The sequence below is a fragment of the Allonocardiopsis opalescens genome, assembly GCF_003002095.1.
In the GTDB taxonomy this organism is placed as follows: domain Bacteria; phylum Actinomycetota; class Actinomycetes; order Streptosporangiales; family Streptosporangiaceae; genus Allonocardiopsis; species Allonocardiopsis opalescens.
This window is the reverse complement of record NZ_PVZC01000002.1, coordinates 228,858-342,446: the sequence shown is the minus strand read 5'-3', so window position 1 is coordinate 342,446 and position 113,589 is coordinate 228,858. Positions and strand designations below refer to the sequence as shown.

Genomic DNA, 113,589 nt, shown 5'->3' with positions numbered 1-113,589 from the left:
TCCCTGGCACAATCGGCAGGCCGAACACAAGGTGGCCCAGCTCGCCGCAGCGGCACGCTGCGGGTTCGTCATCCCGAGGACCCTGGTCACGAACGACATCGTGCGGGCGCGCGTCTTCGCCCGCCGCCATCAGGTGGTGTACAAGCCGTTGTGGAACGGCGAGTACCAGGGGGACGACGGGGTGCACCGGGCGATCTGGGTCGACGAGGTCGACGCCGACATGCTGGACGAGTCGATCGGTGGCGCTCCGCACCTGCTCCAGGCGCGGGTGGACAAGCAGGCCGACATCCGCACCACCGTCGTCGGGCGCCAGGTGTTCTCGGTACGCATCGACGGGGCGCCCGGGCTGGACTGGCGTAGCGACTACCCGAGCCTGACCTATACGGCCCTGCCCACGCCCCCTCCGGTCCGGGCTGCCATCGACGCCTACCTGGACGCCTTCGGCCTGGCCTTCGGCGCGTTCGACTTCGCCCTGTGTCGAGACGGTACCTGGGTGTTCCTGGAGTGCAATCCCAACGGCCAGTGGGCCTGGATCGAGGTGGTGCGCGAGCCGATCACCACCGCGCTGGCCGACCTACTGCAGAAAGAACACACATGACCCACTCCACGACCGATGCCGCCGCCGAGCTGAGGCGGGCCCTGGCCGCCGACCTGATCGAACGGGGCGAGGTGCGCACGGGGCGATGGCGCGACGCGGTTCAGGAGGTGCCGCGCGAGGTGTTCCTGGGAGAGGCGGTCTACCGGCTGACCGAGGACGGCAGCGCCTGGCGTCCGGTCCGCCGCGACCGGCTGGGGGAACAGGAGTGGCTGGAGCTGGCCTACCAGGACGTCTCCTGGGTCACCCAGGTCGACGGGGTCGACGCGGCTGACGCCATGGGCGATGTGGTGGGCTCTCCGACCTCGTCTTCGACACTGCCGAGCCTGGTGGTGGCGATGCTGGAGGACATGGACATCGGTGCCGGGCAGCGGGTGCTGGAGATCGGCACGGGGACCGGCTACTCCACCGCGCTGCTGTGCCAGGCCCTGGGCGATGCCCGGGTCACGTCCGTCGAGGTCGACTCCGGGGTGGCCGCGGCCGCCGCCGCCGCGCTGGCGCGTGTCGGCCACCGTCCCCGGTTGCTGGTGGCCGACGGGGTGCTCGGTGATCTCGACGGACTTGCGGACGACCGTCGCTACGACCGGCTGGTGGCGACCTGCTCCTTCCGCTACCTGCCGCCGCCCTGGTTGGACCAGGTGCGTCCTGGCGGCACGATCCTGTTCACCCTGTCGGGGTGGATGCACGCCAATGCCCAAGCCCTGCTCACCGTCACCGACGACGCTTGCGCCGAGGGCCGGTTCCTGACCGGTCACCGTTCCTTCATGCTGGCCCGCCCGCATCAGCCGCCCCCGGCGGGTCCCCTGCTGTACCCGCCTGCCGGGGCGGAACGCCCCAGCGCGCTGGGCCCCGAGGTGCTGAGGGAGCCGACCGCGCGCCTTCTCGCCCAGCTCGCCGCCCCCGGCGCCGTCGCCGTTGCCACCTCCCGCGATGTGCTGCTGTGGGACATCGCCAGCGGCTCACGCACTCACGTTCAGCCCGAGGACGGCGGCTGGCGGGTCCGCCAGAGCGGTCCGGTCCGCCTGTGGGACCAGGTCGAAGACGCCATCCGGACCTGGCATGACCACGGCTCGCCTGACATCTCCCGGTTCGGCCTCACCGCCACCCCTGCTGAGCAACGCCTCTGGCTCGACTCTCCCCAGGGGCCGAGTTGGCGGCTGCCGATCTAAGCGGACGGACAACAAAAGACCCCGCCTCTCACAAGGGAGTGGCGGGGCCTCGGGCCTGCCTGGAGTCAGTGCGCGGTCTTCACGTGTTCGATGAAGCGTGCCCACTCGATTCCCAGGATCGACAGGAGTTCCTGGTCCCGGTTCTTCCGACGTGAGCTGCCTAATTTGTGAGGGGTCTAGATTTCCCGTGTGTTCTTAGTGCGATAGCCATAGCGATCTCATGCATGTCGTTGATGACGGCATCGCTGTTCATGAGTCGGAAGCGCTCCGCCTTTCCTGGGCGGTCGGCATAGGCGACTGTCGGGACTCCCATTGTCTGTGCGACCTCGATGTCGGTTGCGGAGTCGCCCACCATCAGGCAGTCGGCCGGGTCGGTGGAGAGGTGTTCGAGGGCGAGTCCGAGAAGGTGAGGATGTGGTTTCATCAGTTCTGGTGATACCCGGCTGCGCCCGAACACCGCGTCGATGAGGTCGGAGAGTCCTTCCTTTTCGAGGAAGGTCGTCACCGCCTCGGGGGCGTTGTTGCTCACGATCACGATCGGGCGGCCGGTTGTCTGGCAGGCCCGCATGAAGTCGACTGCGCCCGGGGTCGCAGACGCCTGCTTGACGGAGAGCACTTCGGCGTCGCGGAGCATCTGGTCGGATTCCGCCTGGCGCTCTGGGGCGACCGTGAACAGGTAGCGGAGTACTTCCATGGGGTCCGTCTCGGCGGCGGCCGACGTTGAGACGGGCACTCCGGCCTCACGGGACCGCGCCAGCATGTCGCGGGCGACCTGCGGCGCCGGGTATCCCGCGAAGGCGCTGCACACTGGCCCATCAAAGTCGAGCATGACCGCCCGGGCGCGACGAACCATACTTGCTTCCTCTGGGCTCATTCCGCACGCTCCCTGGAGACGTTGTCCCAGATGCTGTCGAACCACATTTGCGACTGGGCCACGTACTGCGAGCCGGTGGAGTCAGGGTCATCGTCTGCCGCGTGATGGAACAGTGTGGCGTCCCTTCCCATGAGATCGAAAATCTTCACCTTCTCGCTGTTGATCGAAACAGTGTTTTCCTTGACTGGATAGTAACCGAAGAACACCTCATCGCTATTGATGATGTAGAGCTTGAACATCGGAGCGACAGAGTAGACCCGAGTGTGTACAACAGCGCTTTGGACCAGCCCGAGGTTCTCTAGCTCCTGGACCGTGTCCTCAATACCCTGGGTATAGCGGAGCATGATCCGGTGCATCCGCTTCCTTACTTCAGGATCATCGGCGAGGGTGTCAGCGCGGACCGGCAAGCCCATCGGCGCCGATACGTCCGGAACCAGGATTCGAACCCGGATCGTCTCGGGGGTCAACCGGCCGTCGCGTACCTTGTCGACCGGTTCTTGGAGGGCCCCGTGGAGCGTCTCTCCTCCGAACCCGGCGAAGTCGATGGTCACCGCCTTGCTCGTGAAAGCTCGCTCGATGTGCGGGCGCAACCCCACCGGTCGAGAGGTTCGTTCCCGGACGAAGACTCCGCGACCTTGCTGTGAGACCACGAGGCCCTCGTCTCGCAGGAGCCGAACCGCCTGTTGCACGGTCATCCGCGCCACGCCGTACGTCTTGGCCAACTCCGAGCCAGAGGGCAGCCGGTCGCCTGGCTCAAGCTTCCGAGTCAGGATCGATGCTCTTAGAGCGCTCGCCACCTGCTGAAACGGAGGACGAGGGTCTTCGGGGTCGATGCTCATGGGTCCAGCTTACGGAAGATGCCTAGGCGACCTAGAAAGAAAAATCGCCAATCCTCTTGACCTATCTAGGTTGGCTAGGCAACCTAGATGCATAGTAGAGCGCCAACGGCTCTCAGTGTGACGTTCAGGCAAGAACCCCCGCGACGCTGCAACGTCCGGGGGTGTGGCCACCAACTGGATTGAGGAGTGGTGACAGATGGACTTTATCCATCGATTCATACGGCATGGGCGTGCCTTCGCGGCATCGGTGTGGTGTCACGGCCGACACGCCCCGAGCCTCAGGCGCCCAACGCTCGACCGGGGGCCCGTGTGGCCGCCGGCCGTCCGGCGAATGAGCGTAGGTGAGACCACCGAATGGCTCCCGCTGGACCAGTACGTCCCGCAGGGGCGTCCGGCGATGGTACGTCCCTACCTGGTCGCGCATGAGCGTGCGCAGCTGGCGGCGGGGGTGGCCCGGTGATCGCGGCGGTGCCGGGTGTGGTGGCCCCGGCCGGGGTGACGTCGATGCAGGAGTTCCCTGGTGAGCCGGAGTCGGTGCATGAGGCTCGGGACTGGTTGTACGGGGAGTTGAACGCCGAGCACGCGGGCTTGGCCGCGGTTCCGGAGAGCGTTGTGCATCTGGCGGTGCTGCTGGTGTCGGAGTTGGCGGCCAATGCGGTGCAGCACAGTGACAGTTTCCGGACCGGTGGGATGTTCGATGTGCAGCTGGAACGCCTGGAGCGGCAGTTGCGGGTGGCGGTGGCGGACGAGGGGCCCGCGGACGGTTTTCTGCCGCATGTGGTGCATGCCGATGAGGGCGATGCCGAGAGCGGGCGGGGTCTGCGGGTCGTGGCGGAGATGTCGGCCGCGCACGGATACCACTACGGGTCGGGCGGAACCACGGTCTACTTCGATCTGGCCTGGGGTGGATACGACTGCGACGACTTCTCCGTGCCCCGGCGCCTCTGACCGCCGTGTCGGCCTTGCCTGATCGGCGCCGCCCGGATTCGCCGCCGCCGTGATCTCCGGCGCGGCCCCGCAAGCGTCCCGGCCGTGAGGGTCGAGCGGCCGCCCGCCCCGAGATCTGCCCCGATGGGGCGGTACGGCCGGCAGGGGGAGGCTCCCCTTGCGGCCGGGACCACCACATGACCTGACCCATTCGCCCTCGGGCGCACCCATGCCACGGCACGGGTGCGCCCGAAGACTGGAGGACACCGCCATGCCCGCGTCCATGGTTCCGCTGGGCGAGGCCGCCCGGTTGTCGGGCCGCACCCCCCAAGCGTTGAAGGAGTTGGCCGACGCCGACGAGGTCTTCGCGGTCTTCGTCAGCGGCCACTACTGGTTCGACCCCAGCCGCCTGCCGGAGCGGCTTCCACTCCCTGAAGAACTCCAAGGGGCCCTACCCGAGCTGATGACCGCCCAAGAGGTCGCCAACCTGTTCCGCGTCCACCCCAAGACCGTCTCCAGCTGGGCCCGCCAGGGCAAGCTCACCTACATCCGCACCCTGGGCGGACACCGCCGCTACTCCGCCGACGACGTCCGCCAACTCCTCAAAGAACAGACCACCGACGACGAGCCCGACCGACCGGACCACGACGGCCGCGACGACCCGGACGGCCGGCCGGCCTGACCGTCCGCGACGCACCCGTGTGCGGCTCCGCGCGCCGGGCGTCGCCGCCGACCCGTCCGCGCGAGTCCGCTCGGACGGCCTGCGCGCTCGAATCCGCCGGTCGAGCGGCCCGGTTTCGGAGCTTTCGCCGGAATTCGTGGTGGCGGTCGGCCGGCCCGGGCCGCTCGGCCGGACGCGGCATCAGAGCAGGTGGGAACCGCTCCGGCACCCGATGTGATCACGTCCGGCGGGTGAACCCGCCGCCGCGCCGCCGCACGCACTCGCCCAACCCCCGCCCGCCCGGGGGGCGCGCCCCTTACCATTCTTGGCGAAGCCCGGCCTTCGCGCCCAGCGGAGTCGTCCGGCTGTGGATGAACGCTCCAGGCCATCCGGTCGAACTGTGGACAACCCAGCGGGACCTTGACACGAAGGTGGACGACGGCATGGACCCCTTTGGCACCGCCGGGCTGCGGCGCGATGTGCTCGCCGCCTGGGCGGCCTCCCCGGCGCGCTTCCGCGAGGACGCCAACACCGAGGAGGACTTCGCGCTCGGCGGCCACCGCGACCGCCTGATCGTGGAGCTGGCCCAGAACGCCGCTGACGCGGCCGTCCGCGCCGGGGTTCGCGGCCGCCTCCTCCTCGACTTCGACGGCGACGCCCTCACGGCCGCCAACACCGGCGCCCCGCTCGACACCGAGGGCGTCATCGCGCTCTCCACCATGCGCGCCTCGGCCAAGCGCGGCCCCGACGACTTCCGCGGCGCCCCGGCACCGGACGCGGCTCCCGCACCCGGTACGGCCCACCCCGGCGCCGACACGGGACCGGCCGACCACCCCGACGCCCCGGCGAACGGCGCGGGCCACCCTCTCGGCGCCTCCTCAAGCGCACACGGCACCACCCGCGCCGCGTCCTGGCCGCAGGCCCGCGCCACCGAGAGCGTGCACGCGCGCCTCCCGGAGGACCCGCACGCCGACGACGGTGCCGCACATGAGGGCCCGTCCGCGGCTGCGGAGGGCACCGGAAGCGTCCACACGCAGGTATCGGACGGTCCGCGACTCGAAGGCGCAGTCCGAACGGACCCGTCGGCGGTTCCGCACGACGCCGAGGGCGTGCACACGCAGGTGCCGGAGCGACCCGTGAGCGGTGCCGACGCGCGCCCGGCGCCGGCGCCTGACGCCCCCGGCCACACCACCGTCGGCCGCTACGGGGTCGGCTTCGCCGCTGTGGTCGCGGTGAGCGACGAGCCCGCGATCGCGGGGGCGGCGGGCGCCGTGCACTGGTCGCTGCGGCGCACACTCGAACTGCTGGCCGAGGTGCCCTCGCTCGCGGGCGAGCTGGCCGAGCGGCACGGGCGGGCGCCGGTGCTGCGGCTGCCCTTCGCGGGACCGGCCGAGCCGGGCGCCGACCTTGCGCCGCCGCCCGGGTACGACACCGTCGTGCGGCTGCCGCTGCGCGACGCGGCCGCCCGCGGGCTGGTGCGGCGGCTGCTGGACGAGGCCGGGCCCGCGCTGCTGCTGGCCCTGCCCGCGCTGGAAGAGGTCGAGATCAGGTCCGGCGGCCGGACGCGCGTGCTGGCCGGGCGCGCCGAGGACGAGCACGTCGTCACCTCCGTCGACGGCGCCGAGACGCGCTGGCGCCTGGCCGCCGCGAGCGGCCGCGTCAGCGGCGAACTGCTCGCCGACCGGCCGGTGGAGGAGCGGGCCCGGCCGTACTGGTACGTGCGCTGGGCGGTGCCCGTGGACGCCGAGGACGCCCCCGTGCCGCTGCCCGAGGGCGTGCCCGCCGTGCTGCACGCCCCCACCCCCAGCGACGAGCCCGTCGGCCTGCCCGCCGTGCTGCTCGCCGGGTACCCGCTGGCGCCCGACCGCAGGCACGTCGCCGAAGGGCCGCTGGCCGACATGGTCACGGAGCGGGCCGCCGACGCCTACGCCGCGCTGCTGGCCGCGCTCCCGCCGCGCCCCGCCCTGCTCAAGCTGGTCCCCGGACCGCTCGCCGAGGGCGCGCTGGACGCCCGGCTGCGCCGCGCGATCCTGGCCCGGCTGCCCGAGACGCCCTTCCTGCCCACCAGCGACGGCACCCGGCGGCAGCGCCCGGCCGACAGCGTGGCGCTGGAGACCGGCCCCGCGTCCGTCGCCGCCCTCACCGACGCCTTCCCCGGCTCCGCCGGGCTGCTGCCGCCCGACTGGCCGGTGCGCGATCCCGCCCTCACCCGGCTCGGAGTGCGCCGGATCGGCGCCGCCGACCTCGCCGACCTGCTCGCCGACCTCGACCGGCCGCCCGCCTGGTGGCGCGGACTCTACGCCGCGCTGGAGGGTGCCGACGCCGACGCGCTCGGCGCGCTGCCGGTGCCGCTGGCCGACGGACGGCTGGTGCGCGGGCCGCGCGGCGCGCTGCTGCCCGAGCCGGGCCTGGACGCGGCCGCGCTCCAACCGCTGGAGCTGCGGATCGTGCACCCCGAGGCGGCGCACCCGCTGCTCGCCCGGCTCGGCGCGCGCCCCGCCGACCCGCGTGCGGTGCTGGCCGACCCGCGCACCCGCGCCGCCGTCGAGGGCTCCCTGGACGCCGAGGACCCCGACGCGATCGCCGGGGCCGTCCTCACCCTGGCCGCCGAAGCGGGCGCCACCACCGCCGAGCACCCCTGGCTGGCCGACCTCGCGCTCACCGGCGACGACGGCGACCACTATCCGGCCGGAGACCTGCTCTTCCCCGACGCCCCGCTGCGCGAGGTCCTCGCCGACGACCACCCCTTCGGCACCGTCGACCCCGCACTGGTCGACCGCCACGGCGCCGAGGCGCTGCGTGCCGTCGGTGTGCTGTCCACCTTCAGCACCCTGCACGCCCAGGACGTGCCGCTCAGCGAACCCGACCTGCCCTTGGACGGCGCCGAGCGCTGGGCCGCCGACCTGGACGACCCCGAATCCGACGTGCCCCCGGTCATCCCCGAACTGGTCGCCGTCCGCGACCTCGACCTGATCGACCCGAGCCGCTGGGACGCGGCGCTGCGCCTGCTGGCCGAACCGCCGCTGCGCGACGCGGTGGTCCGGCCGGTGCGGGTGCTCGGCGGCGACGGCCGCGCCGTCGACCGGCCCTCCTACACCGCCTGGTGGCTGCGGCACCAGGCCAGGCTCGGCGGCCACCGCCCCGCCGACCTGCGGATGCCCGGCTCGGACCCGCTGCTGTCCGGCCTGTACGCCGAGGCGCCCGCGGGCGGCGACACCGAGCTGCTGCGGGCGCTGGGCGTCCGCACGAGCCTGGACGCGCTGCTGGCCGAACCGGCCGGGGCCGACGAACTGCTCGAACGGCTGGCCGACCCGGCGAACCTGGTCGGACGCGAGCAGCTGGTCCGGATCTGGGCCGCGCTGGCCGCCCTCGACCCCGACGCCGTCACCCCGCCGGACCGGGTCCGGGTGCTGCGCGCCGGGGCGGTCGACATCGCCGACGCCGAGGACGCGCTGGTGCTGGACGCCCCCGACCTGCTGCCGCTGCTGGGCGACCGCCCGCTCGTGGTCGTGCCCCGGCCGCTCACCGAGCGGATCGCCGACGTGCTCGACCTCGAACTGGCGGGCGAGGCGGTACCCGCCGCGGTGCGCTCGATCGGCGAGCCCGCCGACGTCCCCGACGTGGTGGACCTGGTGCTCCCCGACGCCCCCACCGCCTACCTCGACCATGACGACCTGATCGTGGACGGCACCTCGGTGACCTGGCGCTACACCGACGACGAGGTGCACGCCGCCACCCTGGGCGGCCTCGCCCGCGGCCTGGCCTGGGCGTCGGGCCACTGGCCGCTGCGCCACCTGCTGGAGGCCGTGCTCACCGAACCCGAGCGCGCCGCCGAACTGCTGGCCGAGGCGGCGCTGGACGACTGACGGGCTGCGGCGGTGGGCCGGGCGCACGCCATGGAGTGGCGGCGCCGCGTCCGGTCAACCGCCCGCTTCGGGCGGGCGCCGGTCACTCCGGCCGCTCTGGACCCGGTGCTCGACCTCCAGCCCCAGGACCAGGCTGTCCAGCTCGTCGACCTTGCGGCTCATCTCGTCCACGATCCGCCGCAGCTCACGCCGCTGGTCGCGCCGGGAGCGCCGGTCGTCGGGCGGCGGCCGCTCGGCCTCGCGCGTCACCCGCTGGTAGGACGCCTCGATGTCCTCGAAGTGGCGCCGGATGTGGTCCGCCCGTTCGGACAGCCCCCTGCCTCCGGCGCTGAGCCACCCGCGCAGCGGCCCCAGCCGGGCGGCCAGGAACGTGCAGTGGTCGTGCGCGTGTGCGGCCTGCCGCTGGAACGTTCGGAGATAGCGCCCATCGCGATCCGAGAACACGCGGCCATCGTCCCGTATCGGACTTTCCGGCGCCAGATCGCGGCGGCTCCGACCGCCGCCGTCACGGCCGCTCCGCCGCGAACACGAGCATGTTGCGCCGGACGCCGCCGATTTCCTGGTGGCCGTGGAGCAGTCCTTCCCTGAGGTATCCGCACGCCTCGGCGACCCGGATGGACGCCTCGTTCCAGGGCTCGATGTACAGCTCGACGCGGCGCAGGGTCGGCAGGGACCAGGCGAAGGCCGTCAGCGCGGCCAGCGCGTCGCGTGCGGCGCCGCGCCCCCGATGGGCGGGGGAGACCGAGTAGCCCGCCGTCGCGCGGCCCGGCGGGTTCCCCGGCCACAGGCCGATCGCGCCGACCGCCGTGCCGCTCTCCGCGTCGGCGATCGCGAAGGAGAAGCCGACGCCCTGGCTGTGGCGTCTTCGCTGCCGACGCGTCCAGGCCAGGGCCTGCCGCTTCGTCGGGTTCGCGGGCAGGCTGCCGATGAGCGGCACGTACGGATCCGTCGCCAGTTCGACGGCGAGGTGCACGTCGTGGTCGGTGAATGCGCGCAGCACCACGGAGCCGTGCGCGGGCGGCACCGCGGGCCACGGCGGCAGCCGGTGGGCCATGAGCCGGTCCTCCCGGTGCGGCTAGGAGATGTGGGCCTTGGCGTCGTCGTAACCGGCGGCCGCGGGCGGCTCCGCCGGGGCGTACATGAGGTTCAGCACACCGGTGGCGAAGGTCTCGGCCGAGACCAGCCGCAGCGGGACCGGGGTGTCGCCCTCGTCGAACAGCCGCATGCCGCCGCGGACGGCGATGGGGTGCACCAGCAGGTGCAGTTCGTCGATCAGCGACGCGGCCAGCAGCTGGCGGACGACCGAGACGGAGCCCGGGATGGCGATCCGGCCGCCCGCCTCGCTCTTCAGGGCGGTGACGCTCTCGACCAGCTCGCCGCCGAGCTGCTCGGAGTTGCGCCAGTCGAATTCGAGCCGCTGGTGTGAGACGACGATCTTGCGGGCGTCGCCGAACTTCTTGGCGAAGGGGGCGTCCTCCCCTCCGGCCGCCTCGCGCTCGGGCCAGGCGCCCGCGAAGCTGTCGTAGGTCCTGCGCCCCAGCAGCAGGGTGTCGACCGAGCCGACCACCGCGTCGACGGAGGCGCCCATCTCGTCGTTGAAGTACGGGAAGTGCCACTCGTGCGGGTCCTGGACCACGCCGTCCAGCGAGATGAAGAGGCTTGCGGTGATCGTCCTCATGGCGGGTCCTTCCCTAGAGGCGGCGGCGGGACCGGTGCGTCCGGCCGGGTGAGCATCCTGGCGCACGCCACCGACAGTCTCGGACGCGGCCTAGACCGGCACCGTCAGGAAGCCGTCGGCGATCAGGGCGCGCAGCACGGGCGGGGTGCGGCGGGCGACCTCGGCGGGGTCGGCGCCGGTGAGCTCGGCGATCGCGGCCAGCAGGGGTTCGAGCGGGATGGTGCCGTCGCAGACCCCGGCCAGGGCCGCCTCCACCGTGCCGACCTGCGCGGCGCGGCCCAGGCGGCCGGTCTGGCGGAGCACGATGCGCTCGGGGTCGTCGGCGCCCGGCGGACCGGTCTGCTCCTGTACGACGCCGGGCGCCAGGGCGAGGGCGGTCCGCAGCAGCCGCTCGTCGTCGAGGGCACGCGCGGCGGCGAAGCCGTCGAACAGCTCGGGCAGGTAGCGGCCGACCGGCTGCTCGACCTGCTGGGGCAGCTCCTCGACGCGCACCTCGGGCCGGTCGGACCCGCTCGCGCGCAGCACGATCCAGCCGTAGCCGATCCCGGCCACCTTCTGCCGCTCGAACCAGTCCAGCCAGGCGTCATAGCGGCGGGTGCGCTCGGGCCCGGGCGGCTCGACGGAGTCGCCCAGCCACAGCTCCACGTACTCGGCCGGGTCCTGCACGTCGCGCTGCACCACCCAGGCGTCGCAGCCGGACGCCGTGGCCCAGCCCGCGACCCGCTCGGTCCAGTCCTCGCCGTCGACGTGCAGCCAGTTGGCGAGCAGCTGGCACCAGCCGCCGGGCGCCAGGTGGCGGGGCGCCGAGCGGACCAGTTCGGCGATCAGCCCGTCGCCCTCGTAGGCGTTCTCCCGGTAGGCCAGCCGGGCGCCGCCGGGGGAGATGACGAAGGGCGGATTGGCGGCGATCAGGTCGAACTCCTCGCCCGCGACCGGCTCGAACAGCGACCCGGCCCGCAGGTCGACGCCGCTCCGCCCCGACAGTGCGAAGCTCAGCTCGGCCAGCCGCAGCGCCCGGGGGTTGCTGTCGGTGGCGACCACCTCGGCGCAGTGCTCGGCGAGCTGCAGCGCCTGCACGCCGCAGCCGGTGCCCAGGTCGAGCGCGCGGCCCACCGGGGTGCGCACGGTGAGCGCGGCCAGCCCGGCCGAGGCGCTGCCCGCGCGCACGACGTGGTCGGGGCCGGGCGGCGGGTCGCCGGGCCGCGCGGCCAGGTCGGCGACCAGGTAGACCTCGGCCGCGTCGGTCTCCCACGGCCGGATGCCGACCGCCGCGCGCACCAGCGGCGCCGAGCGCTCACCCGTGCCCGCGTCGCGCAGCAGCCCGGCGGCGATCAGTTCGGGGACGGGTAGCAGCGGCTCCAGCCGGGCGCACTCCACCGGTACCTGGAGCCACCACAGCCGCACCAGCTCGGCCAGCGGGCCGCCGTCGGCGGTGGCGCGCAGCGCCGGCACCACCTGCTCACGTGCCAGCGCCGCCCCCGCCACCGGCCCGAGGAGCTCGCGCACCCCCGCCACGGTGTATCCGGTACCGGTCAGCGCCGTGCGCAGCCGCTCGACGGCGGCGGGTTCCAGGAGCACGGGCCCATCATCGCGCAGTCCGGCGCGCTCGGCGCTCGGCACGCCGACGGCGGCCGGAGGGAAACGGCGGGGCGGCTGAGGCGCGGCGGCGAGGACGCTTCGGCCGTCCGAATGCGGTACTGGTCCGCGAACGGTGCTGGCCTGTTCGGGTCAGCGCCGTCCACTCGGAACGGGCCACGCCTAGCCTTTGTCTCCCCGTCTCCTCTTCAGTTTTCCAACGGCCGAATCCGGGAGAGCCCTGTGATTTCACCTGACCCGTCTGATCGCTCCGACAAGGGCGTGCTGATAGCGATCATCACGGCCGCCGCGACCATTCTCGCGGCGGCGCTGACAGGAGCAGCCGGAATCGCGACCGGTTACCTGAGCGTGAGCACCACGCCCTCGGCGGGATCGGATCAGCCGCGACCGGTGGCCACGGTGACCGTCACCGTGAGCGCCTTACCCGCGGCGACCCTCGGCGCCGGTGCCGGCACCTCGCCGGACGGGCTGGCCACCCCGCCGGCCGCCGAACCCGAACCGCGCATCTATGCCGCTCCGGACCAGGGCGTCGAGGGCGGGGTGGTGACGATCACCGGAGAGAACTTCGAGCCTGACGAGCGGATCGAATTGAGCTGGTGCACAGGCGACACACTGCGAACCCTTGACGCCGACTCGACCGGTAGCTTCGAAACCGAGATCACGATTCCGGACAGTCTCAGCTGCGACGTCACGGCTCGCGGTACCGAATCGGACCGGACCACGTTCTTCATCAACGTCGTAAACGAATGAGCGCATTTCTTGATCGACCGGCGCGCCGGGCTCAGTCCTGCGTCGCGCCACCCGCGCCGGACTCGGCCTCGCCCTGTCCACCACGCCGACGCGCCAGCAGCATCGCGCCCGCGCCGCCGGTCAGCGCGGCCACGGCGGCACCGATGAGGCCCGCCAGCTGCACGCCCGTGGTGGGCAGCGCGCCGGTGCCCTCGGCGTCGTCCTCGGGCGGCGGGGCGGCCGAGGGGGTGGGCGACGGGGCCGCGGGCTCGGTGGCGGTGCCGGTGGGCGAGGGGGCCGGGGCCGGGTCGGTGGGGTCAGCGGTCTCCGTGGGCAGCGGGGTGGGCTCGCCGCCGACAGCGGCCAGGCTGTGCACGTTCACGAAGCCGACCTGGACGTCCTCGGTGTAGGCGTAGACGGTGTCGCCGCCGTCCACCTCGATGACCGACTCGTCCAGCCGGATCTCCAGCCAGGCGTTGGCGGTGGTCGCGGCGGGCCCGACGGCCGGGCCGCCGTCGGCGTCCAGCCGGTTGAGTATCCGCTCGGCGGTGATGGTGGCGTCGTACTGGTAGGTGACGCCGTCCTCGGCGAAGCGCTCGACCACGACCTCGCGGTCGGAGGGCTGCCCGCTCAGGTCGAGTTCGACGCCGTAGGCGCTCACCTCGCCGACCTCCAGCTCGACGGTGGCGCCGAGTTCGGCCGACCAGGAGGCGGCGGACTCCACCGAGGAGACGGAGACCGCGTTCGTGCCGGAGACCTCCTCGCGGGCCCGCGCCAGCGCCTCGGGCGCGCTCGCGGCCGCGGCGTCGTCGGGAGCGGCCACGGTCAGCTCGCGCACGGACGCCTCGGCGGTGAGAGCGTCGCCGGTGCGGTGCACCCGGGCCTCGCCCTCGGCGGTGACGAAGTCCGACAGGCCGTCGGGGTCGGCGGTGAAGTCGGCGGCCGCCTCGGCGCCGTTCTCGTCGGTGTTCAGATTGCCCACCGGGGCGTAGCCGCCGTCGATCGAGTTCAGCACGAGCAGCTGCGCGCTGGCGTAGTGCTCGCCCACGGGCGGGGCGTCGGCCGCGGCCGGGGCGGCCAGGACGGCGGGCGCGGTCGCCAGGGCGAGCAGCGCGGCGGCGGCCCGGACGGGCCCGCGGCGCCGCGGCGACCGGTGTGGAGGCATGCGTTCCGCCCTCGGAGTCGTTGATCCCGCGTACGCGCGGCCACCGCTCAGCGGGAGGGGGTGTCCGTTCGCGGGCGGCTCGCGAACGGCCGCCACGCGGGTGCCCGGCATGATCGGTGGGGCACAGGAGGAACATACACGATCGTCATCGGACAAGTTATCCGGAAGCGCGACAAAGATAACCCGACGTGCCGCCAGGGTGGCGGAACGTCACCGGTCCCCGGACAGGGGCATGGCGGGACGGGCGCGGCCCGTCGCGGGCCGGCTCAGCCCGACGCGGACCTGCGCGCCCGCTCGCCGTCCGGCGCGGTGCCGGGAACGGGCCCGCCCGCCGGGTCGGGGGCGGCGCCGTCGAGCGCCTGCCCGGCGCGGCGCCGCTCGGCCTCGCGGCGGGCCCGGCGGGCGCGGCCGCGCTCCTCGGCCTCGGCGCGCTTGCGGTGCAGGCGGGGGATGTACAGGATCGCGAACAGGCCGAGGGCCAGGCCGGTGACGCACACCCAGATCCACCAGCGGTCCTGCTCGGCCAGGGAGTCGCCGCGCAGCAGCAGCACCACCAGGGCGGCGGCCCATGCCAGCGAGCCGAGCACGGCGGGAAGCCGGTCGTCGGTCTGCATCGGGGCCGGTTCGGGCCGCTGCGGTCTGCGCACCCTCCCAGGCTACGGGATGCGCCCGCCGCGCCTCGGGCTCCGGCGCGCTCAGCCCGTGCGCACGGCCCCGGCGCGAGGGGCGTATCCGCAGCTCCGTGCCATGACGTATGTCGGATCGCCGCGACATCGTGATGGCTCCTGTGCTTTCTCCGGGCCGCCGGGCATGGCACCCTCGTCGGCGTGAACGCCACCCCGAGCGAACCCGCTCCCGACAGCGGCCGGCCCCCCGCCGAGGCGGGCGCGGCCGCGCCGACCGCCCCAGCGCCCGGCGGCCCGCTCGCTCTGCTTGCTTGGGCCGACCGCTACTTCCGGCTGACCGAGCGCGGCTCCACCTGGAGCGCCGAGCTGCGCGGCGGGCTGGCCACCTTCTTCGCGATGTCCTACATCGTGGTGCTCAACCCGATCATCCTGTCCCAGGCGCCCGACGCCACCGGCTCCTTCATCGGCGGCACCACCGCGTCCGGCGAGGGCGTGCCGATGGTGGCGGCGGCAACCGCCCTGGTCGCCGGGCTGCTCACGATCGTGATGGGCGTCGTCGGCCGCTTCCCGGTGGCGATCGCGGCCGGGCTCGGCCTCAACGCCGTGGTCGCCTTCGGGCTGGCCTCCCAGATGACCTGGGCCGACGCCATGGGCATCGTGGTGATCGAGGGCGTCATCATCCTGATCCTGGTGCTCACCGGCTTCCGCACCGCGGTGTTCCGTGCCATCCCCGGCGAGCTGAAGGTCGCCATCGGCGCCGGGATCGGGCTGTTCATCACCCTGATCGGGCTGGTCAACGCCGGGTTCATCAGCCGGGTGCCCGACAGCGTCGGCCCTGACGGGGAGCTGATCAGCAGCGGCACCGTGCCGGTGCAGCTGGGCCCGCTGGGCGGCGGCGGCGAGCTGAACGGCTGGCCGCTGCTGGTGTTCGTCGTCGGGGTGCTGCTCACCGCCGTGCTGATGGCCCGCAGGGTCAAGGGCGCCATCCTGATCGGGATCGTGGCCGCCACCGTGCTGGCCGTCGCCGTGCAGGCGCTCACCGGCACCCGGCCGGGCACCGAGGACGCCTACGGCTGGCAGCTGAACGTGCCCGAGCTGCCCGAGCAGATCGTCCGGCTGCCCGACCTCGGCCTGCTCGGCCAGTTCAACCTGCTGGGCGGCTACCAGGAGGTCGGCGCGGTCGCCCTGGTGCTGCTGGTCTTCACCCTCATGCTGGCCGACTTCTTCGACACGATGGGCACCGTCGTCGGCATCGGCCGCGAGGGCGGGCTGCTCGACGCCGAGGGCAATGTGCCCAATGTGCGCGCCGTGCTGGGGGTCGACTCCGTCGCCGCCGCCGTGGGCGGCATGGCGTCGGTCTCCTCCAACACCGCCTACGTCGAGTCGGCGGCGGGCGTCGGCGAGGGGGCGCGGACCGGGATCGCCAACCTGGTGACCGGCGTGCTCTTCCTGCTCGCCATGTTCTTCACCCCGCTGGTCGAGGTGGTGCCCTCGGAGGCGGCCGCGCCCGCGCTGGTCGTCGTCGGCTTCCTGATGCTCAGCCAGATCCGGTCCATCGACTTCTCCGACGTCGGCATCGGCATCCCCGCCTTCCTGACCGTGGTGCTGATGCCCTTCACGTACTCGATCGCGGCCGGGATCGGCGCCGGCTTCGTCAGCTTCGTGGTGATCCGCGCCTGCCAGGGGCGGGCCCGTGACGTGCACCCGCTGATGTGGGTGGTGGCCGCGCTCTTCGTGGTCTTCTTCGGCATCGAGCCGATCCAGACCCTGCTCGGCGTCGGCTGAGCCGCGCCTCGGCGTTCGCGACACGGTGCCCCGGGCCGCTCGGCCCGGGGCACCGCCGCGTCCGGGCCCGGCCGGATCGCTGTGACGACTCTCACGGCGCGCGCCGGTTTACCGGCCGGAATTCGAGCCGATCCTGATATCGTTAGCAAAAGTAATGACCCAGACTAACGAATCGGCACGGAGTGCCCCAACAGAACTCGACCATCCCCGGACTGGCCGTCGCGCTGCGGATCTCCGTCATGCGGCTGGCCCGTCGGCTGCGCGCCCAGCGCAGCGACACCTCGCTCTCCCTCACCCAGCTCGCCGCGCTGGCAGCTTTGGACCGGCGCGGCCAGATGACCCCGACCGAGCTCGCCCAACACGAGAAGGTGCAGCCGCCATCGATGACGCGCGTGATCGCGGCACTGGAGGAACGCGGCCTGGTACGCCGGACCCCGCACCCGACGGACCGCCGCCAGCAGCTGGTGGAGCTGACGACCGACGGACGGCGGCTGCTGGCGGCCGACCGGCGCCGCCGGGAGGCGTGGCTGAGCCTGCGGCTGCGCGAACTGACGCCCCAGGAGCGGGAGACCCTGCGCCAGGCGTCGCTGATCCTGGACCGGCTGAGCCAGTCTTAGCCCCGCCGGACGGCGCCGGCGCCCCCACCGCGGAGCCCGGCGACGAGCCCGGCGGCACCGGCATGTTCCGCTCGCTGGCCGTGCGCAACTACCGGCTGTTCGCGATGGGGCAGATCGTCTCCAACACCGGCACCTGGATGCAGCGGGTCGCGCAGGACTGGCTGGTGCTGCAGCTCACCGACGGCAGCGCGATCGCGCTCGGCGTCACCACCGCGCTGCAGTTCCTGCCAATGCTGCTCTTCGGCCTGTGGGGCGGCGTGCTGGCCGACCGCTACCCCAAGCGCCGCGTGCTGCTGATCTCCCAGGCGCTGATGGGCGTCATCGCGCTCGGCCTCGGCCTGCTCGCGCTCACCGGCACCGCGCAGGTGCTGCACGTGTACGCCTTCGCGCTCGCGCTGGGTGTCGTCACCGTCATCGACAACCCCACCAGGCAGACCTTCGTGGTGGAGATGGTCGGCAAGCACGACCTCGCCAACGCGATCGCGCTGAACAGCGCCATGTTCCAGTTCGGCCGGGTGCTCGGCCCGGCCGTCGCCGGACTGGCCATCGCCGCCATCGGCACCGGGCCGGTGTTCCTGGTCAACGCCGCCTCCTACATCGGCGTGCTGGCCGGCCTGTACGCGATGCGCGCGTCGGAGCTGCACACCACCGAGCCGGTGCCGCGCGCCAAGGGGCAGCTGCGGGCCGGGCTGAGCTATGTCAACGGCCGCGCCGACCTGAAGCTGCTGCTGGTGCTGCTCGCCTTCGTCTCGCTGTTCGGCACCAGCCTCCAGCCCACCGTCGCGCTGATGACCACCCAGGTCTTCCAGACCGGCGCGGGCGAGTTCGGGCTGGCCGCCACCATGCTCGCCGTCGGCTCGCTCGGCGGCGCGCTGCTGGCCGCCCGGCGCGCCCGGCCCCGGCTGCGGCTGCCGCTGCTGTCGGCGCTGGCCTTCGGGGCGGTGCTGATCGCCACGGCCTTCGTCCCGAACTACGTCGGCTTCCTGCTGGTGCTGGTGCCGCTGGGCGTGCTGCTGCTCACCTTCAACACGGCGATGAACGCCATGTTCCAGCTGAGCGTCGACCCGCAGATGCGCGGCCGGGTGATGGGCCTGTACATGCTGCTGTTCGCCGGGATGGCGCCCATCGGCGCGCCGGTCTTCGGCGCCATCGCCGAGCTGAGCGGCGCACGCGCCGCGCTGGTAGTGGGCGGCGCCATGTCGGTGCTGGTGGCGGTGGTCATCACCGCGCTGCTGGCCAGGAGCGAGCGCGTCGCCTTCCAGCTGGCCTTCCACCCCTGGCCCCGGCTCTCGGTCACCCGCACACCGCGCCCGGTCGCGGCGGTGCCCGAGCCGGAGCCCGCGGTCGAGCCCGAGCCGGAGCGGGTCACGCCCGAGGCGGCCCCGGTCGGCGTCGACGTCTCCTCGGCGGAGCCCGAGCCCGCGCCCGGACCGGCGTCCGAGCGGCCGTGCCCGTCCGACGCGGCCCCGCACCGCGAGGAGCGCCGGTCCCATCCGGCGCGTCCGCGCCGCTCCGCGCAGCGCGTCCGGCGCGCCGCCCTGCCCGACTGACGGCGGGGCGGCCGCCCGGGCGGGGGCGGCCGCCGGGGTGTCCTAGGCTGGCGGCATGACACCACGGAAGCTGCGCTGGCTGCTGCCCACGGTGCTCGGGTTCATCCTGCTGCTGGTCGTGGCCGGGAGCCTGTTCAGCTGAGCCGCGCCCGCCCCGCCTCGGCGGCGCGCGCCACCGCGAGCCGCACCAGCGCGGCATTGCCGTCCGCTCTCGCCCCTGACGGCTCGGTGAGCACGTCCTCCAGGCCGATCCGGATGTCGCGGCCCTGCTCGACCGCGGCCGCCAGCAGCGGCCAGGCGGCGGCGCCGGTGCCGTGCAGCAGCCGGGGCGCCCGCACCCCGCGTGCGTCGAGCAGCCGGTCGATCTCGGCGGCGGCGGCCAGCGCCCGCTCGGGCTCGGGATCCATCGGCTCCACCAGCACCGCGCCGACCTCGCCGGCCAGCCCGCTGGCCAGCAGGATGCGGGCCGCGTCCGGCGTCCACAGCCCCGCCTCGATGCCCACCCGGCGGTCCAGCAGCTCCCTGACCACCTCGGCGGAGCCCGGCTCGTGCATGTTCACCGACGCCAGGTCGGGCAGCTCCGACCAGCGGTTGATGAGGTCGTAGCGGCGCAGCGGGTCGGGTTCGGCGCTCAGCGAGGTGGTGACGCCCACCACCACCCCGGGCACGGCCGCGCGCACCGCCGCGACGGCGGCGGCCACCGCCTGCGGCTCCAGCGACTCCGCGCCGTCCTCGCCGCGCGGGTGCAGGTGCACCTCGGTCGCCCCCGCGTCGACGGCCGCTCGCGCGTCGTCCGCGAGTTGGCGCGGGGCGACGGGCACGGACGGGTGCTCGCCGGTGGACCGGGAGCCGTTGAGGCAGGCGACGATCCGCATGGTCACTCCGTTCGCCGGAACCCTGACCCGCCGGAAGGCTGCCGGCCGGTCGAGGGCTGTCCTGCCCGCGATCGCGCCGGAGAATCCGCCGCCCCGGGGGAGCGGCGGGCGGCGGGCGTCGGGCAGGATCGCACCATGACACGGTGGCGCGGACGGCACGGGCGCGGGCGGCGGGGCCTCGCGGCGGCGGCGGTGGCGCTGGCCGCCCTCGCCCTGACGGCGGCGGCCGACCCCGGCGAGCCGGAGCAGGTCTTCGAGTTCGCCGACGAGCGGATCGCCGAGTCCAGCGGACTGGCCGCCTCGCAGCTGCACGACGGCGTCTACTACACCCACAACGACAGCGACGACGGCGCGATCGTCTACGCCGTGGACTCCTCCGGCGCGACCCTGGCCGCCATCACCCTCCAGGGCGTGGAGGCGCGCGACTGGGAGGCGGTCGCCGTGGGCCGCGACGAGTCCGGCGCGCCCGCCGTCTACGTCGGCGACATCGGCGACAACATGACGGTGAGCTGGCCCTCGGTCCGGGTGCACCGCTTCACCGAGCCGCAGGCGCTGACCGACGCGAGCGTGGCGCCGACCAGCTACGAGTTCGTCTACGAGGACGGCGCCCGCGACGCCGAGGCCCTGCTGATCGACCCGGCCGACAACCGGCTCTACATCGTCAGCAAGGACATCTCCGGCGGGATGTACGCCGCGCCGGAGACCTTGAGCACCGACGGGCCCAACACGCTCACCCGGGTGGGCTCGGCGCCGATGTTCGTCACCGACGGCGCGTTCTCCCCGGACGGCTCCGCCTTCGCGCTGCGCACCTACTGGTCGGTGCACTTCTACGCCGAGCCGGATCGGCTGCTGGACTCCGCGGCCGTGCCGCAGCAGGACATCGGCGAGTCGCTGACCTACACCCGCGACGGCGCGGCCGTCCTGGTCGGCGCCGAGGGGCAGGGCAGCGCAGTGTGGCGGGTGCCGGTGCCCGCCGCGGCGCTCCCGGAGGCCACCGCCGCGCCCGCGCCGAGCGCGGACCCCTCGGCGGCGGCGCCGGAGGAGACGGAGTCGGAGCCCGCCGAGTCCGAGCCCCCGGCCGAGGCCGCCGAACCCGACGGGTCAGGCGGCCCCGGCACCCTGGGCCTCATCGGTACGGGCGCCGCCGTGGCCGCGGCGGCGATCGCCGGGATCGTGGTACTGGCCCGCCGCGGCTGAGCCGCGGCGGGCGCGGCGGCGCTAGCCCAGCCGCTCGACCACGTAGTCGACGCAGGAGGTCAGCCGCTCCACGTCCTCGGGGTCGACCGAGGGGAACATGGCCACCCGCAGCTGGTTGCGGCCCAGCTTGCGGTAGGGCTCGGTGTCGACGATCCCGTTGGCGCGCAGCACCTTGGCGACCGCGGCGGCGTCGACCGCCTCGCTGAAGTCGATGGTGCCCACCACCTGGGAGCGGTAGGCGGGCTCGGCCACGAAGGGCGCGGCGACCGGCGACTTCTCCGCCCAGGCGTACAGGTGGCCCGAGGAGCGCGCGGTGCGTTCCACCGCCCAGTCCAGGCCGCCCTGGCCGTTGAGCCACTCGATCTGCTCGGCGAGCAGCAGCAGGGTGGCGACGGCGGGGGTGTTGTAGGTCTGGTCCTTGCGGGAGTTGTCGATGGCGGTCGGCAGCGAGAAGAACTCCGGCACGTACCGGCCGCTCGCCGCGATCTCCTCGACCCGCGCGAGCGCGGCGGGGGAGAACAGCGCCAGCCACAGGCCGCCGTCGGAGGCGAAGGACTTCTGCGGCGCGAAGTAGTAGACGTCGGCCTCGGACACGTCGACCGGCAGGCCGCCCGCGCCGCTGGTGGCGTCGACCAGCACCAGCGCGCCGGGGTCGGCGCCCGCCACCCGGCGGACGGGGGCGGCCACGCCGGTGGAGGTCTCGTTGTGGGTCAGCGCGTACACGTCGACGCCCGCCTCGGCCCGCGGCTCGGTGTAGGTGCCGGGCTCCGCCTTGATGACGGAGGACTCGGCCAGCCACGGGGCGGTGGCGGTGGCCTTGGCGAACTTGCTGGAGAACTCGCCGAAGGAGACGTGCTGGGCCTTCTCGTGCACCAGGCCGTGCGCGGCGATGTCCCAGAACGCGGTGGTGCCGCCGTTGCCGAGCACCACCTCGTAGCCCTCGGGCAGCGAGAACAGCTCGGCCAGGCCGGACCGGACCCGAGCCACCAGGGACTTGACCGGCTTCTGCCGGTGGGAGGTGCCGAGGTAGCGGGCACCGGAGGACGCCAGCGCCGCCAGCTGCTCGGGGCGGACCTTGGACGGGCCGCTGCCGAAGCGGCCGTCCAGGGGCTTGATGTCGGCGGGGATCTCGATCTCGGTCACGTCGCACAAGCGTACTCCCTGCTCGCGCGGGCGGCGGAGCCAAGGGGGCGCTGCGCCGGATCCGCCCGCACGCGGGCCGCGTCCAATGTCGGCCAGGGCCCGCAGGTGTCGGAGCCGCGTCTGTGCCGACATAACGAGCATCCGGCGCGGACCGCGCGACCGGCCTGTCGGCATCCGGACCGCCGGAGGGAGAGCGCCATGACGACCTCGGCACTGCCGTCCGCGTCCACGGAGGGGACCGACGCGGAACGGGGCTTCCTCGCGGCCTTCGACGCGCTGCGCAGGCGCGTCACCTTCGCCCAGTCCGGGCGGGTGCGCGCGGAGGCGGCCGCCGCCCGCCGCCGCCGCGACCCCGGCGGGGTCGACCTGGAGGACCGCCCCCTCAGCGCGGGCGGCCAGCCGCTCCCGGTCGTCAGGGTGCTGCTGCCGGAATCGGGCGAGCACGAGAGCGCGGTGCTCGCCCGCGAACTGCGCGACCACTGCGGCAACCGGCCGGCGGCCGCGCTGCCCGCCCCCGAACGGCGCGGCACCGGAGCGGAGGCCGAGGACCCCCACCGCGCGGTGGCCGAACGCGCCCGCGCGGCCCGCCGCGCCGAGCTGCGCGGCTTCGACCCCGTGTGGGCCGCGCTGTACGACGTGAAGGAGCAGCTGGCCCGCCCCGAGGCCACCCCCGGCTCCACCTGGGCGCGGCGCGACCCCGAGCCGCCGCGCTTCCCGCACCTGGAGTCGCTGCTCACCCTGGTGGAGATCGCGCACCGCGTCTCGCCCGAGGAGCTGGCGCCGGAGTCCGAGGACGCCGAGAACCCGCAGGCACCCGCGGGGTCCGGGCACGACGAGCGGATGCGGCTGCGGCTCACCGTGGCCGAGCGCATCCGCCGCCCGGCGGGCCCGCACGGGCGGCGCATGGACGGGCGCCCCGCCTCGCGGGCCGGCGAGATCTGGCACGGCCGGGTGCTCGACCCCTTCGCGCGGAGGGTGTTCGCCACGGTGAGCAAGCCCTTCGCCTTCCTGGACGAGAGGATGCTGGCGCCGGCGAGCTGGGCCGTCAACGTGCTGCTCGTCCTGGGCGTGGCCGGCGCGGCCGGCCTGGACTCGGTGCTGTCGGTGCTCGTGCTGCTGGTGCTGGTCGGCTACCACCTGCTGGCCGCCTTCAGCTGGCACCTGCCCTGGGCGTCCTACCGCTGGCTGCGGCGCCGCTGGCCGCCCTTCGCCCGGGAGCTGGCGGCCGCCACGGAGCAGGCCGCCGGCCGCCCCGTCGAGGACGGCGAGTTCCGCGACCGGGCCGTCCTGCTCATCCAGGCGTGCCAGGCGCTGCGCTCCGGGAGCGAGGAGCTGCGCGGGCGGCTGCGCTGCCTGGCCGTCAACGCCTTCCTGGACGACCTGGCCGCCGCCTACCGGCGGCGCAACTGGCTGGAGGCCGGCGGACGCGACCACTATCCGGTGCTCGCCGTCGACATGTCGGCGCCCGAGGGCGCCGAGCTGGCCGAGGTGATCGAGCGGGTCCGCCGCACCACCGGCTGGCCCGACCCCCTGGTCCTGGTCGCGATCGGCGGACACGGCGCCGACGCGGCCGCACCGCAGGACACCCCGGGCGACGCCTCCGCCTGCACCCTCGGCGCCCGGCTGCGGTCCTGGGCGCTGCGGCGCGGCACCGTCGCCCGGCTCGGCCCGGCCAGGTACGTCCCGGTGGCGCTGGGCGCCGGCGAGCTGGCCGCGCTGCGCGGCGGGCTGCGGCCGCCCGGCTCCGGCGAGAAGATCAGCAGCAGGCGGGCCCGCTTCGTCACCGGTTCGGTGGTGACCGCCGCGATCGTGCTGGTGCTCGCCCTGGTCGCCGGGCTGCTGATCGCCGTCGGCGCCTCGCGCAGCGACTGCTGGTGGGGCCGGCGGCTGCTGGAGCACGACGTGTGGCAGAGCGCCGCGACCGGGTCCTGCGTGGGCGTCACCGCGGGCGGCTTCGTCTTCAACGAGCGCCTGGCGTCGGTGCAGCGGCGGATCGCCGAGCAGAACGAGGCGGCGGTGCGCTCCGGCGACTACGTCGACATCGTCTACTTCGGGGCGCTGTCGGTGCCCGACGCGACGCAGCAGAACGACCTGCTCGGCGGCGTCCACGGCGAGCTGGTCGGCCTCGCCATCGCGCAGCACGAGCACAACTCCACCTTCCACCAGCGCGCGCCGATGGTCCGGCTGCTGCTCGCCAACGCGGGCCCCGCCTACGGCGACGCCGTGGCGGTGGCCGAGCGCGTGGTGCGGCGGGCCGGGCGCGACCCCCGGGTGCTCGGGGTGGTGGGCATCGGCGAGAGCAGGGAGCCGACCCGCCAGGCCATCGGCGTCTTCACCGCGGCCGGGCTGCCCATGGTGGCCACCACCGTGACCTTCGACGACATCGCCCTGGTCGGCGACGCGTCGAGCGACATCTTCTACCCGCTGGCGCCGTCCAACGGGATGATCGCCCGGCATGCCGCCTCCTGGGCCTGGCATGGCACCGGGGAGCTGGAGCCGGCCCGCACCGCCGTCGCGCTGGCCGACGTCTCGGCGGGCGACCTGTACGGCGGGGACCTGGCCGAGCGCTTCATCGAGGAGTTCGGCGCCATCGGCGGCGAGGGCACCGTGCGCGCCTACGGGCGGCCCGAGGACCCCTCGCTCGGGGCGGTGGTGCGGGAGCTGTGCCGCGACGCCCCCGACGTGCTCTACTTCTCCGGCAGGTCCGACCAGTTCGCCGAGGTCATGTCGCTGCTGGACGGCAGCGACCAGTGCGCGTCGGGCATGGAGATCATCGCCAATGACGACATCGCCAAGTACGTTGCCGACAACCTCGACCAGCTGGACCTCTACCACCCCACCCTGGAGCTGTACTACACGCCCCTGGCGGCCAGCAGCGCCCGGGCGCGGGCCCGCGACATGGAGCCGTCCAGCTTCTACGAGCGCTTCGACGCGCTGGGCGGCGAGCTGGGCTGGGCCGGGCCGGACGAGGGCGACTCCCGGCAGCGGCAGGAGCGCCCGTCGGTGGCGCACGCGGTGATGGCCTACGACGCCCTGATGGTCGTGTCGCTGGCCGCCCGCCAGGCGCAGGAGAGCCAGCTCGACAGCGCCGAGCACCCGGTCACCGACCTGCGGCTCGCCCTCACCCAGGTCGACGGCTACGCCGGGGTGAGCGGCCTGATCGACCTGGCCGGCCCGGCCGAGCGGGCCGAGGAGTCCGCGGACGGCGCGGCACCCGGCAACTGGCAGCGGGACCGGCTGGTCCAGCTGGTGCTGGCCGGGCCCGGCGGCGGTCAGGAGGTCGTCGCGGTCTGCGGTGTGCTGACCTCGAACAACGAGGCGACGGACGACGACTGCCCGCCGCAGGAGTGAGCCGGCCGGCCGGACGCCGACATGCGCCGCCCCCGTGGTTCTCCCGGGTTACCACGGGGGCGGAGTGTCGGATCGGCGGGTGCGGGCCGTCCGGGGGGGCTAGACGCCCTTGTGCAGCGCCTCGTCCGCGCCGTTCACCTCCGCGGCCGGCCGCTGGGCGGGGCCGACGTAGGTGGCGCTCGGACGGACCAGGCGGCCGGTGCGCTTCTGCTCCAGGATGTGCGCCGACCACCCCGCGGTGCGGGCGGCGGTGAACATCGAGGTGAACAGGGACGCGGGGATCTGCGCGAAGTCGAGCATGATGGCCGCCCAGAACTCCACGTTCGTGGCGAGCACCCGGTCGGGCTTGCGCGCGTGCAGTTCGGCCAGCGCGGCGTTCTCCAGCGCCACCGCGGTCTCGTAGCGGGGGGCGTTGAGCTCCTTGGCGGCCCGGCGCAGCACGCGTGCGCGCGGGTCCTCGGCGCGGTAGACCCGGTGGCCGAAGCCCATCAGGCGGTCGCCCTTGTCCAGCGCCCGCTTGACGTAGGTCTCGGCGTCGCCGATCTGCTCGGTCTCCTCGATCATGTGCAGCACCCGCGCCGGAGCGCCGCCGTGCAGCGGCCCGGACATGGCGCCGACCGCGCCCGACATGGACGCGGCGACGTCGGCGCCGGTGGAGGCGATGACGCGGGCGGTGAAGGTGGAGGCGTTCATACCGTGCTCGGCCGCGGACGACCAGTAGGCGTCGATCGCCTTGACGTGCTGCGGGTCGGGCTCGCCGCGCAGCTGGATCATGAACTTCTCGACGACGGTGGACCCCTCGTCGACCCGGCTCTGCGGTACGGCCGGCTGGTCGGCGCCGCGCGCCGACTGGGCGATGATGGACAGGGCCGTCACCGACGCGCGGGCGAGGTCGTCGCGCACCTGCACGTCGTCGATGTCCAGCAGCGGTTTCAGACCCCATCGGGGGGCCAGCGCGGCCAGCCCGCTCTGCACGTTCACCCGGATGTCGTCGGTGCGTACGGGCAGCTCGAAGGGCTCGGCGTCGGGCAGTCCAGGGGTGAAGCTGTTGTCGACCAGCAGACCCCATACATGCTCGTAGGAGACGTGACCAACCAGATCCTCGATGTCGACGCCCCGGTACCGGAGGGCTCCGCCCTCTTTGTCCGGTTCGGCGATCTCGGTCTCGAACGCCACAACCCCTTCGAGGCCCGGCTTGAAGTCGGACATTTCGGCTTCCTCCGTCTCCTCGGTGTGGAAAAGGATTTGCCCCATTGAACCCTGCGTGTCGTTCCATGTAACACGCGAGGTGCGCTTAACCCCCGCGGGGCGCGGCTTTGTTGCCCTGCGGTTACGTGTGAGGATTCCTCTTCGTGAACCGATTGAACCCCGCCGAGCAGCGTGAGTCGTACCGCGGGACCGGTCTGGAGCCGTGTGATCTTTCTCCGGACCCGATCGAGCAGTTCCGCCGCTGGTACGCCGACGCGGCCGACGCGGGCCTGCCCGAGGTGAACGCCATGGTGCTCGCCACCGCCGGCGCCGACGGGGTGCCCACCGCGCGCACGGTGCTGCTCAAGGGACTCGACGAGCGCGGGCTGACCTTCTACACGAACCTCACCTCGCGCAAGGCCCGCGCGCTGGCCGAGAACCCCCGGGCGAGCCTGCTCTTCCCCTGGCACGCGATGGGCCGCCAGGTCGGCTTCGGGGGGCGTGTGGAATATCTCACTCCCCAGGAGAACACCCGCTACTTCGCCAGCCGCCCGCACGGCTCGCAGATCGGCGCCTGGGCCAGCGAGCACCAGTCCAGCCCGGTCCCCTCGCGCCAGGTGCTGGAGGAGCGCTACGAGCGCTACGCCCAGCGCTGGCCCGAGGGCTCGACCGTGCCCAGGCCCGACTACTGGGGCGGCTACCGGGTGCTCCCCGACGAGGCGGAGTTCTGGCAGGGCGGCGCCGACCGCATGCACGACCGGATCAGGTACCGGCGCGAAGGCGACGGCTGGCTGCGCGAACGCCTGTCGCCCTGAGCCGCCCTAGCAGACGGCTCCGACAGCCGCGGCGCGGCGGGCGGTCCCGCAGTCCGGAACAAGCCGGTTTCGCATTCTGTTCTTCGCTATGTCGCTCGCGCGCACCCGAGAGACCTGACACGATTGTCACGCCCCCCGCGCGACCGGCCTGAATCGGCCTTGGGCGGGCCGGGTGACGGTTATCACGCCCGGCTCGGCGGCGACTAGACTTGACACCGTCCCAACGGCTTTGGGCGGTGGGTTTGCGGAGCGGAGGTATGCCGTGACGGCACACGGTCTGATCGACACCACGGAGATGTACCTCCGTACGATCTTCGAACTGGAGGAGGAGGGCATCGTCCCGCTGCGTGCGCGCATCGCCGAGCGCCTGCAGCAGAGCGGTCCCACCGTCAGCCAGACCGTCGCCCGGATGGAGCGCGACGCCCTGCTGCGCGTCGAGGGCGACCGCAGGCTCTCCCTCACCGACGAGGGCCGCAGGCTGGCCACCCAGGTCATGCGCAAGCACCGCCTGGCGGAGTGCCTGCTCGTCGACATGATCGGCCTGCCCTGGGAGGACGTCCACGTCGAGGCCTGCCGCTGGGAGCACGTCATGTCCGAGGCGGTGGAGCGGCGCATCTTCAAGCTGCTCGGCGAGCCCACGGTCTGCCCCTACGGCAACCCGATCCCCGGCCTGGAGGAGTTCGGCGCGGACACCGAGGAGACCTCCCGGCCGAGCAGCGCGGATTCGGTGGCCCCCATGTCCGTGCTCGCCACTTCGACGGGTATTCCGGTCATCATTCGACGAATTAGTGAACAGGTCCAAGGCGACGCCGCGGCCATGCTTAGACTCAAGCAGGGCGGTATCCAGCCCGGACGTGAGGTGACCCTCGCGGCGAGCGACGACGGTGTACGGGTGACCTGTGACGAACGCGGAGACGGTGCCGGAACGGAGTTCTCCGGCCAGATCGCGGCACATGTGTTCGTGTCGCGCAGCTGAGCCCGTCCCCGCGCGCCGGCCGCGGCCGACACCCATGAGGTCGATCCGGTCCGGGCGCTGCGATGAGGTGGCGTTTCGATGAAGCGGTGGGGCGAGGCCCCCGATCCGGTCGCGGACCTGCTGTCCGCGCAGTCCGTGCTGGAGGGTATGCAGGTCGCCGTGGTGGCGGCCGACCGGTTCGGCAAGCTCACCTACTGGAACTCCGCCGCCAAGGAGCTGTTCGGCTTCGACGACGACCGCGACTACCGCGGCACCGCCCTGCTCGACCTCGGCATCGCCGAGGCCGACCGCGAGCAGGCGATGGAGCTGTCCCGGAAGGTGCTCAGAGGCGGCAGCTGGGAGGGCACCTTCGCCAACATCCGCCGCGACCGCACCGTCGTCTACATCCGGATGCAGGCGGTGCCGTTCCGGCACCGCTCCGGCGCGGTCGAGGGCATGGTCGTCTTCGCCAGGGAGGCGCTGCGCGACGGCCGCGCCGACGACCAGTACGGCCTGCTCGACCGCATCGGGCGCGAACTGGCCGACTCCCTTGAGCTGTCCCACACCCTCCAGGCCGTGGCCGAGCTGCTGGTGCCGCAGTTCGCCGACCACTGCTTCATCGACCTGCTCGACAACGACCGGCTGGTCCGGCACACCTCGATGCACTCCGAGGGCTGGACGCCCCCGCCCGGCAGCTGGCCCCAGGTGGGCGAGCCCGTCACCGAGGACCCCTACCGGGTCAGGAGCCGGGCCATCCGCCGGCTCGAAGCGGTGCTGGTCGACGACATCCGGCACGCCAGCCCGGCCAACCCCACGCCCGAGAGCAGCTGGGTCGCCGAACAGGTCGGCCTGACCTCCATCATCGCCGCGCCGCTGCGCGCCCGCGGCCAGCTGCTCGGCGTGCTCACCCTGTGCCTGTCCGGGCTGCGCGGTCGCGAGCGCACCCACTACGACGGCATCGACCGCGACCTCGTCGGCGCGATCGCGTCCCGGGTGGCGCTGGCCATCGACAACGCCCGGCTGTTCGAGGAGGAGCGCGACACCGCGCTCGCCTTCCAGAAGAGCCTGCTGCCGCGCGAGATCCCCGAGCTCGACGGCCTCCAGGTGGCCTGCCGCTACGAGCCGGCCAAGCCGCTGGAGACCCGCGGCCACGGCATCCAGACCCAGGTGGGCGGCGACTGGTACGACGTCATCCCGCTCTCGGCCGGCCGGGTCGGCATCGTGATCGGCGACGTCGAGGGGCGCGGCGCGCACGCCGCCGCCGTCATGGGCCAGCTGCGCGCGGCCGTGCGCGCCTTCGCCCAGGACGACAAGTCCCCGGCCGACATCCTGGACAAGCTCGACGAGTGGGTCAGGGCGCTGGCCCGCGCCGACGACGACGGCGAACCGCGCACTCCCATGGTGAGCTGCCTGTACATGGCCTACGACGCCTGGTCGCGCGAGCTGTCCTTCGCCAACGCCGGCCACGCCCCGCCGCTGATCATCGTGGACGGCCGCGTCGAGGAGCTGGAGATGCCCTCCAGCGGCGTCATGCTGGGCGGCCGGGTCAAGGGCATGGCGCGCGACACCGTGCGCAGCTACGACACCATCCCGCTGCCGCCCGGCGCCACCCTCGTCCTCTACACCGACGGGCTGGTCGACCGCAGGCCGCAGGGCGGCACCATCGACACCGGCGCCGGGCTGCGCATCCTCACCGACACCGTCGCCGCCCACACCGGCTCCGGCGTCGAGCGCATCGCCGACGCCGCGGCCCGCGCCGTGCCCGGTGAGATCGACGACGACATGGCGATGCTGGTGGTCCGCACCGACCCCGACGACCTCGCCGTCACCGAGCGCACCTTCCCGGCCGAGGCCATCGTGGTCAGCGACGCCCGGCGGCTGGCGGGGGAGACCTTCGAGGCGTGGCGGGTCGACCGTGAGCAGGCCGAGCTGGCCTGCCTGCTGGTGTCGGAGGTCGTCACCAACGTCGTGCTGCACGCCGCCGTGCCCACCCGCCGCCGCGAACTGGTGCTGGACGGCCCGCCCGTGGGCGTCGGCACCGGCTTCGACGAGTCCTGGGCCGACCTGGTCGGCCCGGCCGCCGAGGCCGACACCCCGCCCGCCGGAACCCAGCGCACCCGCGAGTTCACCCTGCGGCTGCGCCGGGGCGCCTCGGCGGTGTGGGTGGAGGTCTTCGACCAGGACCTCCGGCTGCCCCGCCTGCGCAAGGCCAAGGACGAGGACGAAGGCGGCCGCGGACTCTACCTGGTCGACCAGCTGGCCTCCCGCTGGGGCTCCCGCCCCACCCGCGACGGCAAGGCCGTGTGGTTCGAGATCCCCACCACCAGCGCCGCCGAGCGCGGCGAGACCGTCGAGCCCGACACCGTCCACGAACCCGCGGAGGCGTGGCGGGCCTAGCCGCCGGCTCGGCCGCACCGCCTCATGCGGTGGGCGCGTGCGCCTCAGGACCCGCCGCGGCGCGGTCGGACGCGCTGCGCAGCACGCAGAACTCGTTGCCCTCCGGGTCGGCGAGGACCACCCAGCCGGTGCCGTCGGGCTCGCGGTGGTCGGCGACGAAGGCGGCACCGAGGCCGAGCAGCCGCTCCACCTCCTGCTCGCGTGAGGTCTCGGGACGCAGGCACAGGTGGATCCGGTTCTTGTCCTTCTTGGCTTCGGGCACCTGGTTGAAGTGCAGCACCGGGCCCTCCGCCAGCAGCACCTGGGTCTCGTCGTCGCCCGGCCGGTCCTCCGGATGCATCGAACGGCCGGTCACCCTGCTCCAGAACAGCGCCAGCCCGTAGGCGTCCGCACAGTCGATCGCCACGTTCTGCACCACCGACACCATGCCTCCGAGCCCCTCCGCTAGGTGGTCTGCACCGCGTACAGCATCAGCGTGGCGAGGATGAACACCACCACCGCTCCGGCCAGCGTGAAAGGCAGCGGAATCCGCCGGCGCAGCCGCGTCAGCCCCCAGGCGAACAGAATCGCGACCAGGGCCAGTACGACGAATCCCTCGAACACGGCTGCCGCCTTCCGCTTCCGCGGCGGACACACCGCCGCACCGCCCGGCTGGGTGCTCCCAGCCTAGCCGGGGCCCGCCCGGCTGTCGCCGTTCCCGCTGTCGGCTGTGGGCAGCGGCCGGCCGGGATAGATGTCGTGCCACACTCGGGCGAGGAAGGCTTCATCGGAGCCGTCCTCGAAGTCGGCCGCATCGTCGAGCGCGTCTCCGGGAATCTGAGACGGGTCGGCGATGGCGGCCCGCAACTGGTCCAGGAACTTGGGGATGTCGTGCACCTGTGACGACACATGCTCATGTCCGACCCGATGGACCAAGCGGTGTAGCTTCGCGCCCCCATCCGGGGGCGTTTCAGGATGGTAGTAGGACTCCACCACGCTGAGCAGCACCGCGAATGACGCATCCTTGTTCTTTCGCCAGAACGGTCCGGCCATCCTCACACGCCCTTTCGTGGACTGGGGTAGTAGGTGATGACTGGATGTTCATTCTTCGCCTGATCGTCGCCGAGGGTGAACGGCATCGTGCCGTCCTAGAAGAGTGGGAATCAGGCTGGCCGATGAATCAATTCCCGATCCCATGCGGATTGTCTGCTGTGGGCAGCGGCCGGTCGGGATAGATGTCGTGCCACACTCGGGCGAGGAAGGCTTCATCGGAGCCGTCCTCGAAGCAGGCCGCGTTGAACAGTTCATCGTCGGGCACCTGGCCGGGATCGATGATCGCGGCCCGTAGCTCAGCCAGGAACCGGGGGATGTCGTGGAACTCCGCCCGCAGCCCCTCGTTCTCCACGCGATATACCAAGCGCCGCAGCCGTTCAGGCGCGCCATCCTGCGCGGTGTCGGGATGGTAGTACGTCCTGACGGCACGGAGCAGTTCAGAAAACCGTGCGTCTTTGTCGGTCTTCCACCACGGCAAGCTCATCTCAGGTACCTTACGCTGGGTCGGGGAAGAACGAAGCACACTCATAGCGGTCCCCAGTCACGTTCGGCTTGAACTGCACCTTGATCGTTCCGCCTTCAAAGGTCGCTATGGGATCGGCAGTGGGCTCGGGTGCCGTGGGCTCGACACCCGCCACCCGATCCTTCGTCCACTGCTTTCGCTGTTCAACCGCCTCTTTGAGACTGCCGTTGACCGGATTGAGAGCAGTACCTTCACAGAATCGGTGTCCATCTGGCCCCAGCAGGTCAGCGATCGGAATTTCACACTCTGACACGTCTTGACCTTCAACGAAGGGTTGATTCAAGACCGCCCGTACGTCGGGATGTTGGAGTGCGCGGACGTACGCGACGGCGAAGGCGTCGGGGTCGTTGATACGGGTGGCGTAGAGCCCGCAGTTGTGCCGCTTGCCGGTATAGGCGTCCCGGGACCGGGTCAGCTTGCCGGGGTCGAGTTGGGCGGGGTCCTGGAGCCGGGTGACCCGGTCGGTGAGCTGCTGGAGGGTGACGGCTCCCTCGTGGCGCGGCAGCGGGTGGCCGCTGCCGCGGTCCAGGGCGGCGATGACGTGTTTGACCTCCGGTGAGCGGTCGGCCGCGGGTGCCAGCCAGGGGCGGTCACCGGCGGCCGCCACCTGATCGATGTAGGCCACCCCGATCGAGCGGATCAGCGGCGGTAGCCCACCGGCGGAGGGGTCGAAGGCGCGCAAGGTCTCCAGCGGTGTTTCGGCGCGGTCGGGGTCGTCCAGCCGCGCCAGTGGACGTTCCAGGTCGAAGCCCTTCTGCTCGGGCGGAGCGTCACCCCGCCGGGCGGTGTCGCCGCCCGACGGCGGCGGAAGCGGCTCCGGCCGGGCCGTATCAGCACCGCCCGGCACCGGTGGCCCGAGGTCGTCGGCGTACGCGCGATCGTCCACGAGCTCGTCGAGGGGCGTCGTCCCGTCCGCGAGCGCCCGCAGTGTTCGCCGCTCCTCATCCGTCAGGGTGATCTCGGCCATCGAACGGGCGCCCTCCCGTGGCCGCTCGGGGCGGTGATCCCCCCACCCCGGCCGATCGAAGCCCACCGCCCACCTCCATCCCCCGCCCTCCCAGGGGGGCAGCCCCTACAACCAGTCTTCCGGCCGCGGCCGCCCTGGCGCCAGGGCTACCCGCGGGTTGTGGACGACTTCGCTGTGCGACGGCGGCCTGTGGACGGCCGAAGGCGCGCGGGGCGAACTGCCGCCATGCTGGGACGCGGTGGCCGGATGGCTGCCGGGGCGTACGCCACACGGCGGCCGCCTCCCGCACCGTCGATGTGACGGAACGTATCGTCATGGATACGTGAAGTGGCGGCGTGCGGGATGTTCAGGTATCGAACGGAGGGAGGTGGACCGGTGGCCGAGCACTCCGCGCCGACGCACCAGGGGCCGCACCAGCCCGCCCACGCGCGGCAGCGCGGGGTGGGGGTGGTGATCGGCACGCTGATGCTGGCGCTGCTGCTCGCGGCCCTGGACCAGACGATCGTCTCCACGGCGCTGCCGACCATCGTGAGCGACCTGGGCGGACTGAACCACCTGTCGTGGGTGGTCACGGCCTATCTGCTGGCCACCACCGCGTCCACTCCGCTGTGGGGCAAGCTGGGCGACCAGTACGGGCGCAAGGCGCTGTTCCAGTCGGCGATCGTGATCTTCCTGGTCGGCTCCGCGCTGTGCGGGCTCGCGCAGGATATGGGGCAGCTGATCGCGTTCCGGGCCCTGCAGGGGCTGGGCGGCGGCGGCCTGATCACTCTCACCCAGGCGATCGTCGGCGACGTGGTGCCGCCGCGCGAGCGCGGCAGGTACCAGGGTCTGTTCGGCGGGGTGTTCGGCGGGAGCAGCGTGCTCGGGCCGCTGCTCGGTGGCTTCTTCGTGGACGAGCTGTCGTGGCGGTGGGTCTTCACGATCAACCTGCCGATCGGCGCGGTCGCGCTGCTGGTGATCAGCGTGGTGCTGCGGCCGACGACCGTCCGGGTCCGGCACCGCATCGACTACCTGGGCATCGTGCTGCTGGCCGCCGCGGTCACCTGCGTGGTGCTGCTCACCTCCTGGGGCGGCTCCACCTACCCGTGGGTCTCGCCGCAGACGATCGCGCTGGGCGCCGGCGCGCTGGTGCTCGGCACGGCCTGGTGGTTCAGCGCGCGGCGGGCCGCCGAGCCGGTGATGCCGCTGCGGCTCTTCCGCGACCCCGTCTTCCGGGTGGCGGCCGCCATCAGCTTCGCCATCGGCTTCGCGATGCTGGGCAGCCTCACCTTCCTGCCGCTGTTCCTCCAGGTCGTGCACGGGGTGAGCCCCACCATGTCCGGGGTGCACCTGCTGCCGATGGTGGTCGGGATGCTGGGCGCCTCCGTGCTCAGCGGCCAGGTGGTCAGCCGCACCGGCCGCTACAAGGTCTTCCCGATCCTGGGCACCGCCTGTACCGGGGTGGCGCTGTTCCTGCTCTCGCACCTGGACGAGAACACCTCCACCGCCGTGATGAGCGGCTACTTCCTGGTCCTCGGCATCGGCCTCGGCCTGGTGATGCAGGTGCTCGTGGTGGTGGTGCAGAACTCCGCCGACTACGCCGACCTGGGCGTGGCCACCTCCGGCGCCACCTTCTTCCGCTCCATCGGCAGCTCCTTCGGGGTCGCCGTGTTCGGCACGGTGTTCTCCAACGGGCTCGCCGCCAACATCCGCTCGGCCACCGCCGGCCACCCGCTGCCGCCCGGCTTCGACCCGTCGGCGGTGCAGAGCGACGCCTCGGCCCTGGACGCGCTGCCGCCCGACGTCCAGGCCGGGTTGCTGCACGCCTACGCGCTCTCCATCGACAAGGTCTTCCTGTCCGCGATCCCGCCGGTCGCCGTCGCCTTCGTGCTCGCGCTGCTGCTGAAGGAAGTGCCGCTGCGCCGCACCCGCGACAGCGGCGACCTCGGCAGCGGGCTCGCCCCCACCCCGACGGTGCGCAGCTCGATCGAGATCATCGAACGCGAGGTGGTGATCTTCCTCGGCCGCGAGGGACGGCTGGCCATGTACGCGCGGCTGGCCAGATCGGCCGGGCTCGAACTGTCGGCGCAGAGCTGCTGGCTGCTCACCCGGCTGGCCCGGCTCGGTCCGGTGGCCGCGGCGGACCTGGCCGGGGTGTGCGGCCCCTGGGCCGAGGACGCCCGCCCCACCGCGGCGGCGCTGGCCGCCGCCGGCTTCGTCCGGCTGGACGAAGCCGGCGGACGGGTCGAGCTGACCGACATCGGCGAGCGCACCGCGCAGCGGGTCTTCGACGCCGGGCGCGACGCGCTGGTGGCCGCGCTCGCCGAGTGGCAGCCTGAGCGGCACCCCGACCTCTACCAGGTGCTCACCGAGATCGCCCGCGAACTGCTGGGCGACGAGGCCGACGCCCGGCTGCTGGCGGCCGCCCACGGCCCTGACGGCTGACCCTACGATCCGGCCGAGGCTCCCGGCGCCGATACCCCGACCGCGCCGCAGCGGCTAGTCTCGAAGCAGAACAGAATCCGATTCGGTCGGCGTTCGGCGCGGAGGAGTGACCAATGGCGCGAAGCAGTGCGGCACACGGAGCCAACGAGGCGTACATCGTCGGGGCGGTCCGCACCCCCGTCGGCAGCCGCAAGGGCGCGCTCATCGGCGCCCACCCCGCCGAACTGGGCGCGCACGTGCTCGCCGAGCTGATGAACCGCACCGGCGCCGACCCCGCGGCGGTCGAGGACGTCATCATGGGCTGTGTCAGCCAGGTCGGCCCGCAGTCGCTCGACCTGGCCCGCACCGCCTGGCTGTCGGCCGGGCTGCCCGAGAACGTCCCCGGCGTCACCATCGACCGGCAGTGCGGCTCCTCGCAGCAGGCCGTGCACTTCGCCGCCCAGGGCGTCCTGTCGGGCACCCAGGACCTGGTGGTGGCGGCCGGCGTCGAGAACATGGTGATGGTGCCGATGGGCGCCAGCGTCCAGTACGCCCTGGACAACGGCCTGCCGATCTACGGCGAGGGCTGGACCCGCCGCTACGGCGACCAGGAGATCTCCCAGTACCGGGGCGCGCAGCTGATGTGCGAGAAGTGGGACATCAAGCGCTCGGAGCTGGAGGAGTACGCGCTGGAGAGCCACCGCAGGGCGGTCGCCGCGGCCGCCGACGGGCGCTTCGCCGAGCAGATCGCGCCGCTGCGCGTCGGCGAGGCCGTGGTCGACGCGGACGAGGGCCCCAGGGCCGACACCTCGCTGGAGCGGATGGCCCAGCTGCCGCCGCTGCGCGAAGGCTGGTCCCTCACCGCCGCCGTGTCCAGCCCGCTCTCGGTCGGCGCCGCCGCCGTCCTGATCGCCTCCGCCGACGCCGTCGAGCGCCACGGCCTCACCCCGCGCGCCCGGGTGCACAGCCTCGCCGTGGTCGGCGACGACCCCGTGTACATGCTCACCGGCCCCATCCCCGCCACCCGGCGCGTCCTGGACCGGGCCGGGCTGACCGTCGACGACATCGACGTCTTCGAGGTGAACGAGGCCTTCGCGTCGGTCCCCATCGCCTGGGCGCGCGAGACCGGTGCCGACCTCGCCCGCACCAACCCCAACGGCGGCGCCATCGCCCTGGGCCACCCCCTCGGCGCCACCGGCGCCGTGCTGCTCACCAAGCTGGTGCACGAACTGGAGCGCGGCGGCGGCCGCTACGGCCTCCAGGTGATGTGCGAGGGCGGCGGCCAGGCCAACGCCACCCTGATCGAACGCGTCTAGGGGCGGCTCCGCGAAGGCCAGGCACCGACGCGTCGCTCGGCCGCCGGCGGCGGTTCACCGCCTCAGGCCGAGGCGCGGACGACCAGACCGGTGTCGCAGATGACCGGCTGATCGGGCGGCGATGTGTCGTGAGCGCGGCTGAGCAGCATCTCGACCATCCGCCGCCCCATCTCCCCGGTGGGCTGGTGGACGGTGGTGAGCGCCGGTTCCGCGTGCCGGGCGAAGGCCGCGTCCTCGAAACCGATGACGGCGACGTCGTCGGGGACGCGGCGTCCGTGCCGTTCCAGTACGCGCAGCGCGCCGACGGCCATGTTGTCGGACGCGACGAACACCGCGTCCAGCGAAGGCTCGCGTTCGAGGAGTTCCCGCATGGCGGCGGCGCCGCCGGCCGCGCTGAAGTCGCCGTAGGACACCGGCTCCGGGCCGCCGGCCAGGGCTTGCCGATATCCGGCGAGCCGGTCCATGCCCACCGTGGTGCCCCGAAGGCCGGCGATGGTGGCGATACGCCGGCGATCCTGACCGATCAGATGCTCGGTGGCCCGCCGGGCGCCGCCGGTGTTGTCGGCGTCGACGTAGGCTCCTCGCTCCATGGCGGGATCGAGGGGGCGGCCTCCCAGCACGGTCGGTACGCCACTGCCCGCCAGTAGACCGGGAAGCGGGTCCTGCCGGAGCAGCGAGATCACCATGACGCCGTCCACGCGCTGCGTGCGCAGATCGTGCGCCAGGCGTGCGCGGTCCGCGGGCGAGCGTGTGAAGCTCAGCATCAGCTGTATCCCGGCCGCGCCGGTCGCCGAGTTGATCCCGCGCAGGATGTCACCGAAGTACGGCTGCTCGAACGGCCGTCCCGGTTCCTCCGACAGCACCAGGGCGACCACGCCGGTGCGCCGGGCGGCCAGTGTGCGGGCGGCGCGGTCGGGCACATAGCCCAGCTCGTCGATCGCCCGGAGGACCGACTCCCGGGTCCGCGGGTTCACCCTGGCGGAGCCGTTGACGACACGCGACACGGTGCCGCGGCTCACCTTCGCCCGGGCGGCGACCTGCTCCAAGGTAGAGCGTCGCGTTGACATGGCCCTCCTTCTGCAATCCCCCATCCATACCACTATCCGGCGCTCGGCCCCGGCGGCCTGCCGACGTGACCCAGGCGACCACGCCCTGTTACCTACATCACGGCGCAATAACGGGAACGCGGGAACGCGGGGCGCCCCAAGGCCGTTGGACCAGATGCGTGATGCGGGTAGTTCGGGTAGCGAGCGGGCGTCTCTTGGGGGAGAGGCGCCCGTTCGTGTGTCCGGACCCAGTTCGCGCGGACGCTGCGTGACGAACCGGACCATCATCGCTTTCAGGTCCGTAATTCCACCCCTGGACCCTGGTCAGGGCCCTGGGGCCCGCCTAACGTGTCCGCCATGATCATCCGGAGCCGGGCGGCGGCCCTGGCGCGTGCGCGCCGCGAGCGGGGCGCCTCCGCGCTCGAATACGCGGCGGTCATCGTGATCGCCGGCGCCCTCCTGGCCCTGATCGTCGGCACCGGCGCCTTCCAGACCATCGGCGACAGCGTCCAGCGGGCCGTCTGCGGCCTGTTCCAGGGGCCGGACGCCTGCGCCGAGCAGGACACCGCCGCCCCCGACGGCGCCCCCGTCAGCGGCGACCCGGACGAGGGCGCCAACGAGGGCCCGGTCGACGACGACCGCCCGCTGCCCGACCCCACCACCCGCCCGCCCGACGACCCCGGTCCTGTCGACCAGGGCCAGGTGGATGACACCCGCCGCTTCATCCGCGAGTACCTCGACTTCGAGCCCGGCTTCTGGCCCTGGGAATGGGACGGCCCCGACTCCCTGGAGCTGTACCAGCGGCTGATGAACCTCACCGGCCCCGAACTGGACGCCGCCCTCGCCGGGCTGAGCGAGGACGAGCTGCGCGAGCTGTTCGCCTCGCCCGTGGGCATCAACCTGGTCGCCGAGCACATCCGCCGCAACGCCTCCCTGGACACCCTGCGCCGGCTGGGCGCGGCCAACGCCTTCCCGCTCGACCCCAGGTTCGACAACGTGGGCAGCGACACCGCCGACACCGCCCGCTACGGCGAGGTGCCGGGCGGCCAGCTGTTCGGCGGGCCCAACAACGACCAGATCTCCATCGAGGACATCAACCAGCAGGCGCTCTCGGACTGCTGGTGGATGGCCTCGCTCGGCGCCACCGCCCAGCACGAGCCCGGCCGCATCCGCGACATGATCGTGGAGAACCCCAACGGCACCTTCACCGTCACCTTCCCCGACGGCGAGGCCGTCACGGTCACCCCCGACCTCCCGCTGTCGGAGAACGGCAACCCCGTGTTCGCCGGGACGCGCGGCAACCCGCCGGTGCTGTGGCCCGCCATCATGGAGAAGGCGCTGGCGCAGCGCGACGGCGGCTACGAGCAGGTGGAGGTCGACTCCTTCACCCGCGGCATGGAGATCCTGACCGGCAACGAGAGCGACAGCCGCGACTCGGGCGACGTCTCGCTGTCGGAGCTGGCCGAGATGCACCGCAACGGCGACGCCATCGCCTTCAACACCCCGTCCATGGACGACGCCGAAGGGCCGCGCTACGACGGGCAGCCCGACCCGCCCGACCTCAACAACTTCCACTTCTACGTGGTCACCGGCGTCAACGAGCAGACCGGCGAGGTTACCCTGTACAACCCGTGGGGCCGCAACCACCGCACCGTGAACCACTCGGAGCTGGACGAGGCGTTCGTGCAGATGCAGAGCAACAACTTCGGCTGAGGACTTCGATGACACCCACCGCACCGCAGCACCGCGCCGAGCCCGCCCGCCGGGCCGGCCCGAGCCGCCGCCCGGCGGCCCTGCTCGCCGCGCTTCCCGCGCTGCTGGCCGCCGCCGTGCTGGCCGGCTGCGACGCCGCGGAGCCCGTCAACGCCCCGCCGCCGGCTGAGCAGGAGAGCAGCATGAGCCCGTCGCCGCCCGAGCCGGGCACCGCCACCCTCGCCGAGGGCACCCAGTCGCCGCTCGGCGAGTTCACCGTCGGCGTCATGGGCATCAGCGCCGACGAGGCCGCGCTCGACCTGGTGAGCCCCGACGGCACCACCACCTCGGTGCGCGGCCCGGTCGGGCACACCGAGGAGGTGGCGGGCGGCACCCTCACCATCGAGGCCATCACCGCCGAGCAGCACCCCTACACCGTCAGGGTGCGCTTCACCGAGGACTGAACCCGGGCCGCCGGGGTCACGGGCGGCCGGGCGGTCAGCGGATCGGCCGGTGCACGTTCTCCCGCGCCGACGGGCCGGGCTCCGACGAGGCGATCCACGGCCCCGGCGTCGACGGGTCGAGCACCCCGTCCTCCAGCCACTCGTAGCGGCCGTCCAGCAGCCGGTCCGCGAGCAGCCCGTCGACCTCGTCGGTGTTGTCCCACATGGCGTGCAGCAGGCCCTCGACCCGCAGCCGGGCCTGGCGGGCGAACACGTCGGCCAGCTCGTGAGCGGAGCGGCGCCGCTCGGGGTGCTCGGCGCCGTCGTGGTGGGCCCGCACGCACACCGCGCTGATCGCGAACAGCTCCGCGCCCACGTCGACCACCCGGGCCAGGAAGCCCTGCTTGCGCTCCAGCCCGCCCTGCCAGCGCGACATGGCGTAGAAGGTGGAGCGGGCCAGCCGGCGGCTGGTGCGCTCCACGAAGCGCAGGTGCCGGGCGAGCGGGCCGAACTCGCCGAAGGCGTTGGGCAGCTGGCCCTCGCCGACCATCAGGGTGGGCAGCCAGCCCGCGTAGAAGCGCCCGGCCGACACCGCGGCCTTCGCCTTGGCCCGGTTGTCGGCGTCGGGGTCGATGATGTCGCCGGCCACCGACAGGTGCGCGTCCACCGCCTCGCGGGCGATGAACAGGTGCATCACCTCGGTGGACCCCTCGAAGATCCGGTTGATCCGCAGGTCGCGCAGCAGCTGCTCGGCCGGGACGCCCCGCTCGCCCCGCGCCGCCAGCGACGCCGCCGTCTCGTAGCCGCGCCCGCCGCGCACCTGCACCAGCTCGTCGGCGATCAGCCAGGCCATCTCCGAGGACCACAGCTTGGCGATCGCCGCCTCGATCCGGATGTCGTTGCGGTCGTCGTCGGCGAGCTGGCTGGTGAGGTCGAGCATCGCCTCCAGCGCGTAGGTGGTGGCCGCCATGAAGGACAGCTTCTTGGCCACCTCCTCGTGCCGGCCGACCGGCTTGCCCCACTGCACCCGCTCGCGCGCCCACTCCCGCGCCATCCGGGTGGCGTACTTGCCGGCGCCGGTGCACATGGCGGGCAGCGACAGGCGGCCGGTGTTGAGGGTGGTGAGCGCGATCTTCAGCCCCTCGCCCTCGCGGCCGATCCGGTTCTCGGCCGGGACGCGGACCTGGTGGAAGCGGGTCACCCCGTTCTCGATGCCGCGCAGCCCCATGAAGGCGTTGCGGTTCTCCACGGTGATGCCCTCGGCGTCGCCCTCCACCACGAAGGCGGTCACCCCGCCGCGGTGCCCCTCGCTCCTGGGGACCTTGGCCATCACCACCAGCAGGTCGGCGACCACCCCGTTGGTCGTCCACAGCTTCACGCCGTCCAGCACGTAGCCGGAGCCGTCCTCGGTCGGTACGGCGGTGGTGCGCACCCGGGCCGGGTCGCTGCCGACGTCCGGCTCGGTGAGCAGGAAGGCGCTGATGGCGGTGGTGGCGCAGCGCGGCAGGAAGCGGCGCTTCTGCTCGTCGGTGCCGAACTGCTTGAGCGGCTGCGGCACCCCGATGGACTGGTGCGCCGACAGCAGCGCGCCGATCGCCGGGCTGACGGAGCCCGCCAGCATCAGCGCGCGGTTGTAGTACAGCTGCGAGAGGCCGAGCCCGCCGTACTCCTCGTCGATCTTCATCCCGAACGCGCCGATCTCCATCAGGCCGCGCACGACCTCGTCGGGGATCTGGGCGTCCCGCTCGATGACGGCACTGTCCACCTTCTCCGCGCAGAAGGCCCGCAGCCGCCGCAGGAAGGACTCGCCCTTCTCACGGGCGGCGTCGTCGGGCCGCGGATGGGGGTGGATCAGGTCCAGCCGCAGCCGGCCCAGGAACAGCTCCTTGCCGAAGCTCGGCCGCCGCCAGTCGGACTCCCTGGCCGCCTCGGCCACCTTCCTGGCCTGCCGCTCGTCGATCTGGCCGGACTGTGCGGCAGATGCGTCGGCGGGCGCGTCAGCGGGTGCGTTCGTCTGGGTGCTCAAGGCACACCACCTCGCGGTGTCGTGAAGCTGCGGGCAGCGGGACGCCGTCCCCCGACCGCGCCCGTGCGATTCCGCCGCTGGTCCTACCCGCCGGTAGGAAGGGTATTCACTTCCGCTCGCGGCCTCGCGGACCGGGATTCTCCGGTTGGTGGCAGGATCGCCCCATGTCCATCGATCCGGCGCGGGTCGCCGTGCTGGCGCTGCACTGGCAGGTGAACGTCGTCAGGCCGGAGGGCTTCTTCGGCGGGATGCTGGCGGAGCCGGTGGCGCGCAGCGGTGTGGTGGCGCGGGCCGCCGCCTTCCACGCCGGGGCGCGGGCCGGCGGGGTGCCCGTCGCCTTCACCCGGTTCACGGTGCCGGAGGGTGAGGGCAGGCTGGTGCGCAACAGCCCGTTCATGGCGGCGGTCGGCGCGGCCCAGGAGAGCTTCCGGCCGGACGCGCCCGGTACGCGGATCGTGCCCGAGATCGGCCGCCACTGGCGCGATCCCGTCTTCGACAACCAGCGGCTGTCGGGGCTGTCCGGCCCGATCACCGGCTGGCTGGTCGGGGCGGGCTACGACACCCTGATGCTGACCGGGGTGGCGACCAACCTCACCGTGGAGCAGACCGCGCGGCACGGCACCGAGATGGGCTACCGCGTGTACGTGATCGGCGACTGCGCCGCGGCGGCCGACGAGGCCGTGCACGAGGCGTCGCTGGCCAACCTCGCCCTCACCACCGAGGGCGTCCTGACGGCGGCCGAGGCGCTGGCGATGCTGCCCAAGGAGTTCAGGCCGCGTGAGCGGTACCGCTGGTGAGTCCACCCCGGGGCCGCCGACGGACCGCGCGGACCGGGATCGGCCGGTTCGTGGCAGGATCGTCCCCATGTCGATCGATCCGAGTCGGGCCGCCGTGCTCGCGCTGCACTGGCAGGTGAACGTCATCAAGCCGGAGGGCTTCTTCGGCGGGATGCTGGCGGAGCCGGTGGCGCGCAGCGGTGTGGTGGCGCGGGCCGCCGCCTTCCACGCCGGGGCCCGGGCGGCCGGCGTGCCCGTCGCCTTCACCCGGTTCACGGTGCCGGAGGGTGAGGGCAGGCTGGTGCGCAACACCCCGTTCATGGCGGCCGTCGGCGAAGCCCAGGAGCACTTCCGGCCGGACGCGCCGGGCGCCGCACTGGTGCCCGAGGCGGGCGCCGAGTCGGATGATCCCGTCTTCGACAACCAGCGGCTGTCGGGCCTGTCCAGTCCGATTACCGGCTGGCTGGCCGGGGCGGGCATCGACACCCTGCTGATCACCGGAGTGGCGACCAACCTCACGGTGGAGCAGACCGCGCGGCACGGTACCGAGCTGGGCTACCACGTGTACGTCGTGTCCGACTGCGTCGCGGCGGCCGACGACGCCGTGCACGAGGCGTCGCTGGCCAACCTGGCCCTCACCACCCAGGGCGTGCCGACCGCCGCCGAGGCGCTGGCGCGGCTCGGGGCGGGCTGAGGCGGCCGCGGCTCAGGACAGCTCGACGATCACCGGGGCGTGGTCGGAGGCGCCCTTGCCCTTGCGCTCCTCGCGGTCGATACGGGCGCCGGTGACGCGTGCGGCCAGCGCGGGGGAGCCGAGCACGAAGTCGATGCGCATCCCCTCGCGCTTGGGGAAGCGCAGCTGCTGGTAGTCCCAGTAGGTGAACACGCCGGGGCCGGGGGTGTACGGGCGCGCGACGTCGGTGAACCCGGCGTCCAGCAGGGCGTGGAAGGCGTCGCGCTCGGGCTTGCTGACGTGGGTGCGGCCCTCGAAGGCGGCCATGTCCCACACGTCGCCGTCCTCGGGGGCGATGTTGAAGTCGCCGCACAGCGCGAGCGGCTGCTCGGGCCGCTCGGCCAGCCAGCCGGACCCGGCGGCGCGCAGCTTCTCCAGCCACTCCAGCTTGTAGACGTAGTGGGGGTCGTCCAGCTCGCGGCCGTTGGGGATGTACAGGCTCCAGACCCGGACGCCGCCGCAGGTGGCGCCGATCGCACGCGCCTCGGCGGCCACCGGCTCACCCCAGCCGGGCTGCTCGGGGAAGCCGATCTCGACGTCGTCCAGCCCGACGCGGGACAGGATCGCCACGCCGTTCCACTGGGACAGCCCGTAGTGGGCCACCTCGTAGCCCAGCTCGGTGAAGGCCGAGGTGGGGAACTGGGCGTCCTTGCACTTGGTCTCCTGCACGGCCACCACGTCGACCTCGCTGCGGGCCAGCCAGGCGGTGATGCGCTCGGTGCGCGCCCGTACGGAGTTCACGTTCCATGTCGCCAATCGCACCCGCTCAGACTAGTCGGCCGGTCCGACACCCGGCAGGAGCACCGGCGGGCCGGCCGCGAGGGGCGCCGGGGCGACGAAAGTCGGTGCCCGCGGGCGGCCCGCTCCGCCGATCGGCGGGGGGCGGATCACTTCGCGGAGCGATGGGCCGGGCGGCGTACCGCGCCAGGATGCTGAGCGCTCCCGCCCCCTCAGAGAGGTCACCCCCATGCCCGGTCCTTCGGCGCCCGCCCTCGTCCGGCGCGCCCGCATCGCGAGCGCGTCCGCGGCGGCGCTGGCCGCCTGCCTGCTGGCGGCGCTCGCGCCGCCCGCCGCCGCGTCCCCCGCCCCCGCCGACGCATCCGTCGACACGGCCTTGGTCCAGGCGGCGCTGGACCAGGCCGTCGCCGCCGGTGCGCCCGGGGTGTCCGCGCGCATCACGGACGGCACCGAGGTGCACCGGCTGCGCAGCGGGGTCGGCGATCTGGACACCGGCGCCCCGGTGCCGCTCGACGGGCGGTTCCGCCCGGCCAGCCTGACCAAGTCGCTGGTCGCCGTGGTGGTGCTCCAACTGGTGGACGAGGGCCGCCTGGAACTGGACGAGCCTGTGGGCGCGCTGCTGCCCGGGGTGCTGCCCGAGGGGAGCGCGGTCAGCGTGCGGCAGCTGCTCAACCACACCAGCGGGCTGCCCGACTACATCAGCGACCCACTGTTCGCGCACCCGCGCGACTACACCGGACGCAGCTTCACCCCCGGAGAGCTAGTCGGCATCGCCCTCGCCCAGCCGGTCCGGCCACCCGGGGAGTTCGCCTACTCCAACACCAACTACATCCTGCTCGGCATGCTCGTCGAGCAGCTGACGGACGCCCCGCTCCCGACCGAGCTGCAGCGCCGGGTGCTGCGGCCGACCGGGATGCGGCACAGCTACCTGCCGGTGACCTTCCCCCGGATCCTCGGACCGCACGCCACCGGCTACTACCGGGGTGCCGACGACGCCGAGCCGACCGAGACGACCGAGCTGAACCCGTCCTTCGCCTGGGCGTCCTACGGGCTGGTGAGCACCAGCGCGGACCTGGGCCGCTTCTACCGCGCGCTGCTGGACGGCACCCTGCTGCCCGGGCCGCTGCTGGACGAGATGCGCACGACGGTGCCGACCGGGCACCCGATCTGGCCCGGCTACGGCCTCGGCCTGGAGCAGGTGACGCTGACCTGCGGCGAGATGTGGGGGCACACCGGCAGCATCCCCGGCTACATGACGATCGCCTTCGCCACCCCGGACGGCGGCCGCCACGTCGTCCTCTCGATGAACCTCCAGTGGCTCGGCGCCGAGGTCGGCACCGTGCTGCTGGCGCTGATCGACGCGAGCAACCGCGCCCTGTGCGGAGAGCCCTTCGAACTCGACCTCCCCGGCGCCCCGACCACGGCGGAGGCCGTCGAACGGCTGCGGCCGCTGGACATGCCGGCGGGCTGAGCGCGCCGTCCCGCCCGGTGAACACGGAACCCGCCGGTGGCGACCGGCGGGTTCCGTGCTGCTTGGGCGGTTCCGAAGCCCTCGGTTCACGTCGTGCCGGGCGCACCTGCCGGGCCGCCTTGGCCGAGGTGGACGGGACGGAGCTGACCGAGGTGGACGTGGACCGCAGCGTGCCGTTCAACTGCGTGATCCGCATCCCGGACCGGGACCGCGGAGCTACAGCGTGGTGGCGACTTTCAGTTGGAAGGGTGCAGGCTCCGGCGAGAAGACGTGGCGTCGCAACAACTTCTACAGCCGTCTCTGCGACTGACCCGTCGAACGCCTCCGGCCCACACCGACCGGTACGAGGCGGACGTGATTCCCTCAGCCGCGGGACTACTCGGTGGGGTCCAGCGGGATGGGCAGGTTCTCGGTGAGCGTGATGGTCCCGCCGTCGGGATGGGTGAGGGTGAGGGTGGCGGGTTCGGTCGATATGCCGGGGCCGTCCTCGTCGTCGAGTTCGTAGGTGAGCGTGCCCTGGAAGACGTCGAGGAAGTTCTCCTGGAAGGTGATTTCGGCGCTGTCCTCGGCGCAGCCCTCGTTCGAGCTGACGACCTCACCCACCAGCAGGGTGTCGCCGCTGACCGTCACGTCCGAGCCGTAATGGCACCGGAACTCTCCGCCGTCGAGCTGCTCGCCCTCGGGCAGGGCCAGATGGACCTCGGTCAGGCCCGGCGGCCGGGGGTACTCGGTGCCGTCGACCGTGACGTGCTCGGGAAGCCAGGCGGACTCCGCCAGCTGCTCCACGACGGCGTCGTCGACCTCGCCGCTCGCCGGGGTGGAGGTGGCCGGGTCGGCGGGGCCGGTGGGGGCGCCCTCACCCGCGCTGGTCTCCGAATCGCAGCCGACCAGCGTGGCCGTGGCCATGGCCGCCACGGCCACGGCCACCAGCGGGAGGTGCGTTGTACGTCTCATGCGCCCTGGGACGTGAGACCCCGGCAGCGGGTTCCTGCCGTGGTCCGGGGGTGAGAGCGCTCTCGCCTTCCCGCCGCGTCCAGGCACCTCATCCAGCGTTGGGAGGCGGGAAACAGATCAAGCCACGCGGGTGATATAAGCCTGAAAGCGGTCTCCGGGACGCTTCCCGCGCACCACCTTGTCCAGGCGCCAGGTCTGCTCGCCGATAGCGATCGTTTCGCCCAGGTCGACTTGCCTGACATGGTCATCAGGATCAGAGAAAATAATCAGTTCAGCACCTGTCGCCTTCGTATTCCGCTCAGGGGGGATGAGCGCGACCACAGTGAGATGCGTGATGGAGGCATTGGTCGGTAGTCCGTAGGTCAGGCGGAGGGTGTGGCCGATCGGGAGGGGCATGACGCGGGTTCCTTTTCCCGTCTTCGCGCGGGCTCTCCTGGGTGCTGATGATGGGTTTGCCGTCGCGGTGCAGGTCGGTGAGGAGGGCTTCGTTCAGTGCTCCACCGCCCGGTGCGAAGTCCAGCGTGACCACCCCCGCGCGGCGACCGGTGAGCTGACACAGCGCCTCAGCCTGACGACCGGGAACCGGCATCCTGATGGCCAGGACGACTTTCGGGAGGCCGGGCTTCCCGCCGCGTCCAAGCGCCTCATCCAGCGTTGGGAGGCGGGAAACAGATCAAGCCACGCGGGTGATATAAGCTTGAAAGCGGTCTCCGGGACGCTTCCCGCGCACGATCTTGTCGAGGCGCCAGGTCTGCTCGCCGATCGCGAATGTCTCACCCAGGTTGACCGGGACGTTGTATCCCTCAGGTTCGGTAAGGATCCGGATTTCTGCGCCGGTCGCCTTCATGTTCCGCTCGGGAGGAATCAACGCGACCACGGTGACTCGCGTGATCGAGGCGTTGGTCGGCATTCCGTATTTCAGGTGAAGGGTATGGCCGATCGGGCGAGGCATGGCAAGGCTTCCTTCTCAATCGGTGAGGGTGGCTACATAGGGCTGCGCGCTGTCGAGCAGGCGGCGCACTGTGACCGGCGGTGGGTGGTCGGAGCCCCACGGGTTGCGCAGGGCCACCCGGCCGTGGGCCACGTCCACGATCTCGTATGCGTGCGACCCGAACAGGCCGTTCGGCAGCTTTCCGTCCTCGCGTGGGCTTTCCTGGGTGCTGATGATGATGGGTTTGCCCGCGCGGTGCAGTGCGGTGAGGATGTTTTCGCTCAGTGCCTCTGCGCCTGGTTGTGGGTCGAGTGTGACGATTCCGGCGGGGCGCCCGGTGAGTTGGCAGAGCGCTTCGGCCTGTTCCCACGCACCACCACCCCGGTCCAGCCGCTGATAGCCGCGGTCCCACACCACGGCTTGACGACCCAGACTCCACGTGCGATCCACCGCGCCGAACGCCTTCTCTAGACCCCCCACCCAGGACACTCCAGTGTCGTAGGTGTTGGCGAACACCGCCTGTCCGGGCTCGCCCGGGTCGGTGGGAAGTTCCCTGCGCACCGTGAAACCGATGGTCTCCCCGTTGGGCACCCAGTCGGCGGTGGCCCGGTCGATTCGGGCCTGGTGCAAGGAGACGTTCCAGGTCGCCCCGTCGCCGCTGTCGCTGAGGGCGTTGGCGATCGCGCCGGGTGCCCGGCCCGCGACCGCGCTCAGCGCCGCCATGAGCCAGCAGTCGCCCAACTGTCCTTGCCGCACATCACCGCGAGCGGGCATCCCGTTGTACGTCGGGGTTTCGCGGATGGTCCCGGTGGCGTCGGGTGAGCGTGCGCGGTCATAGCGGGCGTCGGTGTCGCGCGGCAGCCGCAGCGTGTCGACATAGGAATGCTCGAAGGCGTCATAAGCGGTGGTCGGGCGGTGCCGGCTCTCACTGCCGACGATGATGTCGACCGTCAGACCGCGACGGACCCGTTCCAACACCTCGGGCAGGTACGCCGGATCACGCATGGCGAGGCCGGGATCGTAATCGGCGAGCAGGAGATCGTCTTCGGCCGTCAGCTCGCCCTGGTCGGGAGTCTGCCTGAAGTCCTCGTCAGTCGTGGCGCGCCGGACCGCGTCGAGCGCCTCGCGGTCCTCGTCCGTCAACCGCCACGGCCGAGCCGCCTCATCGCTGAACCGCCTCTGGGGAGAATCGGGCGGTCCGCGCAGCTCGCCGCCCACATCGACCTCCCGATGGCGTCCACCGCAGAGACGGTGTACCCGGCATCGCAGGATGCCAACAGAAGGCGGCGGAGTAGCGCACACCATGGCGGGGGGGGGCATTTCGCCGGCCCCGCCCGCCATGGCTCATCCGGCCGATCGCGCTCAGGCCGGGCAGAACATGTCCCGCTCCGGCATCTCGCCCTCGACCAGGTAGGCCGTTGTCACCTCCTGGGCGCAGGCGTTGTCGTCGTTGACGTAGACGCCGTGGCCGCTGCCGTCGACGCTGACCAGGCGGGAGCGCTCGCCGAAGCTCCGGTCGAGCAAAACCCCGCCGAGGTGCGGTGTGACCGGGTCGCGCTGGTTCTGCACGATCAGGATGTTGCTCGGGCCCTCGTCGACGATCTCCACCGGCGGTTCGGACGGTTCGTGCGGCCAGAAGGCGCAGGGCAGGATGTTGGCGCTGGCGGCGCCGAAGACGGGGTAGCGCTCGCGGTCTGCGGCGACGCTGCGGCGGTAGGTGTCGACGTCCTCGGGCCACTGGACGTCGTTGCAGGTCACGGCTAGGAAGACCGACCAGGCGTTGTCGTACGGCGACGGTTCGGCCTGCGCGGACCCCGCGTCTCCGGCCTCCGCGTCTCCGGCCGACGGCGGCCAGGTCAGCGCGGCGTCGCCCGGCCGGTCCGGCGCCGTCCCCTCGGGCTCGAGCAGGGACTGCCAGGCCGCCGCCGTCTGGGGGTACAGCAGGTCGTGGTAGAGCGTGCCGAAGGTGGCCAGCCGGAAGAGGGGGCCGTCGACCAGGGTGCCGTCCAGTTCCACCGGGTGCTCGTCCAGCCGCTCGGCCAGCTCGAAGTAGGTCGCGCGCACCTCTTCCGGCGAGTCGCCGAGGCCGTACTCCTCGTGGCGTTCCGCCGCCCACCGCGCGAAGTCCGGGAAGGTCTGCTCGGCGCCCAGGCCGTACCTGCGGATGCCGGCGTGGTCGAGGTGGGTGTCGCCGATGTTGCTGTCGAGCACGATCCGGTCGGAGCGCTCGGGGAACATCGAGGCGTAGGCGGCGCCCAGCGCCGTGCCGTAGGACGCGCCGTAGAAGCTGATCTGTTCTTCGCCGAGCGCGGCCCGGATCCGGTCCAGGTCGCGGGCGGTGTTGGCGGTCGTCAGGTGGCGCAGCCGCCCTTCGGTGTCGTTGGCGGCGCACTGCTCGGCGGCCGCCTCGGCTACCTCGGCCTGCTCGGTGACGGCCGCGTCGTCGACGGCGTAGGGCGGGATGTTGCCGCGGTAGTCGGTGGTGAAGCCGCAGCTGACCGGTGCCGAGTAGCCGACGCCGCGGGTGTCCATGCCGATCAGGTCGTAGCTGTCGGCCACGGCCGCGGGCATGCCCCGGGAGAGCAGGTCGGCGGGCATGTCCAGGCCCGACCCGCCCGGCCCGCCCGGGTTGAACAGCAGCACGCCGCGCCGGGCGGCGGGGTCCGTGCCGGCCAGCCGCGACACCATGATGTCGATCTGGACGCCCTCGGGATCGCTGTAGTCCAGCGGCACGGGCACCAGCCCGCACTCCATCTCGGGCGCCTCGGCCGCCACGTCCTCGGGGCAGGCGCCCCACTCCACCGGCGCCGCCGGCTCGCCGTCGTCGGCGGCGGCCGGGACCGCGAGCAGGGGCGCGGCCAGGCCGATCACCGCCAGCGCGACCAGGCGCCGCCCCGCGCCGCGCACTCGCTGCCCGCCCCTCCTCATCGGCCTCGGTCCTGACGGGGTGCTGTGCATCTGGTGTCCTCCTGACGGGCGCACGGGGGCGCCGGAACGGGGTCGCGTCGGGACCGGTCCCGCCGCCTGCCGTCCATGCCGGCCGGTCCGTCGAGAGGCGGCCAGGCTGCGCGGGTGCCCGACGAATCCCAGTGTTCTGGCGGCTCCGCCGCGTCGACACTGACATTCGTCATCACTTCTCCGGTTCGGCCGAGCACGCTCCGTGGCCCGCGTCACGGCTCCCGGCCCGGGTCAGGCGGTGAAGCTCGCGGCGAAGTCGGCGGAGGGCTCGATCGGGGTGATGACGTCGACCAGCACGCCGCCGGGGTCGGCGACGATGAAGTGCCGCTGGCCGAAGTCCTCGCTGCGCAGCTCCAGCACCGGGCGGAGCCCGGCCCGCCGCACCAGCCGCTCGTACTCCGCGTCCACGTCGTCCACCTCGAGATTGAGCAGCAGGCCGCGCGCCGGGACGCCGAAGCCCTCGGGCACCGAAGGGTGGCCCGCGTCGACCAGGGCCAGCTCGTAGGCCGGCGCGTCGGCGCGCCTGAGGCTGACGTACCAGTCGGCGGCGAAGGTGGGCTCGAAGCCCAGCAGCGAGGTGTAGAACGCGCGGCTCTCGGCGAGCGCGGTGGTGCACAGGACGGGATAGAAGCCGGTCAGAGCCATGCTGAGCCTCCTGGGAAGATACATACATACCGTCGGTATGTATTGCTACCGTAGGTCGCGTACCGTGGGTATGTCAAAGTCCCGGCGGCGGCGCCGGACGAGGGGAGCGTGGCGGAATGCCGGAAGGCCGGAGCAAGGCGCAGCAGCGCGAGGAGACCCGGCGCGCGCTGATCGCCGAGGGGCGGCGGCGCTTCGCCGCCGCCGGGTACGCCGCCGTCGGCACGGTGGAGGTCTCGGCCGGCGCCGGGGTCACCAAGGGCGCGCTCTACCACCACTTCGGCAGCAAGCTCGGGCTCTTCCGCGCGGTGGTCGAGCAGGTGCAGCACGAGGTGGGCGAGCGCGTCGCCGCCGCGGCCGAGGCCGAGTCCGACCCCTTCGAGCAGCTGGCGGCCGGCTGCCGCGCCTTCCTGGCGGCCGCCCGCGACCCCGAGGTGCAGCAGGTGATGCTGCTGGACGGGCCCGCCGTGCTCGGCTGGAACGAGTGGCGCCGCATGGACGAGGAGTCCTCGGCGCGGCACCTGTCGGAGTCGCTGGCCGACCTGGTCGAGCAGGGCGCCATCGCGCCCCGGCCCGTCGAGCCGCTGGCCCGGCTGCTGTCGGGCGCCATGAACGAGGGCGCCCTGTGGCTGGCCCGCTCCGAGCAGCCCGAGCGCGATCTGGCCGCCGCCTGGGAGGTGCTGCGCGGGCTGCTGGAGTCGCTGCGCGCCGACCGGTGACCGGATCCGGGCGGGCCGCCACCTATCGGTAAGTGGAAACGAACGGTTGACATCGGCTTACCGTTCGTCCAAACTTACCAATATGTCCGTTACCGCCGCCGAGGTCCTCGACGCCCTCGGCGACCCCACCCGGCGGTCCATCCTGGAGCGGCTGCTCGACGGGCCGCTGCCGGTCGGCGTACTCGCCGAGCGGCTGCCGGTCTCCCGCCCGGCGGTGTCCCAGCACCTCAGGGTGCTCAAAGCGGCCGAGCTGGTCACCGTCTCCACCGTCGGCACCCGCCACGTCTACGCCATCGACACCGCCGGACTCGACGCCGTGCGCACCTACTTCGACCGCTTCTGGGCCACCGCGCTGCACGACTTCGCCGCTCTGGCGGAGGCGGCGGCCGAGCGGTCCGGCCGAGCGAGCGCCGCAGCCGCCTCCGAACCGACTGACCCGACCGAGGAGAACCGATGAGCACCGAGTCCGTGATCGCCGTCCACCGCGCGGTCACCGTCCCGCTCGACCCCGACCGCGCGTTCGAGCTGTTCACCGCCCGGATGTCGGCCTACTGGCCGCGCGAGCACAGCATCGGCACCGCGCCGCTGGACCAGGTGGTCGTCGAGCCCCGCGCGGGCGGACGCTGGTACGAGCGGGGCACCGACGGCGGCGAGTGCGACTGGGGCCGCGTCGCGGTCTGGGAGCCGCCCGGCCGTGTGGTGCTGCTCTGGCAGATCGGCGCCGACTGGCGCTTCGACCCCGGGTTGGAGACCGAGGTGCACGTCTCCTTCACCGAGGAGGAACCCGGCCGTACCCGGGTCGATATCGAGCACCGGCACCTGGAGCGCTACGGCGAGCAGGCGGCCGCCATGCAAGGGCTGTTCGAATCGCCCGGCGCCTGGACCGACACGCTGACCCGCTTCGCCCGCCTGGCGGAGTGACGGCGACGTACGCGCGGTGCTGCGGGCGCCGGTCGAGCTGACCCGGCGCCCGCCCGGCTGCACCCTTCCGCCGGGCGCACGCCGAGCGGGACGGACCCCGCCTGAGGGCCCGTCCCGCTCGGTCGCGCCTCACACCCCGATCGGGTGCCAGACCGTCTTGGTCTCCAGGAAGGCGGTCAGCCGCTCGGTGCCCGGCTCGGCCGTCCAGTCGGTGCGGCCCTCGGCCGGGCGCAGCACCCGCTTGAGGGTGCCCGCCGCCGCCTCCTCCAGCTCCGCCGCCAGCGCGCCAGCGCCGGTGAGGTCGAGCGCGTTGACGTCGGCGTGCGCGGCCAGCGGCGGGGCCAGCTCGGCGAGGCGGCCGGTGAGCAGGTTCACCACGCCGCCCGGCAGGTCGGAGGTGGCCAGCACCTCGGCCAGGGTCACCGCGGGCAGCGGCGCCCGCTCACTGGCCACCACCACCGCCGTGTTCCCGGTGGCGATCACCGGGGCGAGCACCGACACCAGGCCGAGCAGCGGCGCCTCCGGCGGCGCGAACACCGCCACCACGCCCGTCGGCTCCGGGGTGGACAGGTTGAAGTACGGCCCGGCCACCGGGTTGGCGCCGCCCGCCACCGAGGCGATCTTGTCGGTCCAGCCCGCGTACCAGACCCACCGGTCGATCGCGGCCGCCACCAGCGCCTCGGCCCGCTCGCGCGGCACCGCGTCGGCGGCCGCCACCTCGTCGGCGAACTGGCCGAGCCGCCCCTCCAGCATCTCGGCGACCCGGTACAGCACCTGGCCCCTGTTGTAGGCGGTGCGGCCCGACCAGCCGCCGAAGGCCCTGCGGGCCGCGACGACCGCGTCGCGGGCGTCCTTGCGGGAGGCCAGCGCGGCATTGGCCAGCAGCCCGCCCTGGGGATCAGTCACCGGATACGACCTGCCCGACTCCGAGCGCGGGAACGCGCCACCGACGTACAGCTTGTAGGTCTTGCGGACCGCCAGCCGGCCCTGCGCCGCCACCGCGGGCGGCTCGGCCGGACGCGCCGGCTCCACCTGCGGCGGCGCGCCCTCGTCCGCCCGCTTCGTCCGCGCGGCCCGGCCGCCCGGCCGCCGCGCGACGGTCTTGCCCGCCTGCTCCGACCGCTCCGAACTCTCCGGCGTCTCAGCCACGGATGTACCCCTCCAGACCGTGCCGGCCGCCCTCGCGGCCGTAACCGGACTCCTTGTAGCCGCCGAACGGGCTCGTCGGGTCGAACTTGTTGAAGGTGTTGGACCAGATGACGCCGGCCCGCAGCCGGTTCGCGGTCCACAGCATCCGCGAGCCCTTCTCCGTCCACACCCCCGCCGACAGGCCGAAGGGGGTGTTGTTGGCCTTCTCCACCGCCTCGGCCGGGGTGCGGAAGGTCAGCACCGACAGCACCGGCCCGAAGATCTCCTCCCGGGCGATGCGGTGCGCCTGGGTGACCCCGGTGAACACCGTCGGCGGGAACCAGTAGCCCCGGCTCGGCAGCTCGCACGGCGCCGTCCACCGCTGCGCGCCCTCGTCGTCGCCGATCCCGGACAGCTCGCGGATCTTGTCCAGCTGCGCGGCGGAGTTGATCGCGCCGATGTCGGTGTTCTTGTCCAGCGGGTCGCCCATCCGCAGGGTGGAGATGCGCCGCTTCAGCCGCTCCAGGACGTCCTCGGCCACCGACTCCTGCACCAGCAGCCGCGAGCCCGCGCAGCAGACATGGCCCTGGTTGAAGAAGATCCCGGTGACGATGCCCTCCACCGCCTGGTCGAGCGCGGCGTCGTCGTAGACGATGTTGGCGCCCTTGCCGCCCAGCTCCAGGGTCACCCGCTTGCGGGTGCCCGCGACGGTGCGCGCGATCTCCTTGCCCACCTCGGTGGAGCCGGTGAAGGCGACCTTGTCCACGCCGCCGTGCGCCACCAGCGCCCGGCCGGTCTCGCCCGCGCCGGTGACGATGTTCACCACACCAGGCGGGAGCTCGGCCTCCTGGCAGATCTCGGCGAAGACCAGCGCCGACAGCGGGGTGGTCTCGGCGGGCTTGAGCACCACCGTGTTGCCGGTGGCCAGCGCCGGGGCGATCTTCCAGGCCAGCATCAGCAGCGGGAAGTTCCACGGGATGACCTGCGCGGCCACGCCCAGCGGCCGCGGGTCGGCGCCCAGCCCGGCGTGGCCGAGCTTGTCGGCCCAGCCCGCGTAGTAGAAGAAGTGCGCCGCGACCAGCGGGAGGTCGACGTCGCGGGTCTCCTTGATCGGCTTGCCGTTGTCCAGCGACTCCAGCACCGCCAGCTCGCGGGAGCGCTCCTGCAGGATCCGCGCGATCCGGAACAGGTACTTGGCCCGCTCCGCGCCCGGCATCGGCCCCCACACGGTCTCGTAGGCGCGCCGCGCCGCCGCCACCGCCCGGTCGACGTCGGCCTCGCCCGCCACCGCGACCTCGGCCAGCACCTCCTCGTCGGCCGGGTTGACGGTCTTGAGCGAGCGGCCCTCGGCCGGGTCGGCGAAGGCGCCGTCGATGAACAGGCCGTAACTGGAGCGCAGCCGTACCACCGAGCGCGACTCCGGTGCGGGCGCGTAGGTGAAGATGTCGTCAGCCATCGGCGATCAGTCCAGGGTGTAGTAGTCGGGCCCGCCGTACACGCCGGTGGCGAGCTTGGTGCGCTGCATCAGCAGGTCGTTGAGCAGGCTGGACGCGCCGATCCTGAAGTAGGCCGGGTCCAGCCAGTCGGCGCCCGCCACCTCGTTGACCAGCACGAGGTTGCGCACCGCGTCCTTGGTGGTGCGGATCCCGCCGGCCGGCTTCACACCGATCCGCCGGCCGGTGGCGGCGCGGAAGTCGCGGACGGCCTCCAGCATCACCAGCACCACCGGTAGGGTGGCGGCGGGCGAGACCTTGCCGGTGGAGGTCTTGATGAAGTCGGCGCCCGCGTGCATCGCCAGCCAGGAGGCGCGCCGGACGTTGTCGTAGGTGACCAGCTCGCCGGTCTCCAGGATCACCTTCAGGTGCGCGTCGCCGCACGCCTCCTTGACCGCGGTGATCTCCTCGTAGACCTTCAGGTAGTCGCCGGACAGGAAGGCGCCCCGGTCGATGACCATGTCGATCTCGGCGGCGCCGTCGGCCACCGCCTGCCGGGTATCGGCCAGCTTCGCCTCCAGCGGCGCCCGCCCCGCCGGGAACGCGGTCGCCACCGACGCCACCGCCACCCCGCTGCCGCGCAGCGCCTCCACGGCGATGGCGACCCGGTCGGAGTACACGCACACCGCCGCCACCCGCGGCACCGAGGGGTCGGCCGGGTCGGGGTGCACCGCCTTGGCCGCCAGCGCCCGGACCTTGCCCGGGGTGTCGGCACCCTCCAGGGTGGTGAGGTCGACCATCCGGATGGCCAGGTCGATGGCCTGCGCCTTGGCGGTCGTCTTGATGGACCGGGTGGCCAGGCCGGCGGCGCGCTGCGCCGCCCCGACCTCGTCGACCCCCGGCAGGCCGTGCAGGTACGCCCGCAGCGAGGCGTTGGACGCCGTCAGCCCGGGCGGGGAAATCGTGTCAGGCACGAGCACCTCGCTGTTCGATCACTCGATTGAGGATAAGCGCCGCGACCAGGATCAGCCCGGTCACCACCATCTGGAAGAAGGAGCCGAGTCCGAGCAGGTTGCACAGGTTGCGCAGCACCGACAGCAGCAGCACCGCCACGAAGGTGCCGAACACCCCGCCGCGCCCGCCGAACAGGTTGGTGCCGCCCAGCACCACCGCGGCGATCGCGTCCAGCTCCATGCCCTCGAAGGCGGTGGGCTGGCCGATCGTCAGCCGCGAGGTGAGCAGCACCCCGGCGAAGGCCGACAGCGCGCCGGAGATCGCGAACACGGCGGTGATCACCGCGCGCACCGGCAGGCCCGACAGTCGCGCCGCCTCCTTGTTGCTGCCCACCGCGTAGACGTACTCGCCGAAGGTGGTGCCGCGCAGCAGCAGCGCCGCCAGCACGGTCACCGCCACGAAGATCAGGCCGACGATCGGCACGTAGCCGATGAAGCCGCCGCCCAGCAGCTGGAAGCCCTCGGGGATGCTGCCGCCGCCGGCCGGCTCGCCGTCGGTGAGCAGGTACGTCAGGCCCCGGATGGCCGTCAGTCCGGCCAGGGTCGTCATGAACGACGGCAGCGACAGGTACGCCGACAGCCCGCCCATGGCCGCGCCGAAGGCGGCCCCCGCGGCGATGCTGATGCCCATGGCCAGCAGGATGTTCATGTCGTGGTCGAGCAGCAGCGCCACCGTCATACCGCCGAAGGCCGCCACGCTGCCCACCGACAGGTCGATGCCCGCCGTCAGGATGACCAGCGTCATCCCGATCGCCACGATCCCGGTCAGCGCCGACTGCTGCAGCAGGTTGGCGACGTTGCGGGTGGTCAGGAACTCCGGCGCCAGCAGCGTGGCCACCACGCACAGGGCCAGGAAGACCAGCAGCAGATTGGACTTGACGATCAGGTCGGTGCTGCGCCGCCGGGCCGGAGCGGCGGGCGCCGCCGCGGCGCCGGCCGCGGCCGGCGCCGGGCCGCCCGGGGATCCGGCCGTCGTGTCTGATGTTGGAGTCAAGGTGTCGCTCCCGTACTCGCTCCGGTGATAACGGCGTGCGCGATCACGTGCTCGGGGGTGGTGCGCGGGTCGTAGCGGGCGATGTTGCGCCCCTCGTGCAGCACCCAGATGGTGTCGGCGTTCGCGGTCAGCTCGGTCAGCTCGCTGCTGGCCAGCAGCACCGCGACGCCGTCGTCGGCCAGCCGCCGCACCTGCCGGTACAGGTCGGCCTTGGCGCCGATGTCCAGGCCCCGGCTCGGCTCGTCGAGCAGCAGCACCCGGGTGGTGCCCCGGGTGATCCACTTGGCCAGCACCACCTTCTGCTGGTTGCCGCCCGACAGCTGCCCGACCGGCTGCCCGGCGGAGGCGTGCCGCACGCCCAGGTCGGCCAGGACCGGGCGGGTCAGCCGGGCGGCCAGCCGGTGCGGCCGCAGCCACGGCGGCCGGCCCAGCGAGGCGACGGCGGCGTTGCGCGCCACCGACAAGCCCAGCAGCAGGCCCTGCTCCTTGCGGCTCTCCGGGACCAGCGCCAGGCCGGCCCGCGCCGCCGCGCGGGGATCGCCGGTGCGCAGTGGGCGCCCGTCCAGCCGGGCGGTGACGGCGGCGCGGCCGTCGCCGAACAGCGCCCGCAGCAGGGTGGTGCGCCCGGCCCCGCCGAGCCCGGCCAGGCCGACGATCTCGCCCGGCCGCACCTCGATGCCGGACACGTCCAGCACACCTGGGATGTGCGCCCGGTCCACCTCCAGCAGCGGCGCGCCCTCCGGGCGGGGTCGCTCGGTGCGGTTCACCAGCTCCCTGGACTCGCCGATCATGGCGGCGACCAGCTGCTCCTGGGTGGTTTCGGCCAGCTCGAAGACCCCGGCGGTGCGGCCGTCGCGCAGCACCGTGGCCCGGTCGCCGATCTCCATCACCTCGTCCAGCCGGTGCGAGATGTAGATGACGGCGCAGCCCCGGGCGGTCAGCGAGCGGATGACCTCGAAGACCGACGCCAGGTCGGCGGCGCCGAGCGTGGCCGAGGGCTCGTCCATCACGATGACCCGGGCCTCCCCGGTCAGCGCGCGGGCGATCGCGGTGAGCTGCTGCGCCGCGATCGGCAGCTCGCGGACCACGGCCGAGGCCGGGAAGTCCGCGCCGAGCCGGCGCAGCACCTCGGTGGCGGCGGTGAGCCGGCGGCGCTTGCGCAGCGCGAAGCCGAAGGACTTCAGCGGCCGCTCGGAGCGCTTGCGGCCGGGGGCGTCGCCGCCGAGGAACAGGTTCTGCGCCACGGTGAGGTCGGGCAGCAGGTCCAGTTCCTGGTAGATGACGGAGATGCCGGCGGCCAGGCCCGCGCTGGGCGAGGCCGGCCGCAGCGGCCGGCCGTCCAGCAGCATCTCGCCGCCGTCGGGCTGGTAGGAGCCGGCCAGGATCTTCATCAGGGTGCTCTTGCCGGCGCCGTTCTCGCCGAGCAGGCAGTGCACCTCCCCGGCCCGCACCGACAGCTCGGCCCGGTCGCAGGCCAGCGTGCCGGGGAAGCGCTTGACGATGCCGCGCATCTGGAGCAGCGGCGGGTCGGCGGGCGCCGGCGCGGAGGTGTCGGTCTGGGGGGTCATGTCACGCTCCCGGACGGGGTTCGCGCCGGCTCCAGCAGGGAGCGGGCGGTGCGCTGCTCGGTGATCAGCACCTTGCACATCCGGCCCGCCAGCACCGCCCGGCAGACCGCGAGCTTGGCCGGGCCCGCGACGACGGCCACCGAGGTGTCCCCGGCGCGCAGCGCGTCCAGCGACAGGCCCAGGGTGCGGCCGTCGAGACCGGCGTCCACCACACGGCCCTCGGCGTCGATGAAGCGGCTCATCACGTCGCCGACCGCGCCGGCCGCCGACAGGCGGTCCAGGTCGGCGGGGGTGATGTAGCCGGAGTCCACCAACACCGAGTCGCGGGTCATCCCGCCCGGGCTGAACAGGTAGGCGTCGGCGCGGGCGGCCAGGTCGAGCACGTCGGAGACGGCGCGGTCGCTCTCCAGGGCGCGGCGGGTCGCCTCCTGCTCCACGATCGCCGGGACCGGCAGCAGCGTCACCGTGCCGGCGCCGTGGTGGGCGATCCTGCTGGCCATGTCGTGCGCCGAGGTGGGGGTCCTGGACCGGCTCAGGCCGCCGTTGACCTGCACCACGTGCACACCCGAGGTCCAGCCCGAGGGCAGCGCGGCGGCCACCGCGTCCAGGGTGCGGCCCCACGACACCCCCAGCAGCCGCGGCGCGGGCCGCAACGCGGCCAGGTAGTCGGCGGCGGCCCGCGCCACCAGCGCCGTCAGCTCGTGCGGGGCCGTGGCGCCGTCGCGGTGCGCCACCACGACGGCGTCGCGCAGCCCGTACCGCTCCACCAGGGCCCGCTCGGCGGTGCGGATCCGCGAGCGCGGGTGCACCACGTCGATCCGCACGATCCCGACCTCGCGCGCCTCGGTGAGCATCCGGCCCACCTTCCAGCGGGTCAGGTGCAGGGCGCGGCCGATCTGCTCCTGGGTCTGGCCGCTCTCGTAGTACAGCGACGCGACCTGGTACAGCAGCTGCTCGTACTCCGGCTCCGGGGCGGGGGCGCTCATGGCCGCACCTCCTCGCGGGGCGCCGCGGACCCGGCGCTGAGCCGGTGGGAGATCTCGCGGGTGGCGCCGGTGGCGGACAGGTAGTCGGCGTAGCCGCGCCGGTAGGCGGCGGCGTGCTCGGGCCGGGGCTCGATCACCGTGGTGGCCGGGGCGAAGCTCGCCGACGCCTCCGCCAGCGTGGCGTAGCGGCCGGTGCCCGCGGCCGCGATCACCGAGCAGGCCCGCAGGGTGAGGTTGTCCCCGGCGACCAGCCGCAGCGGCCGCTCCAGCACGTCGGCGGTGGCCTGGAGCCAGAGCCGGTTGTGCCGGATGCCGCCGGAGACGAAGATGTCGCCCACCGGGACCCCGCCCGCCGTGAAGGAGTCGAGCACCTGGCGGGTGCCGTAGGCGACGCCCTCGGCGGCGGCCCGGTACAGCTGCTGCGGGGTGGCGCCCAGGGTCAGGCCCAGAACCGCGCCGCGCAGCCGGGGGTCGCGCAGCGGGGTGCGGTTGCCCATGAAGTAGTCGAGCACCAGCAGGCCGTGTTCCACCGGCGGCAGCGCGGCCGCCTCCTCGATCAGCCCGCCGATTCGCTCCCTGGGCCGGCCGAGCAGCTCCTCGCCGACCCAGCGCAGCACCGAGCCCGCCGTCACCTGGCCGCCCTCCACCAGCCAGCGGCCCGGCCGCAGCGCGTCGGGGTAGGGGCCCCAGACGGTGTCGGTGAAGACGGGTTCGGTGGTCTCGGTGACGAAGGCGTTGGAGGTGCCGCACACGATCGACACCGCCCCCGGCCCGGCGTCGCCGATGGCCAGCAGCGACAGGTGCGCGTCGATGCCGCCCGAGGCGACCAGGGCGGGCCCGGTCAGGCCCAGCTCCTCGCGGACCTCCGGCCGCACCTCACCGATGGGCGTGCCGACGGGCTCCACCCGCTCCGGCAGCTTCTCGCGCAGCTCACCGATGCCCAGCCGCTGGTAGAGGCCGTCGTCGATGCCGACGCCGCGGGGGTCGTAGTTCCACTTGCACACCGCGTTGAGCTGCGAGCCCACCCACTGCCCGGTCAGCCGCCACACCAGGTAGTCGACGGCCTCGGTGATGCGGTGCGCGGCCCGGTAGGTCTCGGGCTCGTTGCGCGCCAGCCACATGGCCTTGGGCACCAGCCACTCAACGGCGTCGCTGCCGCCGCTGTAGCGCAGCGCCGGGTGGTCCAGCCGCCGGGTCAGCTCGGCCTCGGCGCCCGCGCGCCCGTCCATCCACAGCAGCGCCGGGCGCAGCGGCCGCCCGGCGGCGTCCAGCACCGCGACGGTGGAGGCGGTGGTGGCGACCGCCACCCCCGCCACCGCGGGCCGCCCGGCCGCCGCCAGCGCGGCGCGGGTGGCGGACACCGTGGCCCGCCACCAGGACTCGGGGTCCTGCTCGGCCCAGCCGGGCCGGGGGAAGTCGGTGCGGTAGCCGGCGTCGCCGGCACCCAGCAGGGTGCCGTCGGACGCGTAGACGGCGACGCGCGCCCCCTCCGTCCCCAGGTCGATGGCCAGCAGTGCGCTCATCGGGGTGACTCCTGTCTGCTCACCGTGGCGGCCGGGCGGCGGTGGGCCGCCGCCGGCCGGACTCGGGCCGAGCCTGCCATGACGCGCCGGCCCTCAGTCCGAACCGGGCCGGAACAGCACCTTGGAGCTGAAGATCGAGCGCTCGCCCAGCTGCCGCATGGTGTCGGGCAGCTCCGCCAGCCCCAGATCGTGGGTGATCATGAACTCCCACTTCAGCTCGCCGGAGGCGATGGCCGCGGCCGCGGTGCGCCACTCGTCGCCGGGGAAGGGCGCGGAGAAGGAGTTCCACGCCCCGTGCAGGCTGACCTCCCGGCGCAGGAAGGCGCCGAAGGTCTTCTCGGGCAGCCCGACGGTCTCGTGCGGGATGCCGATGAAGACGGCGTGGCCGCGCCGCGCGCTCAGCGCCACGGCCATCTCGATGGTGGGCGGCACGCCGGCCGACTCCACCACCACGTCGTAGCCGCCGCCCGCCAGCTCCACCGCCGCGTCCCGGCCGCTCGCGGTGTGGGTGGCGCCGGCCTCCACGGCCATCGCCGCCTTGCGGTCGTTCACGTCGACGGCCAGCACCTCGGCGGCGCCCGCCAGCCGCGCCCACTGCACTGCGAACAGGCCGATCGGGCCGGCGCCGACGACCGCCACCCGCTGCCCGGTGCGCAGCGGGGTGCGCCACAGCGCGTGCAGCGCGATGGCGGCGGGGTCGAGCATGGCGGCGGCGCGCGGGTCCACCTCGGGCGGCAGCACCAGCAGATTGCCGACGGGCACCGTCACGTACTCGGCGTAGGCGCCGTCGCGGCGGCTGCCGAAGTAGTCGTAGTCCTCGCACAGGCTGAACCAGCCGCGCACGCACGGGCCGCAGCGCCGGCACGGGATCAGCGGCGGCACGGTGACCAGGTCGCCCAGCCGGGGCGCGTCCGGGCCGGTCACCTCGGCACCGAACTCCACGACGTGGCCGGCGAACTCGTGGCCGCAGACGATCGGCAGGTGGTAGGAGCCGCCGGGCAGCAGCATCCGCGCGATGTCGGAGCCGCACACCCCGCACGCCGCCACCCGCACCAGCACCTCCCCGGGCCCCGGCTCGGGCACCGGGACGTCCTCCACCCGGATGTCGCCCGGCCCGTGCAGCACCGCGGCCCGCATGGTCTGTGCCATCAGCGTCGTTCCCCCTTTTCGACGGCGGTGCCGTGCCCGCCGTACCGTTCGTGTCGCCTGTACTGCCGTGCGGTTTGGTACCGGCGGTGCGCGCCGCCCTCAGCGGCGGCGCGCACCACCGGGGCTCATCCCTGGTCGCGGGCGAAGACGCCGTCGCCGACGTAGTCGGCCGCGTTGGCGGTGTCGACCAGCGCGGTGCCCGCGTCGATCACCGGCTCGACCTCCTCGCCCGCGTCGACGGCCACCACCGTCTGCACCGCCTGCTCGCCCAGCGCGATGGGGTCGTTGAGGGCGGTGGCCACGTAGGGGCCGTCGTCGGCGATCGCCTCGACCGCCTCCATCAGGCCGTCCACGCCCGCCACCAGCACGTCGTCGCGGCCGTTCTCGCGCAGCACCTGGAGGGCGCCCAGCGCCATGTCGTCGTTGTGCGCGTACACCGCGACGACGTCGGGGTTGGTCTGGATCAGGTCCTGCATCGCGGTGACGGCCTCGGACCGGATGTAGTTGGCGTAGGGGCCCTCGACGATCTCGATCGCGTCATTGCCCTCGACCGCCCGGTGGAAGCCGGCGCTGCGGTCCCGGGCGACGGCGCCGCCCGCGTCGCCCTGGATCTCGATGACGGTGCCGCCCTCGGAGCCCAGCTCCTCGGCCAGCCGCTCGCCGACCAGTTCGCCCATCGCCTCGTTGTCCCGGCCCACGTGGGCGGTGGCGCCCTCGGGCACCGGGCGGTCGACGGTGACCACCGGCACGCCCGCCGCCTCGGCGGCCGCGATGCCCGGCGCGATGCCCTCGGGGTCGACCGGGTTCACCAGCAGTACGTCGACCTGGCGGGTGATCAGGTCCTGGATGTCGTTGTTCTGCTGGGTCACATCACCGCCGGCGTCGGCGAAGTACAGTTCGGCTCCGGCGTCCCCGGCCGCGGCCTCCGCGCCCTCGCGCAGCTGCACGTAGAAGGGGGACTGCTGGGTGGCCTGGCTGAAACCGATGACCAGCGAGCCGTCGGAGCCGCTGTCGCCGCCGGCCGCGTCCCCGCCCGGGGTGGTCGACACCGAACACGCTGACAGGAGCGCCGCGGCGGAGACGCCGGCGAGTGCTCCGAGAAGTGGGATGCCACGCATTGAGTCCTCCAGTTGTGATGCTGGCAACACACCGTAAATCCGCACTTCACACGCATGCAACATTTGAGAGCGATCTTGCTCATATGAGCACGACGGTGTCGGTGAAGCTCTGACCTGGAGGAACGCCGCCATCGCCCGGCGGCGGGCATCGCTCAGTGAAATCCCAGCCATTGTTCGGCCCCGTCCCAGCTCCGCCCGGTTCACTGGAGCCGGTGGCGACCGGAGCGTGCGAGCGGCGACCAGAAGCGACGAACACCAGCGGCGCGACCAGGACCAAGGACGGCGGGCGGAACCGGAGCGTGGCCGGTCGCCCGGCGGCCGGACCCGGCGTCCGCGCGAACTCGGCGCGCGGCGCCCAGGAAGAAGGCGGCGGTAGGCAGCGCTCGGCGCCGACCGCCGCTGGTAGCGGCCCGGTGGCAGGACGGCGCGCCCTTCCACCGGGCCCTATCCTGTGCCGGAACCCTGCCGACCGGCCGGGCCACGACGAGCTGGACAGGACATGACCGAAGCAGTCTCCGCACCGCACGTGCTCGTCATCGACGACGAGCCCAACATCCGGGACCTGGTGCAGGCCGCGCTCACCTTCCACGGCTTCGCGGTCAGCACCGCCAGCGGCGGCGAGGAGGGGCTGAGCAGCGCCCGCTCCCGCAGACCCGACGTGATCGTGCTCGACGTGATGCTGCCCGACGTCGACGGCTTCGAGATCTGCCGGCGGCTGCGTGCCGAAGGCGACGACGTGCCCGTCATCTACCTGACCGCACGCGACACCCCGTCCGACACCGTCACCGGGCTCTCCCTCGGCGGCGACGACTACGTCACCAAGCCCTTCTCTGTGGAGGCCCTGGTCGCGCGGGTCCGCGCCCTGCTGCGCCGCACCCACCGCGAGTCCGGCCCCCAGGACAACGTGCTGCGCGTCGCCGACGTGGAGCTCGACGAGGCCACCTGGACGGTACGGCGCGGCGGCAACCGCGTCGAACTCTCGCCGACCGAGTTCCGGCTGCTCGCGTACCTGATGAGCCACCCCGGCCGGGTGCTCACCCGCGCCCAGCTGCTGGAGAACGTCTGGGGCTGGGACTACGCCGGCCAGTCCCAGATCGTCGAGACCTACGTCAGCTACCTGCGCCGCAAACTCGACCCGCTCGGCCCACCGCTGATCCACACCCAGCGCGGCATCGGCTACGCCCTGCGCCCGCCGGGCGGGGGGAGCGCCGCCGGATGAGCGGGCGCCGCCCCTGGATGGGTGGGCGGAGGGCTGGGCGTCCGGCGGACCTCGCGGTCCGGCCGTGAGGCGCCCGTCCACGCTGCGCAGCCGGCTGATGGTCGGCCTGATCCTGGTGACCTCGGCCGGGCTGCTCGCCACCTCGCTGATCAGCGCGATCGTGCTGCACACCTTCATGATGGAGCGGCTGGACGTCGAGCTGCAGGTGGCCGCGGCCCGCGCCGTGACCCGGGTGGACGAGACCGTGTCCAGTACCGCCGCCGACTCGCCCAGCCCCTCGCCCTACTTCGTGGCGGTGCTGGACCCGGCGACCGGCGCGATCACGAACACCTGGGGCGACACCCCCCGGCCCGACGTGGTGCTCGACCGGCTGGACCGCTACTCCTTCGCCTGGCTGCTGCGCCGGGCCGGCGACGGCGAGATCTTCGACCTGGAGGGTCCGCCGTCGAGCGTGCCCGCGCACCGCGCCACCGTGCGGGTCAACGAGCAGGGCGTGATCGTGGTGGCCATCCCCACCGACAACGCGCAGATTTTGCCGCAGCAGCTGGTCCTGATCCAACTGGTCGTCTCCGGCCTGCTCATCGCCGCCCTCGCCCTCGCGGGCCGGGGCCTGATCGCCCGCGGTCTGGCCCCGCTGGACCGGATGGCCACCACCGCCGACCGGATCAGCGCCGGCGAGGACCTCTCCGAGCGGATGCCCGGCGCCGAACGCGACAGCGAGGCCGGCCGCCTCGCCGTCGCCATCAACACCATGCTCGGCCGGATCGAGCAGGCATTCCAGGCCCGGCTCCGCTCCGAGCGGCGGGTGCGCGCCTTCGCCGCCGACGCCTCCCACGAACTGCGCACCCCCCTCACCACCATCCGCGGCTACGCCGAGCTGTACCGCCAGGGCGCCATCCCGCCCGACCAGATCGGCGGCGCCATGCGCAGGATCGAGAGCGAGGCCGAGCGGATGAGCCGCCTCGTCGCCGAACTCCTCGAACTCGCCCGGCTCGACCGCCCCGGCTCCCTGGAGTTCGCCCGCACCGACCTCGTCCCCCTCGTCAACGACGCCGTCGCCGACGCCGCCGCCGTCGAGCCCGCCCGCCCCCTGGAGGTCGACGTCCCCGACACCCTGGACGGCACCATCGACGAGACCCGCTTCCGCCAGGTCCTCGCCAACCTCCTCGCCAACGTCCGCGAGCACACCCCGCCCGACACCCCCACCCGCGTCTCCCTGCGCCGCGACGAGGACTCCGCCGTCCTCGAAATCGCCGACCAGGGCCCCGGCATGCCCACCGAGGACGCCGCCCGCGTCTTCGACCGCTTCTACCGCGGCCGCCGCACCCCCACCGGCGGCAGCGGCCTCGGCCTGTCCATCGTCCACGCCATCGCCGAAGCCCACGGCGGCGAAACCGGCCTCACCACCGCCCCGGGCGAGGGCACGACCGTCACGGTGCGGGTTCCGCTGGCGCAGTGACCGCCTCCGTGTGGCGGTGAGGTGCGACCTGGGTGTCCGTCTGGTCTGACCTGCGTCTTTCATCTGGTTCCGTTCCTGCGCTTGTGCTTCGGTGGCGTTGGGGGAGTGAGGGGAGGAGCCGTCATGTCCGTGGCTTTCCTGGAGTTGGAGATCACCGGCCGCTGCCAGTTGGCGTGTGCGCACTGCTACGCGGACTCGGGGCCGTGGGGTGGCCATGGGGTGATGACCGTGGACGACTGGGTGCGGGTGATCGACCAGGCACCGGACGCCGGTGTGCTCGATGTGCAGTTCATCGGCGGTGAGCCGACGCTGCATCCGGCCTTTCCCGAGCTGATGCGGCACGCGCTGGACGCGGGCCTCGGCGCCGAGGTGTACTCCAACCTCGCCCACGTCCGTCCCGAGTGGTGGGAGCTGTTCCAGCGCCCGAAGGTGTACCTCGCGTTCAGCTACTACAGCGACGATCCGGCCGAGCACGACGCGATCACCCGGCGGCCGGGCAGCCACGCCCGTACGCTGGCGAACGTGCGGCGTGCCGTCGGCCTGGGTGTCCCGTTGCGGGCCGGAATCGTCGCCGTGCGCCAGGGGCAGCGTGTGGACGCCGCTCGTCGGCAACTGGAAGCGATCGGAGTGCGGAAGATCAACACCGACCGGATGCGCGGGGTGGGCCGCGGACGGCCTGACGCGTCGGTTCCCACGGTGCGCGAGCTGTGCGGGCGCTGCGGGCGCCGGAACGCCGCGGTCTCCTCCGACGGAGACGTGTGGGGCTGCACCCTGTCGCGGTTCCTGCCTCCGGCGGGCAATGTCCGCACCCAGCGGCTGGCGGACATCCTGCACGGAGCGGCGATGGCCCGGCTCGTCGCGGCGATCCCGCCCCGTGGCACCGGCTGCTCGCCCGACGACGGATGCCACCCCGAGGATTCGGCGCCGAGCGTGTGCGGACCCGAGCTGCGTTGAGCGTCGAGCGTGCCGACAGGGAGCGGCGGCGGCCCACGGTGGCGGGCGACGACTGGCGCACGCACGCGGAGTGGTTGGCGGGCAAGCTCGCCGAGCCGCGTTCGCGGTGGTGGGCGCCGATCGCCGCCACGCCCCGGCACCTGCTGGTGCCCCGCTGGTGGCAGCGCGGCGGCGGGTCGTGGTCGCTGCGCGAGGGCGCCGACGACGCCGAAGCCTGGATGCACGCCGCCTACCGGCGCACCACCTCCCTGGTGACACAGGTCGGGCCGCTGCACGCCGACCACGCCTCCCCCGGCGACCGGCCCGAGGGGCGCCCGGCGTCGTCGTCGACCAACCCCTGGCTGGTCATGCAGATGTACCGCTTCGCCCGGATCCACCCCGGCCACGACGTACTGGACGTCGCCACCGGCTCCGGCTACGGCTGCGCGCTGCTGGCGCGCCTGCTCGGCGACGCGCACGTGACCTCGGTCGACATCGACCCCTATCTCGTCAAGGCCGCCGGCCGGCGGCTGGACGCCCTCGGCCTGCGCCCCGTCCTGCTGACCGCCGACGCCACCGGGCCGCTGCCGGGCGGCTACGACCGGATCGTGTCGATGGTCGGCATGCCGGGCGTCCCCGCCTCGTGGCTGCCGGCCCTGCGTCCCGGCGGCCGCCTCGTCACCACCCTGGCCGGAGCGCCGATCACCATCACCGCCACCAAGGACGACGACGGCGGCGCGTGGGGCAAGGTCGAGCACGCGACCGCGGGCTTCATGGCCGCCCGGTCAGGCCCGGACCACCCCGCCGACACCCCCCTCCCGGCCGACACCGCCGAAGGCGAGAACGTGCGCACCGGCCGGTACCCGGTGATCGACCTGGACCGGTCCCCAGAACTGGCCGCGACCCTCTTCCTGGCCGCCCCGGGCATCCACCACGGCTACGACGAGGACGCCGATGGTGTGCGGACGGCGTGGATGGTGCACGCGGACGGTTCGTGGGCGCGTGCCACCGGTCGCCGGGGTGAGCGGCCGGTGGTGCACCAGTCGGGTCCGCGCCGTTTGTGGGAGCTGCTGGACGGTATCCGCCATGACTGGGTCGCCGATGGATACCTCCAGGTCTACGGCGCCACCGTCCGTATCGACCCTGACGGCACCGCCCACTTCGCCCGGGGGCGCTGGCGCGCCACCCTCCCACCGGCGGGCTAGGGGCGCCGCGCCTCGATGAGGTGGCGGGTGGAGTGCGCGATGAAGGGACCGTCCGCCTGGATGCGCTCGTGGAGTTCGCGGAGGCGGTCGCGGTAGCGCTCCACGGTGAACCCGGGCACCCACCAGACCACTTTGCGGAGCAGGTAGACGACGGCGGCGACATCGCGGAGCTCCATGCGCAGCCGCGCCGTCCGCAGGTCGACGATTTCCAGGCCGGCCGCCGTGGCGGCGGCCGCCTCGTCGTCGGGGTGCCGCCCTCGACGTGCTCCGGGCTGGGGGCCGAGGAAGAACTCGATCAGTTCGAAGACGCTCGCCGGGCCGACATGCTGGGCGAAGTAGCTGCCGCCGCGCCGGAGCACGCGGGTGATCTCGTCCCACCGGATGGTGGCCGGATGGCGGCTGGTGACCAGGTCGAAGCCCTCGTCGGCGAAGGGCAGCGGCGCATCGTCGGGGGTGGCGACGACGGCCACCCCGCGCGGGTGGAGCAGGCGGGTGGCCCGTGCCGCGTTCGGCGGCCACGACTCGGTCGCCACCCCCACGGGCGGGAACGCGGACGCCTCGGCGAGCACCTCGCCACCGCCGGTCTGGATGTCGAGTGAGGCGGACGCCAGGCTCAGCCGGTGCGCGAGCCGCCGGGCGTACCCCCATGGCGGGCGCTCCTCGGTGGCGCGGCCCTCCAGCCACGAGAAGTCCCACCCGGAGACGTCCGCGGACTCCCCGGCCTCGACCAGTGCGTCGAACGTGTCGGCCATCCTCGGATTCTTCCTGACGGTGCGCCACGAGCCAACGGAGTTTCGGCCCGACGGCACCGTCGACGCGAGTGGGGCCCGCTCGGCCGCTCCGCGACGACCGGACGCGGCCGTCGAGCGTGCCGAAGCGGGCCCCGCTTCGCCGTCGGTTCCGGCAGAGGGACTAGGGCTTGCCGCCCTCCTTCTCGGCCTCGGCCTTGCGGGCCAGGGCCGCGTCGCGGCGGGCGCCGGGGTTCCAGCCGCCTTCGACGGCGCGGCGCTGGACGGCGATCGCGGCGACCACCAGGACGGCGCCGATGATCAGCGACAGGACCACGCCGAGCACCGGGCCGGCGCGGAAGGAGTAGCCGATCACGATGCCGAACCAGCCGAAGTCGGCGTCGCCGAAGGTGGTGTTGGCCGAGCCGAAGGAGCCCAGCACGCCCAGCAGCAGGGCGGGCAGGAAGGTGATGAGCACGCCGTTGACGAAGCCGCCCGCGACGGCGCCGCGGCGGCCGCCGGTGGCGTTGCCGAAGACGCCGGCCGCGCCGCCGGTGAAGAAGTGCGGCACCAGGCCGGGCAGGATCAGCGCCAGCCCGAACGCGGGATTGAAGACGGCGGCGATCGCGGCCAGGCTCACCAGGCCGCCGACGAAGCTGGACAGGAAGCCGACCAGGACCGCGTTCTGCGCGTAGGGGAACACGATCGGCGCGTCCAGCGCGGGTACGGCGCCCGGCACAACCCGTTCGGCGATGCCCTGGAAGGCGGGCACCAGCTCGCCCAGGATCGTGCGGACGCCGAACAGGATGACGGCCACCGCGACGCCGAACTGGAGGCCCTGCATCACCGACTGCATCAGGAAGTGGCCGATGTTGGGGTCGATGCCCTCCGCGGGCGGGAAGAGCGCCACGGCCTCGTCGCGGCCGACGCGCGCCAGGTAGAGCAGGGCGACGGCCAGGTAGATCAGCACCATCGACAGCGCCGTGGCCACCATGGAGTCGCGCAGGAAGCGCAGCCCCTCGGGGAGCTTCATGTCCTCGGTGCTGCGGCTGGTGCGGCCCACCAGCTGGCCGGTGGCACCGGCCGCGATGTAGCCGAGCGTGCCGAAGTGGCCGATGGCGATCTTGCCGTCGCCGCCGACCCGCCGCGTCCACGGCTGCGCGAAGGCCGGCATGACCACCAGCATCACGCCCATCAGCACACCGCCGATCAGCACGATGGCGAGCGTCGGCAGGGTGGTGACGGCCAGCACCATGGTGAGCAGCGTCGCCATGAAGAGCATGTGGTGGCCGGTCAGGAAGACGTACTTCAGCGGGGTGAACCGCGCCAGCAGCAGGCTCAGCGCGAAGCCCAAAATCATGATCCAGGCGACCTGCGCGCCGAACTGCTGCTGGGCGATGCCGACGATCGCCTCGTTGGTGGGCACGACGCCCTGGGCGCCGGTGGCGCCCTGGATCATCGTGCCGAGGGGGTCGAGCGAGGCCGTGACCAGGCCGGCGCCGGCCCCGATCAGCAGGAAGCCCAGCACCGCCTTGAGTCCGCCGCCCACGACCTGGCCCACCGATCGGCGCAGGGCGATCAGCCCGACGGCGGTGATCAGGCCGACCAGGTAGGCCGGCACACTCAGGATCTCATTGACCAGAAACTGCGCGATCGCGACGAGCCAGTCCATGGCACGCTCCTACGGTTCTACTCAGGGGTTGCGCACAGGGGTTCAACCGTTGGAGTCGACGGCGGCGGAGAGCTTCGCGCTGATCTCGTCGGAGTCGACAAAGTTGTTCACGACCACCACAGGGGTGGGGATGTCGCCGAGTTCGGCGGCGAGTTCGGCGGAGGTCAGCACCAGGTCGGCGGTGGTGGCGGCGCCGCGCGCGCTGCTGATGTCGGCCACCTCAACGTCGGCGTCCAGGCCGAGCTGCTGGGCGGCCTTCTCCGCATTCATCTTCAGGATCACGCTGGTGCCGATGCCCATACCGCACACGGCCAGGATCTTCATCATGGGTTCGCCCTCTCGTAGTCGGCGATGATCTGCCGGACGGAGCCGGCGTCGGGGGCCGTCATCAGTGCTTCGAGGCGCTTGGCGTCCGAGAGCATCCGGGCCAGTTGGGACAGGGCGCCGGTGTGGCCGTCGTGGTCGGTGGCGGCCAGCCCGACGACGAGCCGGACGGGGTCGTTGGCGGCGTGGCCGAACTCCACCGGCGAGGACAGCCCGACCCAGGACAGGCCGGTGCGCAGCACCGAGGGCGCGGGCCTGGAGTGGGCGAGGGCGAGGCCGGGGACGATCACGATGTAGGGGCCGAGGTCCTCGACGGTGGAGATCATCTCGTCGGTGTAGGCGTCGGTGGTGGCGCCGGACGCCACCAGCCGCTCGCCGGCCGCCCGGACCGCGCCCCGCCAGTCCTCGGCGGACACGCCGACCCGTACGGCCTCCTCGGGCAGGAACGCGAGCAAGGAACGTTCCGGCATGGCTGCCCCCTCCTAGATCGGCACTACCAGGGCACCATCATCGGCGCTGTCGGTGCCCGGGTCACGGAACCGGGGCCGCACCGCCGCGGTCAGGCGCCGGACGCGGCCTTCGGCCGCGTGGCGGTCCGATATCGGTCTTGTGTTAAGGCGGTATTGCGATCACCATAACCGTACTTCTGTCTGCTTTCATCCTGAAGTGATGGCAGTGTTATCCGGAACGCGGGCCCGCCGTGACCTCAGGCGGAGGACAGCAGCCGGGCGTTGACCCTCTCGGCGTTGAACAGGTGCTCGTGCACCAGGACGGCGGCGCCCCGGGTGCCGGCGTTGGCGCCGATCCGGGTGGGCATGATGTCGAGGTCGCGGGTGGCCAGCGGCTGGGAGCGCCGGTACACCGCCTCCCTGATGCCGGCCAGCAGCGGCTCGTGCGCCTGCGCCAGATTGCCGCCGACCACGATCGCCGAGGGGTTGAACAGCCCCACCACGTCGGCCATCGCGGCGCCGATCAGCCGTCCGCTGCGCCGGACCAGCCGGACCGCGTCGTGGTTGCCGGCGCGGGTGAGGGTGACGATGTCCTGGCTGGTGCCGACCTGGTAGCCGAGCCTGATCAGCTCGCGGCGGATCGCCCAGCCGCCCGCCGCCGCCTCCAGGCAGCCGGTGTTGCCGCAGCGGCACGGCTCGTCGCCGCCGCGCGCCAGGTGGCCGAGGTCGCCGGCCGCGCCCTGCGCGCCCCGGTACAGGCGGCCCTGCACGATGAAGGCGCAGCCCAGGCCGAGGCCGATCTTCACCACGACGAGGTCGTCATGGCCCTCCAGGCCGCCGACGCGGTACTCGCCGAGCGCCATGATGTTCACGTCGCGATCGACGGCGATGGGGACCGGGTAGCGCGGCGCGAAGTAGTCGGGGACCACGAAGCCGTCCCAGCCGGTCATGATGGGCGGGCTGACCAGGCGGCCGGTGCCCGCCTCGACCGGGCCGGGCACGCCGACGCCGACGCCGCGCACGTCGGACGCCTGGTGGCCGGTGCTCTCCAGCAGCGAGCGGAAGGCGACCGCGACCCAGTCGAGCACCGGCTCGGGGCCGAGCGCGACGTCGAGGTCGGCGCCGTCCTCGGCCAGTACCCCGGCCTCCAGGTCGGTGACGGCCACCCGGGTGTGGCTGCCGCCGATGTCGGCGCAGAGCAGCACGCCCGCCTGGCGGTTGAACGCGAAGGTCTCCGGTGGGCGGCCGCCCGACGAGGAGGTCTCTCGCGCGCGCACCACGAGTCCGGCCCGCAGCAGCGTGTCCAGCCGCTGGGCGACGGTGACCCGCGCCCATCCGGTGGCTTGGGCGAGTTCGGCGCGGGTACGGGCCCGGCCGGAGCGGATCAGGTCGAGCAGCTGCCCGGGACCGGTCCTGGCGGCGCTGCGCGGCTGTGACGGGTTTCGCACCGAAACAGCATACTTTTGTTTGCCGTTCTCCATAACCATGATTAGTCTTGATCAAAAAGCGCGGCCGACGGACCCGCCCGCACGGCGGCCCCGGAGCGCCGGAAGCGCCCGTCACCCCGCCCGAAGCGATCCCCCGCCCGCCCAGGGGGGCGACCCCACTTCCAGCATCGCAAGCGATCGCCCCCGGCCGCGAGTGGCTACCGGCCGGTTGTGGATAACAGGGGCGGGACGGCCGCGGGCTGTGGACAAGTCCGGAGTGCCGGATGCGGTGGCGGGCCGGAGCGGCCATGATTCCCGCGTGGCCGGGCGGCGGCAGGGCCGGTCCGGCACGGCGAGCACCGAAGAAGGGGGATGGATGAGCGGCGGCGAACCCACCCGCACCGCTACCGATCGCGCCTGGCGGGCGATCAACGTGGCGCGCGGGCTGGCACTGGACGTGGTCGAGGCGAAGGGGAACGGCCACGCGGGCACGGCGATGAGCCTGGCGCCGCTGGCCCACCTCCTGTTCCAGGAGGTGATGCGGCACGACCCCGCCGATCCCGACTGGGCCGGCCGCGACCGCTTCGTCCTCTCGGCGGGCCACGCCGCCCTGCTGCTCTACGTGCAGCTCCACCTCACCGGCTACGGCCTGACCCTCGACGACCTCCGCCGCACCCGCAGACTCGGCTCGGCCACCCCCGGCCACCCCGAGTACCGGCACACCGCGGGCGTCGAGATGACCACCGGGCCGCTCGGCCAGGGCCTGGCCACCGCCGTCGGCATGGCCATGGCGGCCCGCCACGAGCGCGCCACCTTCGACCCCGGCAGCGAGCCCGGCCGCTCCCCGTTCGACCACACCGTCTGGGTCGTCGCCTCCGACGGCGACCTCCAGGAGGGCGTCAGCTCCGAGGCGTCATCGCTGGCCGGCACGCTCGGCCTGGACAACCTCGTCGTCATCTGGGACGACAACGGCATCAGCATCGACGGCCCCACCGACCTGTCCTTCACCGAGGACGTCCGCGCCCGCTACCGCGCCTACGGCTGGCACGTCGAGGACGTCGCCGACGGAGACGACCTCGACGCGCTCCGCGCCGCCCTCACCCGCGCCCGCGAGCTGCCCGACCGCCCCGTCCTGATCGCGCTGCGCACGGTCATCGGCGCGCCCGCCCCCAACCGGGGCGGCACCGCCGCCGCGCACGCCGGGCCCTTCGGCGCCGACGAGGCGGCCGCCACCAAGGCCCTGCTCGGACTCGATCCGGAGAGCTCCTTCCAGGTGCCCGACGACGTCCTCGCCGACACCCGCTCGGCCGCCGCCCGCGGCGCGCGGCTGCGCGCCGAGTGGAACGAGAGCCTGGACCGCTGGCGCACCCGCCACCCCGACCGCGCCGCCGAGCGCTACCGGCTGCTGGCCCGCGCGGCCGAAGGCGGCTGGCCGCTGCCCGAGCCCGCCGACAAGCCCCAGGCCACCCGGGTCGCCAACGGCGCCGTGCTCGCGGCGCTGGCCGCCACCCCGGCCGGCCTGTGGGGCGGCTCCGCCGACCTGTCGGAGTCCACCGGCGTCGCGCGGCCGGAGGCGATCCCGTTCTCCGCCGCCGCCCCCGACGGAACCGCGCTGCACTTCGGCATCCGCGAGCACGCCATGGCCGCCATCGCCGCCGGGATCGCCCTGCACGGCACCTACCGCCCCTACGTCAGCACCTACCTGTCCTTCTCCGACTACCTCCGCCCCTCGCTGCGGCTCGCCGCGCTGATGCGGCTCCCCGTCGTCTACGTGTTCACCCACGACTCTGTCACCGTCGGTGAGGACGGCCCCACCCACCAGCCCGTCGAGCAGCTGTGGGGCCTGCGCGGCGTCCCGGGCGTCGACCTGGTGCGGCCCGCCGACGCCGCCGAGACCATCGCCGCCTGGCGGCGGCTGCTGGACCGGCCCGAGGGCCCGACCGCGCTCGCCCTCGGGCGGCACAAGGCGGAGCCGCTGGACCACTCCGGCCACGACGTCGACGCGGGCGTGGCCCGCGGCGGCTACGTGCTGGCCGAGGCCGAGGGCGGCCGGCCTCGCGTGCTGCTGCTGGCCACCGGCACCGAGGTCGCCCTCGCCGTCGCCGCCCAGCGCGAGCTGCACGGACGCGGGGTGCCCGCGCGGGTGGTGTCGCTGCCCTGCCTGGAGTGGTTCGAGGAGCAGCCCGCCGCCTACCGCGACGCCGTGCTGCCGCCCGAGGTGCGGGCGCGGGTCAGCGTCGAGGCGGGCAGCGGCCAGGGCTGGTGGCGCTACCTCGGCCTGACCGGCGAGACCGTCGCCGTCGACCGCTTCGGCCTGTCCGGGCCGGGCGAGGAGGTACTGGCCGAACTGGGCGTCACCGCCTCCGCCGTGGTGGCGGCCGCCCTGCGCAGCCTCGCCCGCACCGAGGCCGAGGCTCCCGCCGCGACGCGCTAGCCGGGACCACCCCGGGCCCGGGCCGGGCGGGAGCCCCGCCCCGGGCCCGGGGTCACCGGACGGTCAGGCGGCCGCCGGGAGGAAGGCGGCCGCGTGGTCGCGGGCCCAGCGGGCGAAGCTGCGCGGCGGGCGGCCGGTGATCTCCTGGTAGGTGCCGGTCGGCGGCAGCACGCCGGGGCCGTCGACGGCGTCGGCCAGCAGTTCGACGAGCCAGTCGGCCTCGTCCGGCGGGTAGCCGTCGGCGAGCATCTCGGCGCGGGCCTGCGCCGGCGGCGGCTCCTCGAAGCCCACGGGCGCGCCGATGGCGGCCTCGATCGCCGCCACCTGCTCCAACTGGGTCACCTTGGCCGGGCCCGTGATCGTGTACGCGGCGCCGAGATGGGCGTCGGTCAGCAGGGCGGCGACCGCCACCTCGGCCACGTCGGCCTCGTGCACCAGGGGGTATCCCGAACTGCCGTACGGCTCGCGCACGGCGCGTCCGGTGCGGATCCGCTCGGCCCAGCCGAGCGCGTTGGCGGCCAGCAGCCCGGGGCGCACGTGGGTCCACTCCCGCCCGGTCGCCTCCACCATCAGCTCGATGCCGCGGTGGGCCGCCCGCTCCTCCTCCAGGTGGCGGCCGAGCGCGCTCGGGTCGTCCGACGGCGCGAAGCCGGCGGCCGCGGCCGAGTGCACCACGAACCTGCGGACGCCCGCCGCGGCCGCCTGCTCCACGAAACCGGGCTCGCCCGGCTCCGGCCGGTACACGAGCGGGAACAGGTAGACCCGGTCGGCGCCCGCCAGCGCCTCCGGCCAGCTGCCGGGCCGGTCGAAGTCGCCGTGCACCACTTCCACGCCTTCGGGCAGGACGCGGCGCGCCCGCAGCGGGTCGCGGACCATGGCCCGCACCCGCTGCCCCGCGCCGACCAGCCCCTCGACGACACGGCGGCCGATATTGCCGGTGGCACCCGTCACTAGAATCGTCACGTCGCTCCTTGAAATACCTGATGGGGTGACAGGCCGCCGCCGCGTCCGCTGGCGTGGTCGCGCGGCGGCGGCCCGAGATCGCCCCGAATGCTAGACCGGTTCCTCAAGCCCTCGCATATGCGGATTTCCTCGGGCCCGTCCGGCCGGAGGGGCGGTCAGCCGCGTACCAGCCCGACCGCCGGCCCCGGCGCGCGTGCGGCCCCGGCCGCGCCGCCGCCTCGGTGGTGGCCCACCCAGTGCCCGTCAGCTCAGACGTGTGCGGCACTGGCGCACACGTCCACCGGCCGGGGCTCGGATGGCGCGGACGTGCTCGTTCGCGACGGACGCGGGACCGGCGGCCGTGCCGCCGACGTCCTGGAACCGGCTGCGGGCAGCGACCGGGGCCGGTGGTGATGGGCCGGGTGCGGCCGCTCGACGCTCCTGAGTCGAGGGTGGCATCCGGGGGTGGAATTACCGGAAGGCGTCCGGCGCTGGCCGAGACGGGGCGGGCGAGGCGGATGGGCCGCTGTCGGGCCGCCGCGGAGAGTGAGGGTGGTCATGGCCGACTACGGGCGTCCGGTGCGGTTCGGGTACTTCCTGATTCCGAACGCCGCTGATCCGCTGCTGGACACGGCGCGTGAACTGGAGCGGCGCGGTTACGACTACATCGGGGTGCAGGACCACCCCTACCAGACCGCCTATGTCGACACCTACGCGCTGATGGCGCAGATCCTCGCGGTCACCGAGCGGATCTCGGTCTTTCCCGACGTCACCAATCTGCCGCTGCGCCCGCCGGCCGTACTCGCCAAGACGGCCGCCACCCTCGATCTGCTCAGCGGGGGGCGCTTCGAGCTCGGCCTGGGCGCGGGTGGCTTCGCCGAGGCGATCGAGTCCTATGGCGGCCCGCGCAATGGCAAGGCGGAGAAGGCGCGTGCCCTCGAAGAGGCCATCGCGGTGATCCGGATGCTGTGGAGCGGTGAGCGGAACCTGCGCTTCGACGGCGAGTTCTACCGGCTGGCCGGTGCCAGGTCCGGGCCGGTGCCGCCGCACCCGGTCGGCATCTGGCTGGGCGCCTACGGGCCGAACGCGCTGCGGCGGGTCGGGCGGATCGCAGACGGCTGGGTGCCCTCGCTCCAGGGCGAACTGGTCGACCGGCTGCCCGAGCTGAACACGCTCATCGACCGCGCCGCCGCCGAGGCGGGCCGGGCGCCCTCGGAGATCCGCCGCGTCGCCAATGTCCCCGGCCGGATCACCGACGGCGGCTCCGAGGGCTTCCTGCGCGGCCCCGTCGACCAGTGGGCCGATCAGCTCACCGATTTGGCCGTGGGCCACGGCTTCGACACCTTCGTCTTCTGGGGCGACGGCGCCGACCAGCTCGCCCGCTTCATCGAGGAGGTCGCCCCCGCCGTCCGCGAGCAGGTGGCGGCGGAACGGAGGTAGGTGCTGCTCTCTTTCTTATACGGGTCCGCGAGCCGGCCTCCCGTGGGAGGAATGAAGGTGGAGTCATGCCGTTCGGACAGACGTGACGAGCCCTACCCGTCGGCGTCGATGCCCGGGGAGCGGGTTCAGGCGTTCGGCGCCGAGGTCTCCAGCCGGATGACGGCCGCACCGTCGCCTGCGTGGACGATCACGATGCCCAGGTCATTGACTGTTACGCGGTCGCCCGAGCGGCTGATCGTCTCGATCAGCGGTCCGTCGCTGTAGCCCGTCAGGGAGGCCGTGCAGTCGGGGCTGCTGCCCTCCTCGCAGGCGATGGCGACCTCCGAGGACGTGGACACCAGCACGAACTCCACCGTGTCGCCCTCGATCGACACCAGTTCGACGCTCGCGAAGCCGAGTTCGGGGTCCAAGCCGAACTCGGTCGGCCCGTCCACCGCGACTTCGCAGCGGCCGTCGGCGCAGGCGTCAAGATCGGTGCCGTCCGCCGGTTCGCTCGGGGACGGGGACGGGGACGGTGAGGGCGACGGCGATGGAGCCGACGTGCTCGGAGCGGCCGAGGGGGCGGCGGCCGAAGCGGCGGGGTCCGGTTGCGGCGGCGCGCAGGCGGCCAGCGCCAGGACCGCGGTCCCGGCGAGAACGGCCGGCGCGGTGCGGCCCGTGGCCGCACGCGTCGGGGCGAATGACGGCATGGTCGCTCCTGTTCGGTGCTGGACCGGCGGGGGACCGCGTCGCGCGGCCGCTCATCGGCCGGTCCGTGCAAGCCTGGCGCGGCGCGGCCGGTACCGGCGACCCCTTGTCTCCAAACGGACACGGTCCGGAAGCGGACGGGGTCGGCCGGGCCGAACGCGGTTCGAGCGTGCCGGACGGTCGGTGCGGGACGGAGCCGTTCGCGAAGGCATCGGCCTCAGGGCGTCAGGAGCGTGGCCGATGACGGGAAGCCGGGGGAGAGCCCCAGGGTCGTGCGGATGGCGGCCAGGTCGGCCGGGGCGGCCTCGCGGGCCTCGCGGGAGCGGTCGTCCAGGTCGCGGAGGGCGGCGGCGGCCTGCTCGGTCTGCTGGTGGAGGCGGCGGCGGTTGTAGTCGGCGGTCTCCACCGCGTCCTTGCGGTCCATGCGGTCGCGGACGAAGGCGATGGCGGCCGCTCCGGCCGCGAGGACGGTGCCGACGTAGGCGGTCGGCTCGGCGGTCACCAGGCCGACGAGGGTGAGCAGCACGGCGAGCCCGGCCGCGGCGAGGCAGACGCGGCGCGGGACCGGGGAGACGGTGGTGCGGGAGTTCAGCTCCTGCTCGGCCATTGCGAGGTCGTTGCCGCGGGTGCCGTCCCTGGTGACGGTCAGCCGGAGACCGGAGAAGGCCAGCTCCGCCTCTGCGGTGGTGCGCGCGGTGGCGGCCTCGGCGAGTTCGGCGGCGACGGCGCCGATCAGCGGCGCCGAGGCGCGCACCGCGATGGCGCGCCGGTGCGGCCGCTCGGTCTGGCGGGCGTCGGCGCGCAGCAGGTCCATCGGCGGGCCGACCGGTCGGCGCCAGTCGGCCGGGACGGCGCCGCTCGCGCCGCCGGCCTCGATGACCGCGCGCAGCTCGGCGGCCCGGGCCAGCAGCGGCGCCTCGGCCTCGCTGCCCTCCTCGATCAGCAGCTCCAGTGTGCGGCGGGCGTCGTCGGCGGCCGCCGAGGGCCGTTCTGGGCGGTCGGCGTCGGGCGCGGGGAGCTCGACCGCCGCGGCGCACCAGTCGCGCAGGGCGCGCAGCCGCTTGGCGGCCGACAGCTGTCCTTCCAGTGCCTTCAGCCTGGTGCCGGACAGGTCGCGGACCGTCCGCGCCTGGTCGGAGGCCAGGGAGTGCACGAAGCCGCGCCAGGCCGCCTCCTCCTGGGCGCGTTCGGACGTGTCCAGTTCGGCGACGGCGCGGGTCAGCCGGGCCTGGACGGTGTCGCGGCCGGAGGGGCCGAAGGCGCCGTCGGCGGCGAGCAGCCACAGGGTGCGGCGGTCCTGGCCGAGCGGGGCCGGGAGTTCGGCCAGCGCCTCGGCGAGCAGCCCCGCCGGGGCGGGCCGGTCGGACAGCGCGGCCAGCAGCAGCCGGAACACGGCGCTGCGGTGGGGGTCGCGCTGCCGGGCCAGGGCGTACTCGGCGGCGCCGTCGGCGGACGCGGTGAACGCCTTGGTGGCCGGGACCAGCCAGTAGCCGGGCACGTCGGGCTGCTCGGCCGTGACGGGCGGCGGGGCCGCCGCACCGGTACCGGACGGGTCGGCGAGCGACGCCAGCAGCCGCCGCGCCTGGTAGCGCGCCAGGTTCTCCGGGCCGAACAGGGAGAGGTCGACGCGCAGGTCGCTCAGCTCGACGAAGGCGTCGAAGGAGGCGCTGAGCCGGTTGAGGCGCTGCTCCAGCGAGCCGCTGAGCTGCGCCAGCCGGGACTGCAGGCGGTGGTTCTGCGAACTGAGCCGTCCGCTCAGCGCGCTGAGTCCGGCGATGTCGTCCTGCAGATCGCGGATCTGCCGGTTCTGCCGGTAGTCGGCCCAGTCGCTCACCGCTGCCCACCTCCGGGGGAAAGGTGCCGTCGCGTCCGCGACGCACTTTCGGACGGGAGCGGCGCCGGGCGGGTTCCCGGCCGAGGCGCATGCGGCACGGGCCCCGCTCCGCCCGGAGGCGGGCGGGGCCCGTGCGGGGGCGGCCTCGGGCCGCCCGGGCCGCTACTTCGCGAGCTTCCCGGCGTCGAAGTCGGCCGGGCGCCGCTTGCCGACGACGTAGTTGATCAGCCAGAACACCACGCCGATGCCGAGCAGCGCCGAGGCGATCCCGTACTCCACCAGCGGGCGGCCGGTGATCGGCAGAGCGAAGAAGACGCAGGTGACGGCACCGAGCACCGGTGCCCAGGTGGGGGCGACGAAGTGCCGGTGCTCCACCTTCTCCCGCCGCAGCACCAGCACGGCGACGTTCACCACCGCGAAGACCATCAGCAGCAGCAGCGAGGTGGTGCCGCCGAGGCTGGAGATCTGCACCGTGCTGACCAGGATCATCGCGATGATGCTGGTGAACAGGATCGACACCCAGGGTGTGCGGCGGACGGCCAGGACGCGGCCGAAGGCGCGCGGGATGATGCGCTCGTTGGCCATGCCGTACAGCAGCCGGCTGGCCATCAGCATGTTGATCAGCGCCGTGTTGGAGAGCGCGACCATCGCGATCAGGGCGAAGACCTCGGGCCTGAACCACGGCGCCGCCGCCTGGACCACCAGCAGCAGCGGCCCGTCGGACTCGGCCAGCACCTCGGCGGGGACCAGGGTGGAGGTGACCACCGCGATCGTCAGGTAGATGGCGGCGGTGACGCACAGGCCGAGCAGCAGCACCCGGGGGAAGGTGCGCACCGGGTCCTTGGTCTCCTCGGCCATGTTGACGGAGTCCTCGAAGCCGACCATGGCGAAGAAGGCCAGCGCCGTCGCGGAGGTGACCGCGAAGAAGGGGCCGCTCTCGGCGTTGAACTCCAGCAGCCGGCCCGGGTCGGCGACCAGTTCGGGGTTGCTGGAACCGCCGAAGATCGCGATCGCGCCGAAGACCACGACGATCACCAGACCGGTGATCTCGATCAGCGTCAGCACCACGTTGACCTTGACCGACTCGCTGATGCCGCGCAGGTTGATCCCGGCGAGCAGCAGCAGGAAGCCGATCGCCACCGCCCAGGACGGCACGTCCGGGCCGGCCAGCGCCTCCAGGTAGTCGCCGCTGAAGCCCTGCGCCGCCGAGGACGCCGAGGTGATGCCGGAGCACATCACCGCGAAGGCGACCATGAAGGTCAGGAAGTGGACGCCGAAGGCCTTGTGCACGTAGAGGGCGGCCCCGGCGGCGCGCGGGTACTTGCTGACCAGTTCGAGGTAGCTGAACGCGGTCAGGAAGGCCACCACGAAGGCGACCAGGAAGGGCACCCACAGCGCGCCGCCCACCCGGCCGGCGACCTGGCCGGTCAGGGAGTAGACCGTGGTGCCGAGGATGTCGCCGATGACGAACAGCAGCAGCAGCTTGGGGCCGATGACCCGCTTCAGCGCGGTGCCGCCGGCCCCGCCCTCGGGTGTGCCCGTTTCCGACTTCAGTCCTTCGCTCATCCGCCTCGCCGTCTCCGCCTCGTGGTCCGGCCCGGTACCGGCTGACCCGATCCCAGGAGGGTAACGCCGGCATCACACCGCGTGAACCAGGCGGGCGGGAAGTCGGGCCGCACGGTGACCGGGTTGTCACCTGCGCGGACGCGGACCAAACGCGGGGCGGCGGCCGGATGTGGCCCGGCCGCCGCCCCGCGGGCTCACGGCAGCCGGGCGTCGATGCTCGGGCCGCCGAGCAGCGGCGAGGCGGTGCCCTCGGCCAGCAGCGGCCGGACGTCCTCGGGCTGCGCGCCGGGCGGGCAGAACAGCGCCATGGCGACCGGCCCGAAGGCCGCGTCGATCGGGTGCGGCTGCGGCACGCCGTTCTCGTCCAGGGCGTTGTGCCTGGTCAGGTTGGATCCGAACGCGAAGGCGCGGTCGTCGGACTCGTGCGCGCCCGCGTCGGTGCCGTAGCCGAACAGGCCGCCGTTGTGGCCCCAGTACCGGCCGCAGATTGTGTCGTAGGCCATCAGGCCCAGGCCGTAGGGCATCTCCACGCCGCCCGCGTTGACCGGCACGGTGGTGCGCATCTCCGCCAGCTGCTCCTCGGCCAGGATCTCGCCGTCGGCCAGCGCGCGGTAGAAGCGGGTCAGGTCGGAAGCGGTCGAGACGAGGTCGCCCGCCATCCAGATGTAGGAGACGTTGTAGGTGCTGTAGTCGCGCGGCGGGACCAGCGTCTGGAACATCGACTCGTAGGCCCCGGCGTGCGGGCCGCGGATCCGCGGCCGGTTCTCCGGGAAGTAGGTGTGCCGCAGCCCGGCCGGGCGGATCACCTCCTCGGTGATGACGCTCTCGGCGGTGCGCCCGGTGACGGCCTCGATGACCAGGCCGGCCAGCACGTAGTTGGTGTTGGAGTAGACGCCGGGCGCCACGCCCGGCTCGCCGACGGGCGGCATGGCCAGACCCCACGCGGCCAGCTGCTCGGGCGCCACCGTGCGGAAGCGGTACCGGTCCAGGTCCGCGACCGACAGCTCGTTCAGCGAGGGGAAGGCGCTGGACACGAGGTCGTTGATCCCGCTCGTGTGGTTGAGCAGCATCCGGACGGTGATCGCCTGGCCGCGCTCGCCCGGTACGACCTCGGGGAGGTAGTCGCCGACCGGGGCGTCCAGGTCGACCTCGCCGCGTGCGGCCAGCCGCAGCAGGGTGGCGGCGACGAAGGACTTGGTGACGCTGGCCACCCGGTGCCGGAAGTTCGGCAGGGCCGGGCGCTCGCTGCCGAGGGCGGCGGTGCCGGCCGCCCCGCTCCACCGCTCGCCGTCGTCGGACAGCGCGCCGTAGACGGCGGGCATGCCGGCGTCGTGCAGGCCCTCGAAGGCCGTCTGGAGGGCGGCGCCGCCGATGGCGTCGTCTCGCGAGCCGGCGGGCTCGGCGGCGGCCGGGACGGCCGCCGGGGCGGTGATCAGCAGCGCGGCGAGGGCCGTTCCGGCGATCGAGAGCGTTCTCGCGCTGGTGCGCCCGCTCATGGGGCTCCAATCTGGTCGCTTCTTGTCACGGGCTGACAAGATCAACGGCCATTCTGGCGGAAAACGGTGCGAAAGCCGTAAGTCCCAGGGCGGAACACGCGCACCCGGACTGTCCGGCTCCGGACGGGCGGCGGCCCGCACACCGCCCCGCCCGGGCGGGGCGGTGTGCGGGCCGCCGCGGATCGGCGGAACAATGGCGGTACCGCCGCGCGGCGGGCGCGGAGCGGCGGACGGCCGGTCCGCCGCGGGCCCCTGGGGCCCGCGGGTGCGTCCGGCCGGGCCGGCCATCGGGTTGACGGGAGTGGATATGAGCGCGCGCATCGCCGTCGTGGGCAGCACCAATATGGACCTCGTCGCCTACGTGGGGGTGGCGCCCAGGCTGGGGGAGACCGTCACGGGGCGCGAGTTCCGCACGGTGCCCGGCGGCAAGGGCGCCAACCAGGCCGTGGCCGCCGCCCGGGCCGGCGCCGAGGTCGTGTTCGTCGGCGCGGTCGGCAACGACCCCTTCGGCCCCGAGCTGCGCCGCACCCTCGCCGACGCCGGATGCGACGTGTCGCGGCTGCGCACCGTGGCGGGGCCGAGCGGGATCGCCCACATCGTGGTGGACGACGAGGGCGGCAACTCGATCATCGTGGTGCCCGGCGCGAACGCCGGGGTGACCGGTCTCGACGACGCCGACCGCGCGGCGCTGGCCGGCTGCGACGCCGTGCTGCTCCAGCTCGAACTGCCGGTCTCGGCGGCCGCCGCCGCGGCCGAGGCGGCCCGCGCCGCCGGGGTCGCCACCGTGCTCACCCCCGCGCCGGCCGGCGAGCTGGACCCCGCGCTGCTCGACCTGGTCGACCTGCTGGTGCCCAACGAGCACGAGGCGGCGGCCCTCACCGGCGCCGACGACCCAGAGCACGCCCTGGACGCGCTGCTGGAGCGGGTGCCCGAGGCGGTCATCACCCTGGGCGGCGCGGGCTGCCTGTACGGCGCGCGCTCCGGCGCGCGCACCCGGGTGCCGGCGCGCTCGGTGAGCGCCGTCGACAGCACCGGCGCGGGCGATACCTTCGTCGGCGCGCTGAGCGTGGCCCGCGCCGAGGGCGCCGGACCCGAGGCGGCGCTGCGCTTCGCCACCACCGCGGCCGCGCTGGCCGTCCAGCGGGTGGGCGCCAGCACCTCGATGCCCTCGCGCGCCGAGATCGACGTCGAGCTCGCCAAGCCCTGAGCCGAGGGCGGAATGGACCGGCGCCCGCACGCGCTTGGTGCGGTAGACCGGACGACACGGGCACGGGACGGCGAGGGGCGACGGTGCGAGCACTGAACGAGCAGACGATCCTGGTAACCGGGGCGACCGACGGGCTGGGCCGGTACCTGGCCGAGCGGCTGGCCGCCGACGGGGCGCGCGTGGTGGTGCACGGGCGCGATCCGGGGCGCGTGGCCGCCACCGCGGCGCGGATCCGCGCGGGCGCGCCGGACGCGAAGCTCGAAACCGTGCTGGCCGATCTGGCCGAGCTGCGGCAGGTCGACCGGCTCGCGGCCGAGGTGCGGGAGCGCTTCGACCGGCTCGACGTGCTGGTGAACAATGCGGGTGTGGGCTTCGGGCGGCCCGAGGACGGGCGGCGGGAGAGCGCCGACGGGATCGAGCTGCGCTTCGCCGTCAACTACCTGGCCGGCCACCGGCTGTCGCGGCTGCTGGTGCCGCTGCTGGTCGCCTCGGCGCCCGCGCGGGTGGTGAACGTGGCCTCCATGGGGCAGTACCCGGTCGACTTCGACGACCCCATGCTGACCGGCGGCTACGACGGCGTCACCGCCTACCGGCGGGCGAAGCTCGCGCAGGTGATGGACACCATCGACCTGGCCGAGGAGCTGAAGGGCACCGGCGTCACCGCGAACGCGCTGCACCCGGCCACCTTCATGGACACCACGATGGTCAACGAGGTCGGGATCGAACCGGTCAGCACCCTGGAGGAGGGCGGCACCGCCACCCTCCGCCTCATCACCGACCCCTCGCTGGACGACGTGACCGGCCGCTTCTTCGACCGCGAGCGCCCGGCCCGCCCCAACGCCCAGGCCGAGGACCCCGCCGCCCGCCGCCGGCTGCGCGCCCTCGCCGAGGAACTCCTGACCCGGGCGGCCTGACCGGTAATTGACTCGTCCCGGCGACCGCGGCGTGGCATTGTTGCGCTGGTAAAGCGGTAGAACGCGACGAAGGATGACGCCAGCGTGCGAACCGGACGAACGATGCGAAACCCGCGCGGGCGGCGGAGCGGGTCGGCCGTCCGGCGGGTGCCGCGCGGGCGGACGAGTTCGCCATGATCGGCGCCGAGCACCCCCAGGACCCTCCGCCGGCGCCCGCCGAGGTGGCCGCGGCCTGCGCGGCGGCGCGCGAGGGCGCGCCCGGCGCCGTGGCCGTGCTGGTCGGGCTGCTGCTGGCCGGGGCCGGCGACGCCGAGGTGTCCGCGGCGGCGCTGGCCGCGCTGCCCGGGCTGGACGACCGCGCCTGGCACCGCCTCGACCTCGGCTTCCGGCGCGAGCTGTGGCAGCCGAGCGGCCGTTCGGGCGGGGCGCCCGAGCAGGCCGGCCGCACCCGAGCGCTGCGGCTGCGGGTGCACCGCCGCGACCTCTCGCCGCTGTGCCTGGGCATCGCCGCCTGCCATCCGGACGCCTTCGTCCGCGGCGCGGCCGTGGCCAGGATCATCGCCGACGGACCCGACGAACTGCTGCCCTTCCTGCGGCTGCGCGCCCACGACTGGGTGCCCGAGATCCGCCGGCAGGCGCGGGCCGCGCTGCTGGCGGCCGGCGCGACTTGGCCCGAGGCGCCGGATCCCACTAGTCTTTAGGGCTCATCCATCCGCGGCACCATCTGCGATGAGGATCGTGACGAACCGGGCGCGCCCCGGGGCGGGATCTCGTCCCGCCGCCGTCCGTTCCGTTCCGCGAAAGGGCCGCCCCCATGTCCGTGCCAGCCGCCGATCCCGCACGCCCCGACGCCCCCGAGCCGGGGCCGCCCGCCCCCGAGATCCTGGCCGAGCGGGCCCACGCCGCCGATGCCAGGGAAGCGCTGCGGACGATGCGGCAGAAGGTGCTCGACACCGCGACCTCGCAGGGCGACGTCGTCGGTGACAAGTACTCCAACGCGGTGCTGCGCGAGGAGCGGCGGCGCCGGGCCGAGCAGCTGGTCGACCTGCCCGACGTGCCGCCCTTCTTCGGCCGGCTCGACTACGCGCCCGGCACCGTCTTCGAGGCCGATCCCGGTGACGACGGCTTCACCGCCGCCCGCACCCCCGACGGCGACCGGGTGTACGTCGGCCGCCGCCATGTGCAGGACCCCGCGGGCACCCCGCTGGTCATCGACTGGCGCGCCCCCGTCTCCGTCGCCTTCTACCGGGCCACCCGGGCCGAGCCGATGCGGGTGCGCAACCGCCGCCGCTTCGGCTTCTCCGGCGCGCTGCTCACCGCCGTCGAGGACGAGCCGCTGCAGGGCGCCGACACGGGCTCGGGCGGCGGCGGCGAGCTGCTGGCCGCCGAGATCGAGCGGCCCCGCGTCGGCCCGATGCGCGACATCGTCGCCACCATCCAGCCCGAGCAGGACGACCTCGTCCGCACCGCGCTGGAGGAGTCGGTGTGCGTGCAGGGCGCGCCCGGCACCGGCAAGACCGCCGTCGGCCTGCACCGGGTCGCCTACCTGCTGTACGCGCACCGCGACCGGCTCCGCCGCACCGGCGTGCTCATCATCGGGCCCAACACCTCCTTCCTGAGCTACATCAAGGGGGTGCTGCCCGCGCTGGGCGAGGTCGCGGTCGGCCAGACCACCGTCACGGAGCTGCTGACCACCCCGGCCACCGGCGCCCCGCGCGGCGCCGACACCCCCGAGGCGGCCCGGATCAAGGGCGACGCGCGCATGGCCGAGGTGATCAGGCGCGCGCTGTGGGCGCGGCCGCGCGCACCGGAGGAAACGCTGGTGGTGCAGCGCGGCGCCCGCAGGCTGCGGATCTACCCCGGCGAGCTGGCCGACATCCTGGACGAGCTGCGCGCCCGCGAGGTGCCCTACGGCGCCGGCCGCGAGCTGCTGGCGCACCGCATCGCGCACACCGTGCTCAGCCGGCTGGAGGCGGCCGGGGAGGTCTGCGACGACCGCACCCACGACCAGGTCAGGCGCGACCGCGCGGTGCGCGCCGCTGTGAACGCGATGTGGCCCGCCGCCGACCCGGCGAAGGTCGTCCTCACCCTGCTGTCGGACCCCGCCGCCCTCGCCGCCGCGGCCGAGGGGCTGCTCGACCCCGGCGAGCAGCGGGCGGTGCTGTGGGCCAGGCCGGCGCGCGGCCCCAAGTCGGCCCGGTGGAGCGAGGCGGACCTGGCGCTGGTGGACGAGGCGGCGCAGCTGGTCGAGCGGCGCCCCTCCCTCGGGCACATCGTGGTGGACGAGGCGCAGGACCTCAGCCCGATGCAGTGCCGCGCGATCGGCCGCCGCTGCGCCTCGGGCTCGGTCACCGTGCTGGGCGACATCGCCCAGGGCACCACCCCCTGGGCCGCCGACGACTGGCCCACCCTCCTCGCCCACCTCGGCAAGCCCGAGGCCAGGCTCACCGTGCTCGACCGGGGCTACCGGGTGCCGCAGCAGATCATCTCCTACGCGAGCAGGCTGCTCCCCGGCATCGCGCCCGGTCTCGCCCCGCCCGTCGCGGTGCGCCGGGCGCCCGGCTCGCTCACCGTCGAACGGGCCGCCCCCGGCGCCCTCGCCGACGCGGTCGCGGCCGCCTGCCAGGAGGCGTTGGCCGACGAGGGCTCCGTCGGCCTGATCGCGGCCGACGCCGACACCGCCGCCCTGGCCGAGCGGCTGGCCGCCGAGGGGCTGCCCGCGCTCAGCCAGGCCGAGCGGCCCGACGCGCTGGGCGCCTCCCGGCTGGTGGTGGTCGACGCCACTCTCGCCAAGGGCCTGGAGTTCGACACGGTCGTGGTCGCGGAGCCGTCCCGCATCGCCGCGGCCGAGCCGCGCGGCGCCCGCCGCCTCTACGTCGTGCTCACCCGCGCCGTCTCCCGCCTGCGCGTCCTGCACAGCGAGCCGCTCCCCGCCGAACTCGCCGCGGTCTGAACGAGCCCGGCCGGGTTCTTGGCCGGCTCATAGGAAAGGCCAACACGGCGCCAAAGCCGCGTCCCTAGGGTCGGCCCTGCGCGCCGGTCGACCGGCGCCCTTCCGGCCGAAGGACGGCCGGGCACCATGCGAGTACAGGGCGGACACCTCTCATGTTCTTCACCTACTTGCGGCGCGAACTGGCCAACCGCCGCAGACAGAGCGCGGTCGTGGCCGCGGGCATGGCGCTGGCGATCACCTTGGTGATCATCGTCAGCAGCCTGTCGGCCGGCGTCGAGGACGCCCAGGACTCGGCGCTGTCGGCGGTGTACGGGGTCGGTACCGACATCACCGTGAGCAGTCCGGCCGAGGGCCCCAACGCGGGCGGCGGGGGCGGGCAGCGCTTCCAGTTCGGCGCCGAGGACGGCGAGCGCGCCGACGGCAGCACCAGTGTCGTCCAGTCCCGGCTGCACCTGTCGCCCGGCACCGCGTCCTTCAGCGCCGACGCCGTGGACACGGTCCGCGGCATCGCCGACGTCGAGGCCGCCACCGCGACCCTGTCACTGACCAACGTCACCTTCGAGGGCGAGATGCCCGACCCGCAGGAGGGCGGCGGCATGGTCCGGGTCGCCCCCGGCGGCGGCGCCGACGGCGAGGGCGGCAGTTCCTTCGACGTCACCACCTTCTCCGTCCTGGGCCTGGACCCCGGCGAGACCGGGGTCGGGCCGCTCACCTCCGTCGCCGTCAGCGACGGGCGGGCGCCGGCGGCCGACGACGCCGGGACGCACACCGCCGTGCTGGACAACGACTACGCCACCGGCGCGGAACTGGCCGTCGGCGACACCCTGGAGATCGGCGGCACCGAGTTCGAGATCGTCGGCCTGGTGGCCTCCACCGCCGCGACCGGCGCCAGCGCCGCCGACGTCTACATCCCGCTCGACACCGCCCAGGAACTGGCAGAGCTGGACGGGGAGATCAGCGACATATACGTACAGGCTACTTCAGCCACCGCGATCGACCAGGTGCAGGCCGACATCGAAGCGGCGCTTCCCGACGCCACCGTCAACACCCAGCAGGACCTCGCCTCGACGGTGTCGGGCTCGCTGGCCACCGCCGCCTCGCTGCTGTCGAACCTGGGCACCTGGCTGTCCGTCGCCGTCCTGGCCGCCGCCTTCCTCATCGCGGCGCTGCTCACCATGTCGGGCGTCGCCAGGCGCACCCGCGAGTTCGGCACCCTCAAGGCGATCGGCTGGTCCAACGGGAGGGTGGTTCGGCAGGTCGCGGGCGAGTCCCTGGTCCAGGCGGTGCTCGGCGGGCTGGTCGGTTCCGCGCTCGGTGTGATCGGCGTGCTCGCCGTCAACGCCGCCGGCATCACGCTGTCCTCGGTGACCGACGCGCCGGCCGGCCCGGAGGGCGAACCGGCGGGCGGCGGGCCGGTACGGATCGGCCCCGGCTCTGACGCCGCCGCAAGCACCGCCGACATCGTGCTCAACGCGCCGGTCTCGGTGCAGATCGTCCTGCTCGCGGTGGGACTGGCCGCGCTCGGCGGCCTGGTCGCGGGGGCGTCCGGCGGCTGGCGCGCGGCCAGGCTGCGCCCGGCCGAGGCACTGCGCGCCGTCAACTGAGCCCGCCCTGCGAACCCTCCTGGAGCGACCGTGTACACCCTCAGCAATGTGACCAAGACCTACCGGCAGACCAACCGCACCGTCCACGCCCTCAGGAGCGTCGACCTGAGCATTCCGACCGGGCAACTGGTCGCGGTGCAGGGCCCGACCGGCGGCGGCAAGTCGACGCTGCTGCAGATGCTCGGCGCGCTCGACCGGCCCAGCTCCGGCGAGGTGCGGCTGGGCGACGCCGTGCTCTCGGCCGCCGACGACCGCGAACTGGCCCGGGTACGGGCCCGCCAGGTCGGCTTCGTCTTCCAGAACTTCAACCTGATTCCCACCCTGACCGCGCGGGAGAACGTGGAGACCGCGCTGGCCCCCCTGGGCACGGCCGGTGCCGAGCGGCGCCGCAGGTCCACCGAGGTCCTGGGCCGGGTCGGCCTGGCCGACCGGCTCGACCACCTGCCGGCCGAGCTGTCCGGCGGCCAGCAGCAGCGGGTGGCGATCGCCCGCGCCCTGGTCAAGGAGCCCGAGGTGCTGCTGGCCGACGAGCCGACCGGCAACCTGGACGAGGTCACCCGCGACGAGGTCATGGACCTGCTGGAGCTGCTGTGGCGCGACCAGGGCCTGACGGTGGTGGTCGTCACGCACGACTCGGCCGTGGCCGACCGCGCGGATCGCCGCCTGTACATCGCCGACGGTACCGTCACTAGCGGGGCGCCGCGCGGACGGACGGCGCCCCGGCCGGCAGCGGCCGGCTCCTGACGTGCCGGGCGCCCCCGCCCGGCTCCGGGGGCGCGCGGCGGACCCGCCCATGTCCCGTGCCACCCGGCGGCGGCCCATTCCCGCCGCCGGACCGAGCGATGGTGGTAGCCCATGTCCGGACCCGCGCGCTTCGCGCCTCCGCTGCGCAAGGCCGACGGCACACCCGTGCGGGTGCTGGTGGTCGACGACGAGTCCACCCTGGCCGACCTGCTGTCCATGGCCTTCCGCTACGAGGGCTGGGAGACCCGCACCGCCGGCACCGGGCGGAGCGCACTGTCGCTGGCCCGGGAGTTCCGCCCCGACGCACTGGTGCTGGACATCATGCTCCCCGACCTCGACGGGCTCCAGGTGCTGGCCCGGCTGCGCTCCGGCGGCGACCACGTGCCCGTGCTGTTCCTCACCGCCAAGGACTCCCTGGACGACCGGCTCACCGGGCTCACGGCGGGCGGGGACGACTACGTCACCAAGCCCTTCAGCCTGGAGGAGGTGGTGGCCAGGACCCGAGGGCTGATCCGCCGCTCCACGCTCACCCTGGCCGCCGCGGGCGACCCGGTGCTGCGGGTCGGCGACCTGGCGCTGAACGAGGACAGCTACGAGGTGAGCCGGGGCGGCACCCCGATCACGCTCACCGGCACCGAGTTCGAGCTGCTGCGCTTCCTGATGCGCAACCCGCAGCGGGTGCTCAGCAAGGCGCGGATCCTGGACCGGGTGTGGAACTACGACTTCGGCGGCCGGTCCAGCGTGGTGGAGATCTACATCTCCTACCTGCGCAAGAAGATCGACGCGGGCCGGGCGCCGATGATCCACACGGTCCGAGGCGTCGGCTACGTGCTCAAGCCGCCCACCGATGCGTGAGCGGTGGCGGCGGCTGCGGCGCCGGCCGCGCCCGCCCGGCGCGCGGCCGCGCACGCTGCGCCGCCGCTTGGTGGTGACGGTCGCCTCGGTGGTCACCCTGATCAGCCTGGTGATCTGCGTCGGCAGCGTGCTCACCCTGCGCACCGTGCTGATGGACCAGCTCGACCAGCGGGTGCGCACCGCCATCGGCCGCACCGCCGGGCCCGCGCCCGCGCTGCGGGCGCCGCCGGGGCAGGACGTCTCCCCGGTGGAGATGATCCTCGCCGCCCCGGGCACGGAGGCCGGCATGGTGCTGGTGATCAGCGACGGCCGCGAGCTGCACGCCGGCTACCTAGACCGCGACTCCGCCGTCCGGCCGCTGCCGGACGAGCAGCTGGAGCGGCTGCTGGCGGCGGCCGAGCCGGGGCCGGTCCACGGCGCGGACCTCGGCGGCGAGCTGGGCGGCTACCGGGTCGCGCTGGCCACGACGCCCGGCTCGGCCTTCCTCGTCGGCCTCCCGACCCGGCCGGCCGACACCGCGGTCCTCCAGCTGGCGGTGACGATCGCCGCCGTGTCGGCCGTCGGCGTCGCGGTGCTGGTCGCTTTCGCCGCCGGCTACATCCGCTTCGCGCTGCGCCCGCTGGAGAGCGTGGCCCGGACCGCGGCCCGGGTCGCGGACCTGCCGCTGGACCGCGACGCCGCCCTCGGCGAGCGCGTCACCGCCGGGGGAGCGGACCCGGGCACCGAGACCGGGCAGGTGATCGCGGCGTTCAACCGGATGCTCGGCCATATCGAGCGCTCGCTGACGGCCCGCCAGGCCAGCGAGGACAAGGTCCGCCGCTTCGTCGCCGACGCCAGCCACGAGCTGCGCACCCCGCTGAGCGCGATCCGCGGCTACTCCGAGCTGACCCGGCGGATGGGCGAAGGGCTGCCCGCCGACGCGGTGTACGCGCTGGACCGGATCGAGGCGGAGACGGTCCGGATGACCGCCCTCGTGGAGGACCTGCTGCTGCTCGCCCGGCTGGACGAGGGCCGGGAGCTGGAGCGGCGGACGGTGAGCCTGCCCCGGTTGGTCATCGACGCGGTCAACGACGCGCGGGTGGCCGGCGGCGGGCACCGGTGGCTGCTGGAGATCGACGCCGAGCCCGCCGAGGCGACGGTGCTCGGCGACGCCCACCGCCTGCAGCAGGTCGTCGCGAACCTGCTGTCCAACGCGCGGGTGCACACCCCGCCGGGAACCCGCGTCACGGTGGGCCTGCGCGGCGACCGGGCGGCGGGCACCGTGGTGCTCACCGTGTCCGACGACGGCCCCGGGATCGCGCCCGAGCAGCGCGACGCCGTCTTCGAGCGCTTCACCCGCGCGGACGGCTCCCGCGCCCGGGCGACCGGCAGCACCGGGCTCGGCCTGGCGATCGTCCGGGCGGTGGTGCGGGCCCACGGCGGCGAGGCGGATCTGGCCGGCGGCCCGGGCGCCACCGTCTTCACCGTCCGGCTGCCCGCCGCACCGGCCTGACCCCGGGTCCCGGTCGGCCACCGCCCTCAGCCCGGCCCGCGCAGCGCCGAGGGCAGTGTGAAGCGGACCGTCTCCCGCGCGGTCTCGCGTTCGACCGCGCGCACCGGGCCGAGGCCGCCCAGGATGGCGATGACCTCCTCGACCAGCCGGGGCGGGGCCGACGCCCCGGCGGTGAGGCCGACGGTGCGCACGCCGGCCAGCCAGTCGGGGCGGATGGCGGCGGCGTCCTCGATCAGGTGCGCGGCGGTGCCGCGGCGCTGCGACAGCTCCACCAGCCGGCGCGAGTTGGAGGAGCTGGCCGAGCCGACCACCAGCACCAGCTGGGCCTCCTCGGCGATGGCGGCCAGCGCGTCCTGCCGGTTGGTGGTGGCGTAGCAGATGTCGTCGGAGCCGGGGCCGCGCAGCGCGGGGAAGCGCCGCCGCAGCGCGTCCACCACCTCGGCCGCCTCGTCGACCGCCAGGGTGGTCTGGGTCAGGTAGGAGACCCGCTCGGGGTCCGCCACCTCCAGCCGCTCCACGTCCGCCACCGTCTCCACCAGCACGGTGTGCTCGGGTGCCTCGCCGAGGGTGCCCTCGACCTCCTCGTGCCCGGCATGCCCGATCAGCACGACCGTGTCGCCCCGCCCGGCGAAGCGGCGCGCCTCCACGTGCACCTTGGTGACCAGCGGGCAGGTCGCGTCGATCACCCGCAGCCGCCGCCGCTCGGCCTCCGTCCGCACCTGCGGCGAGACCCCGTGCGCGGAGAAGACCACGGTGGCGCCCTCGGGCACCGACTCCAGTTCGTCCACGAACACCGCGCCGCGCTCGCTCAGCTCGCCCACCACGTGGGTGTTGTGCACGATCTGCTTGCGCACGTAGACGGGGGCGCCGCGCTGCCGCAGCGCGTGCTCGACCACCTCGATGGCGCGCTCCACCCCGGCGCAGAAGGACCGCGGCGCGGCCAGCAGCACCGTGCGGGGGCTGCCGGCCACGGCCAGCCAGGAGGCCAGGGCGGCGCGGGCGGCCAGCCGGGCGGCGTGGTCATCGGGCGGGGCGGCCACCCCGATGCCCACCCCGGCGCCGCCGCCGCGCAGCAGCGCGGCCACCGCGGCGGAGTCGCGGCTGACCGGGTCGGTGCCGGCGGGGGCCAGCCGGAGCACTCCGCGCACGGTGGCCGTCCCGAGCCGGCGCAGCTCGGCCTCGACCAGTGGGGCGGCCGGGCAGGGCACATCGGCCCCGCCGCCGGGCCCGGCGGCCCGCGGGTCGGCGGCCAGGGTGTCGGCGACCAGTACGGTGCCCGGCGCCAGTGCGTCCGGGGCGATCGCCGCGACCAGGCGGTGCGCTGCGGTGGCGGACATCGTGGACCTCCTCAGGGATGGGACGGCGGCGGGGGCGGAGCGTGGGGCGGACGGGCCCGCCCGCCCGTGCCGCCGGGCCGCGGCGCCGGGCGGGGCGGGCCCGCGATCAGTGGTCCCGCCGGACGACCAGGCGAGCCAGTTCGGCCAGCTCCGCGGCGGGCCGCGCGTGCGGGCCCACCGAGCCGAGCCGGTCGAGGGCGGTATCGAGCAGTTCGCCGGCCCGGCGCCGCGCCCAGTCGCGCCCGCCGGCCAGCTCGACCAGAGCGGCCGCGCGGGCCAGTTCGGCCTCGGTCAGCGCGCCCTCGCGGTGGTAGAGGCCGGCCAGCTCGGCTCCGGCCGGGGTCCCGGAGGTCAGCGCGGCGACGACCGGCAGCGACTTCTTGCGGTTGCGCAGGTCGGAGTGGACCGGCTTCCCGGTGGCCGCCCGATCGCCCCAGATGCCGAGCAGGTCGTCGACGAGCTGGAAGGACAGGCCGAGCCGTTCGCCGAAGCCGCGCAGCAGCGCGGTCTGCTCCGCCGTGCCGCCGCCGAACAGGGCACCCAGCGCGCAGGCGCAGCCCAGCAGCGCCCCCGTCTTGTTCTCGGCCATGCCCAGCGCCTGCGCCAGGTCGACGTTCTCGCGCCGTTCGAAGGCCATGTCGCTGCTCTGGCCGTCGATCAGCACCTGCACGGCGGCGCTGAGCATCCGCATGCCGTCCTGGGCCGAGGGGTGCCCGCTGGCGGCCAGCACGTCGAAGGCGAGGGTGAGCAGCGCGTCCCCGGCCAGGATGGCCGGGCCGACCCCGAAGACGCTCCACGCGGTGGGCCGGTGCCGCCGGGTGGCGTCGCCGTCCATCACGTCGTCGTGCAGCAGCGAGAAGTCGTGCACCAGCTCCACCGCGACGGCCGCCGGCACCGCGGCGGCCGGGTCGGCGCCGACGGCCTCGGCCGCCAGCAGCACCAGGGCCGGTCGGATGGCCTTGCCGCCGTCGGCTCCGGTGGGGCGGCCCTGGGCGTCCAGCCAGCCGAAGTGGTAGCCGGCGATCTGCCGGATCGGCGCGGGCAGGGCCTCGGCCGCCGCGCGCAGCGCGGGGTCGAAGGCTGATCTGCTCCAGGCCAGCAGTTCGGGCGCGGGGCGCGCCGCCTGCTGCGTCCCGGCGGCGTCGGGGAGCGGCTGGGGGGCGGTCTGGCCGCCCTGGGTGCCGGCCGCCGTGCGTGCGGTGCCCGCCATGGTCGGCCCCCTCAGTGCCCGATCTCGACCTGTTCGAGGACGCCGAGTGCGTCGGGGACCAGGACGGCGGCCGAGTAGTAGGCGCTGACCAGGTAGGACATGATGCCGTGCTCGCCGATGCCCATGAAGCGGGCGTTCATGGCGGGCTCGATCTCGTCGGGGATGCCGGTCTGGTGCAGCCCGATGACGCCCTGGTCCTCCAGGCCGGTGCGCATGACCATGATCGAGGTGGTGCGCGTCGGTGAGATGGGGATCTTGTCGCAGGGCAGCAGCGGTACGCCGCGCCAGGCGGTGACCGGGCGGCCGTGCAGCTCGACGGTGTCGGGGTAGACGCCGCGGCGGCTGCACTCGCGGCCGAAGGCGGCGATGGCGCGCGGGTGCGCGAGGAAGAAGCGCGACTTGCGGCGCCGGGACAGCAGCTCGTCCAGGTCGTCGGGGGTGGGCGGCCCGGTCCTGGTGTAGATGCGGTGCTTGAGGTCGGCATTGTGCAGCAGGCCGAACTCGCGGTTGTTGACCAGCTCGTACTCCTGGCGCTCGCGCAGCGCCTCCACGGTCAGCCGCAGCTGCTGCTCCAGCTGGTTCATCGGCTGGTTGTAGAGGTCGGCGACCCGGGTGTGCACCCGCAGCACGGTCTGGGCCACGCTCAGCTCGTACTCGCGGGGCGAGCGCTCGTAGTCCACGTAGGTGCCGGGCAGCACCGGCTCGCCGTCGTGGCCCGAGGCGACCGCGACGTCCGCCTCGCCCTGGCGGTTGCTGGGACGGGCCTGCCGGGCGCCGACCTGCCGCGCGTGCCGGCGCAGCGCCTCGGCGTGCTCGCCGCCGAGCCCCTGGAGCGCCTCGGCGTCCAGCCGCAGCACGATGCAGGGCGTCACCGTCTGGATGGTGAAGTCCCAGTCGCCCGGCTCGCCGCCGAGCAGCCCCGCCCCGAAGTACTCGCCGCCCGCCATCACGTCGAGCACGGTGTCGTCGCCGTACTCGCCGCGGCCGATCTTGTTCACCTTGCCGTGCGCGATCAGGTAGAGCGCGTCGGCCGGCCGGCCGACCGCGACCACGGTCTCACCGGGACCGTACTCGCGCTGCTCGAAGCGCTCGGCCAGCGCGCCGAGCGCCGCGGCGCCGGTGAAGCCGCGCAGCTGCGGCAGCTCGCACAGCTCCTCGGGCACCACCCGCACCTCGGCGCCGGTGTTGGTGAAACTGACGCGTCCGTCGCCGACGGCGTAGCTGAGCCGCCGGTTCACCCGGTAGGCGCCACCCGACGCCTCCACCCAGGGCAGCATCCGCAGCAGCCACCGGGAGGTGATGCCCTGCATCTGCGGGACCGACTTGGTGGTGGTGGCCAGTTTGCGGGCCGCGGTGGTGGCGAGGCTGAGCCGGGCGCGTACGACGGTCAGGTCGCGCTCCGATTCCTGCACGGTCATAGGGGATTCCGCCAATCGAGTGGAGCGGGCAGCCGGCCGGATCGCGTCCGGTCCGGGCGAACGCGCGGCGCGGTCGCGCCGGGCGGGTGGAGGGCGCGCCCGTCCTGTCCGGAGCGGGTCGCGGTGCGCGGCGGGGTGGTGGGGGTGCCACCCCGCCGCCCGGGCGGCCGCACGGGCCGGCCGCCCGCGGCGGCCCGGGCGCCGGGACCGGCGCGGTCCGGGATGGTGCGGACGCGCCGGCGCGGCGGCTCGGCCGCCCGGGGGATCAGCCTTCGCGGCCGATCTCGACGTGCTCCAGCACCGCGAGCGCGTCGGGGACCAGGACGGCGGCCGAGTAGTAGGCGCTGACCAGGTAGGACATGATGGCCTGCTCGCTGATGCCCATGAAGCGCACCGACAGGCCCGGCTGGTACTCGTCGGGAAGCCCGGTCTGGTGCAGCCCGATGACGCCCTGGCTCTGCTCGCCGGTGCGCATCAGCAGGATGGAGCTGGTGCGGGTCGGCGAGATACCGATCTTGTTGCTCGGCAGCAGCGGCACGCCGCGCCAGGACGGCACTTTGTTCCCGTTGATGTCGACGCTGGTCGGATAGACGCCCCGGCGGCTGCATTCACGGCCGAAGGCGGCGATGGTGCGCGGGTGCGCCAGGAAGAACGCCGGCTCCTTCCAGACCTTGGCCAGCAATTCGTCGAGGTCGTCCGGGGTCGGAGGGCCGGAACGCGTGTGAATGCGCTGGCTGAAGTCGGCATTGTGCAGGAGACCGAAATCCCTGTTGTTGATCAGTTCGTTCTCCTGGCGCTCGCGCAGTGCCTCGATGGTCAGCCGCAGCTGCTGTTCGAGCTGGTTCATCGGCTGGTTGTAGAGGTCGGCGACGCGGGTGTGCACCCGCAGCACCGTCTGCGCGACGCTCAGCTCGTACTCGCGCGGGGAGAGCTCGTAGTCCACGTAGGTGCCGGGCAGCACCGGCTCGCCGTCGTGGCCCGAGGCGACCGCGACGTCGGCCTCGCCGTGCTCGTTGTGCGGCCCGAGACCGGCGCGGGCCCGCCTGATGTGCTCGCGCAGGCTTTCGGAATGCCCGTTGAGCTGCTGGAAGGACTGGTCGGGCAGCCGCAGGACGGTACAGGGGGTGACCGTCCTGACGGTGAAGTCCCAGGTGGGCTCGGACTCCGACAGCAGCTGCTCGCCGAAGTGCTCGCCGTCGGCCATCACGTCGAGCACGGTGTCGTCGCCGTACTCGCCGCGGCCGATCTTGTTCACCTTGCCGTGCACGATCAGGTAGAGCGCGTCGGTCGGCTGGCCGGCCTCCACGATGACCTCGCCGGCCTGGTACTCGCGCTGCTCGAAGCGCTCCGCCAGGGCCGACAGCACCGACGCGTCGTCGAAGCCGCGCAGCGAGGGGAGTTCGCACAGCTCCTCGGGGATGACGCGCACGTCGGCGCCGGTGTTGGTGAAGCTGACGCGTCCGTCGCCGACGGCGTAGCTGAGCCGGCGGTTGACCCGGTAGACGCCGCCGGACGCCTCCACCCAGGGCAGCATGCGCAGCAGCCACCGGGAGGTGATGCCCTGCATCTGGGGGACCGACTTGGTCGTCGTGGCGAGGTTGCGCGCCGCCGCCGCGGCGAGGCTGAGCTGCTGGGGCTGACCGGCTTCGACGTCCGACTCCGGAGCCACCGTTTCCGTCACGATGCACACCACCCATCAGAGTTCGCGGGGTAATTCGGGGGATGATCGGCAACGGGAATGGCGAAGGGGGCTATATCCGCATCGTCGTGATGCGGATCACATTCCCGTTGAATGGTCTTGGTCTACTAAGGTATTTCGTGTCCGAGCCATTAGTGGCAGACGCTGCAATCATGTCCCGATGATCGCTTCACTGTCAATTGATCCGCCAAGATCCGGGGAAATCGGCAATCAGGGAATGTGGATGGTTCGCAATCGCGGATATGTGTCCGATATTTCGAAAAAGCGGTTGTTGGTGGGAAAGGGGTCGCAAATCGGGTCGTGCCGGCATCCCGCCGCCCCGGCCCGGCCGGGGCACGCGAAGCAGAACGCCCGGCGGCCGCCTCGCGGGGAGGCCGGGCCGCCGGGCGCTCGGGAGCACTCGGGGGAGCGCCGCTACATCTGCTCGGGGGCGCTCACGCCCAGCAGGGACAGCCCGAGCACCAGCGCGTCCAGGGTGACCTGGGTGAGCGCCAGCCGGGAGTCGCGGACGGCGGCGTCGGGCGCGCGCAGCACCGGGCACTGGTCGTAGAAGGTGGTGAAGGCCGAGGCCAGTTCGTACAGGTACGCGCACAGGCGGTGCGGTTCGAGCAGCTCGCCGACCTGCTCCAGCACGGCGCCGAGTCCCAGCAGGTGCAGCGCCAGCGCGCGCTCGGCCGGCTCGCCGATCGCGATCGGCCCCCGCACCGCCGAGGGATCGATGCCGCCCCTGCGGAAGATGGACCGGATCCGCGCCACGGCGTACTGGAGGTAGGGGCCGGTGTTGCCGGTCAGCGCCAGCATGCGGTCGAAGTCGAAGACGTACTCGGTGTCGTGGGAGACCGAGAGGTCGGCGTACTTGACCGCGCCGATCCCGACCTGCTCGGCGATGTGCGCGCGGGTGGCGTCGTCCAGCTCGGGGCGGGTGGTGGCGACCACCTCGCCGGCCCGGCGCACCGCCTCGTCGACCAGCGTCATCAGCCGCATCGACTCGCCGCTGCGGCTCCGCAGGATCTTGCCGTCGGTGCCCAGGACGTTGCCGATCTGGACGTGCACCGGCTCGACCGTGTCGGGCAGCCAGCCCGCCTTGCGCGCGGTGGCGAAGACCATCTGCAGGTGCAGGCCCTGCGGGGCGCCGATCACGTAGACGATGCGGTCGGCCTTCAGCTCCTGGACCCGGTAGCGCACGGTGGCGAGGTCGGTGGTGCCGTAGGTGTAGCCGCCGTCGCTCTTGCGCACGATCAGCGGCACCGGCTTGCCCTCGCGGCCGGTGAACTCGTCCAGGAACACGCACAGCGCGCCCTCGCTGATCCGGGCGATGCCGGCGTCCTCCAGCTCGGCGCAGATCTCGGCCAGCCAGCGGTTGTAGGTGCTCTCCCCGGCGAGGTCGTCGTCGGTGAGGGTGACGCCGAGGGTGCGGTAGACCCGGTTGAAGTAGCTCTTGGACAGCTCGATCAGCTCGTGCCAGTGGCGCAGCGTCTCGGGGTCGCCGCCCTGCAGCGCCACCACCCGGCGGCGCGCCCGCCCCGCGAAGTCGGGGTCGGCGTCGAACTTGGCGCGGGCCGCCTTGTAGAAGGCGTTGGGGTCGGTGCGCAGCTTCTCGGCCTCGGCGGAGTCCTCGCCGGCCTCCAGCAGGTGCTCGATGAGCATGCCGAAGGGGGTGCCCCAGTCGCCGATGTGGTTCTGCCGGATGACCCGGTGGCCGAGGAAGTCCAGGGTGCGGGCCAGCGCGTCGCCGACCACGGTGGTGCGCAGGTGCCCGACGTGCATCTCCTTGGCGACGTTGGGCGCGGAGTAGTCGATCGGGATGTTCTGCGGGTGCGCGGCGGCCGGCACGCCGAGCCGGGGGTCGCCGAGCAGCGACCGGGTCTGCTCGGCCACCCAGGAGTCGCGCAGGGTGAAGTTGATGAAGCCCGGGCCGCTGATCTCGACGCTCTCGCACTCGGCGCGCACGTCGAGCCCGCCGACGATCGCGGCCGCGACCTCGCGCGGCGCCCGTCGCAGCCGCTTGGCCAGCGGCAGGGCGACGTTCGACTGGTAGTCGGCGAACTGGGACGGCCGGACCACCGGGTCGGTGCCGGTGAGGTCGGGGCCGAAGGCGGTCACGAGCGCGCTGTGCACCCGCTCCGCCAGCACGGATTGCGGATCAGGCATGCCATGAGCCTACCGACGCCCGGGCGCCCGCCGGACGCGATACCGCCCGGCCCGGCCGGGGCGGGCGCGGGAGGGCGGGGCGGCCGCGTTGGCCAGCGGCGGTACGCTCCGCGTACATTTCAGACGGGACCGTACTTCCCGGTCCCGGCCGCACCGGACCGGAATGTGCGCACGAGCGCGCACATCCGCCGCCACCAGGCCGTACGCGCCCGCCCGCGACCCCCGTGGGCCGCCGCGCCCCCACCCCTCGCACGCACAGGAGGCTCCAGGCCGTTGACCGCGTTCTTCGTCCAGCGGATCGTCGAGACCGGCAGGCTGCCGATGTTCTGCTTCTTCGTCGCGTTCGTGACCGGCTTCGTGCTGATCAGGATCAGCGTCCGGCTCATCCGCGCCGAGGTGCGCTGGTGGCCGGGGAACGTCACACCCGGCGGGCTGCACATCCACCATGTGGTCTTCGGGGTGGCGCTGATGCTGGTCGGCGGGGTGGGCCGGCTGATGATCAGCGACGGCGCCGGCTGGGCGGTGGCCGTCTGCGCCTGCGTCTTCGGGCTCGGGGCCGCGCTGGTGCTGGACGAGTTCGCGCTCATCCTGCACCTGAGCGACGTCTACTGGACCGAGCGCGGCCGCACCTCCGTCGACGCGGTGTTCGTCGCGATCGCGATGGCCGGGCTGCTGCTGCTCGGCCTGCGCCCGTTCGGCTACGAGTCGCTGCCGCCCGGTACGGATCCGGCGGCCGCGTGGACCTCCTACGCGCTGATGGCGGCCACGGTGGTGTTCAACCTGGCGATGTCGGTGGTCACCCTGCTCAAGGGCAAGATCTGGACCGGGATCGTCGGAGTCTTCGTGCCCGGCCTGGCCCTCGTCGGCGCGGTGCGGCTGGCGGTGCCGAGTTCGCCCTGGGCCCGCTGGCGCTACCCGGCGGGCTCCCGCAAGCTGGCCCGGGCGCACCGCCGCAATCTGCGGATCCGCCGCCCGCTGATCCGCCTCAAGATCAATCTCCAGGAGTTCATCGCCGGCCGCCACCTGCCCGACCCCGAGGGCTGGCCGCTGCGGCCCTCTGCCCTGCGCGGCGGCACACGCGCAGCGCCCCGCAGCCGGCGGGTACCGCCGGTGCCGCCGCGGCCGGACCCCCCGGCCGCCGCCCCGGCCGCACCGCTGGCGGCGGCTCCGACGATCCGCGAGGCGCCCTGAGCAGGGCGCCGCGCCCATCGGGCCGGGCGCGGGGCCTTAGCCCTTCCTGACGCGGTAGTGCAGGTGGGTGACGCGGTCGCCCTGGACGATCTTCGGGTCGTCGAGCAGCACGGCCGGGCCGACGAAGTCGCCGAAGAAGCGGACGCCGGAGCCGAAGACGGCCGGGGCCAGGTCCACCCGCAGTTCGTCCACCAGGCCGGCGGCGAGCGCCTGGCCGCAGAGGTCGCCGCCGGTGACGGAGACATCGCGCTCGCCGGCGACCCGCCGCGCCTGCTCGACCGCGCTGGCCAGGCCGTCGGTGACGAAGGTGAAGGGCGCGTCCGGGCGCCAGCCGACGGGGGGCTCGTGGGTGACGACGAAGACGGCGTCGCCCACGACGGGGCTGCCGCCCCAGCCGTCGGTGATGTCGAAGAGCCGCCGGCCGATCACCTGCGCGCCGATGGTGGACCAGGCCTCACCCAGGTACGCGGCACTGGCCTTCGAGACGCGGAAGGGTTCCGGCAGGTGCTTGGTGTGCACCTCCACCTCGCCGTTGCCGTACCAGTCGAACAGCGGGCCGACCTGGTCGGAGGGGTCCGCGATGAACCCGTCCAGCGACATCGTCGCCTGTACGACCACCTTGCCCATGACCGCCTCCTCGTGTGTGCGTATCCCGCCGGCACCGCGCGGTGCGGCCACAACAGGACTCTACGACTGGCAAGTGTGGTTGTAAATAGAAACTGGATTGTGGTGCGGCGCGGACGGGGTGTCCGCGCCGCACCGCGCGGCTAGCGGCCGGTCCAGTTCGGGGTGCGCTTCTCGGCGAAGGCGGCGGCGCCCTCCATGGCGTCGGCGCTGCCGAAGACGGGGTCGGTGATGGCGCGCTGCCGCTCCCATGCCTCGTCCGCGGTCCAGTCGGCCGACTCGGTGATCACCCGCTTGGAGGCGACCACGGCCAGCGGGGCGTTGGCCGCGATCTGCTCGGCCAGCCGCCGCGCCTCCGCCAGGGCGCCGCCGCTGGGCGCGAGGCGGTTGACCAGGCCCAGCTCGTGCGCACGCGGCGCGGTCAGGAAGTCGCCGGTGAGCGCCAGCTCCATCGCGACATTGCGCGGCAGCCGGTGCGGCAGCCGCAGCAGGCCGCCCGCCGCCGCCACCAGGCCCCGCTTGGCCTCGGGGATGCCGAAGCGGGCGTCCTCGGCGGCCACCAGCAGGTCCGCGGCGAGCGCCGCCTCGAAGCCGCCGGCCAGGGCGTAGCCCTCGACGGCGGCGATCAGCGGCTTGCGCGGCGGCCGCTCGGCGAAGCCGCCGAAGCCGCGCCCCTCCACGATCGGCAGGTCGCCGGCCAGGAAGCCCTTGAGGTCCATCCCGGCGCAGAACGTGCCGCCCGCGCCGGTCACGATGCCGACGGCCAGGTCGTCGCGGGCGTCCAGCTCCTCCAGGGCGGCGGCGACACCGCGCGCCACCGCGCCGTTGACGGCGTTGCGGACCCGCGGTCTGTTGATGGTGACGACGCAGGTCCGCCCGTCGTACTCGACCAGCACCTCGTCGGACATGGGCACCTCCTCATCTGGCCGGGGCGGCCCGGGGGAGGCCGCCCCGGGCGGGGGTCACTTCGGCTGGAACCGGATGCCGCCGTCGAAGCGGATCGTCTCGGCGTTGACGTAGTCGTTCTCGATCAGGGCACGGACCAGGTGGGCGAACTCCTCGGCCCGGCCCAGCCGCTTGGGGAAGGCGACCGGGGCGATCAGCTTGGCCTTGAACGCCTCGGCGTCTTCGCCCTCGCCGTAGATGGGGGTGTCGATGATGCCGGGCGCGATGGTGTTCACCCGCACGCCGATGGCGGCGAGGTCGCGTGCGGCCGGCACCGTCATCCCGATGATGCCGCCCTTGGACGAGGAGTAGGCGATCTGGCCGACCTGGCCCTCGATGCCGGCGACCGAGGCGGTGTTGACGACCGCGCCGCGGGTGCCGTCGGAGTCGACCGGGTCGGTGGCGGCGATGGCGGCGGCGCCCAGCCGCAGCAGGTTGAAGGTGCCGATCAGGTTGATCTCGATGACCCTGCGGTAGGACGCCAGGTCGTGCGGGCTGCCGTCCCGGTTCACCGTGCGCGAGGCCCAGCCGATGCCGGCGCTGTTCACCAGGATGCGCAGCGGCGCCCCGGTGGCGACCGCGGCGTCCACCGCGGCCTGCACCTGCGCCTCGTCGGACACGTCGGTGGCGGCGAAGACGCCGCCGATCTCGGCCGCCAGGGCCTCGCCCGCCTCGCGGTTGAGGTCGGCGATGACGACGGTGACGCCATGGGCGGCGAGCTCGCGGGCCGTGGCGGCACCGAGTCCGCTGGCCCCTCCGGAAACGATGGCTGCTGTTCCAGTCAACTCCATGGCAGCACTGTACGGGATGGACTAGAACGGCGTTCGGGTTCGTCCGGCCGGACCGCCGGGCGCTCGGACTTGCGCGCGCCGGGCCCCGGGGTGAACACCAGGTCGGAGGCGCTGCCGAGCACGTGGCCCGCTCCGCAGACCGGCACCATCCGCACCCGCTTGCCGCAGTCCAGGTGCTCGGCGAGCACCGGCGGCCCCTCCCCGCCGGCCAGGTTGCGGTCGCCCCAGGCCATCAGGGCGAGCAGCACCGGCACCAGCTCGCGGCCGCGCTCGGTCAGCCGGTACTCGAAGCGGCGCCGCTGGCGGCCCTCCCGGTAGGGGACGCGGTCCAGCACCCGCGCGCCCACCAGGGTGCGCAGCCGCTGGCTGAGCACGTTGCGGGCCACCCCGAGATGGTCGCGCAGCTCGTCGAAGCGGCGGATGCCGTTGAAGACGTCGCGCACGATCAGCAGCGACCAGCGCTCCCCGACCACCTCCAGGGCGCGTGCGACCGAGCAGGCGCGGCTGTCGACGTCTCCCCAGTCCATGCCGCGATACTAACGCTGCGTGAACGAACGCGTCCGCGCGGTCACCGTCGTTGGAGGTGGGGACGGGCGCGCCCCGCCGGGGACCCTCAGCCGGCCGCGCCGAGCGCGGCCTCCCTGGCCAGGATGGCGGCGCCCACCAGCCCCGCCTCATTGCCGAAGGAGGCGCGCACGATCGACGCCTCCGGCCGGTAGCCGCGGCCGGTCAGCGCCCGCCGGAAGGCGAGCCGCGCCGGCCCGAGCAGCAGGTCGCCCGCGTCGGAGACCCCGCCGCCCACCACGAACAACGCGGGGTCGAAGGCGGCGGCGAGATTGGCCAGCCCCCGGCCCAGCCAGGTGCCGACGTCGTCCAGCAGCTCGGCCGCGGCCGGGTCGCCGGCCAGCGCCAGCCGGGTGACCAGCGGGCCGGTGACCTGGTCGGGGTCGCCGGCCACCGCGTCCAGCAGCTGCCTGGCGACGGGGGAGTCGGTGCGCGCCAGCTCGCGCGCCTCGCGGACCAGGGCGTTGCCGCTGGCGTACTGCTCCCAGCAGCCGCGGTTGCCGCACTCGCAGCGGTGCCCGCCCGGCATCACCACCATGTGGCCGAACTCGCCCGCGGTGCCGTAGCGGCCCCGGTACAGGGCGCCCCCGACGATCAGCGCGCCGCCGATGCCGGTGCCGAGCGTCACGCACAGCACGTCGCGGCGGCCCCGCGCGCTGCCCAGGCGGTACTCGGCCCAGGCCGCGGCGTTGGCGTCGTTGTCGAGCACCACGGTGAGGCCCAGGCGCTCGCGCAGCCGGTCGCGCAGCGGCTCTCCGCGCCAGGCGAGGTGCGGGGCGAACAGCACGGTGGCGCCGGCCTCGTCCACGAAGCCGGCGGCGCCCACGCCCACGGCGGCGACCTCGTAGGAGCGGCGCAGCTCGTCGACGACGGCGGTGATGGTGTCCTCGACGGCCTTGGGGCTCTTGCTGCGGTCGGGGGTCTCGCTGCGCGCCCTGGCGCGGACGCGGCCCGCGCGGTCCACCACCCCGGCGGCCACCTTGGTGCCGCCGATGTCCACCCCGATCGAGAACTCCGGCTCGCTCAGCGCTGCCCCTCGCCTTGTCGGACCGCCGCACCGGCGGGCGGCCGCCGGCGCGGCCGCGGCTACCGATGCTAGTACCGGCCGGCCCGCGGGCGGCGGACCGGCCGTGCGGCGCTCGCCACACGGCCGGTGCGGACGGGCCGCGTCAGGGGTGCGCCGGGCGGACCGGCACGGCCGGCACGGGGTCGGCCTCGGCGGAGGGGGCCAGCTGGAAGGGGAAGTGGGTGGCCCCCAGCGCGGGCTTGAGCTCCGACAGCCAGGCCGCCTTCTCGTCGTAGCGGGCGAAGAAGGGCCGGTTCACCAGCTCGGGGTCGCGGGCCTGGATGAAGTGCAGCTGGAAGACCTTCTCCCCGGCCACCTCCAGCACGCCGTCCACGCAGACCTTGCCGGGCGTGGCCGACATCGACGGGCCGCGCACGGTGCGGGCCAGCCCCGACACCTGCCGGTAGGCGGCGTTGAACACCTCGCTCGCCCGCGCCAGCGGCACCGCGAAGTAGTCCTGCGGACCGGTGTCGCGCTCCACGAACATGTAGTACGGGACCATGCCGAGCCGCACCTGGGTGCGCCACATGTCCGCCCAGACCGCGGCGTCGTCGTTGATCGAGCGGATCAGCGGCGCCTGGGTGCGCACCACCGCGCCGGTGTCCCGGATCCGGCGCACCGCCTCGTGCACCAGCGGCGGCGCCATCTCGCGCGGGTGGGAGAAGTGCGCCATGAAGGCCAGCGAGCGGCCGGAGTCCACCACCCGCTCGAACAGCCGCAGAGTCTCGTCGGCGTCGGGGTCGGTGACGAAGCGCTGCGGCCAGTAGGCCAGCGACTTGGTGCCGATCCTGATCGACTCCAGCTGCGGCAGCGCCAGCAGCGGCTCGATGTAGCGGGCCAGCACCCCGCCGCCCATGATCATCGGATCGCCGCCGGTGATCAGCACGCTCGTCACCTCGGGGTGCGCGCCGAGGTAGCGGACCAGCGAGCCGATGTCGTCATTGGCCATCTTCAGGTCGGGCTCGCCGACGAACTGGGCCCAGCGGAAGCAGTAGGTGCAGTAGGCGTGGCAGGTCTGGCCCTGCTTGGGGAAGAACAGCACCGTCTCGGGGTACTTGTGCTGCACGCCGGGGAGCGGCTCCTCCCCGGCCCGCGGGATGTTCAGCGCCAGCTGCCCGGCCGGGTGCGGGTTGAGCCCCGCGCGCACCCGGTTGGCCGCCCGGTTCAGCTCCTCGCGCGGCGCGCCGGCGCTCAGCAGGCCGGCGATCTCGGCCACGTCGGCGGCCGGCAGCATGTCGGGCTGCGGGAAGACGAGGCGGTAGATCGGATCGTCGGGAGCGGCCGACCAGTCGACCAGCTCGTCCACGACATAGGCGTTCACCCGGAAGGGCAGTACCGCCGCGACGGCGCGGACGGCCAGCCGCTCGTCGGCCGACAGCCCGGCTCGGGCCGTGAGTTCGTCCAGATGCTTCGCGGTGTAGGCCCGGAACCGGCGTCCGGCGGCGGGAACCGCCTCTCGCGTCATGCTCACGCGTCTCCCCTCAGGTGTGCTGCGGCGCGGCCGTGCGCCGGCCGGCCTCGTTCGGACGGCGGCAGGCGCTCGCGGCCGGCCGCCGGGGCCCGGCGCCCGTGGGGGACCGGCCGGGCGGGCCGTCGCGGCGCCGCCCGCGCCGGAGCGGGATCCGTCCCCGCCGCGCCGGGAGCGTCAGAGAATCTGACTGTGGGCGTAAGTCGATCTGTGGCTCCCCTTTCCTACCCGAACAAGCCGGAAGATCACCCTTTGGGGCCCCTGTTCTGGTGCTCAGTACGGGTTCCGGTCGCCGAAAAGGTCGTGGCGGCGGTGGCGGGCGCTGGATCGCGGCGGTGGGTCGGGCGGGCCGGGCCTTCTATGCTCGGCGCGAGGGGGCGGGGATGGACGAGAGGTCTCGGCGGGCGGCGGTGAGCCGCTTCGTCGGCGTGCTGCCGGTCGCGGCCGTGCTGGCCGGGCTGGCCATGAGCACCTGGGCGCTCGCCCCGGTGCTGGCCCCGCACGTGCAGCCGGCGCAGGTCGGGGAGCTGGTCTCCAAGAACGTGCCCTTCTGGTGGCTGCACGCCGCGGGCACCGGAGCGGCCGGGGCGCTGGCCACGGTCGTCGCCCTGTACGCGCTGGTGCGGCTGCCGGTGCGCCCGCTGTCGGTGGCCGGCTGGCTGGCGCTGGCCCTGTTCGGGCTCTCGGCCCTGCTGGGCGCGGTGGCCGGCAAGGACTGCGCCGAGAGCCTGGACACCGCCTGCCGCCGGATCGGCGGTGTGGGCCCGCTCACCTTCTCGCACTACATGCACACCGCCGCCGAGGTCTTCTCGGTGGCCGCCGCGGGCGTCGCCATGCTCACCCTCGGCGTGCTGGCCAGGCAGCAGGGGTGGAGCCGCGCCTTCACCCGCGCCGTCCCGCCGCTGCTCGTCCTCTACACGGCGTCGGCCGCCGCCGTGTCCCTGCTGCGCCCCGGGATGCTGGCCGCCACCGCGCCCCGCTGGCCCGACCTGGTGCTGCTCGCCGCCGCCGACCGCGCCCTGCACATGTCGCTGGCCGTCTGGCTGATCCTGCTCGGCTACGCCCTGTGGACCCGGCCCGCCTGACGGGCTCCGCTCCGCCCGGATCGCACGAGCGCGGCGACGCGGCGGCCGTGAGCCGCGCGAAGGGCGCCGGCTCGGCCGGCCCGGGAGCAGCGGCTAGCATGCATGGCGTCCCCCTCTGCGACCGCCGGGCGGCCGGCGGTCCCCGTGCGCCCGCCGTGCGCGCCGGAGTCCCGGAGGGCGCCGCACCATCCCATCGCCCACGTGAGGACGCCCATGCCCGCTGAGCCCGCGCGCCGCAGGCCCCCGCTGATCGCGGTCGACGCGATGGGCGGCGACCACGCGCCCGACGAGGCGGTGGCCGGGGCGGTGGCGGCCCAGCGCGAGCACGGCGTGCACGTCGTGCTGGTCGGCCGGGCCCCCGAGGTGCGGGCGCGGCTGCTCGCGCTCGGCGCCGTCGACGAGATCCCCGTCGTGCACGCCGAGGACGTGCTGGGCATGGGCGAGGGGGCGATGTCGAGCTGGCGGCGGCCCCGGTCCAGCGTCGCCGTCGCCTGCCGGCTGGTCCGCTCGCACCAGGCGCAGGCCATGGTGTCGGCCGGGTCCACCGGCGGCATCGTCGCCACCTCGACGGTGCGGCTGCGCCCCCAGTCCGGGGTGCTGCGCCCGGCGCTGGCCGTCGCGCTGCCCACCCGCCCCAACCCGACCGTGCTGCTGGACGCCGGCGCCAATGCCGACGCCAAGCCCGAGATGCTAGTGCAGTTCGCCCACCTGGGCGTCGCCTACGCGCAGACCGCGCTGGGGGTGGCCGAGCCGAGGGTGGGCATCCTCACCATCGGCACCGAGCCGGGCAAGGGCAACAAGCTGGCCCGCAAGGCGTCGGAGCTGCTGGCCGACCCGCCCGAGGCGCCGGCGGACGCCGGGCGGCTGCACTTCCTGGGCAATGTGGAGGGCCACGACCTGCTGGCGGGCCAGGTGGACGTGGTGGTCACCGACGGCTTCACCGGCAATGTGGCGCTGAAGTCGGTGGAGGGCGCGGTGCGCTTCGCCTTCGAGGAGGTGCGCAGCGCCATCACCTCCCGCCCGCTGGCCCGCGTCGGCGCCGTCCTCCAGCGCGGCCGGCTGCGCGAGCTGCGCGAGCGGCTGGACTCCGACACCTACGGCGGCGCCGCCCTGCTCGGCCTGAACGGCACCGTCGTCATCGCCCACGGAGCCAGCCGGGCGGCCGGCGTCGCCCGGGCCTGCGTCCTGGCCCGCGACCTCGCCGAGGGGCAGATCACCGAGCTGATCAGCAAGCGCGTCGGCCCGCACCGCGCCACCTGGCTGCAGCGGCTGAACCCGTCCGAGGGGGAGTAGCGCCCGCCCACGCCGACGGGCGCGGCCGCCGCGTCCGGCGACCGCGCCCGTCGGGCGCCCGGTGGCGGGCCCGCCCGGCCGCTCAGACCCGTTCGGAGTCGCGCGAGAGCGAGCGCAGCCGCAGCGAGAGCGCGATCATCGCCACGCCGGCGATGAGCGCGTAGAGGGCGATCAGCCAGACCAGCGCCAGCGCGCCCGCGCCCGGCGCCACCGCCACCACCACGCCGAACAGCACCGCGAGGACACCGCTGAGGACCAGCAGCCACTCATTGGCGATCTCGCGGCGCAGCCGCACCGCCATCGCGATCCGCAGCGCGCCGGTCACGATCGCCCAGGCGGCGATGAGCAGCAGCAGCGCGATCGCGGTGAGGCCCGGCCACAGCAGCGCCACCACACCGAAGCCGATGCTGAGCGCCGCCTCGGCCGCCAGGGGCCAGCGCGGTCCCCGCGTGCCGCCGCGCACCGCCGCCACCAGCAGCGAGACTCCGTCGACCAGCACGTACGCGCCGAAGAGGATGACCAGGACCGCGATGGTCACGCCGGGCCAGACCACCGCGAGCAGTCCGAAGACGATCGCGGCCGCCCCGCGCAGGGTCCATACCCACCAGTGGCGGGTGAGTTCGTGCAGCATGGTTCCCCCCGCAACCCGCCGGGCCCCCGCCCGGCCTCTACGGGTGCACTGCCCCCAAAGAGGCGTTCGAGACGGTTCGGGCCGGTACGCCGTTCCCGTCCGGCGGAGTCACAGGAAGCGCAGGATGAGCATCGCGGTGTCGTCGTTGTGGGCGCCGGGGGCGAAGTCCTCCAGCGCCCGCTCGATGCGGGTGCCGACCGCGGCCGCGGTCAGGCCGACGCAGTCGGACAGGATCTCGGCCAGGCCGTCGTCGCCGATCATCTTGCTGCCGGTGCGGCGCTCGGTGACCCCGTCGGTGACGGCCAGCAGTACGTCGCCCGGGTGCAGCTCCAGGTCCTCGGTCTGGAAGGAGATGTCGTCGAAGGCGCCGAGCAGCGGCTGCGGCTCGGCGCCGAAGAAGACCTCGCCCGTGGGGCGCAGCACCAGCGGCAGCGGATGGCCGGCCGAGATCAGCCGCAGCCGCCAGCCGCCCTCGGGGCGGGCGCTCAGCTCGCCGTAGAGCAGGGTCAGGAAGCGTGCGCGGGTGCCCTCGTCCAGGATCGAGGTGTTCAGCCGCTCCAGGATCTGCGGCGGCGGGTAGCCCTCGCGGGCCAGCGCGCGCAGGGTGTGCCTGGCCAGGCCGGTGACGGCCGCCGCCTCCGGGCCGGTGCCGCAGACGTCGCCGATGGCCACGCACCAGTGCCCCTCGGTGCCGAACACGTCGTAGAAGTCGCCGCCGACCACGGTGCCCTCGCCGGCCGGGCGGTAGATCAGCTCCAGGTCCACACCGGGGATCTCCGGCACCGCGCTCGGCAGCAGGCTGCGCTGCAGCGCCTGGCTCATCGCCGACTGCGCGGAGTACAGCTGGGCGTTGTCCAGCGCGGACGCGACGCGGTGCGCGAGGTCGTCGGCGACGTCGGCCGTCTCGCGCGGGAAGGCGTCGCCCGGCGGCCGCCCCAGGGTCATCAGGCCGAGCTGGCGGCCGCGGCTGGTCAGCGGCAGGCTGACGGCCAGGCCGTGCGCGATCTCGGTGCGCAGCGCCTCCGACAGGTCGGTGCCCAGCAGCTCGGCCTCGCCCCACAGCCGGCCGGGCTCGCGGCGCGGCTCGGGCGGGAACTTCTCCAGCAGCCGGTGCAGGCCGTCGACGGAGGTCTCGTCGTGGTGGGTGAGGTAGGCGAGCCTGGGCGAGCCGGCCTCGTCGGCGGTGTGCACCGCGCACCAGCTGCCCAGCCGCGACACGGCCAGCTGCGCGGCCAGCGCGGCGGTCATCTCCTCGTCCAGGGTGCCGGTCAGCAGGTCGCTGGCCTCGGCCAGGAAGCTCAGCGAGGCGCGCCTGGCCAGCTCCACCTCGGCCAGCCTGGCCCGCTCCACCGGCAGCGCGATCCGGTCGGCGCCCTGCTGCAGCCGCCCGGCCGCGGTGGAGCCGAAGTGGCGGGGGCGGCGCGAGGCGACGCCGATCAGCCCGGTGGTGCGGCCGTCGACGATCAGGGCGGCGGTGACCAGCGAGCGCATCCGCGCGGCGCGCAGCCGGCCGGTTTGCGGCCGGGCGGCGTCGAGGTCGTCGTTGATGACCGGGCCCAGCTCGGGCGCCGCCGAGGCGAAGATCTCCTCGGTGCGGCCCCGGAACGGGGTCCAGCCGTCGTCGGCCAGCCCGACGGCGGTGCGCACCTCCCACTCCGACTCCTCGGAGGTGGCCAGGGAGATGTAGGCGGCATCGCCGCCCAGGACCTCGCGGGCGACCCCGACGACGCGCTCCAGCATCTCGTCCAGCGGCAGCCGCGCCGCCAGCACCTCTTCCAGCGGGCTCCAGGGGTCGGGCATCCGCAGGGTGCGGCCGGCCCCCTGGCGCTGCGCGCCGCCGGGGACGCCCGCGGGCGGCGCCGCCTCGGGGTCGCGGTCCAGCCGGAACCACACCGCCTTGTCGTCGCGGCCGTAGGTGACGCCCCAGGACGAGGCGATCATGCCGGTCAGCGCCAGCCCCAGGCCGCCGTTGCGCTCCATGTCCAGTGAGGGGGAGGTGTCGATCTCCACCGGGCCGACCTGAGGCACCGGCCGGTGCGGCAGCTCGTCGCGGACGATGATTTCCACGCCGACGCCGTCGTGGCGGCAGATGACCTCCACCGGGGTGCGCGCGTGCACCACCGCATTGGTGACCAGCTCGCTGGCCAGCAGCACGGCGTCGTCGGTGAACTCGGCGGAGTCCCACTCTGCCAGGGTGTCGCGCACGAAGGTCCGCGCGCTCGCGGAGGTGTCCGGCGAGGGTTCGAACCTGCGGAATGCGGATTTCGGCGCTATGGATGGCATTGTTGAGTCGTACGGTTCCTCTAGGCGGCGTTCGTGATGTACACGGTATGTAGCGATCGTCGAGCGTTCCGCTTCCGGTGGGATCTGGACGGCCGTTCCGCGTGGTGGCCCGGACAGTGACAGAGTGCGGGCCGCCGGGGTCAGGCCGGCCACCTGAACCGATGCGCAGTTCGATGGTAGGCGAGGGGCCGCAACAACGTAGCCGCCCCCGCGGGCGGGAACAAGACCCGGCGCGCGCCGGGCCGCAACGAAGGCCCCGCGCAAGGGGCCGGAACGAGACGAGGCTGCGCCGGCAGCAGTTACTTGGGGGTCGAAGTGGCGGGCACGATTCAGGCGAGCGAGGACCTCGACCGCGAGCTCCGCGACCTGCTCGCGGCGCTGGTGGCGGCGCGCGACGGCGACTTCAGCGTCCGGCTCGACCCGGGCGCGGGCGGCACCATGGGCGAGA

At 73.7% G+C, this 113,589-nt stretch carries 100 protein-coding genes (2 of these 100 running past the window's edge); 43 read left to right on the top strand and 57 right to left on the bottom strand.

All coding sequences use genetic code 11. From position 1 onward, the window contains the following. Window positions 1-598, top strand: partial view of an ATP-grasp ribosomal peptide maturase gene (gene tgmB / locus CLV72_RS08215; RefSeq protein ID WP_106242439.1) — the 3' portion only. It extends 353 nt beyond the left edge of the window; only the last 598 of its 951 coding nucleotides appear in the window; its start codon lies beyond the left edge, outside the window; it ends in the stop codon at window positions 596-598. After that, window positions 595-1,764: an ATP-grasp peptide maturase system methyltransferase gene (gene tgmC / locus CLV72_RS08210; RefSeq protein WP_106242435.1), complete on the top strand. Its 1,170-nt coding sequence runs from the start codon at window positions 595-597 to the stop codon at window positions 1,762-1,764. The genes tgmB and tgmC overlap by 4 nt, the downstream gene beginning before the upstream one ends. Window positions 1,765-1,924: 160 nt before the next feature. On the opposite strand, the gene CLV72_RS08205 is transcribed toward tgmC, so the two are convergent. Together CLV72_RS08205 and CLV72_RS08200 are read right to left on the bottom strand one after the other, a co-directional pair. Next, window positions 1,925-2,638: an HAD family hydrolase gene (locus CLV72_RS08205; RefSeq protein WP_106242432.1), complete on the bottom strand. Its 714-nt coding sequence runs from the start codon at window positions 2,636-2,638 to the stop codon at window positions 1,925-1,927. Continuing rightward, window positions 2,635-3,477, bottom strand: a complete 843-nt coding sequence (locus tag CLV72_RS08200; RefSeq protein ID WP_106242429.1) for a GntR family transcriptional regulator — start codon at window positions 3,475-3,477, stop codon at window positions 2,635-2,637. The genes CLV72_RS08205 and CLV72_RS08200 overlap by 4 nt, the downstream gene beginning before the upstream one ends. Window positions 3,478-3,808: 331 nt before the next feature. Here CLV72_RS08200 and CLV72_RS33590 point away from each other — a divergent pair, with 331 nt between their 5' ends. The 4 genes from CLV72_RS33590 (at window position 3,809) to CLV72_RS33140 (ending at window position 8,931) form a co-directional block, all read left to right on the top strand. Continuing rightward, window positions 3,809-3,937 (top strand): hypothetical protein, encoded by a 129-nt coding sequence (locus CLV72_RS33590; RefSeq protein ID WP_281262398.1) that lies wholly within the window; start codon window positions 3,809-3,811, stop codon window positions 3,935-3,937. Then, window positions 3,934-4,425 carry an ATP-binding protein gene (locus tag CLV72_RS08190; protein WP_106242423.1) on the top strand — a complete coding sequence of 164 codons (492 nt, stop codon included), beginning with the start codon at window positions 3,934-3,936 and terminating at the stop codon, window positions 4,423-4,425. The genes CLV72_RS33590 and CLV72_RS08190 overlap by 4 nt, the downstream gene beginning before the upstream one ends. A gap of 250 nt (window positions 4,426-4,675) precedes the next feature. Further along, the gene (locus CLV72_RS33890) at window positions 4,676-5,086 is read left to right on the top strand and encodes a BldC family transcriptional regulator (protein ID WP_425428049.1); all 411 of its coding nucleotides are present in this window, start codon (window positions 4,676-4,678) and stop codon (window positions 5,084-5,086) included. A 422-nt stretch (window positions 5,087-5,508) separates the two neighbouring features. Further along, window positions 5,509-8,931 carry a hypothetical protein gene (locus tag CLV72_RS33140; protein ID WP_245929995.1) on the top strand — a complete coding sequence of 1,141 codons (3,423 nt, stop codon included), beginning with the start codon at window positions 5,509-5,511 and terminating at the stop codon, window positions 8,929-8,931. 54 nt (window positions 8,932-8,985) lie between these two features. Here CLV72_RS33140 and CLV72_RS08175 read toward each other — a convergent pair whose 3' ends face one another. The 4 genes from CLV72_RS08175 to CLV72_RS08160 form a co-directional block, all read right to left on the bottom strand. Then, window positions 8,986-9,375 carry a hypothetical protein gene (locus tag CLV72_RS08175; protein WP_106242420.1) on the bottom strand — a complete coding sequence of 130 codons (390 nt, stop codon included), beginning with the start codon at window positions 9,373-9,375 and terminating at the stop codon, window positions 8,986-8,988. A gap of 61 nt (window positions 9,376-9,436) precedes the next feature. Continuing rightward, complete coding sequence (locus CLV72_RS08170; protein ID WP_106242417.1) at window positions 9,437-9,985, bottom strand: GNAT family N-acetyltransferase; 549 nt, start codon at window positions 9,983-9,985, stop codon at window positions 9,437-9,439. A gap of 21 nt (window positions 9,986-10,006) precedes the next feature. Beyond that, window positions 10,007-10,609: a dihydrofolate reductase family protein gene (locus CLV72_RS08165; RefSeq protein WP_106242415.1), complete on the bottom strand. Its 603-nt coding sequence runs from the start codon at window positions 10,607-10,609 to the stop codon at window positions 10,007-10,009. 90 nt (window positions 10,610-10,699) lie between these two features. Next, window positions 10,700-12,187 (bottom strand): DUF7059 domain-containing protein, encoded by a 1,488-nt coding sequence (locus CLV72_RS08160; RefSeq protein ID WP_211302774.1) that lies wholly within the window; start codon window positions 12,185-12,187, stop codon window positions 10,700-10,702. A gap of 240 nt (window positions 12,188-12,427) precedes the next feature. Here CLV72_RS08160 and CLV72_RS08155 point away from each other — a divergent pair, with 240 nt between their 5' ends. Continuing rightward, window positions 12,428-12,955, top strand: a complete 528-nt coding sequence (locus CLV72_RS08155) for a hypothetical protein (protein ID WP_146159384.1) — start codon at window positions 12,428-12,430, stop codon at window positions 12,953-12,955. 31 nt (window positions 12,956-12,986) lie between these two features. Here CLV72_RS08155 and CLV72_RS32085 read toward each other — a convergent pair whose 3' ends face one another. Together CLV72_RS32085 and CLV72_RS08145 are read right to left on the bottom strand one after the other, a co-directional pair. Next, the gene (locus CLV72_RS32085; protein ID WP_170140916.1) at window positions 12,987-14,099 is read right to left on the bottom strand and encodes a hypothetical protein; all 1,113 of its coding nucleotides are present in this window, start codon (window positions 14,097-14,099) and stop codon (window positions 12,987-12,989) included. A gap of 266 nt (window positions 14,100-14,365) precedes the next feature. Then, complete coding sequence (locus CLV72_RS08145; RefSeq protein ID WP_106242410.1) at window positions 14,366-14,746, bottom strand: DUF2530 domain-containing protein; 381 nt, start codon at window positions 14,744-14,746, stop codon at window positions 14,366-14,368. 180 nt (window positions 14,747-14,926) lie between these two features. Here CLV72_RS08145 and CLV72_RS08140 point away from each other — a divergent pair, with 180 nt between their 5' ends. From CLV72_RS08140 to CLV72_RS08130, 3 genes are all read left to right on the top strand, one after another. After that, entirely contained in the window at window positions 14,927-16,510 is a 1,584-nt protein-coding gene (locus CLV72_RS08140; protein ID WP_106242407.1) for an NCS2 family permease, read from the top strand. Between the two features lie 239 nt (window positions 16,511-16,749). Continuing rightward, complete coding sequence (locus tag CLV72_RS08135) at window positions 16,750-17,127, top strand: MarR family winged helix-turn-helix transcriptional regulator (protein WP_106243558.1); 378 nt, start codon at window positions 16,750-16,752, stop codon at window positions 17,125-17,127. Between the two features lie 62 nt (window positions 17,128-17,189). Then, window positions 17,190-18,677: an MFS transporter gene (locus CLV72_RS08130; RefSeq protein WP_106242404.1), complete on the top strand. Its 1,488-nt coding sequence runs from the start codon at window positions 17,190-17,192 to the stop codon at window positions 18,675-18,677. 134 nt (window positions 18,678-18,811) lie between these two features. Here CLV72_RS08130 and CLV72_RS08125 read toward each other — a convergent pair whose 3' ends face one another. Beyond that, window positions 18,812-19,552 (bottom strand): 3-keto-5-aminohexanoate cleavage protein, encoded by a 741-nt coding sequence (locus CLV72_RS08125; RefSeq protein ID WP_106242401.1) that lies wholly within the window; start codon window positions 19,550-19,552, stop codon window positions 18,812-18,814. A 135-nt stretch (window positions 19,553-19,687) separates the two neighbouring features. Here CLV72_RS08125 and CLV72_RS08120 point away from each other — a divergent pair, with 135 nt between their 5' ends. Continuing rightward, entirely contained in the window at window positions 19,688-20,749 is a 1,062-nt protein-coding gene (locus CLV72_RS08120) for a hypothetical protein (protein WP_106242397.1), read from the top strand. 21 nt (window positions 20,750-20,770) lie between these two features. Here CLV72_RS08120 and serC read toward each other — a convergent pair whose 3' ends face one another. Further along, entirely contained in the window at window positions 20,771-21,892 is a 1,122-nt protein-coding gene (gene serC, locus CLV72_RS08115) for a phosphoserine transaminase (RefSeq protein ID WP_106242393.1), read from the bottom strand. A 198-nt stretch (window positions 21,893-22,090) separates the two neighbouring features. Between serC and CLV72_RS08110 the strand changes: the two genes are divergently transcribed. Next, entirely contained in the window at window positions 22,091-25,243 is a 3,153-nt protein-coding gene (locus CLV72_RS08110) for a type 1 periplasmic-binding domain-containing protein (RefSeq protein WP_106242390.1), read from the top strand. A 99-nt stretch (window positions 25,244-25,342) separates the two neighbouring features. Here CLV72_RS08110 and CLV72_RS08105 read toward each other — a convergent pair whose 3' ends face one another. Then, window positions 25,343-26,452: a citrate synthase 2 gene (locus CLV72_RS08105; protein ID WP_106242387.1), complete on the bottom strand. Its 1,110-nt coding sequence runs from the start codon at window positions 26,450-26,452 to the stop codon at window positions 25,343-25,345. A 143-nt stretch (window positions 26,453-26,595) separates the two neighbouring features. On the opposite strand from CLV72_RS08105, the gene pdxH reads away from it, so the two are divergent. From pdxH to CLV72_RS08090, 3 genes are all read left to right on the top strand, one after another. After that, complete coding sequence (gene pdxH, locus CLV72_RS08100) at window positions 26,596-27,246, top strand: pyridoxamine 5'-phosphate oxidase (protein ID WP_106242385.1); 651 nt, start codon at window positions 26,596-26,598, stop codon at window positions 27,244-27,246. A gap of 262 nt (window positions 27,247-27,508) precedes the next feature. Continuing rightward, a complete protein-coding gene (locus tag CLV72_RS08095) occupies window positions 27,509-28,222 on the top strand; it encodes an iron-dependent transcriptional repressor DtxR (RefSeq protein WP_106242382.1) in 714 nt (237 codons plus the stop codon). Window positions 28,223-28,300: 78 nt separating this feature from the next. Beyond that, the gene (locus CLV72_RS08090; protein WP_106242379.1) at window positions 28,301-30,598 is read left to right on the top strand and encodes a SpoIIE family protein phosphatase; all 2,298 of its coding nucleotides are present in this window, start codon (window positions 28,301-28,303) and stop codon (window positions 30,596-30,598) included. Between the two features lie 22 nt (window positions 30,599-30,620). Here the strand turns inward: CLV72_RS08090 and CLV72_RS08085 are convergent, their stop codons facing one another. The 5 genes from CLV72_RS08085 to CLV72_RS08070 form a co-directional block, all read right to left on the bottom strand. Beyond that, entirely contained in the window at window positions 30,621-31,025 is a 405-nt protein-coding gene (locus CLV72_RS08085; protein ID WP_106242376.1) for a VOC family protein, read from the bottom strand. A gap of 17 nt (window positions 31,026-31,042) precedes the next feature. After that, window positions 31,043-31,201: a hypothetical protein gene (locus CLV72_RS32080; RefSeq protein WP_170140915.1), complete on the bottom strand. Its 159-nt coding sequence runs from the start codon at window positions 31,199-31,201 to the stop codon at window positions 31,043-31,045. A 63-nt stretch (window positions 31,202-31,264) separates the two neighbouring features. Beyond that, window positions 31,265-31,630, bottom strand: a complete 366-nt coding sequence (locus tag CLV72_RS08080) for a hypothetical protein (protein ID WP_146159383.1) — start codon at window positions 31,628-31,630, stop codon at window positions 31,265-31,267. 127 nt (window positions 31,631-31,757) lie between these two features. Next, entirely contained in the window at window positions 31,758-32,114 is a 357-nt protein-coding gene (locus CLV72_RS08075) for a hypothetical protein (protein ID WP_106242368.1), read from the bottom strand. Window positions 32,115-32,124: 10 nt separating this feature from the next. Beyond that, entirely contained in the window at window positions 32,125-33,120 is a 996-nt protein-coding gene (locus CLV72_RS08070) for a hypothetical protein (protein WP_146159382.1), read from the bottom strand. Between the two features lie 375 nt (window positions 33,121-33,495). On the opposite strand from CLV72_RS08070, the gene CLV72_RS08065 reads away from it, so the two are divergent. Continuing rightward, window positions 33,496-35,544 carry an MDR family MFS transporter gene (locus CLV72_RS08065; RefSeq protein WP_425428047.1) on the top strand — a complete coding sequence of 683 codons (2,049 nt, stop codon included), beginning with the start codon at window positions 33,496-33,498 and terminating at the stop codon, window positions 35,542-35,544. Between the two features lie 113 nt (window positions 35,545-35,657). Then, window positions 35,658-36,839, top strand: coding sequence for an acetyl-CoA C-acetyltransferase (locus tag CLV72_RS08060; protein ID WP_106242358.1), 1,182 nt, complete (start codon window positions 35,658-35,660; stop codon window positions 36,837-36,839). A gap of 62 nt (window positions 36,840-36,901) precedes the next feature. On the opposite strand, the gene CLV72_RS08055 is transcribed toward CLV72_RS08060, so the two are convergent. Continuing rightward, a complete protein-coding gene (locus CLV72_RS08055; RefSeq protein WP_106242355.1) occupies window positions 36,902-37,906 on the bottom strand; it encodes a LacI family DNA-binding transcriptional regulator in 1,005 nt (334 codons plus the stop codon). Window positions 37,907-38,242: 336 nt separating this feature from the next. Here CLV72_RS08055 and CLV72_RS08050 point away from each other — a divergent pair, with 336 nt between their 5' ends. Together CLV72_RS08050 and CLV72_RS08045 are read left to right on the top strand one after the other, a co-directional pair. Continuing rightward, window positions 38,243-39,598: a C2 family cysteine protease gene (locus CLV72_RS08050; protein ID WP_106242352.1), complete on the top strand. Its 1,356-nt coding sequence runs from the start codon at window positions 38,243-38,245 to the stop codon at window positions 39,596-39,598. Between the two features lie 8 nt (window positions 39,599-39,606). Further along, on the top strand, window positions 39,607-40,041 hold the full coding sequence (locus tag CLV72_RS08045) for a hypothetical protein (protein ID WP_106242348.1): 435 nt from the start codon (window positions 39,607-39,609) through the stop codon (window positions 40,039-40,041). Between the two features lie 34 nt (window positions 40,042-40,075). On the opposite strand, the gene CLV72_RS08040 is transcribed toward CLV72_RS08045, so the two are convergent. Then, entirely contained in the window at window positions 40,076-41,980 is a 1,905-nt protein-coding gene (locus tag CLV72_RS08040) for an acyl-CoA dehydrogenase family protein (RefSeq protein ID WP_245930060.1), read from the bottom strand. A 230-nt stretch (window positions 41,981-42,210) separates the two neighbouring features. Here CLV72_RS08040 and CLV72_RS08035 point away from each other — a divergent pair, with 230 nt between their 5' ends. Beyond that, on the top strand, window positions 42,211-42,843 hold the full coding sequence (locus CLV72_RS08035; RefSeq protein WP_106242342.1) for a cysteine hydrolase family protein: 633 nt from the start codon (window positions 42,211-42,213) through the stop codon (window positions 42,841-42,843). A gap of 67 nt (window positions 42,844-42,910) precedes the next feature. After that, window positions 42,911-43,516, top strand: a complete 606-nt coding sequence (locus tag CLV72_RS08030; protein WP_106242338.1) for a cysteine hydrolase family protein — start codon at window positions 42,911-42,913, stop codon at window positions 43,514-43,516. A 12-nt stretch (window positions 43,517-43,528) separates the two neighbouring features. On the opposite strand, the gene CLV72_RS08025 is transcribed toward CLV72_RS08030, so the two are convergent. Next, window positions 43,529-44,317, bottom strand: a complete 789-nt coding sequence (locus CLV72_RS08025) for an exodeoxyribonuclease III (RefSeq protein ID WP_106242336.1) — start codon at window positions 44,315-44,317, stop codon at window positions 43,529-43,531. 205 nt (window positions 44,318-44,522) lie between these two features. On the opposite strand from CLV72_RS08025, the gene CLV72_RS08020 reads away from it, so the two are divergent. Then, window positions 44,523-45,764, top strand: a complete 1,242-nt coding sequence (locus tag CLV72_RS08020; protein WP_106242331.1) for a serine hydrolase domain-containing protein — start codon at window positions 44,523-44,525, stop codon at window positions 45,762-45,764. Between the two features lie 375 nt (window positions 45,765-46,139). Here the strand turns inward: CLV72_RS08020 and CLV72_RS08015 are convergent, their stop codons facing one another. The 6 genes from CLV72_RS08015 to CLV72_RS07990 form a co-directional block, all read right to left on the bottom strand. Further along, window positions 46,140-46,718, bottom strand: coding sequence for an META domain-containing protein (locus tag CLV72_RS08015; protein ID WP_106242328.1), 579 nt, complete (start codon window positions 46,716-46,718; stop codon window positions 46,140-46,142). 117 nt (window positions 46,719-46,835) lie between these two features. Further along, window positions 46,836-47,114, bottom strand: a complete 279-nt coding sequence (locus CLV72_RS08010) for a DUF6406 domain-containing protein (RefSeq protein WP_106242325.1) — start codon at window positions 47,112-47,114, stop codon at window positions 46,836-46,838. 277 nt (window positions 47,115-47,391) lie between these two features. Then, complete coding sequence (locus CLV72_RS08005) at window positions 47,392-47,670, bottom strand: DUF6406 domain-containing protein (protein ID WP_106242322.1); 279 nt, start codon at window positions 47,668-47,670, stop codon at window positions 47,392-47,394. Window positions 47,671-47,685: 15 nt separating this feature from the next. After that, window positions 47,686-48,867 carry a C2 family cysteine protease gene (locus CLV72_RS08000; protein WP_170140914.1) on the bottom strand — a complete coding sequence of 394 codons (1,182 nt, stop codon included), beginning with the start codon at window positions 48,865-48,867 and terminating at the stop codon, window positions 47,686-47,688. Between the two features lie 144 nt (window positions 48,868-49,011). Then, complete coding sequence (locus CLV72_RS07995; RefSeq protein WP_106242316.1) at window positions 49,012-50,577, bottom strand: alpha/beta hydrolase; 1,566 nt, start codon at window positions 50,575-50,577, stop codon at window positions 49,012-49,014. A gap of 261 nt (window positions 50,578-50,838) precedes the next feature. Continuing rightward, entirely contained in the window at window positions 50,839-51,252 is a 414-nt protein-coding gene (locus CLV72_RS07990) for a VOC family protein (protein ID WP_106242313.1), read from the bottom strand. 116 nt (window positions 51,253-51,368) lie between these two features. Between CLV72_RS07990 and CLV72_RS07985 the strand changes: the two genes are divergently transcribed. The 3 genes from CLV72_RS07985 (at window position 51,369) to CLV72_RS07975 (ending at window position 52,889) form a co-directional block, all read left to right on the top strand. Further along, the gene (locus CLV72_RS07985; RefSeq protein ID WP_106242309.1) at window positions 51,369-51,968 is read left to right on the top strand and encodes a TetR/AcrR family transcriptional regulator; all 600 of its coding nucleotides are present in this window, start codon (window positions 51,369-51,371) and stop codon (window positions 51,966-51,968) included. Between the two features lie 82 nt (window positions 51,969-52,050). After that, complete coding sequence (locus CLV72_RS07980) at window positions 52,051-52,425, top strand: ArsR/SmtB family transcription factor (RefSeq protein WP_106242305.1); 375 nt, start codon at window positions 52,051-52,053, stop codon at window positions 52,423-52,425. Further along, window positions 52,422-52,889, top strand: coding sequence for an SRPBCC family protein (locus CLV72_RS07975; RefSeq protein WP_106242301.1), 468 nt, complete (start codon window positions 52,422-52,424; stop codon window positions 52,887-52,889). Before CLV72_RS07980 ends, CLV72_RS07975 begins: the two co-directional genes overlap by 4 nt. A 129-nt stretch (window positions 52,890-53,018) precedes the next feature. Here CLV72_RS07975 and CLV72_RS07970 read toward each other — a convergent pair whose 3' ends face one another. From CLV72_RS07970 to CLV72_RS07930, 9 genes are all read right to left on the bottom strand, one after another. Next, window positions 53,019-54,038 carry an aldehyde dehydrogenase family protein gene (locus tag CLV72_RS07970; RefSeq protein WP_170140913.1) on the bottom strand — a complete coding sequence of 340 codons (1,020 nt, stop codon included), beginning with the start codon at window positions 54,036-54,038 and terminating at the stop codon, window positions 53,019-53,021. Beyond that, window positions 54,031-55,473 carry an aldehyde dehydrogenase family protein gene (locus tag CLV72_RS07965; protein ID WP_106242298.1) on the bottom strand — a complete coding sequence of 481 codons (1,443 nt, stop codon included), beginning with the start codon at window positions 55,471-55,473 and terminating at the stop codon, window positions 54,031-54,033. The genes CLV72_RS07970 and CLV72_RS07965 overlap by 8 nt, the downstream gene beginning before the upstream one ends. Window positions 55,474-55,479: 6 nt before the next feature. Continuing rightward, window positions 55,480-56,430, bottom strand: coding sequence for a deoxyribose-phosphate aldolase (deoC, locus tag CLV72_RS07960; RefSeq protein WP_106242295.1), 951 nt, complete (start codon window positions 56,428-56,430; stop codon window positions 55,480-55,482). Then, entirely contained in the window at window positions 56,417-57,457 is a 1,041-nt protein-coding gene (locus CLV72_RS07955) for an ABC transporter permease (RefSeq protein ID WP_106242291.1), read from the bottom strand. Before CLV72_RS07955 ends, deoC begins: the two co-directional genes overlap by 14 nt. Further along, window positions 57,454-59,025, bottom strand: coding sequence for a sugar ABC transporter ATP-binding protein (locus CLV72_RS07950; RefSeq protein WP_106242287.1), 1,572 nt, complete (start codon window positions 59,023-59,025; stop codon window positions 57,454-57,456). Before CLV72_RS07950 ends, CLV72_RS07955 begins: the two co-directional genes overlap by 4 nt. Continuing rightward, complete coding sequence (locus CLV72_RS07945; protein WP_106242284.1) at window positions 59,022-60,011, bottom strand: sugar-binding transcriptional regulator; 990 nt, start codon at window positions 60,009-60,011, stop codon at window positions 59,022-59,024. Before CLV72_RS07945 ends, CLV72_RS07950 begins: the two co-directional genes overlap by 4 nt. Then, window positions 60,008-61,534 (bottom strand): FGGY-family carbohydrate kinase, encoded by a 1,527-nt coding sequence (locus CLV72_RS07940; RefSeq protein ID WP_106242281.1) that lies wholly within the window; start codon window positions 61,532-61,534, stop codon window positions 60,008-60,010. The genes CLV72_RS07945 and CLV72_RS07940 overlap by 4 nt, the downstream gene beginning before the upstream one ends. A 93-nt stretch (window positions 61,535-61,627) precedes the next feature. Beyond that, window positions 61,628-62,683 carry a galactitol-1-phosphate 5-dehydrogenase gene (locus tag CLV72_RS07935; protein ID WP_211302772.1) on the bottom strand — a complete coding sequence of 352 codons (1,056 nt, stop codon included), beginning with the start codon at window positions 62,681-62,683 and terminating at the stop codon, window positions 61,628-61,630. Window positions 62,684-62,808: 125 nt separating this feature from the next. Further along, complete coding sequence (locus tag CLV72_RS07930; protein WP_245929993.1) at window positions 62,809-63,732, bottom strand: substrate-binding domain-containing protein; 924 nt, start codon at window positions 63,730-63,732, stop codon at window positions 62,809-62,811. Window positions 63,733-64,300: 568 nt separating this feature from the next. Between CLV72_RS07930 and CLV72_RS07925 the strand changes: the two genes are divergently transcribed. The 4 genes from CLV72_RS07925 to CLV72_RS07910 all read left to right on the top strand — a co-directional run bounded on the left by CLV72_RS07925 (window position 64,301) and on the right by CLV72_RS07910 (window position 68,617). Further along, on the top strand, window positions 64,301-65,020 hold the full coding sequence (locus CLV72_RS07925) for a response regulator transcription factor (protein WP_106242275.1): 720 nt from the start codon (window positions 64,301-64,303) through the stop codon (window positions 65,018-65,020). Between the two features lie 64 nt (window positions 65,021-65,084). Next, entirely contained in the window at window positions 65,085-66,479 is a 1,395-nt protein-coding gene (locus CLV72_RS07920; RefSeq protein ID WP_245929992.1) for a sensor histidine kinase, read from the top strand. Between the two features lie 123 nt (window positions 66,480-66,602). Then, window positions 66,603-67,433, top strand: coding sequence for a radical SAM/SPASM domain-containing protein (locus tag CLV72_RS07915; RefSeq protein WP_106242272.1), 831 nt, complete (start codon window positions 66,603-66,605; stop codon window positions 67,431-67,433). After that, window positions 67,430-68,617 carry a methyltransferase domain-containing protein gene (locus CLV72_RS07910; protein WP_245929991.1) on the top strand — a complete coding sequence of 396 codons (1,188 nt, stop codon included), beginning with the start codon at window positions 67,430-67,432 and terminating at the stop codon, window positions 68,615-68,617. The genes CLV72_RS07915 and CLV72_RS07910 overlap by 4 nt, the downstream gene beginning before the upstream one ends. Here the strand turns inward: CLV72_RS07910 and CLV72_RS07905 are convergent. The 5 genes from CLV72_RS07905 to CLV72_RS07885 form a co-directional block, all read right to left on the bottom strand. Beyond that, window positions 68,614-69,369, bottom strand: coding sequence for a methyltransferase domain-containing protein (locus CLV72_RS07905; protein WP_106242267.1), 756 nt, complete (start codon window positions 69,367-69,369; stop codon window positions 68,614-68,616). The two genes, CLV72_RS07910 and CLV72_RS07905, sit on opposite strands and share 4 nt — an antisense overlap. A 160-nt stretch (window positions 69,370-69,529) precedes the next feature. Then, window positions 69,530-71,017, bottom strand: a complete 1,488-nt coding sequence (locus tag CLV72_RS07900) for a PTS ascorbate transporter subunit IIC (protein WP_106242264.1) — start codon at window positions 71,015-71,017, stop codon at window positions 69,530-69,532. A gap of 42 nt (window positions 71,018-71,059) precedes the next feature. Continuing rightward, window positions 71,060-71,344 (bottom strand): PTS sugar transporter subunit IIB, encoded by a 285-nt coding sequence (locus CLV72_RS07895; RefSeq protein WP_245929989.1) that lies wholly within the window; start codon window positions 71,342-71,344, stop codon window positions 71,060-71,062. Further along, a complete protein-coding gene (locus CLV72_RS07890) occupies window positions 71,341-71,811 on the bottom strand; it encodes a PTS sugar transporter subunit IIA (protein WP_106242259.1) in 471 nt (156 codons plus the stop codon). The genes CLV72_RS07895 and CLV72_RS07890 overlap by 4 nt, the downstream gene beginning before the upstream one ends. A gap of 236 nt (window positions 71,812-72,047) precedes the next feature. After that, window positions 72,048-73,238 carry an ROK family transcriptional regulator gene (locus CLV72_RS07885; protein WP_245929987.1) on the bottom strand — a complete coding sequence of 397 codons (1,191 nt, stop codon included), beginning with the start codon at window positions 73,236-73,238 and terminating at the stop codon, window positions 72,048-72,050. Window positions 73,239-73,593: 355 nt separating this feature from the next. On the opposite strand from CLV72_RS07885, the gene tkt reads away from it, so the two are divergent. Then, entirely contained in the window at window positions 73,594-75,651 is a 2,058-nt protein-coding gene (gene tkt, locus CLV72_RS07880; RefSeq protein ID WP_106242251.1) for a transketolase, read from the top strand. Between the two features lie 63 nt (window positions 75,652-75,714). On the opposite strand, the gene CLV72_RS07875 is transcribed toward tkt, so the two are convergent. Next, entirely contained in the window at window positions 75,715-76,614 is a 900-nt protein-coding gene (locus tag CLV72_RS07875; protein ID WP_245929985.1) for an NAD(P)H-binding protein, read from the bottom strand. A gap of 537 nt (window positions 76,615-77,151) precedes the next feature. On the opposite strand from CLV72_RS07875, the gene CLV72_RS07870 reads away from it, so the two are divergent. After that, window positions 77,152-78,033: an LLM class flavin-dependent oxidoreductase gene (locus CLV72_RS07870; protein WP_106243543.1), complete on the top strand. Its 882-nt coding sequence runs from the start codon at window positions 77,152-77,154 to the stop codon at window positions 78,031-78,033. 125 nt (window positions 78,034-78,158) lie between these two features. Here CLV72_RS07870 and CLV72_RS07865 read toward each other — a convergent pair whose 3' ends face one another. The 4 genes from CLV72_RS07865 to CLV72_RS07850 form a co-directional block, all read right to left on the bottom strand. Next, on the bottom strand, window positions 78,159-78,467 hold the full coding sequence (locus CLV72_RS07865; RefSeq protein ID WP_106242241.1) for a hypothetical protein: 309 nt from the start codon (window positions 78,465-78,467) through the stop codon (window positions 78,159-78,161). Between the two features lie 470 nt (window positions 78,468-78,937). Beyond that, a complete protein-coding gene (locus CLV72_RS07860; protein ID WP_106242238.1) occupies window positions 78,938-80,554 on the bottom strand; it encodes a hypothetical protein in 1,617 nt (538 codons plus the stop codon). Window positions 80,555-80,716: 162 nt separating this feature from the next. Further along, window positions 80,717-82,120 (bottom strand): APC family permease, encoded by a 1,404-nt coding sequence (locus tag CLV72_RS07855; RefSeq protein ID WP_106242235.1) that lies wholly within the window; start codon window positions 82,118-82,120, stop codon window positions 80,717-80,719. 194 nt (window positions 82,121-82,314) lie between these two features. Continuing rightward, window positions 82,315-83,616, bottom strand: coding sequence for a serine hydrolase domain-containing protein (locus CLV72_RS07850; RefSeq protein ID WP_106242232.1), 1,302 nt, complete (start codon window positions 83,614-83,616; stop codon window positions 82,315-82,317). Window positions 83,617-83,923: 307 nt separating this feature from the next. On the opposite strand from CLV72_RS07850, the gene CLV72_RS07845 reads away from it, so the two are divergent. From CLV72_RS07845 to CLV72_RS07810, 8 genes are all read left to right on the top strand, one after another. Next, window positions 83,924-84,823 carry a ribokinase gene (locus CLV72_RS07845; protein ID WP_106242229.1) on the top strand — a complete coding sequence of 300 codons (900 nt, stop codon included), beginning with the start codon at window positions 83,924-83,926 and terminating at the stop codon, window positions 84,821-84,823. A gap of 83 nt (window positions 84,824-84,906) precedes the next feature. Further along, on the top strand, window positions 84,907-85,737 hold the full coding sequence (locus tag CLV72_RS07840) for an SDR family NAD(P)-dependent oxidoreductase (RefSeq protein ID WP_106242226.1): 831 nt from the start codon (window positions 84,907-84,909) through the stop codon (window positions 85,735-85,737). Window positions 85,738-85,910: 173 nt separating this feature from the next. After that, on the top strand, window positions 85,911-86,438 hold the full coding sequence (locus tag CLV72_RS07835) for a hypothetical protein (protein WP_106242222.1): 528 nt from the start codon (window positions 85,911-85,913) through the stop codon (window positions 86,436-86,438). Between the two features lie 113 nt (window positions 86,439-86,551). Then, entirely contained in the window at window positions 86,552-88,690 is a 2,139-nt protein-coding gene (locus CLV72_RS07830; RefSeq protein ID WP_106242218.1) for a HelD family protein, read from the top strand. 152 nt (window positions 88,691-88,842) lie between these two features. Continuing rightward, complete coding sequence (locus CLV72_RS07825; protein WP_106242214.1) at window positions 88,843-90,294, top strand: ABC transporter permease; 1,452 nt, start codon at window positions 88,843-88,845, stop codon at window positions 90,292-90,294. A gap of 30 nt (window positions 90,295-90,324) precedes the next feature. Then, the gene (locus tag CLV72_RS07820; RefSeq protein ID WP_106242211.1) at window positions 90,325-91,038 is read left to right on the top strand and encodes an ABC transporter ATP-binding protein; all 714 of its coding nucleotides are present in this window, start codon (window positions 90,325-90,327) and stop codon (window positions 91,036-91,038) included. Between the two features lie 111 nt (window positions 91,039-91,149). Continuing rightward, complete coding sequence (locus CLV72_RS07815; RefSeq protein ID WP_106242208.1) at window positions 91,150-91,893, top strand: response regulator transcription factor; 744 nt, start codon at window positions 91,150-91,152, stop codon at window positions 91,891-91,893. Then, on the top strand, window positions 91,886-93,385 hold the full coding sequence (locus tag CLV72_RS07810; RefSeq protein ID WP_106242205.1) for a sensor histidine kinase: 1,500 nt from the start codon (window positions 91,886-91,888) through the stop codon (window positions 93,383-93,385). Before CLV72_RS07815 ends, CLV72_RS07810 begins: the two co-directional genes overlap by 8 nt. A 26-nt stretch (window positions 93,386-93,411) precedes the next feature. Here CLV72_RS07810 and ispH read toward each other — a convergent pair whose 3' ends face one another. The 5 genes from ispH to argS all read right to left on the bottom strand — a co-directional run bounded on the left by ispH (window position 93,412) and on the right by argS (window position 101,200). Then, entirely contained in the window at window positions 93,412-94,722 is a 1,311-nt protein-coding gene (gene ispH / locus CLV72_RS07805; protein WP_106242202.1) for a 4-hydroxy-3-methylbut-2-enyl diphosphate reductase, read from the bottom strand. 106 nt (window positions 94,723-94,828) lie between these two features. Beyond that, complete coding sequence (locus tag CLV72_RS07800) at window positions 94,829-95,932, bottom strand: family 2 encapsulin nanocompartment cargo protein polyprenyl transferase (protein WP_106242198.1); 1,104 nt, start codon at window positions 95,930-95,932, stop codon at window positions 94,829-94,831. Window positions 95,933-95,943: 11 nt separating this feature from the next. After that, window positions 95,944-97,350 (bottom strand): family 2B encapsulin nanocompartment shell protein, encoded by a 1,407-nt coding sequence (locus CLV72_RS07795; RefSeq protein ID WP_106242195.1) that lies wholly within the window; start codon window positions 97,348-97,350, stop codon window positions 95,944-95,946. Between the two features lie 265 nt (window positions 97,351-97,615). Further along, window positions 97,616-99,031, bottom strand: coding sequence for a family 2B encapsulin nanocompartment shell protein (locus CLV72_RS07790; protein ID WP_245929982.1), 1,416 nt, complete (start codon window positions 99,029-99,031; stop codon window positions 97,616-97,618). A gap of 432 nt (window positions 99,032-99,463) precedes the next feature. Continuing rightward, the gene (gene argS / locus CLV72_RS07785; protein ID WP_106242190.1) at window positions 99,464-101,200 is read right to left on the bottom strand and encodes an arginine--tRNA ligase; all 1,737 of its coding nucleotides are present in this window, start codon (window positions 101,198-101,200) and stop codon (window positions 99,464-99,466) included. A gap of 273 nt (window positions 101,201-101,473) precedes the next feature. On the opposite strand from argS, the gene CLV72_RS07780 reads away from it, so the two are divergent. Next, window positions 101,474-102,391, top strand: a complete 918-nt coding sequence (locus tag CLV72_RS07780; RefSeq protein ID WP_245929980.1) for a hypothetical protein — start codon at window positions 101,474-101,476, stop codon at window positions 102,389-102,391. A 36-nt stretch (window positions 102,392-102,427) separates the two neighbouring features. On the opposite strand, the gene CLV72_RS07775 is transcribed toward CLV72_RS07780, so the two are convergent. From CLV72_RS07775 to CLV72_RS07750, 6 genes are all read right to left on the bottom strand, one after another. Next, complete coding sequence (locus CLV72_RS07775; RefSeq protein ID WP_106242186.1) at window positions 102,428-103,018, bottom strand: dihydrofolate reductase family protein; 591 nt, start codon at window positions 103,016-103,018, stop codon at window positions 102,428-102,430. Window positions 103,019-103,158: 140 nt separating this feature from the next. Then, window positions 103,159-103,923: a crotonase/enoyl-CoA hydratase family protein gene (locus tag CLV72_RS07770; RefSeq protein WP_106242183.1), complete on the bottom strand. Its 765-nt coding sequence runs from the start codon at window positions 103,921-103,923 to the stop codon at window positions 103,159-103,161. Between the two features lie 54 nt (window positions 103,924-103,977). After that, the gene (locus tag CLV72_RS07765; RefSeq protein ID WP_106242179.1) at window positions 103,978-104,751 is read right to left on the bottom strand and encodes an SDR family NAD(P)-dependent oxidoreductase; all 774 of its coding nucleotides are present in this window, start codon (window positions 104,749-104,751) and stop codon (window positions 103,978-103,980) included. Next, complete coding sequence (locus CLV72_RS07760) at window positions 104,742-105,278, bottom strand: winged helix-turn-helix transcriptional regulator (protein ID WP_106242176.1); 537 nt, start codon at window positions 105,276-105,278, stop codon at window positions 104,742-104,744. The genes CLV72_RS07765 and CLV72_RS07760 overlap by 10 nt, the downstream gene beginning before the upstream one ends. A gap of 86 nt (window positions 105,279-105,364) precedes the next feature. Next, a complete protein-coding gene (locus CLV72_RS07755; RefSeq protein ID WP_245930059.1) occupies window positions 105,365-106,321 on the bottom strand; it encodes an ROK family glucokinase in 957 nt (318 codons plus the stop codon). A gap of 163 nt (window positions 106,322-106,484) precedes the next feature. Then, window positions 106,485-107,846 carry a KamA family radical SAM protein gene (locus tag CLV72_RS07750; protein WP_106242168.1) on the bottom strand — a complete coding sequence of 454 codons (1,362 nt, stop codon included), beginning with the start codon at window positions 107,844-107,846 and terminating at the stop codon, window positions 106,485-106,487. Window positions 107,847-108,232: 386 nt separating this feature from the next. Between CLV72_RS07750 and CLV72_RS07745 the strand changes: the two genes are divergently transcribed. Both CLV72_RS07745 and plsX read left to right on the top strand, forming a co-directional pair. Then, window positions 108,233-108,934, top strand: coding sequence for a DUF998 domain-containing protein (locus tag CLV72_RS07745; protein WP_146159381.1), 702 nt, complete (start codon window positions 108,233-108,235; stop codon window positions 108,932-108,934). Between the two features lie 201 nt (window positions 108,935-109,135). After that, window positions 109,136-110,227 (top strand): phosphate acyltransferase PlsX, encoded by a 1,092-nt coding sequence (plsX, locus tag CLV72_RS07740; protein ID WP_425428046.1) that lies wholly within the window; start codon window positions 109,136-109,138, stop codon window positions 110,225-110,227. Between the two features lie 82 nt (window positions 110,228-110,309). Here the strand turns inward: plsX and CLV72_RS07735 are convergent, their stop codons facing one another. Both CLV72_RS07735 and CLV72_RS07730 read right to left on the bottom strand, forming a co-directional pair. Further along, a complete protein-coding gene (locus tag CLV72_RS07735; protein ID WP_106242155.1) occupies window positions 110,310-110,858 on the bottom strand; it encodes an HdeD family acid-resistance protein in 549 nt (182 codons plus the stop codon). 108 nt (window positions 110,859-110,966) lie between these two features. After that, the gene (locus tag CLV72_RS07730) at window positions 110,967-113,141 is read right to left on the bottom strand and encodes a SpoIIE family protein phosphatase (RefSeq protein ID WP_106242150.1); all 2,175 of its coding nucleotides are present in this window, start codon (window positions 113,139-113,141) and stop codon (window positions 110,967-110,969) included. A gap of 315 nt (window positions 113,142-113,456) precedes the next feature. Here CLV72_RS07730 and CLV72_RS07725 point away from each other — a divergent pair, with 315 nt between their 5' ends. Then, a protein-coding gene (locus tag CLV72_RS07725) for a HAMP domain-containing protein (RefSeq protein WP_245929978.1) crosses the window boundary here: on the top strand, window positions 113,457-113,589 show its start. Its footprint extends 4,106 nt past the window's final position; only the first 133 of its 4,239 coding nucleotides appear in the window; its start codon is at window positions 113,457-113,459; the stop codon falls past the right edge of the window.

What these genes read in the sequence shown, in the direction of transcription:
- tgmC (WP_106242435.1), top strand. Translation starts at nt 595, where the DNA reads ATGACCCACTCCACGACCGATGCCGCCGCCGAGCTGAGGCGGGCCCTG.
- CLV72_RS08205 (WP_106242432.1), bottom strand. Translation starts at nt 2,638, where the DNA reads ATGAGCCCAGAGGAAGCAAGTATGGTTCGTCGCGCCCGGGCGGTCATG.
- CLV72_RS08200 (WP_106242429.1), bottom strand. Translation starts at nt 3,477, where the DNA reads ATGAGCATCGACCCCGAAGACCCTCGTCCTCCGTTTCAGCAGGTGGCG.
- CLV72_RS33590 (WP_281262398.1), top strand. Translation starts at nt 3,809, where the DNA reads ATGAGCGTAGGTGAGACCACCGAATGGCTCCCGCTGGACCAGTACGTC.
- CLV72_RS33890 (WP_425428049.1), top strand. Translation starts at nt 4,676, where the DNA reads ATGCCCGCGTCCATGGTTCCGCTGGGCGAGGCCGCCCGGTTGTCGGGC.
- CLV72_RS33140 (WP_245929995.1), top strand. Translation starts at nt 5,509, where the DNA reads ATGGACCCCTTTGGCACCGCCGGGCTGCGGCGCGATGTGCTCGCCGCC.
- CLV72_RS08170 (WP_106242417.1), bottom strand. Translation starts at nt 9,985, where the DNA reads ATGGCCCACCGGCTGCCGCCGTGGCCCGCGGTGCCGCCCGCGCACGGC.
- CLV72_RS08165 (WP_106242415.1), bottom strand. Translation starts at nt 10,609, where the DNA reads ATGAGGACGATCACCGCAAGCCTCTTCATCTCGCTGGACGGCGTGGTC.
- CLV72_RS32085 (WP_170140916.1), bottom strand. Translation starts at nt 14,099, where the DNA reads ATGCCTCCACACCGGTCGCCGCGGCGCCGCGGGCCCGTCCGGGCCGCC.
- CLV72_RS08135 (WP_106243558.1), top strand. Translation starts at nt 16,750, where the DNA reads ATGCGGCTGGCCCGTCGGCTGCGCGCCCAGCGCAGCGACACCTCGCTC.
- CLV72_RS08130 (WP_106242404.1), top strand. Translation starts at nt 17,190, where the DNA reads ATGTTCCGCTCGCTGGCCGTGCGCAACTACCGGCTGTTCGCGATGGGG.
- CLV72_RS08125 (WP_106242401.1), bottom strand. Translation starts at nt 19,552, where the DNA reads ATGCGGATCGTCGCCTGCCTCAACGGCTCCCGGTCCACCGGCGAGCAC.
- CLV72_RS08120 (WP_106242397.1), top strand. Translation starts at nt 19,688, where the DNA reads ATGACACGGTGGCGCGGACGGCACGGGCGCGGGCGGCGGGGCCTCGCG.
- CLV72_RS08110 (WP_106242390.1), top strand. Translation starts at nt 22,091, where the DNA reads ATGACGACCTCGGCACTGCCGTCCGCGTCCACGGAGGGGACCGACGCG.
- CLV72_RS08105 (WP_106242387.1), bottom strand. Translation starts at nt 26,452, where the DNA reads ATGTCCGACTTCAAGCCGGGCCTCGAAGGGGTTGTGGCGTTCGAGACC.
- CLV72_RS08090 (WP_106242379.1), top strand. Translation starts at nt 28,301, where the DNA reads ATGAAGCGGTGGGGCGAGGCCCCCGATCCGGTCGCGGACCTGCTGTCC.
- CLV72_RS08085 (WP_106242376.1), bottom strand. Translation starts at nt 31,025, where the DNA reads ATGGTGTCGGTGGTGCAGAACGTGGCGATCGACTGTGCGGACGCCTAC.
- CLV72_RS08080 (WP_146159383.1), bottom strand. Translation starts at nt 31,630, where the DNA reads ATGGCCGGACCGTTCTGGCGAAAGAACAAGGATGCGTCATTCGCGGTG.
- CLV72_RS08075 (WP_106242368.1), bottom strand. Translation starts at nt 32,114, where the DNA reads ATGAGCTTGCCGTGGTGGAAGACCGACAAAGACGCACGGTTTTCTGAA.
- CLV72_RS08070 (WP_146159382.1), bottom strand. Translation starts at nt 33,120, where the DNA reads ATGGCCGAGATCACCCTGACGGATGAGGAGCGGCGAACACTGCGGGCG.
- CLV72_RS08060 (WP_106242358.1), top strand. Translation starts at nt 35,658, where the DNA reads ATGGCGCGAAGCAGTGCGGCACACGGAGCCAACGAGGCGTACATCGTC.
- CLV72_RS08055 (WP_106242355.1), bottom strand. Translation starts at nt 37,906, where the DNA reads ATGTCAACGCGACGCTCTACCTTGGAGCAGGTCGCCGCCCGGGCGAAG.
- CLV72_RS08050 (WP_106242352.1), top strand. Translation starts at nt 38,243, where the DNA reads ATGATCATCCGGAGCCGGGCGGCGGCCCTGGCGCGTGCGCGCCGCGAG.
- CLV72_RS08045 (WP_106242348.1), top strand. Translation starts at nt 39,607, where the DNA reads ATGACACCCACCGCACCGCAGCACCGCGCCGAGCCCGCCCGCCGGGCC.
- CLV72_RS08035 (WP_106242342.1), top strand. Translation starts at nt 42,211, where the DNA reads ATGTCCATCGATCCGGCGCGGGTCGCCGTGCTGGCGCTGCACTGGCAG.
- CLV72_RS08030 (WP_106242338.1), top strand. Translation starts at nt 42,911, where the DNA reads ATGTCGATCGATCCGAGTCGGGCCGCCGTGCTCGCGCTGCACTGGCAG.
- CLV72_RS08020 (WP_106242331.1), top strand. Translation starts at nt 44,523, where the DNA reads ATGCCCGGTCCTTCGGCGCCCGCCCTCGTCCGGCGCGCCCGCATCGCG.
- CLV72_RS08015 (WP_106242328.1), bottom strand. Translation starts at nt 46,718, where the DNA reads ATGAGACGTACAACGCACCTCCCGCTGGTGGCCGTGGCCGTGGCGGCC.
- CLV72_RS08010 (WP_106242325.1), bottom strand. Translation starts at nt 47,114, where the DNA reads ATGCCCCTCCCGATCGGCCACACCCTCCGCCTGACCTACGGACTACCG.
- CLV72_RS08005 (WP_106242322.1), bottom strand. Translation starts at nt 47,670, where the DNA reads ATGCCTCGCCCGATCGGCCATACCCTTCACCTGAAATACGGAATGCCG.
- CLV72_RS07995 (WP_106242316.1), bottom strand. Translation starts at nt 50,577, where the DNA reads ATGAGGAGGGGCGGGCAGCGAGTGCGCGGCGCGGGGCGGCGCCTGGTC.
- CLV72_RS07990 (WP_106242313.1), bottom strand. Translation starts at nt 51,252, where the DNA reads ATGGCTCTGACCGGCTTCTATCCCGTCCTGTGCACCACCGCGCTCGCC.
- CLV72_RS07985 (WP_106242309.1), top strand. Translation starts at nt 51,369, where the DNA reads ATGCCGGAAGGCCGGAGCAAGGCGCAGCAGCGCGAGGAGACCCGGCGC.
- CLV72_RS07980 (WP_106242305.1), top strand. Translation starts at nt 52,051, where the DNA reads ATGTCCGTTACCGCCGCCGAGGTCCTCGACGCCCTCGGCGACCCCACC.
- CLV72_RS07975 (WP_106242301.1), top strand. Translation starts at nt 52,422, where the DNA reads ATGAGCACCGAGTCCGTGATCGCCGTCCACCGCGCGGTCACCGTCCCG.
- CLV72_RS07965 (WP_106242298.1), bottom strand. Translation starts at nt 55,473, where the DNA reads ATGGCTGACGACATCTTCACCTACGCGCCCGCACCGGAGTCGCGCTCG.
- CLV72_RS07950 (WP_106242287.1), bottom strand. Translation starts at nt 59,025, where the DNA reads ATGACCCCCCAGACCGACACCTCCGCGCCGGCGCCCGCCGACCCGCCG.
- CLV72_RS07945 (WP_106242284.1), bottom strand. Translation starts at nt 60,011, where the DNA reads ATGAGCGCCCCCGCCCCGGAGCCGGAGTACGAGCAGCTGCTGTACCAG.
- CLV72_RS07940 (WP_106242281.1), bottom strand. Translation starts at nt 61,534, where the DNA reads ATGAGCGCACTGCTGGCCATCGACCTGGGGACGGAGGGGGCGCGCGTC.
- CLV72_RS07935 (WP_211302772.1), bottom strand. Translation starts at nt 62,683, where the DNA reads ATGGCACAGACCATGCGGGCCGCGGTGCTGCACGGGCCGGGCGACATC.
- CLV72_RS07925 (WP_106242275.1), top strand. Translation starts at nt 64,301, where the DNA reads ATGACCGAAGCAGTCTCCGCACCGCACGTGCTCGTCATCGACGACGAG.
- CLV72_RS07915 (WP_106242272.1), top strand. Translation starts at nt 66,603, where the DNA reads ATGTCCGTGGCTTTCCTGGAGTTGGAGATCACCGGCCGCTGCCAGTTG.
- CLV72_RS07905 (WP_106242267.1), bottom strand. Translation starts at nt 69,369, where the DNA reads ATGGCCGACACGTTCGACGCACTGGTCGAGGCCGGGGAGTCCGCGGAC.
- CLV72_RS07900 (WP_106242264.1), bottom strand. Translation starts at nt 71,017, where the DNA reads ATGGACTGGCTCGTCGCGATCGCGCAGTTTCTGGTCAATGAGATCCTG.
- CLV72_RS07895 (WP_245929989.1), bottom strand. Translation starts at nt 71,344, where the DNA reads ATGATGAAGATCCTGGCCGTGTGCGGTATGGGCATCGGCACCAGCGTG.
- CLV72_RS07890 (WP_106242259.1), bottom strand. Translation starts at nt 71,811, where the DNA reads ATGCCGGAACGTTCCTTGCTCGCGTTCCTGCCCGAGGAGGCCGTACGG.
- tkt (WP_106242251.1), top strand. Translation starts at nt 73,594, where the DNA reads ATGAGCGGCGGCGAACCCACCCGCACCGCTACCGATCGCGCCTGGCGG.
- CLV72_RS07870 (WP_106243543.1), top strand. Translation starts at nt 77,152, where the DNA reads ATGGCCGACTACGGGCGTCCGGTGCGGTTCGGGTACTTCCTGATTCCG.
- CLV72_RS07855 (WP_106242235.1), bottom strand. Translation starts at nt 82,120, where the DNA reads ATGAGCGAAGGACTGAAGTCGGAAACGGGCACACCCGAGGGCGGGGCC.
- CLV72_RS07850 (WP_106242232.1), bottom strand. Translation starts at nt 83,616, where the DNA reads ATGAGCGGGCGCACCAGCGCGAGAACGCTCTCGATCGCCGGAACGGCC.
- CLV72_RS07845 (WP_106242229.1), top strand. Translation starts at nt 83,924, where the DNA reads ATGAGCGCGCGCATCGCCGTCGTGGGCAGCACCAATATGGACCTCGTC.
- CLV72_RS07835 (WP_106242222.1), top strand. Translation starts at nt 85,911, where the DNA reads ATGATCGGCGCCGAGCACCCCCAGGACCCTCCGCCGGCGCCCGCCGAG.
- CLV72_RS07830 (WP_106242218.1), top strand. Translation starts at nt 86,552, where the DNA reads ATGTCCGTGCCAGCCGCCGATCCCGCACGCCCCGACGCCCCCGAGCCG.
- CLV72_RS07825 (WP_106242214.1), top strand. Translation starts at nt 88,843, where the DNA reads ATGTTCTTCACCTACTTGCGGCGCGAACTGGCCAACCGCCGCAGACAG.
- CLV72_RS07815 (WP_106242208.1), top strand. Translation starts at nt 91,150, where the DNA reads ATGTCCGGACCCGCGCGCTTCGCGCCTCCGCTGCGCAAGGCCGACGGC.
- CLV72_RS07810 (WP_106242205.1), top strand. Translation starts at nt 91,886, where the DNA reads ATGCGTGAGCGGTGGCGGCGGCTGCGGCGCCGGCCGCGCCCGCCCGGC.
- ispH (WP_106242202.1), bottom strand. Translation starts at nt 94,722, where the DNA reads ATGTCCGCCACCGCAGCGCACCGCCTGGTCGCGGCGATCGCCCCGGAC.
- CLV72_RS07800 (WP_106242198.1), bottom strand. Translation starts at nt 95,932, where the DNA reads ATGGCGGGCACCGCACGCACGGCGGCCGGCACCCAGGGCGGCCAGACC.
- CLV72_RS07795 (WP_106242195.1), bottom strand. Translation starts at nt 97,350, where the DNA reads ATGACCGTGCAGGAATCGGAGCGCGACCTGACCGTCGTACGCGCCCGG.
- argS (WP_106242190.1), bottom strand. Translation starts at nt 101,200, where the DNA reads ATGCCTGATCCGCAATCCGTGCTGGCGGAGCGGGTGCACAGCGCGCTC.
- CLV72_RS07775 (WP_106242186.1), bottom strand. Translation starts at nt 103,018, where the DNA reads ATGGGCAAGGTGGTCGTACAGGCGACGATGTCGCTGGACGGGTTCATC.
- CLV72_RS07770 (WP_106242183.1), bottom strand. Translation starts at nt 103,923, where the DNA reads ATGTCCGACGAGGTGCTGGTCGAGTACGACGGGCGGACCTGCGTCGTC.
- CLV72_RS07765 (WP_106242179.1), bottom strand. Translation starts at nt 104,751, where the DNA reads ATGGAGTTGACTGGAACAGCAGCCATCGTTTCCGGAGGGGCCAGCGGA.
- CLV72_RS07760 (WP_106242176.1), bottom strand. Translation starts at nt 105,278, where the DNA reads ATGGACTGGGGAGACGTCGACAGCCGCGCCTGCTCGGTCGCACGCGCC.
- CLV72_RS07750 (WP_106242168.1), bottom strand. Translation starts at nt 107,846, where the DNA reads ATGACGCGAGAGGCGGTTCCCGCCGCCGGACGCCGGTTCCGGGCCTAC.
- CLV72_RS07745 (WP_146159381.1), top strand. Translation starts at nt 108,233, where the DNA reads ATGGACGAGAGGTCTCGGCGGGCGGCGGTGAGCCGCTTCGTCGGCGTG.
- CLV72_RS07735 (WP_106242155.1), bottom strand. Translation starts at nt 110,858, where the DNA reads ATGCTGCACGAACTCACCCGCCACTGGTGGGTATGGACCCTGCGCGGG.
- CLV72_RS07730 (WP_106242150.1), bottom strand. Translation starts at nt 113,141, where the DNA reads ATGCCATCCATAGCGCCGAAATCCGCATTCCGCAGGTTCGAACCCTCG.